This window comes from Couchioplanes azureus (genome assembly GCF_014648355.1).
Classification (GTDB): domain Bacteria; phylum Actinomycetota; class Actinomycetes; order Mycobacteriales; family Micromonosporaceae; genus Actinoplanes; species Actinoplanes azureus.
In genome coordinates, this window is sequence record NZ_BMQY01000013.1 from 1 (window position 1) to 115,343 (window position 115,343).

Consider the following 115,343-nt stretch of genomic DNA (forward strand, 5'->3'; position numbering starts at 1 on the left):
GCCAGCCGCCAGCCCATCATCAATGAGCCGACACCACCAGCCTCACAGTCAGGCGAGGAGTCATGATGCGGCCGGTCTCGACGCTCTTGACCCAGTCGCTCGACTTGCCGACCATCCCGGCGAGCACCTTACGGGGCATGCCGGCCCGCTGACGCAACACCTTGATTTTCTGACCGGTCGTCAATGTCGGCAGCTCGTCGTTTTCGTGCATGGTGGGTGCCTTCCCGCCCGAGGTGTCACCGATCACGGTACGCGCCCGTCCCGCCGACGAGCAGTGCTCCGGGGAGGGAGGAATTCTCCCCTTTACCGAATGCCCGGGCGCTTAGCGTCTGGTCGAGCACCAAGCCGAGGTGCTTGCGACGACCGGGTCGCCCCCTGTCTGGCGGCCGGTGTCGGCGATCAGCCCGAGCAGCCCCCCGAAGGCGCAGTCGGGCGACAGAGCGGCGGCGGCCGGCGGTTTCCCCCGTGATCCCCGGCCGCCGTCCACCGAGGGAGTGGCAATGAGTCCAGTCACGGTGCCCCGACTCGTCCCTGGTATGACACTGGCTGTCAAGCAGGCGGATTACTGCTACGGCACTGGGATGGCGCTGCTGATCGTGCAGAGCATCCCCGTCGACCAGCGGCTCCTGCCGTCCATGGAATGGGTTCGGCTGGACTGTCTACGGCTGCGGCACGACGGGTCCGTCCTCGCAGCATTCGCGCCCCTGATCCGCATCAGCGCGCTGACGGAGGCGATACGCCCCACGAGGTGGCTGCCATCGGAAGACGATGACAACGATCTGCCCCGGCTGAGCCCGTTGCTGACCGCGCCGATTTCGCAGCACCGAGTCCCCGACGGAGCGACCTACCGGCCGGCACCACCGGTGAGCGTGCCGGCTTGCGGGAAGGAGAGCTGATGCCGCCGTATGCCTTGACCGTCCTGGCCGCAATGGTCGCGCTCCTCGTCGGCGTTTGCGTAGGCTGGTGGCTGCGTCCCACAACCTCCTGGTGCAAGCACTGCGGTAACGTGGTGGCCTGTACCGCCTGCCGCCGAAAACCGTCCGGCGAAGTCGTCGACGATCCCGCGACCGCCGCACGCCGGAACTTCAGAGCGCGCCGTGGCTGACCCCGCTGAGTCCAGTCCTGTCACCGCCCAGCCGCCGACCGCACGTGGCCGCGCCCGCGTTGTGTACCCGCGCAGCACCGTCAGCGCCTCACCGAAAAGCCAACGAGATCGTCGTCTGGTACGTCCCTACGTATTGGCTCTGCCGGGGTTAGGGCCGAGTGACGGCGGGAGCCGTTAGCCGTCGCCCGCTGCCGAATCCGTTGACTTCTGCGATTGACGCGAGCTGCCAACTAGGCCGACAGGCGACATGACGTCGCTGCCGCGGTCGGGGTGACCGTCGCCTACAGTGCGCCGTCAGGGTCACTGGACGGAGTCCGTGCCCGCCATGTCCCCGCGACCAATGCGAGTAGCAGCAGGAGCATCACCGCCGCCCCGGCCGGGAAGCCCCAGGCAACATCCAGGTCGCGGCCGGGGGCGTGGTAGATGACCAGGTCGTCGCGGACGACGTCGCCGATGTCGGCTGATCCGCCGGACTGCCACCCGGCGCTCGTGAGGCTTGCTGCGCCGATGGTCAGCCGGCGGCAGACGATGATGACCAGGCCGGCCAGGGCCAGGACGGGAAGACCCCAACGCCAGGCTCTGATCCGCCTGCGAGCGGTCGAGAGGAAGCCGATGCCGGCTGCCAGGCCGAGCACGATGCCAGCGGACCACCAGGCCGAGGCCCCCCACGCGTTGACGAGCGTGGTCTCGTAGCTGCGCACTCCGGCCCGCGACTCTGCCCAACCGCTGCGGTACCAAGGCATAAAGGACACGGCCAGCAGCGCTAGGGCGGCAACCGCCACAGCCAGGGAAGCCCAGCGACGCATCAGGCGCCGTTCTCCGGCCAGAGTTCGATCGCGTACGCCTCAATTCCGCGCAGCGACTCCCAGGCCGCCTCCGTGTCCTCGGCTGAGGCGTTCAGCGTCTGGGTCCGGACCTGCGATGCCGCCTGCTGGAACTCGGCTCTTCCCCGATGCCCGACCCGTACCGCATAGCGGCCTGGCACACCGACCGGCACGTCTGCGGGCCAGCCTGGCTGTTCGCCGCCGCTGTCCAGGACGAGGCGTCCGGATTCGAGGACGATCACCACCTGCCGCAGCCAGGTCCATCCGGCATCGTCGGCCGGTGGAGGCGGGGCGTGGTGCACTCGAATGAGCAGTTTGGGAGTGCTGTATTGGTCCGCGCAGCGGATCATCAGCGCGCCGCCTGCCACGCCGATGACTTGTCCACCGCCGCCGCGCTGGGAGCCGCCCTGGCGGGCCGCTTCGGCGGCGAGCCGGATGTCTGCCACGGCGTCGTCACCGGCGTCACGCAGCACCACGGTGCCGTCGAGTGACGATACGTGCGCTTCCACCGTGGTCACCGGATCTCCCCTCCACGACTCGCCAGGGCCCTCATCCTATGACGACGGTGACCGGTCGATCTCGACGAAGAACGGGTCATCGCTGAGGATGCGATTGCCCTGGTAGAAGGCAACGTTCAGGTATTGCCGTCCGGAGTCCTGGTTGTCGACCTCGCCGATGAGCCGCGAGGAACCGCGCCAGGTACGCCATCCGTCCGCCGTGCCGGTGCTCACGGTGCTGCCGGTGAAGGCACCTTCCTTGGTGCTGGCGAACGGGTACTCGTCGCAGTTCAGGTCCGGTGTCCGCCCGTCTGGGCCCCAGACGTCGTCGCAGACCTTCCCGGCTGTGGTTCGGTTCTTGCTCTGCAGGTTCGAGTCGACCAGCCGATGCAGCGGGTACTGATTGGCGCCCGCCGCAGGGTCGTACCGGCCGGGGATGGTCTTGCCGACAAATGACGGGAACGTGCGGATCGGCCGGTACAGCGCGTCCTCGATGTGCAGGATCGATTCCTTCACCCCGTCCTCGTAGTGGTCCGCCTGCGCGATCTTGACCAGGTCGAACGTGGGCGTGAAGTCGGAGAAGACGGCGCCGTGGTGCTTGCCGGCCCGCGCGCCGGCGGAGTCGAAGCGCACCTCGGCCCGGGTCATGTTGGTCTCCACGTAGGGCACGTGCTCAGGGTTGACGGGGATGACCTGGAGTCCGAGCGACGGAGTGGAGAGGGCGCGGAACTCGTCGCCGACGCCGGTCTGTTCGGCCGACGTAAACGTCGCGTGGAACCGCGGCGCCGTCTCCCAGCCACCGAGAGGCTGCGTGGTCTCCGCGTTGCCAGGGTTGCAGCTGATGTAGGTACCGCAGCCGCCCAGCGACACCCGCATCGGAGTGATCTCACGCTCGACGCCGCCCTTGGCGTCCCAGTCGTGAAAGGTCAGCACGAAATCGGCCTGCCGGGTGCCGTTGGACGTCATGCCGAGCAGGACGTAGTCGAACTCCACGGACGCGATGATGATGGTGCAGCCGACGCACCGCAGCTCGATCTTGCGGTGGCCCATGTAGCAGCGGTTGAAACGGTCCTTCATCCAGCCTTCGACGTGTCGTGCGGCGTCGGCGTGAGCGTTCACGCATTCGTCGCGCAGCGCGTGCTCGCCCGGCAGTTCGGCCAGGGGCGCGAACCGGGTGGAGCCGGACGGTGCTGCGGTGTTCGGTTCCGGCAGGTTGGAGTTGGTCTGCGGTGCGGCGTTCTTCGGGCTGGGCCAGGCTCCCTCCGAGGAGGTCACGACCCATGCGAAGGTGGGTTGTGGTGCGGCTAGGGCGGGGGTGGCTGCGGCCAGCATCGCGGTTATCACCGTCACGGCGGTGGCGAGGCGTTTCCAGAAGGTACGCACATGGGCTCCTTGTCGTGCCGTCATCGGAGCGGCTCGCAGGACGGGCCGAGGCAGGTGTGCAGCAGGGTTCCCGTCGCTACGTGGTAGGCGAGGGTGAATCCCGCGTATGAGCTGTCGTCGGAGGTGGGCTCCGGGGCACGTACCCGAGTCCCGCCGGTCACCACGATGATCTGGTCGGTGGCCTTCGCTCCGGTCTTGAGCAGGTCGGCGGCGGTGTAGTCACCGGCGGTCATCGTGCGGGTCAGCGGACGGACGGTGGCCGGCAAGGCACGGCCCTTGTCGGTGAGCAGCGTCTTGCGGGCTGCGGCAATCGCCTCGGCGGCGGTCATGCGGGCCGCGCGCAGCTTGACCGCCGGTTGTCGGTTCTCATTCCAGGCGCGACACTGTTTGCGCTGCGCGACGCACTGCGCCAGGCCGGGCACGGTGGCGAGGCAGTTGTCCGGGGAGGTCTGCAGGCAGGACGCGAGTGTGCGCTGGTCAACGCCGTTCAGAACCGTCGGCGGCACATCGGCCTGCAGGCCGGCGCTTAGGTTCGGTGCGGACGCGGGCGCAGGGGCAGCGGATGGCTGGGTGACGGTGAAGTACTCCATCTCCGCGGGCTGCCGCACGACCACCGCACCGTTGGTGCAAGCCGGAGGGGTGAACGGCAGACCCCAAGACGGGCCGTAGCACGGACGGTCTTCATACAGCGACAGCGACGCCGCGGCCGGCCGCCGCCACACCCCGGTGACATCGAGGATCTGGGTGCGGTGCTCGATGCCCGTAGGGATCACCGCAGTGCCCTGGTCGCTGTGGCTCAGCCCGGTCTCCAGGTAGCTGATCCGGCCACTCTCGGAGCCGGCGGTCGTGCCGACGGTGTTGTAGTCGTACAGCAGGTCCACCTTGCCGTTTGCCGAGGCCAGTGCCAGGTAGGAGTGCATCTGCCCGTTGCCGAGTCCGCCGTCGGGCTGCTGCGCCAGGCTGAACTGCTGGTAGAAGCCGGGCGCGCTTTCGGACCAGTACGCTTCGCGGGCGATGACCGCCGGCGAGGACGGGTTGCCGGGGGTGTAGACGTTGCGCCAGCCGATCTCGAACCGGTCTGCCATGGTGTCGACAAGTTGGGGGTTCACGGTCCGGCCGGCCACGTACTGGGTGACCTGTGCCGCGCGGAAGTCGTTGAAGGTCACCTCGTTCTGTCGCCAGGCCCCGAAGAGCCCCTGCAGCGGCGGGTTGTAGGACGTGCAGACCGCGGTGACGTCGAAGCTCGAGCAGAACGTGGGCCCGCTGCGAGTGCGCCACAGCTGGGTGGGACGGTCCGGGTTGAAGCAGCCCATGACCCCGGGGGTGTCGACGCCGTTGGCGCCCTGATTGAGGCAGCGGAACCCGGTGCCCTTCTTGATCTGCATCCGGTAGCCGCCCGTGGTGGGCGTCGCGTGGGGAATCACCCACTGCTGGGTGTCGTAGTCGTTGCAGGTCTGCAGGCGCAGGCTCTCGGCGTTGTCGACACCGAGACACAGGCTCGGCGCGGCCATGTTCCGGATGCGGTACAGGTTGCGTGATCCCTGAGGCAGGTAGAGCACCAGTTCGAAGGTCCACCGCTGGCGGTTCGCCGCCGCTGGGTCCGCCGTCCAGGGCAGGGCGAACACCTGCGAGTTGACGGCGGTGGCATTGACTCCCAACACCTTCCCGCCGGGATCGAGCGAGCCGATGGCCAGCGGCTTCGAGACCGGCGCGGCAAGGGCGGGGCGCGCCGTGATGGTGGTGGTCGCGCCGACACAGATCATCGCTAGCAACAGGGCCACTGCCCGCCGGGACCAGATTGACAGCCGCAGCGATTGCGGTAACGACATGCGTTCTCCCCGTGACATCTAGGTGCACGAGACTGCCAACTTACCTACGAGACGGCCGATGTCAATCGAGATGCGCGAATGGATATAGTGATCTTTCGCGAGTCAGGCAGTGGGCGGACATGGGCACACGCCTGAGCCCCTGGGCCTGACGTCACCCATACGGAAGCATGCCGATCGGCACAGCAGTGGCGATGCCATTGTTTCATATCCTCGCGACGTTCGCCGACCCTCCACCCAGGATCGACGCCCCGCATCGCCGCCGGCATGCATCCAGGGTGACCGACGCGGGGCGAGGTCATTTCCGCAGGTAGAGATGGTCTTCGGATCGTTGGCACGGGAGGGGTGGCGCTGCAGCGGTGGTCCTCGCGACACGATCGAACACATAGATGACCTTGACATGATGAGTCGGTCGTGGAAGTTTGTTAACGCGGATCCGCGGCCCGTTCGTTCGCCATCTTCAGTCGAACTAGAGGACGTATTGTGAAGCCCGTGAAAGTAGCCGCGGCATTGGCCATCGGCATTCTCGCCTGGACCGTTCCCTCCTCTGTATACGCCAATGTTTCCGCGTCGACCTATGGCGGCCATACGGAGGAGTATGACGGCTGGAAGGGTATCGCTGTTTTCGACGACAACTGCGACAACAACGATGTGTACTCCGACTTCAAGCGCGACATCGGCACGCCGCAGGTCTGGCGGGTCTCCGGTGGATGCGGTGAGTTCGAGTCGACCGGGATCACCGGGAACCTGGTGCAACGCTTCAACCACTGCACCGACGACGCGGGTCCGAACACCTGCAGCTCCACAAAGTATCGGTAAACTACCGCAGCGTTACGACGCGTCAGAGCCAGAGTGATTGATCGACCGCGGCGTGAACGGGTCTCGTTCACGCCGCGTGTCCTCGTGAGGGAGAGCAATGGCGGACGAGGCGGCCATCGAAGCCCGCGACCTGCGCTACTCGGTCGACAACAGAGTGATCCTGGACGACCTGCAGCTCGCCGTGCCGCGCGGCCGTTCCGTCGCCATCACCGGCCCGAGCGGCTCGGGAAAGACCACCCTGTTGATGTGTATCGCCGGGATCATCGAGGTTGACGCCGGCACGATCCGCATCAACGGCAGCGAACTGACGACCATGAAGCCCCGGGCCCGAGCAGCAGTACGCCTGCGCGACATCGGCATCGTCTATCAGTTCGGGGAGCTGCTGCCCGAGCTGACCTTGCTGGAGAACATCGCGCTTCCCGTCCTGCTCGCGGGCGGGCGACGCCGCGAGGCCTATGACAGGGCACGAGCGCTTCTGGCAGACCTTGGCTTGGAAGCGTTGACCGAGGCAGCGACGGCGACGCTGTCCGGCGGCGAACGCCAGCGCGTCGCCGTGGCACGGGCGCTGGTCTCACAACCGGCCGTCGTCCTGGCCGACGAACCGACCGGATCACTCGACCAGGCCGGCGCCGACGCGGTCTCCGACCTGCTGTTCGACTTGCCGAAGAAGTACGGCTGCGCGCTGGTGGTCGTCACGCACAACAGCGAGGTCGCGGCCCGCGCCGACCACATTGTGGCCCTGCGCTCGGCCAGCGGCAGCCTGGCGGTCGCCCCGTGAGCTCGATGCTGGTCCTGCTCACCGTCGGGCGCGGTGCGGGCCGCCGCGCCGGTGCAGGCGGAACCGTGCACCGCTGGGCGCTGTTCGTCGCCGGCCTGTTCACGGTTCTCGCCTTCGCGCTGCTGGCCACCGTCCATGCCGTCTCCGAGGCCAGCGTGGAGCGGGTGGCTGCCCGCGAACCGGCCTTCGTCGAGGTGACCAAGGCACCGCCGGTCGCCAAGTGGATGATCCACTCCGACTTCGTGGAGAATCGCCAGTTCCTCATCCTGTATGTCTCACCCACCCGGCCGGATGCGCCGCCACCGCCGGGCCTGCCGCGCTGGCCCGAGCCCGGCGAGGTGTTCCTCTCCCCCGAACTGGCCACCGGTCCGCAAGCGACGACGTTGACCTCTCGGTACGGCACGTTCGCCGGCACCATCAGCCATGCGGGGCTGGCCAATCCGACGGAGAAACTCGCCTACTACCGTCCACGCACCGACCAGCCGTTCACCGCCCACGGGGGCCTCATCGACATCTCCCACTTCGGCGTCGACGCCGCACAGATGAGCGCAGAACGCTCCGCGGTCACCGTGGAGGGCTTCCAGAAGTGGACCGTGCTCGACATCTACGTGGTCATCGCGTTCGTCATCCTGTTGCCCGTGGCCCTGCTGCTGCTGTTGGCGGTGCGTAGCAACGCCGACGTGCGCGACCGGCGACTCGCGATGCTCGACGCCCTGGGAGCCCCCACCTCGGCTCGTGTCTGGGTCCTTATCGGCGAAGCTCTGCTCCCCGCGATCACAGGGGTCCTGGCCGGCGCCGCGCTCGCCTTCCTCGCCACCACCGTCGATGTGCGCGTGCCCATAACCGGCTACCTCGCCGAGACCGGCGACATGGCGGCGGCCCGGAACTGGCTCGCGCCCCTGAGCATTGCGGCGCTCGCAGCGATCCTCGCACTGGTCGTCACCATGCAACTACGCAGCCGGGCCCGCGGAGAGACCCGCCCCCGGCGGGTACGCGAGAAGTACCGCGGCTACATCCGCGCGACGTTCCCCCTGTCGCTGGCCGTCGCCACCTGGGGCGCGATGACCGCCCGCGGCGAATCAGCATCCCGGTACTCCGTCGGCCTGGTCGCCTTCCTCATCGGTACCGCCGTGGTCCTCGCCTCCCTGCCCTCTGTACTCGCCGCCGCCGCCGCGTACGGTGGCCGCGTCATCGCCCGGCTCGGAGCCACTACCAACTCCCCTGGTGCCATCGTGGGTGGCCGCTGGTTGACCATGCGACCCACCCTGGTGGCCCGGCTCTGCGCCGCGTTCGTCGTCGGCCTCGGCCTGCTCGTGCAGGTCCAGGTCCAACAGGCCTGGATCATCCAGCAAACTCGCGGACTGGCCGGACAATCCACCAGCACAGACTTGAACGTCAGCGACAAGCTGGCCGTTGTCCGGTCCACCGCTGACACAGAAGGCGCCCGCGCCTTCGCCCAGCAGGTCGGCCCGGACCGCGTCGTCCAAGCCGTCGCCGTCGGCGACCAAACCGTTCTCGTCGGCCCCTGCCCCGCCCTGGCCCACCTCGGTCGCCTGCAGAACTGCAGCACCACACCGGTCGACATGCGCAGCGCCTACGCCCAGATCAACCCGACAGGCAGGTGGGTGCAACAAGGTACCGACATCTCCGGGCGCGACAGCCAGGTAACCACCAGCCTGCCCGAAGGCAGCGCCGTCACCGGGTTCCTGGTCGCCACCGACGCCGGCATGAACACCGACGCGGTCGCCGCAGCGGCCTACGCCCACCTCACCAAGCCCTACGTCTCCTACCCCGGACAGGAATGGATCGCCGGCGGCCTGGCCGGCGCCGCCGTCTTCGACTGGCTACTCACCTTCGGCGCCCTCGGACTGATCATCCTGACCCTGGCCGGCGCCCTCGCCGCCGCCGCGATGTTCCTCAGCCACGCCAAATCCCTCGGCGTCCTCGGCACCTACGACGCGACCCCTCGCCTATATGTCGGCGTGGCGATTTGGAACCTCGGCGTACCTCTCCTCGCTGCTGGGATCATCGGGTCGATCACCGCCGCGTTCCTCGGCTTCCTCACCCTGCAGATCCGTCGGGTCGGCAGCATCTCTTACGAACTGCTCGGCATCGGCTTCGCCTCGGTAGCCACCATCGCCCTGCTACTCAGCCTCGCCTGCGGCCTCGCCGCAGCCCGCTCCGTCACCCGCTGGCGGCCCCTAGCCGACTGACACCAGCCACCGTCACGGGGCGGGGTAAACGCAAGAACTGCAGGCCTGCGAGGTCGTCGGCATCTCGACGATGGCCGACTCAGCGACCGATTCGTCGAGGCGGCTGGTGGAACCGCTGCAGGAGACCCACGTCTCGCGACCGTGGTGGCGGCGCTTCGGTGCCCGGGTGCCGGTCGCTGCCGGCACCGCGCCGCCTTGGCGAACCGGTGCACTTCACCTTGCGCTGAGCATCCTAGGAACCTAGATGAAGGGCTCGCCGCCGCCGGCGCCTGGCGCGGTGCAGGCTGCTCTCCCTCGGCCAGCATGGTCGCAGACCCGACAGCGTTCCTCAGGTTCGCGGGCATGCTCGCTCTCAGGCACTCGTTCGCGGCGAGCCGGCAGGACCGGAGCGAGTGTCGCAAGCGTTCCAGAAAGATCGATGGTTGTTAGCCTCTTGACCGGCGGTGTGCGGGATCCGCGCATCCCAGGGCGGGGCCTGCTCCGCTGTTAGATGATCGGGGGCGGCGAAGGAGGCGACAGTGCGGGCTCACGTGGCGCAGGAACCGCCGGTCGCCACCCTGATCGACCTGTCGGCGACGGCCCCGCAGGCCGCCGCGCGGCTCGACACCGCGCTGCGGAAGATCGAGACAATGGCTCCCGCCCGATACCGGGAGATCGCCGGGCCCGTGGTACGGGCCGAGCGGCTCGCCGCCGAGCTGGACCGGCCTGACCTGGTGATCCGTGCCCGGCTGGCCCGGGCCGACCTCTTCGCACTCAACGGCGACATGGCGGCGGCGGGCCGGATCGCGCACGAGGCGCTCGCGTGGAGCACCGAGCACGGCAGCGCCTACCTGGTCGCACGCAGCCACCGGCAGCTCGCGCTCTTCTTCTACCACCTCGGCGATTCCGGCGAAGCGCTGGCGCACGCTGTGCAGTGCGTGGCGCACACCGGTGAGGACGCGCCGGCGCAGGTCCGCGCGAGGCACCTCTCGATGCTGGCCGTGATGCTCGACGTCAACGGCTCGCAAGCCGAGGCCCGCCGGCGCTTCACCGAAGCACTCGACGTCGCCGGCACCCTCGGCGACTCTGAACTGTCCCTCCAGATCCTCAACAACCTCGCCTACACCGAGTACAGCTACGGCCATCTCGACCGAGCGCAGGAGCTGATCGAGCGGATGCGGGCGTACGGGATCCGGCTGGCCGCCACCGAGCTGGACACGATCGCCCGCGTCGAGCTCAGCCGGGGCCGGTACGCCGAGGCGGAGGCAACCCTGAGCCCCGTCCTGGAGGGCACCCGGGACGACCTGCTGGACGAAGGCAAAGCACTGGCGGAATGCCTGCTAACCGCCGCGGAGGCCCAGCGTCTGCGTGGTGCCGTGGCGCAGGCCCAGGTCACCCTCGATCGGGCGGCCCGCTTCTGTGACGAGCGTCAACTGGCGGCGACCCGAGCCCGGGTACGCGAGGAGCAGGCCCGCCTGTACGCAGCCACCGACCGGTACCGCGACGCCTACGAGGAGTACCAGCGCTTCCACTCCGAGACTCAGGCACTCCAGTCCGCCGAGCGGGAGGCCCGCGCCCGGGCGCTCCAGGTCGTCTTCGAGATCGAGGAGGCCCGCCGGGAAAGCGTGCGCTTCCGGGAACTCGCCCTACGCGACGCCCTCACCGGCCTGCACAACCGCCGTTTCGTGGACGATCGACTCGGGGAGGTTCTGGAGGACGCCGCGGCCGGCCGGCTACCGGTGTCGGCGGCCCTGGTCGACCTTGACCACTTCAAGCGCATCAATGACACTCTCGCGCACGCAGCCGGAGACGCAGTGCTCCAGGAGGTCGCCCGCCTTCTCGCTGCCGCGGCGCCGGAGAACGGAATCGTCGCCCGGCTCGGCGGCGAGGAGTTCCTCCTCGTCCTGCCGGAAGTCGACGCCGGCGAGGCGGTGCGGCGCTGCGAGCGGCTGCGCCGCACGATCGCCGGGCACGCATGGCGGCCGCTCACCGGCGACCTGCCGGTCACCGCCAGCATCGGCGTCACGACCGCGGCCGACGGCGGCAGCACACCGTCGGCGCTACTCGCCGCGGCGGACCGGAACCTGTACGCGGCGAAGCGCAGCGGCCGCAACCGGGTCGTAGCCGATCCGGCCTGAGGGATCGCCAGCGACGGTGGCAGGCGGATGACACTCATTGCCGCATTGCTTCCACCTGGCCGGGCCCGCCATTGTGGGTTCTGAGTGAATCTGCTCCGGCTTGATGGTCACTGAGCTACTCGGATCAGATTGGCTGAGACGGGCGAGACTCCGGATTGTCTCAGTGGATCTGATCTTTGCTCGGTGGAGGTCACCGCCGTGCCAACATATGACGGAATCCGGTCGCGGTGACTTTCGGCCGATCGGCTCGGCGGGCAGGCTGGCGTTATGAGTCGAGCGCTGTCTTACGCGGACGCGGTACGCATTTTGAGCGGGCAGAGTCAGGTGCTGGCGGTGCTGGACCGGGCTGCCGGCGGATTCCTGCTAGCGGCGACGGGTGGGGGCAGTGAGCTCGCCATCAGTCTGTTCGACGCGAAAGCCGAGCTGTTCCGGACGACTCAGGGCCTGGTCAGCGACCTGGGGGATCTGGCTGCCGGGCTGAACCGGATCGACCGGACGCAGAGGCTCGCGGCCGGGCATGCCGCGCTAGTGGTGGGCAGCTATTTCGGGGCATTGCCGAAGCGCGAGGTCACCGGGGTTGAGCTGGTGCATCTGGTCGCCGGGCATCGGCCGAAGGGGGAACGGCTGGGAGACCTGGCCCGCGCGCTGCTGCACAGCGACGTGCCGATGCCCGCGCCGCACCAGCCGTACGAGCAGCTCGTCGGTGAGCTGGAGCGGTTCTATCGGCGGTTGTCCGACTCGGTGGAGCGTTTCCTCACCGGTCTAGCCTCGTGGGAGCGGCTAAGTGAGACGGAGCGCGCGGCCGTGACCGGTGCTCTGCACGGTGCCGTCGTCGAGCGGGCGCTGGCCGACTACGAGACCGGGTTCCGGCGGATGGCCGGAGACGTCTCGGAATTTGGGTTCTGGGTGAACTTGGTGGACCACCAGGCGACTCGTGCCCGGATGGACGAGCTCACGATCGGTGTGGCCGCGCTCCGGGAGTCGATCGGCTCACTCGGCCCGCAGCGCGCCGCGGTCGAGAAGCGGACGGCACTGTCCCGGGCATATCACGCAGCACTTCAGGAGCGGGTACTCGATGCCGAGGGCGACGACGCCGTTCCGGATATCCCGGACATCGCCTCCTCCTACATCAACCCGTCGTTCCGGGTCTCTGCCGTGGCACCCCATGATCCGCTCGCCAGCGAGGATTGGTGGGAGGAGCGGCCTGTCCAGGACGATTTGATGCGCTACCTGGTGGGGCACCTGACTTCGCCGTCAGCCACCGCCGGGCCGCTGTTGCTGCTCGGCCAGCCGGGTTCGGGCAAGTCGCTGCTTACCCGGATGCTCGCGGCAACGCTACCGCCCGAAGACTTCGCGGTGGTCCGGGTGTCGCTGCGCGATGTGCCCGCCGACGCGAGCCTGCAGGTGCAGATCGAGCACGCGATTCTCGACGCGACGGGGGAGCGGGCGACGTGGCCGGAGGTGGTGGGCGCCATTCCAGGGGCGCTTCCCGTGGTGCTGTTGGACGGTTTCGACGAGCTGCTGCAGGCGACCGGGGTGAGCCAGTGGGACTACCTGCTGAACGTCGAACGGTTCCAGCGCCGGGAAGCCGCCGGGGGCCGGCCGGTCGCGGTCGTGGTCACGACGCGCACGGCGGTGGCGGATCGGGCCCGCGCGGTGGCGGGCACGGTGGCGCTGCGCCTGGAGCCGTTCAACGAAGATCAAATCTCGCGGTGGCTGACCGTTTGGAACAGCACGAACGAGTCCTACTTTCGAGCCCGGGATCTGCGGCCGCTTACGCTCGCCGCCGTGATCCGCCAGCCGGAGCTGGCGTCGCAGCCGCTGCTATTGCTGATGCTCGCGATCTACGACGCCCAGGAGAACGCGCTCACCGGCGGAGTCGACACCGACCTCGACCAAGGCGATCTATACGAGCGGTTGCTGAGGCGGTTCGCTCGGCGGGAGGTGATGAAGGTGGCCGCCGGTAATTCGGAGAACGACGTTGAGGCTATGGTCGAGGAGGAACTGCTGCGGCTGTCACTCGTGGCTTTCGCCAGTCTCAACCGCGGACGGCAGTGGGTGACCGAGGCCGACCTCAACGCCGACCTCCCGGTCCTTCTCGGGTCCGGCGCTGTCGGCCTGGCGGCGAACGTGCGCCGGATGCTGACGGTCGGGGAGACCGTGCTGGGCCGCTTCTTCTTCATCCACGAGGCTCGCGCGCGGCGCGACGGTCAGGCATTGCAGACGTACGAGTTCCTGCACGCGACGTTCGGCGAATACCTCGGAGCCCGGGCGCTCGAACGGGAACTGGCCGACCTCGTTGACGACGCCCTCCGGCAAAGCCGCCGCAGCCGCGTCGCGCCGACCGAGGACGGCTTCCTGCATGCGTTGCTGTCGTTCGCGACGATCAGCCAGAGGCAGACCACACTGGATTTCCTCAGCGGCAGGCTCGTCGGCTGGGACGAATCTCGGCGGGACATGCTCCGCGACATGCTGCTGCACCTGTTCCGGCATGCTCTTAAGCCGCGGGAACGTGACCGCTTCGCCGACTACTCGCCGGCCCCGCTGTCCGCCCCGGCCCGCTACGCGGTCTACTCGGCCAATCTCGTCCTGCTCCTCGTAGCGATCGGCTCACCGTTCACCACCGACGACCTCTTTCCGGAGGCCGACGAACGGATCGACGAGTGGCGGCAGGTAACGCTGCTCTGGAGGTCGCAATTGCGGGCCGACGCATGGAGCCGGCTGGTAGGCACCATCCGCGTGCATCGGTCGTGGGCCGGAGAGCAACGCGTGCTCGTGTTCTCACGGGACCGAGGGTGGCCCGACACGCCTGTCCCACGGTCGGATCTGTACTGGACTCGGGACGTGCTTACGGCGGACAAGAAGTTTCCGGAGTTCGTCCGCGGACAGTTCTGTTGGAACAACGAGAACGACCGGCTCAGACAGTGGCAGGCCAACTTCCACTGCGATCCGCTCGACGACCTGGCCAAGCATGCGCTCGAGCCGTTAGCGGCAGCGGTCGAGGATGCAGTCGTGATGGTGCACGGCTATTGGGAGGATCAAGCAATCTCGGCGGCGCAGTCACTGATCAGGCTCTGGCTGCTGGTCTCCACCGAATCCCGGGTCGAGGAAGTGATCGACGCATTCGGCGTGGCCATCGAGATTGCTCGGCGCGGCTTCCCGCCAACCGGCGTCGAGTCGCGACGAAACTTCCGGATCATTCTGCTTCGCACCCTACGTAATCACCGTGATCGGCTCGACCCCGGACAGTACGCGGCGCTGCGACGCCACTTCAAAGACGGAACGGAGGACAGGCGCTACACGCCGGACGAACCGGAAGACCTGGCGACCCTGGCAGTGGAGATCCTCGGACCCGCTGACGACCGGTGAACTGCCCGAGAAGCAGACAGCTCACCAATCGCCGGTGTAGACGGACGCGGCAGGGATCCGTTCAGCCACCTATTTCAGCCGGTCAGAGCTTTCCGCTCCACCGCGGATGGCAGGTTGAGGATGGGGATCTCGTCGGCCAGAAGGAGTTCGGTGCCGAGCTGGCGCGGCACTGCGCGCCACCATTAACTCGCCCAACCCGCGGCCCCCGCGCCTCCCCCAAAATCGCCCAGTGATATCGACGAGTCGAAGCCGCCGGAGGTGGGTGGGATCAGAGAGCCTGAGACGGATCAGGTGCGAATCAGATCGGATGAGGCACGCGTCGGGACGCATGCTCGCGGGCGGCATGCAGTGGTCACCACGCTGGACGAGGCGGTGCCCGCACAGGACTTGGTGAATGCCTTCGTCACGTCTCTGTTGGCCACGCTTGCACGGGTTGACCGGGCGGCGATGCTGGCCAGGCACGGTGGCCGGCCCAGAGTCGGGCGCAAGGCGGTTCGAGAACATCTTGGCCTTCGGCCAGAGATCTTCTCGCCCTGATGCCTTGCGCCCGGCTTTCCGGGCCGGCCCGGGTACGTGCGGGCCAGCACGCGCTCGCCCGCCGGCCGCCGCCCAGCGGCCCACGGGCAGCGTCCCCGTTGGCCGCCGCAGATGTGGCGGCCCGCCTGTCGAAGGACGTACATCATGGCCCAGCCGACTCTTGCCGTCGCACCGAACCGCCACATCGATCTGAACACCATGGCTCGACTGCTCAACGATCAGAAGGCCCGGGCAGTAGACATCATCGCCGGTGCCGCCGCAATTCAGTGCGTCGACGGCCGCCTCGTCGTCCAGGGCACCCTGCCGCAGCTGGGCAGTGAGGGGGTCACGTTGACCGCCGGCACATACACCCTCACCGACATCTCCCTCGGCGGTGTCGGTGACAAGCTCGGCGTCCCCGTGGCCTACCTGCGGCGCATGGCAAGCGACAACGTGGCGCTGCTGGACGCGAACGTCAACGGGTGGCTAACCCACGACGAGCGCCGGTTCCTGGTGCGATGCCTGCACCACGACACCGCCGCCGCCGCCCCCGGTGACGGTGTCGCCCGGGCGTTTCTATCCGACCGGTTCCTGCGCATCGACAACCTCGACGTGCTGATGGCGGCCCTCGACGGCATCCGCCAGGCGGGCGTGGCCGTCGAGGTGGCATCCTGCGACCTGACCGAACGGCGCATGTACGTGCGGTTCGTCTCCCCCGAGGTCCAGGTGATGGCGCCGGACCTGCTGCGCAACTACCGCTCGCCGTTCGACGGGCGCCGCGGTAGCGACCTGCCGGTCATCTCCGGCGGGTTCATGCTGACCAACTCCGAAACCGGCTTCGGCAGGTACACCGTCGCGCCGTGGTTACGTGTCGAGGTGTGCCGCAACGGCCAGACCGTCGACCGGGGCGTGCTGAGCCGTACCCACATCGGCAGCCGCATCACCGATACCGACGGCATCATCAACCCGTCGTCGCAGACCATGCGCACGCTCCTGGAGTTGATCACCGCGCAGACCACCGACGCCGTGCGGGCCTACCTGGACGTCGACTTCGTCACCCGCGCGGTCCAGGAGCTGGAGAAGGCCGCCTCCACACCGGTCGCCAAGCCGGACGACACGATCAAGATGGTGTCGCAGAAGCTGCGTTACACCGAGGAACAACAGCAAGGCATCCTGGCACACTTCATCTCCAGCGGCGACGTGAGCGCCGGCGGGGTCATGCAGGCCGTCACCTCCTACGGGCGCAGCGTCGCGGACGCCGACGCGGCGTACCGGATGGAGACCACCGCGACGCAGGCGCTGCACCTGGCCGCCGCTGCCGCCTGAACCCGGCCGCCGTTACCCACCGGGTGATCGTCACCGGCAGCCGCTGACAGTTCAGCGGAACCGGTGCGACATCCGGGCCGCCCGCTCCCCCACCGCCCTCACCGTCTTCGCGGCCGATCCCGCCCCCGCAGGCCGTGAGGGCGGCTCCGACCTGGAGACAGTCTCCTATGTCCTGGATTCATGTTGTCGCACCGTGTGTGGCCGCGGCCGTCCTCGGCGCCGCCGCGGGCCGGTCCAGCGCGGCCGCCACCATGCGCCGGCTCCGCGCGCAGAACAGTGTCCTCGCCTATGAGGCCAGCCACGACCGGCTCACCGGCCTGCTCAACCGGGCCGGCCTCGAGGACGCCTACACCACCGCGGGGCGTCGCCACCGGTACCTCATCGTGGTGGATCTCAACCGGTTCAAGGCCGTCAACGACTGGTACGGCCACCCCGCGGGCGATCGGCTCCTAGCTGCGCTGGGTACCCGACTGGCCGAGTTGGCGACTCGCCACGGTGGATGGGCGGGGCGTCTCGGCGGGGACGAGTGCGCGCTGGTCGTGCCCGACACCACCCGGACCGTGGTCGAGACCGTCGCCTTCGAGGTCGCCTCCACCATCAGCGTTGCCCACACCCCCGGCGCTCACCTACAGGTCGGCGGGAGCGCTGGGGTCGCTTCCGCGCCGCCCGGCAGGTCCTGGGCATGTGCCCTGTCCGACGCGGACATCGCCCTGTACCACGCCAAGACTGACGGTGGCGGTGCCGCGTTCTTCGTGCCCGGCATGTTTTATCCCGATCGGCGCGGATCGCGCCGGCGAGGCCGCGACGCGCGGCGGCCCAGCTAGCCGGCAGCCGCCGCCTTGCGGTGAGTCAGCCCCATTCGGCTTCGCTTTCGCGCCGCTCCAGGCCGGCACAGCGACAGCTCCGTAACGCCACCCAGCGTGGCGGCGGACTGACCGCGCCAACGCAACATCCAACCCGTCATACCGCAGCGCAAGACAGTCGTGCCGGCACGTCACCCATCCCACTCCCGAGCGCCGCCGCGCGGTGGCTCCGTTCGACGAAGCAGGAAGGATTGCCATGCCCGAACCAGGACACCCACCACCGACACCTGATACCCGCGAGGGGCACCCGGGCAGCCGGGTCACGGCCAGCTCGATGGTGCTGAGCAGCGGCAGCATCCGTCTCGTCTCCGTCGAGGCCACCCCCTGCGCGTCCAGATTCATGGTCACCGGCGCTGACGGTCAGGACCAGCCGCACACCCGCGACCGCGTGCGCGCTGCCCTCATCAACGCCGGCCTGGCATCAACGCGTGCCGGCGCGCAGGTCTGGATCTCACCGCTCGCACGGCACACCGGGCCTTCCACCACGGATCTCGCCGCGGCGGCCGCCGTGCTCGCCACCATCGGCCATGTTCCACCGACGGTGCTGCATGACGTGGTCATCCTCGGTGAACTCGGCCTCGACGGCACCGTGCGTGCCGTCAGGGACGTGGTCGCGCTCGTGACCGCGGCCGCGGACATCGGCATCGCGACGGTGGTCGTGCCGGGCGCCAACGCCGACGAAGCCGCCCGGGTCCCCGGCGTACGCATCGTCGCCGTCGGCTCATTGACGCGGTTCGTGGCCTGGGCTTCCACCGTCAAGCACACCGCGCGAATCAGCGACGGGCACCCGCCGGTGTCCCGCACGGATCAGCCCGATCTCGTTGCTGTGCCGGCGACGACGAGCGCAGCGCGCTTCGCCGTGGAGGTCGCTGCCGCCGGGGGCCACCATCTGAGTCTGACCGGCGCCGGCAGCGGTACAGGGCTGCTCGCCCGTAGCCTGACGACCCTGCTACCGGATCTCGAGGACGACGACGCCCTCCAGGTCACCGCGCTGCATTCCGCCGCTGGCCGGCCGCTGCCGCCTGGCGGCCTCATCCGGCGTCCACCGCTGCAGGCACCTGACCGCAGTATCAGCGTCAGCGTTCTCGTGGGCGCTGCCACCACGCCGGGCGTGGTGAGCTTGGCCCACCGGGGAGTGCTCCTGCTCGACGACGCACCGGCCTTGGACCCTCGTGTCCTGTACGCGCTGCGCCAGCCGCTCGACTCTGGAGAAGTGCTCCTGGCCTCGGCCCGCGGCGTCGTCCGCAACCCCGCACGATTCCAGCTGATCCTGACGTCGCAGCGTTGTTCCTGCGGCGATGCGGGGACCGCGGGCACGCCGTGCTGCAGCGAGGCGGACCGGCGCCGCTACCAGAACCGGCTGCTGGTCCTGGATTCCCGCCTCGACATCCGGGTCCCCCTCGCCGACGACAGCCCGACCAACGCCGCGGTAGCCGAATCGTCCGTCGAAGTGGCAGCCCGTGTCGCCATGGCCCGCGCCGTAGCGGCCGCCCGCTGGGCCGAGGGCCACCGCACCAACGCCGAGATCCCTGCCGATCAGCTATTCACCGGCCGCTACCGGCTCGATCGGCGAAGCATCGCCGCCGCGCGGTCGCTGCTCGACCGCGGGGCGGTCAGCAACCGAGGGTACGGACGCATCCTGCGCCTGGCGTGGACGATCAGCGACCTGCGCGGCACCGACCGACCTGGGGCCGACGCCGTCACCGCAGCGTGCGACCTCTACATCGCCAAGCGCTGACCCTGGGCTTGTCGGCGGCTGGCGCGTCGAGCACCCGGCAAGGCCGGACGGGGCGCCGTCACGCCGCGACCGCTGTGCGGTCAGTGCAGTCCTGCGGGTCGGCGATAGCCGCGAAGCAGAGCGCCGGCCTGCTCGGGCGCCAGCCTCGCCCAGGCGGCCTTCTTGTGCCGCCCTCCTCGATGACACACCGCCACCCATTCCCGCTGAACTCGCCCTCCTCGACGCAGTCCCGAATCCACCCACCACGATCGGGCGCCAACACATGGATCGCAGCCGAATGACCGTCGGCCGCGCACCCGCCTCTCTGGGTCACGCCCGTAACGGCGACTGGATCACCATCAGACACGCGTCTATCACCGTCCATCACGGCCAGCCGGTCATCGCCGAGACCGAGCTCATGGGTCAACTCACGGATCTCCGCAAGGCCGCGGTCACGCCCCAGCCCTACATCGAAGGCACCCTGACCGAGCATGCCGGCACCCGGCACAAGATCAAGTTTGCTGTGGACCTGCCCATTGATTTCGCCGCGGTCCTGGGTGTCCATCCGGGTACAGACGACGCGCAGCCCCTCCCGGAGTCCTTCGTGCCGGACGTGACCTACGAGCAGGACCTGACCATCGCGGACCGGATACACCGGTGGTCCTACTTCCTCGGCCCCGACGGCTATGTCTGGTGGTCCTGCAAAGCCACCGGCGCGACATACAACCTGGAGAGCTGGAACCGTAGCCACTACGGCATGAACTGGCGCACCGAAGACCCGCAATTCGGGCCCGATGACATCGACGCGGACCAGCCAGACGACATCGAGCCCCACCTGGCGGAGTTGGCCAGCCAGAACAGTACCGCGATCGCCGACCTGCACACCGCCACCAATCTGGCCGAGGCCATCCGGGCCGCGCGGCGCACGGCACCGTAGCCAAGCAGCAGATGCGACGCCATCCTGCCCAGTTGCTCCGCGGCCGCCGCGGCCTGTAAGCGGCTGTACCCGGCCGCGCCCCGGGCCGGCCAAGGCGCCGCTCCGCGGCGCCGACACCCTGCACACCGAGGCTGCAGGGACGCACCGGCGTGAGCTCCTGGACCTACCTCGGGCGGCACCCGTGTCTCGCCTTTCGCCGGCTCGCTTGCCGGCTGGCGTATGAGGCCTCTTCCAGTCCGACTCCCTGCCTGCCGAAGGGAATGATCATGATGGCCGACGAACAGCCGACCTCCGTCCTCCGCACGCCCGAAGATCTCCTCGCCGCCGTGCCGTTCCTCCTCGGCTATCACCCCGCGGACGCAATAATCGCCCTCTACGCCAAGGACGGAGACCGCATCCCGGCCGTCTCCTCCATCAGTGTCGACGCGCCCACGGACGTCATCGTGCATCACCTGCGCGACGCCCTCATGCGCAACGGCTTCCGCCGCATGTACCTCGTCGGCTACGCACCGGTGTCGGCGCGAGACAAGCTGAATGCCATCGCCCACACGCTGGACGCCACCACAGTGGTCGACTGCCGGCTGCTGGTGACCGACGGCCGCTACTACTGCCTTTTCGACAGTTGCCCCTGCACCCCAGCCGAGGGCACAGCATTCGACTCGACCACCAGCACCATCACCACCAACCTGATCGTGCGTGGCCACGTGGCCCTGCCATCGAAGAAGCATCTCACCGACCTGGTCAAGTCCGACACACAGACGCAAACTCGCATCAGCACCATCCTGGCCGAGCTGCCACCCGAGGCGCCGGATCCCGTGGCCGTGGTCTCGCGCTGCATGACGACGGCCGCGTCCGGCATACGTCTCACCGACGAACAGGCCGCACAGTTAGCCGTGGCGCTACGTACCCGATCCGGTCGCACCGCGGCGTGGCTCGCCACCGACGACCACATGTGGCAACGCGACCTGTGGCTGGACATGACCCGCCGCATCCCCGACCCGTACGTGACGACGCCGGCGAACCTGGCCGCCTGGGCGGCCTGGCGCCACGGTGACGCCACGCTCGCCTGGGCAGCGGTCACCCGCGCCGCGAGAGTCACGCCAAACAACGAGCTGTCACTGCTGATCGCCACCCTGCTCAGCTCGCAGATCAACCCCGCCCGGCTGCCATGGCCACTGCCCGAAGGCTTCGACCCCACCGGCCTCAACCCGCGCCGATAACACTCGATCCGAACCGGCGGACGCCGCAGCCGTCAGCAAGCCCCCAGGCTGCGCACCCGCGGACAGCGTCTATGCCGGGCGGGCTGGCCGACGATCCTGGCCGCCCGCGACTTGCCCCGCAAGACCACCCGCGCAGCTGAACGGGGCGTCGTACCCGACGTCGGTGGGTCTTGCGGGTCTGCGCCGATCGGCCGGCCCGCTCGGATCGGGCCAGCCCTCCCCGGCGGCACCGCCCCGCCCGAGCGGCCCGCGCATTCGTTCTCTCTTCTCCCTCGGAGGTACCCGTGACGACCATCGCCGTCAATCCTGACAACAGCGCATCTGCCCAGGATGACCCTGCGGCTGCCGCCGACAGCAGCCCGGCGTATCCGGCGCTCACCGGTGACGTCATCACCGGCCCGATGCAGCTCAACACCGGTGAAGAGCAATCAGGACTGCCATTTCGCGCGGGCCTGTTGAAGGCCAACCTATTGCGCGACTGGCCCCAGCACCCCCGCAAAGAACTCGGCGATCTGAGCAACCTCACCCGGTCGATCAGGCTCCAAGGCGTCAAAGACCCACTGGTCGTCGTCTCTCGGCTGCTGCGAGTCTCCGCCACCAGCAACGAACTGCCCTCGGCAGACCAAACCGGGCACCAGCAGGCTACCCCGCTCGAGGTATTCGAAGTGATCGCCGGCAAGCGGCGCCACCACGCTGCCATCGCCGCCGGGCGGCTGTTCGTACCGTGCTGGATCGCCGCCGACGAAGGTGAGGCGTCCGAAATCGTCGCCGTGCTGGAGAGCAACTCCCACCGTAAGGACTTGGAGCGCATCGAGGAGGCCGACGCGTATCAGATGCTGCTGGACCTGGACTGGAGCGAGCAGCAAATCGCCCAGGTCCGCGACGTTCCCGTCGAGCAGGTCCGCACCGCGCTCAAGGCCCGGCACCTGCCGGCCCGCGCGCAGCAGGCCCTCAACAGCGGCACCCTCACCCTCGAGCAGGCCCAAGCCCTCGAGCAGTTCCAGCACTCGCCCGACGATCTGGAAAAGCTGCTGGCCCAACTACACGACGAGTGGCGATTCAAGCAGGCCCTGGCCCGGGTACGGGACAAGCACAGCTACGCCAGGGCCAAAGAGCTGGCGCGAGCGAAGCTGGTCATCGATGGCGTCGACGTGACCAGCAAGCCACGCGGGTTCGGCTACGAAGGCAGCGCCGTCGACGCGGCACAGCTCGTCGACGGCCACGGCAACCCGGTCGACATCGACACGGTCAAGACCTTGCAGGGCTTCCACGCCTTCGTCGAGAAAGACGGGGCCCAGGCCCGCACCGTCGTGTACTGCGACAACCCAGCCCAGCACGGCTACACCCACCGCAAGCCCGCCGCGCATCACGGCATGTCGGACGAAGAGATCGCCGCCGCCGAAGAACGCCAACGCCAGCAGGACGAACACCTCGAACAGCTGCGCCTGGCCACCGGCGTGCGCCGCGAGTTCATCCAGGCCGCCTACGGCAGCGCGAAAACCGCCCGCAAGCTGTACAACGACGCGCTCCGCGCCGTCGTCACCGGCAAGAACCCGGCCCGCTCCACCGGCCTCGACGAGCTGTACCACACACTCGGCGGAGTCGACCCCGACGTGCTCGCCGCCGCCGGCGAGGACCGGCTGCGCCGCTGCCTGATCGCGAAGTACGTGTGCTACCAGGAGCACAACCTCAGCCAAGGCCTCGAGCGGCACCTGAGCTGGATCGACAAGGACGCTGCACTAGCCTGGCTCGACCGGCTGAACGGCGACGGCTACCCACTGACCGACGCCGAGACCAAGCTCTACCAGTCGCTGTCCCCCGCTCCCCCTCAGGACCTGGACGACGGGAAGGAGCCCCTCACCGCGATGGACAGCGGAGACGCCGGTGCGGACCACGGCGCGGACATCGACACTGCAACACGGCAGGCAGCCGACGAGACCGAGCCGGACCGGGCAACCACGACCGCAGCTGACCTCACCATCCGGGCGTCGCATGCTGCCGATGACAGCCCCGGGCTGACACCCGCTGCCTGACATGCAGCGCCAGGCAGGGCGCAGCCCGCGCACCCCACGCCGAGCCAGGCCCTGCCTTGATCAAGACAGACGCCAAGACCGAATCGACCGTGCTCCGCCAGGCCGTGCAATCAATCACGCGGTGCCACATGGACAGTTAGCAAGAGGTGCAGCGCGCACTAGCACCGTTCAACCCGCACCGAGCAAGATCAGATGCACTGATCCGACGGCGAAGCACTGGGTCCGCGCCATCGCGCGTCCAATCGGCACTCCCGCTCGCGCCCTCGCCAAAGGACTCATACCCTTGAAGCCCGCTTCGGCGCCTGATGACGTTGCCGTCCTCCTTCGCCGTAACCAGCGGCACCGCATGCACTTCTCAGGTCCAGGCGGACAGCCAGGCGCGCAGCGGCTCGGGAGATGCTAGTTCAAGGTCGCCGTGGGGCTCCCAGCGAACCCACCCGGGGAGCAACAGACCTAAAATCACCAACGACTCGCCCTGGTCCCCGGCGAACTCGCACCACAAGCGCGGCCATCCCATCCAGTCCATGATTGAGGTGTCCGGACGCAGCCGCAGGGCGGCCGCCAGCGAAGTGAGAGCCTCCTTGTCAGTCAGGTCTGCGAGCGATGCCGGCGCAGCGCGGTCACGACGCTTCCGCGCCTGCTGGAGCGGGGTTTCCGCTCCGACACCGTACGCGTCGGGCCTTGCTCAGCACGCCCGGCAACGCTTGCACCAACTCCTGCACCAAGCCGAGAAATCGAGGTTGGCCGGATCTCCTGGCATGGGCCGCATGCTCTCATGCCGATGTTAGTGCGTCTCTCGGCGTAGGCAAGAGTGCGCAGAACGCCAACTGACGGTAACGCGTAAGAGTCGGCGCCCTTATGGCGAAATGCAACTACAGGAACGTATCGTTCGGGCTGACGATAACGTATAATGAAAGGGCTTCCCGCGCCGGTGGCAGTAACTTGATTACGGCGAGCAACTCTAAACGCTAGAGTGGAGTCTCATGACAACAGAGGCCGAGTTGAGGGATTGGCGGCAAGGGCAGATTGCCGCCGAACGCATGTGCGCGGCAATCCTGGCCATCGATAACTACGTTGATATCGATCCGCAGGCGCCTCTCGGTGGCCCCGACGGCAGGAAAGACATACTGGCGGTGAAGTCCGGGAAGCGGGTCGTCGTGGGCGTCTACTTTCCGCCCACGCATCCCGCGTTCGGCCAGATCAAGACGAAGTACACCGATGATCGTGTGGGAGTCCAAAAGTATGCGGCTGATCACTTCGTATTCATGGTAAATCAGCCGCTTACCGTAGCTGAGCGGGCAGTATTGCTTGCTGCAGGGAGTCAAGCCGATCAGATCTATCATCTTGAACGTCTGAGGGCCCACCTCGATTCGCCAGCGGGCTACGGTGTGCGTCTTGAGTTCCTTCGCCGCGGCATGACGATAGAGGAACAGGTTGCATTCTTCAGCACCCTGCGCGTAGGTGACTTGTCGGATACTCCGATGATGCAGCGCCTCGACGAGATTGCTGAACGCACACGATACATGATGTCGGCGATTGAAATGGCGACACAACCGTCATCTATCATCTCGCCGCTGGCTAGAACTGAACGCATTTCCGTAGCTCAGCTTGACGTGTCGATGCTGAAGCTTTTGCATCGAGCGGTCACGGCGGAGTCTGACATGCCTAGAGCTACCAGAGGGGAGCTCCGAACTGTACGGGTCTGGATCGGGGATGCTAGTGACCCAACTTTCATTCCACCCCCACCTGACGAAGTGCCCATTCTTCTCAATCAGCACTTGGCCTGGTGGCGACATGCATGTTTGGAAATGCGAACGGACGCTACGAGTGATGAATCGGTCGAGGTCCTCTCGCGACTGCACTACGGCATCGTGCAGATCCACCCATTTCTTGATGGCAACGGGCGGGTCGCTCGTCACGTTACAGATGAAGCGGCAAGAGAGCTGTTGGGCGTCGGTGTGGACGTTGCACTCGTCCGAAATCAAAAGGCCTACTTCGCTGCGTTGAAGTCGGCGTCTACCGGCGACTTTTCGGAAATAATACAGCTTATGCGGGCCGCTCTTGAATGACGGCCTATTGGACTATAGATCATTTGAGTCCTCCCGTATTTCGTTTATTGGAGGTCGGAAGCGACGCCGCGACACTCATAGCACTAACATGCCGCTGATCGAGGGCTGCTCTGATGTTGGCACTGCGCCGAACTTGTGCGACCGACCGTTGAAGTCGATCAACTAGGCTTTGTCACCCGTTCGGGCACCGATCGGATTCGCCCTGCGCGGGTGAACGCTTTCGCGGACGCTGAGCCCTCGGATCCTGCCTACCTCCGGTCTCCCAGCTCCCACTGACGCCAAAATTGCGCGGCTTGCCCTCTTGCGGTGTTGTAGTTTTTGAGCTTCCAGCCGATGGCAACGTGGAGAGCGGAGGGTGCGTGCCTGTCAACCGCCGCGAGGCGCCGACTAGCCGTCGTTCGGTGGGGTCCGCGCCAGGCCGGGAGTTTTTTCTCGGCGCATCCCCGATACCTGCCGACAACATGCCCCGGCCTGGGATGCGTCGGCTCAACCTGCCGACGGGCGCGGCGCTCGCCGACGTGCAGCGAAGGCTGATGACCCATGCCGCCGGCGCAGCGAAGCGAATTCCCGCCTTGCTACACAAGATCTCAGCGACCGCCACTGCCGCGGACCCGCTCACGCTATACGCCCAGCTTCACGTGTTAGCTGCCATGCACCGAGCGAGCCTTCCCGGGCCCGTCGCGTTCGGCATCGACGCGCTCGTGGAGTTCTACGGCGGCTTGGTTACCGCGATGCCGACGGACGACGTGGTCGACCGGCTGGGCGTCGAGGTCCATCCGTCGACTCTTTTCGAACTGGAGCGGCTGCTCCGCGCGTACGGCAACGCCGAAAATCTCGCCCACCAAGCTCGGGTGGTCCGTGAAGGCGGACTGGACTCGTTAACTCGGGCTCGGCATTTGCTCGAGTTTGAACGCCGGTTCGACCGAATGATGGGTTATCCGGCGCAGCTGCGGCCAATCTTCAGCGCCATTGTCGATCCGCTCGACGAAAAGACCATCAAGGTTCTAGGCTATGCGCTCAGTGACGCATTATCTGCTGCTGATGCATACAGCGAGGTGGTAGCCGAGCGGACGGCCGAGATCGTTGAACGGTTCAACTCGGCCAGCGAACTGGCTACCATCCCGCAAGATCATCAAGCCCGGGTCCAGGCGTTGGCGATGCGGATGGGGGGCATGGCGTCCTCTTGTGCTGCTCAGATCGAGGACGACCTCCCCGCGCTGCTTGCCGAACGCGCCCGCATCCCCCAAGAGCGACTGACTGCGGTTCTGGAGGCGCTGGCAACCCCTCTGGGCAGTCAGCCCGAATTTAGTGCGCTCATGGACACGAACCGGTTGCGCCGATATCCAATCGTTCGCTTGCCGGACGGGCGGTATCTCTGGCCGAGGCCCGTCGATTTCATCCAAGAAGCGCTCGACTGGGCAGGAGAAGTCTGCCAGGCAGACCCGAACCTGCGCAAGTTTTTTGACAAACGCAGACAGGATGCATGCGAAGAGCTGACGCACCAAGCACTGTCCGACGTGTTCGGTACCAGCGATGTGCACAAGGGGTACACCTACCCGGCAGAGGGCCGACCCGACATCGATGTGCTGGTGGCGACCCCGGGCGCCACTATAGTCGCCGAGGTCAAGGGCGGGCGCTTCACCGAGCCGGCTCGCAGGGCGGCTCCCGACAGGATTCGAAAGAAGACCGGCGAATTCGTCGATAAAGCGCTCTCCCAGAACGCGCGCACTATTGCTCACCTGGAATCGGGGGCGGCCGGTCTGCAGGATCCGAAGCGGCGCCCCGTAACAATCCCCAACGCCCCTAATGCGGTATCGATCATCGTCACGCTTGACCGAGTGGATCCATTTGCCACGCATCTGCCTGATGGGGGTAAACGATCGGGTGCCCCCGCTGCCGGAACCTGGCTCGTGACACTCGCCGATCTTCTGATGGTGACGGACATCTTGCGTCATCCGGCTGAATTTTATGCCTACGCCCACACCCGCGCGGCCATCAATCAGGCTGGCGGCCCGCTCATCTTCGTCGAGACGGATGCGGTCGGGGCATGGTGCGAGGGACGCATTGAGCCGGTTCACGTTGAACGTGGTCAAATCAACTTGCTCGGGACGACGTCGGAAATCATGAATGACTACTACACCCACATGCCCGATGACGGAGATCAGCCCGTTCGTCCTTCCACCGGTGTGCCGCGCGAAGTCCTGGCGGCGCTTGACGAAGTGCTCCGGGACCGGCCAGAGCATTGGAGGAACCTCTCAGTTTCCGTACTCGCGGCTCGTCCGGAAAATTGGCAGAGTCTTCGAAAAGCGCTTCGGCAGCAAGCAGTTGGAGGCGCGGCAATCGCCACTACGCGACGCGCTCGAAAGCGCGCACGTCGAGCGTGCGGCGGAATCAAGGTTGGCCGGAATCTGACGGTGTTCCTGGCTACTGACCTACTTCCGCAGCAAGTGCTAAACGAAACCATCCTGGTAGTCCGCCCGAATATTGACACCCCAGCGGTTTGAACCGTTGATGCCGGTCAGTTGGGCGCACTGTCATGCCGCGATCCGCGGGCCACGCAGCGTTACGGCCGCCGGGCGCCGACCGGTGCCCGCTCGTGCCGATGAGCAGACCTGCCGATCGGACTCACTCTTGGGGGCCGTCTCCCGTTCGGGCCACGCCCTCGCGACTGAGATACCGAACCGGCTTGCCGAGCGACTCCGCGTAGGCAATCTCCCGTCGGGTTGACTCACCTACGTAGCCGCCGGGATCCACGATGTACACCTCGTCGGCCATGCGGATCTTTTGGAAGTGCACGCGGCCAAGCCGCCCTTTCAGGTCCGAGCTGTCGGCTGTCCAGTCGTAGTCCGGAAGGTCGGGGAGGGTGAACATTCCGAGGCTTATCACGACGCAACCTTCCATCGTGAGCCGCTGGTTGACCTCCGCGAACTCAGCCTCAAACTTGGTCGAGCCGCAGAGCGTGATGACCTTCGCCTCGCCCTGGGCCGGCTGCGGCGCCTGCTGGTCCTGCATGAGGTTCATGATCGCTGAACGGCAGGACGAGTCTCTCGCCGCCCCTGGACGTCCGCTCTTGCCGCTGTCCGTGCGCGCTGGCTGCTGCATCAGGGATCACGCTGCGTTCCCTCTCTGTGGCCGCCGGCGCAAGCTCGGCGAGTTGTGCGCGTCATCAGCGACCATCGCCAGGGTCGGGCAAAACCGGCGCGACGTGGCGGCAGGCCCTGCACTACGGTCGGTGCCCGATGCCAGAAGAAGAGCATGTCACCCATACTTACGCCACCTGCGTGCAGCGGGCGTATCTGTACTTGGTCCGAGACGTCGACGTTGGCGAGCCGCCGTACGAGCTCGACGAGCTACGGCAGATGGCGTTCGACCCCGACGACGTCACCCGCCTGGTGGGGCTGGAGCCCACCAGGGCCTGGCAGCGTGGTGACCCGCATCCCTACGCGCCACTACCGCGTCGATTCAGCCGCTGGGCCTTTGAGTTGGCCGAAGTACGGACGTACGTGACCGAGGAAGTTGTCAGCCAACTGCTGGACGCGATCGAGCCTTATGCCGCTGGCATCGCTGACGCGTGTAGCACCCTAGGAATGCGGGCCGGCGTCGCGGTGGTCATTACGATGAGCGGGGGCCGCGACACCGTTGCCGGTGGCCTCCACGTTTCCACCGCCTCCATCACGTACATAGCGAGGACTCTCCAACGGTTGGCCGGCCTTGGCTTGTCTGTAGATCACGACCAGTACGTTCTCCTGCCTGACTAGCGTGCCCGGCAACAGCGCGCGGCGCACTCAACTGCCGCCTCCCGCGCGCTCCAAAGCGTTCGGTTGACACTCGTGTGGCGGGAGCTAGGGCGGTTGCCTTCCTATTACCGGTTGCTGCGTTTGATGGGAAGCCAGCTCGTGAGTGTCGGTACCAGGGCGGACACCAGGGGCTCGCCGAAGACGCAGAGTGTCTGCTCCCAGGGGTGTCCGAAGGTGCCAGTGTTCATGTCCTCGGTGAGGAAGATGTAGTAGTCGCCGTTCGGGAAGACCGTCGTGGGCCATTGCTGATGTGGTTGGCAGGCGAACCGGTGGGGCCAAAACCGGTAGGACTGGTGCTGCCAATCAAGTACGACGAGGCCGGTGTCGGCGTCCAGTACACGTGTCAGCGCGGCCAGGGTGAGGCTGTCGACGGCGGCCGCGCCGGAAGCGAACTGTGCATGACCGCCGGCGAAGATGGGTTCGAGGTCGATGGTGACCGACGGTCCTGGTTCTTCGATTGCGGGCCAGGACCGCATGCCGGGCCGGAACGCGAAGCGCTGGTTGAAGGACGCCCAGTACGGGTCATCGGCATCCATGGGAATCGGTACCCATGCAGGCGGAGCTGGGGGCGGGATTTCGCCCAGGTGGTCGGTGGTCCCATGGACGATGCCGGCCAGGCGTTCCTGGAGGCCGCGCAGCACGGTGATGGTGTCATGGTCGGTGAAGCCGGTATCAGCCGCCCAGTCGCGTGCCCAACCCAGGGTCTCGCTCGCGAACGCCAGCTCCGTGGCAAGGAGAAGGCGGCGGCAGTCGCGACGCGACATGGAACGCGCCGTGTCGAGGATGCCCCCGAGCCGGCCAACGTCCGAGCGCAGCTCACGGCGATCGGTGTAGCCCAGGAGGTGAACGACCGTGTCCCGGTCGCCTTCCGGGCGCTCCCACTCCATGATGCCGAGCCGAAGAAGCTCTCGTTCGACCGGCGTGAGCTGGGTCAGATCAACCTGCATTTCCAAGTCCACCGGCTGATCATGCAGGAACCAGCACCCAACCGCGTGCTCATTTGCCACACCGTGCGGTGGCAGCCTCGGACGATTCCGCATGGTCACCGATGCCGTACGGTCCCGACGAGTGGATCTCCCGCCATGGCTGTGCCCGTCGATGGCTGCTCGGGCACGATGTTTTCATGCCGCCGGAAGCTACCGCCTACGTCCCCAACGAGCTGTTGAGCCGTCTCGTCGGCTACCGCCTTTACTCGGTGGAGTTCGTCATGGACTACGTCCAACTACGCTTCGACGGGCCAACGGAAGACATGCCTGTTCTCAACTGCGAGGTATTGCCCGTCGTGGAGACACCGACAGGCTCGATAGGTCCCGGGCAACTGGGCTGGGCCGACGCGCTGCGCGCACTCATCCCGGGTCAGGTAGTCGCGACAGCAGAGGAAACGGGCCGCGGCCTTCGGATTGAGTTCGACCAAGGGACGGTCTGCTTGCATCCCTCCATCGACGACGTGCCCGGCCCAGAGATCGCCATGCTGACCGGATTCAAGGACAGGCGTTGGATGTGCTGGCGCCCCGGAGAAGAGTCGTTCGAAGACCTTGTCTGACGCACTGTCATGCCGCTTGGGGCGTGCTGGCGTTCAGCAAGGGCGGCAACGCAGCGTGAAGCATGGCCGCTTCTTCGCTCTCGAAGTCGGAAACCCTGTTCTCTGATCATGTGGTTGTGCAGGCGGCGGTCGCCGCCTATCTCGGCCGATACCGAGGCCAGACCCGCCTGCACGCCGAGTCGGATCTGCGGGTCTTCCTGCACTGGTGTGCCCGTCAGGACCTTGACGTCTTGGCGGCGGTGCGGGCGGACATCGAACGGTACGTGCGGTGGCTGCAGGACGAGGGCTGCTATCAACCTTCGACGGTCTCGCGCCGGTTGTCGGTCGTGGTGGTGTTTTATCGCGTCTGCGTGATCGACCAGATCCTGCCGCACCCGCCAGCCGACTACGTACGCCGTCCTCGGGTGCCGGCGGAGTCGCCCACGCTGGGCCTCGGGCATCTGCAGTTCGAGGCGCTGATCACTACCGCCCGACTGTCGACCAACATCAACGACTTCGCGCTGGTGGCGCTACTCGGGCTTCTCGGGCTACGAATCTTCGAGGCTTGCGGGCTGAATATCAGCGACCTCGGCGAAGAACAAGGCCACCGCGTCCTACGGGTGCGCGGCAAGGGCGGCACGGTCGTGCTCGTCCCGCTGCCACCCGCGGTCGCCCGTGCCGTCGAGCGCGCGGTCGATGAGCGCGAGAGCGGGCCGCTCCTGCGCAATACCCTCGGTCGGCGCCTGGACCGGCACGCCGCGACCCGCCGCCTCAAGCGACTGGCTGCCGGTGCGGGAATCAGGATGCCGCGGATGCACCCGCACATGCTGCGGCACACCTTCGTCACCACCATGCTCGATGCCGGCGTCAGTCTGCGCGATGTCCAGATCGCCGCCCGCCACGCCGACCCACGCACCACCATGCGCTACGACCGCGCCCGCCGGAACCTCGACCGGCACCCCAACTACATCCTCGCCGCCTACATGGCCTCCGGAACATGAGCCCGACGCGCGACTTTGCCGATGTGCGGCTATCCGGTGATGCGAAGCGAGCATGGCGGTGGCGGAGCTGCGACTCGACCAACCCTGGTCCGTCGGGACTTGGTGCCTGCTCGCGCGCACGAATCCGCATGAGCCCAGCAGCGCCCGCTATCAGTCGACACAACGGCGGGCGGCGCTCAGGCCAGCCCGAAACCGTCGATCACGTCGACCCTTACACGTGAGCAACCACAAGAACGCGCCGCCAGAAACTGGTCAGGTGGACCGAGCCGCGTCCCCGGGCTGCGTTGTGGACCGGCCACCGTAGGTGACTCGTCGCACCAGCCGCTCGAAGGGACCCCTGTGCCCCGACCAGCGCATCCAGTCAGCGAGCAGCACCGTGCCTGCCCAGGTCGCCGTCGCAACCACGGCAGTACCAGCCACGGACAGAACGTCGGAGAGGTCCAGAAGTGCGGGCGTGAAGATCATTGCCCACACCAGCGACTGCATCAGGTAACACGTCATCGAGCGCTGACCGGTGGCGGCGATCGCCGCGGCTACCCGATTCACCGGACGCCGCAGCCGGACGGCGAGCAACGTCAACAGCGCGGCGTACCCCACACCGCCCAGCACCCCGGTAGCGGCGTGCAATGCACCAATCCAGGAGAAAGCTCCCAGCTCCGGCGGCGTGACGATGCCGGCCAGTACCAGCGAGACAGGCTGAGCACCCAGCACCGCTCCGACGAGCCCTGCCACCGCCGCCACCTGCAGACTTCGCCGGTGATCGCCAGGACGTTCCAGCAGCCGGCGGCGACCGGCCCAGAGTCCCACCGCGAACGGGCAGAGGAACATCAGCGGGCCGAACAACGGCGTAATAAGTACGGAACCGACCCGGTCTGTGATCATGTCAGCCAGATTCGTCGGCAGCTTCGTCGCGTCCGGACCTTCACCAGTCATGAACATCGAGGCGCCGCCGAGCAGCGCGTACAGAGCGAAGGAGCCGAACGCGACCAGCAGCAGCGACCTGTCCTTCCAGCGGATCATCCAAACGCCCACGATCAGCAATACGCCGTACGCGGCCAGGATGTCGCCCTCGAAGAAGAGCAGCGCGTCGACCGTTCCCACTCCGATGAGAACCGTGCAGCGCCGCCAAAGGAGCCGGGTTACCCACCGCGGACCGGCCGACTCATGGCGGCGGGCGAGCTGCGCGACGCCGTATCCGAAAAGCAGCCCGAACATCGGGAAGGCCCGGCCGTCAACGAAGGTCGTCAGGGTCCAGATGACAGCCCGGTCCACCGGCGAGCCGTCCTGGGGGTACCCGCCCAGCACCGTCGCCCCGCGCAGGAACAAGTGCGTATTGGCTAACGCAATGAACAGCAGCATCGCGCCCCGCGCCAGATCCAGCCCCAAAACCCGGTCTCTCGACGCAACAGGACCTTCCGTCACGCTAACTTCCGGGTCCATGCTCGCCTTCAGCATGCCAGCCGTCCCACCATCCGGCGCTCTCCCGCTCGTCATTTCCACAGCTCATCAGCGGCGTGCCGCGCCTGGCACCTGGGAGTAGGCCCGTGATCCACTTGGTCGACGGCCACGCGCCGGTCACCGTCCACCGTCACTGACCGTTCAGCATATCGAGTGATCGCAATCTAGACCGTACCGGTAGAACGACCTCCGCACGGATGCAACGCATAGATCATCTCGATGGTGCCGACCACCCCTCTGAGAGCCTGGGCATGCGGACCCGCCCGGCGAGCACCCCGCCTACCGCGCTACTCGCCCAAGTATCCGGATCCGCCGCTGATCATGCGCGCCGGCTCCGCCGTAGCGTCACGCTCCGTGTCGGCGTCTCGGCGTGCCAGCACACACCCATGCCGGTGAAGGCTGTGCTGGTGTCTCGTCCTACCCTCGCCAGGTGGCAGAGGAAGACGTTGCAGAGAGTGTCATTGATCGCCTGATCCTGGCTCTGGCGGCGCAACTCGCTCTGTCAAAGGAGCCGGTCCTGGCCGTCGGCGCGGCCGGGGCGCTCGCCGATCCGAGCAGAGCCGAGGCCGAGCGCTCTTTGGCCAGGCAGGCCATCTCGTCCACTACGACGCGGACACCGAGCCGGTGGAAATTCTCATCCAGGCGGTCACGGCCGTCCTCCGTGCCGGGGCCCCCGAAGACGCCCCGTTCAAGCCGGGCGACGAGGTCAGACTCGTCGGCGCACTGCCGGAGACCCTCGCGGGATATGACGAGACGTGGCTCCGCACAACCAACTTCACCGTCCGATACGTCAGCCCAGGACCGATGATCGCCGTGCAGTCCCATCTGGTCGAAGACTTCATCATCGCGACAGTCCCGGCGGCCGCCGTCGAACGCGTTCAGAGGTAATCAACGCCGCATCCGCTCATGCCGCTATCTGCGCTCGGGCCGACCGCCGCCGTCGCGACCGGTGGTCGGCCGTCGCGGATCGGCGTCCTGTCGCGCCACAAGCAGTTCATCGCCGGTCCGGGCCGAGAGCTCGTTGTCCTGGTTCTGTCAGGATCTGCTCATGGATGGGACCTGGAGCTTCACAATCGAGGATGCGTTCCACATCGCCGGGCGAGGCACTGCAGTCATAGGCCGAGCTGAAGGGACAATCCCGGCGGTCGGTTCAGTCGCCTTGTGTGCTCGAGGAGCGCACCGCGTCGTTGAGCGGGCAAGCGTGCAATTACTCGACCGCCTGCGCGATGGTCAACGTGAGGGTGTGCCCGCGCTCCTTCTCGATGGGGTGGGCATGGACCAGCTTACTGCAGGGACGATCGTCCACTCTGTCGATCGTCCATGCCCGCCAACGACGCACTGATCTGCCGCCGTCCGCCCGCGGCGACCGCCGCGAAGCTGTCACGCAGCGTGACGCACGCTCGTGTCGATGACAGTGCACGAGCCGCAGTCTCGGGTTATCGACTGCGGTCAGTCATCTACTTCAGGGCCAGGCATGCTGGCCGGTAACTGCGGGCGGCCGCATTTCTCGATGTCGCGGCTCCATTGACGTGCGGTCGAATCCGCCGCTGCCCTACCCTGCACCCGTAAGCACCGCGGTTGGTGGTCGTCGACGTCGTCCAGCAGGTAGGCCACTACCGGCCACCTGCCGGAGACCATGCGCGCCGGCCACACCACCACCGTCGCTAGCAAGGCGCCGACCCAGCTGAGCAGCCACCACGCCAACACGGGAACCCCTATGAGGAGGAACAGCGGTCCCTGCGCATTTTCGAGCAGCTCAAGAACCGAGGACCCGGGGCGCCACGCCAGACGCCGACGCCCGACCCGCCACCGCACCCACTGTCCGGACTCCAACCGGCACTGAACCAGCACACCCAAATGATGAATCACTCGCCCCGACGCCGACCCCAATATGACTCTTCGGGCAGCTATAGCCAGCGATTTTGACGGAAGCAGACAGGCATGCTCGGCAGATGCCGACCCGACGACACGTGCATTGTTCTGCCGCGAGTCGCGCGCTGGCCGCTCGGGCAACGGTGCGGGTTCGGTCCCAGTTCCGTGGATCTGCCGGCATTCCAGGATCTCGAACGCCCAGTGGGTGATCCGCCGATTCCTACGACATCGCGCATCGCCGTCAGCCGGTGCACGATCATGGCATAGGGCGCCGCCAGGCGCGGGGAGGTGCAAAGTTCCATGGTGACTGTGTTGCTCGACAAGCCGCGTGTCTTCCTGTCGTATGGGTCGGCGTCGCTGGCGTGCGGAGACGACATTGGCGAGCTCGACGACCTTGACGCGCCGTGGGCCGACGAGAGCAACGGGCTGTGTGGCGCCTGCGTGCCGGGCTACCTGCAGCTGCAGGTCGGCACGCACACCGGGTGGGTTCCATTCCGGCTCGAGCTACACGACACAGAGCCGCCGCTCGACCCGACGTGGGAAGAGGTCGTGGAGGTCTCCTTCACGGCACTGTCGCAGCAAGCGTCGCTGACAGGACTCATGAGCGACTCGCATGAGTTCACCATGCCCCCTGGCGACTACCGGGTCCGCTACTGCGTTCGCGGCTTCGAGGAAGCCGACCAGGTCGAGCAGACACCGGACTCGTACCTGCTGCAGTTCTGGCCCGGCGCGCCGGCACCGGGCCGCATCGTCAAGCAGACCGGTGAACGGGCGGCCTACTGGCACCGGGCGCGGCGCACCCTCACCGCGCAGGAACAGCAGGACTACCAGCAGGCCGCAGCCGACCAACTCGAACAACAGGCACGCGAGCGGTGGGGTGACCGCGTACCGAACGCTCGGCTACGACGCACCTTAGAGTTAGGCGTCGGTCTCTCTTCCGACGCTCTTTCTCGGATCGACATCGACCTCGAGTTCGCACTGGCTGACGCCGACGACCGGACTCACCGCCAGGTAGCGGCGTGGGCGGCGTTGCAGTGCCTGGAGCAGGCCGGACTGATCGGGCTGCCACAACTCGCCCCGGCCGTCGCCGCGCTGCGCCGAGGCGACCCGGCCCCGCCGCCATTCAACGACTCCGGCCATTGCTGGGGCGTGCTCAGACGGGCGCAGCCACCCCGCACCAGTCTGCCGGTACCACCCGATGGCGAATACGAGCAGTCGCCGCAGGACTGGGCCATCACCACCCTGTTCCACTCAGCCGACGACGACTCCCTGGTGGCCGTGCTAGAGATCGTGGTCTGCCTGGCCGTCGTGCACGGCCGCGACGGCTACCGCCAGGCCCTCGCCGACCTGCGAACACAGTTCCCGCAGTTGCGATGAATGTAGCCGGTAGGTCGGTCGACGGCGCACTGATCTGCCGCGATCCGCAGGTCCAGCGGGGCGGATGGGCCGCCGCTGAGGGCGCTGCGACAGTGCTCGCCAAGCTCAAGGCTGCAGGCGTTCACCAGCAGTGTTGCGCCGACCACATGATCCGCCCTGCCCTCCGGGGTGCCATTCAGCCCGTTGTGATCACGCGTCACCGCGAGGCGGCACGACAAGCACCGCGGGCATCGCACACGTGGACCGGTACGCACGCTCGCACTGACCGGAGAGCTCCAGCACACCCACCAGGCGCCTTGCCGGCTGCTGCACAACGGCCACCGCATTGGCGCGGCGGACGCACCAACCCCGTTTGATCGGGCGGCGTTTCCGGCTCGGGTAGCTCGCCGTCCGCGGCGGCATCGACCAGGCCGCGGTGTGGTCCGACTTGCCGATGCAGCAGCCAGCGTGGGCCTCGAGTTGGTCGAAGCACAGGCGTGGCCAGGTCCGTATGGACTGCCGGACTTGAGCGACACCGCCGCTGAAATTCCACCCGCTCGGGTCTCGACCATGCTGGGTGTCCTGGCGTCTTCGATGGCCGGTACACCAGCAGGTCGCCCCATGACCAAATCAGCGAGTTCGGGATCCCGTCTCAGATCCGTGGAAGGATCCGAGGCCAGCCTTGCCTCCAAGCTGACTTTTGGGCCAGCGATCGGGGTCCTCTTCGCCGCGTGGTCGTGGTCTCAGTCGTCGGCCGGCGGACGGCGAGCGGCTCCCGGAGGCGCTTGAAGGACCTCTTTAATTCTCTGCATGATGTCGTGCGGTTCCTCGGTGTGAGGCTTGCCGGACATCGCTTCCAGGGTGGCTTCTGTCGCGGCGAGCAAGGTTGTCCGCCATGGCTCGATTTCGATGTCGCCCGCCGCTAGCGTCTTCGGTACTCCACCCTTGTCGGTGTTCGCCTCGACGGCGACCAGCCCGCCGGCGATCCGGCGGTAGTACAGGTAGAACGGCCCATCGAAGAAGTACGAGAACGCATCCGGGGCACCGTGTGCGATTTCCTCGTACGCCGTGGTGGCAGAGCTGAGCACCGCGATCGAGAAATCATTCCACCGGTTCTCGGGGAACGCGACACCGTCCAGCGTCAGCCACACATCGGCCGTGACGATCCCGTCAGCACTCGAGGGTGTCGTCAGGTCGCCCACGCGCCATGTCAATGTACTCATTCAGTCCTCACAGTCGACGCCCTGCGGGGTCAATTACTGGGGGTAGATGGATCGAATGATGCCGGTGTCCCGGTTGATAATGAACTCGTACAATTTGCCGTCCACCCGCGCCTGAGCCTGGATCATGCGGTTGTTGCTGTCGTACCCGACCTTCCTGGGGCTGTTGCGGAACGCTGCGGCCGCCACGCGCTCGACTTCCGCTTCCGTCGTGCCGGCTGGCCACAGGTCACTACGAGAACGGACTCTAGCGCCGCCGACGAAGTGGCCGCTCTTGACATGTTCCATGTCCACGCCACCGTACGTCCTGGGCAGGTTGACGGAACCCAACGACCTGCCGTCACGCGCCATCGGGCAGTTGTGGACCAGCACCGCCTCATCCCCGGCGGCGACGTAGTAGGTGTGCAGGTCCGCGACCGTCAGGTTGTCCATGATCTGGTCGCCGGCGAAGGACCGCACAGCCGCAACGGTGACTTCACCGTTGTCGGGAGTGCTCAGCCGTGTGCCGACGGTGAGATCTTCCGCGTCGACCCATTCCTGTAGGCGCGCGACCCAGAACGGGTGCTCATCGGTCGTGTGCACAACATGCTGGTTTCCGTCCGCTCCGGTCACGGTCACGTCGGTCAGGGCAGTGTCGCGGTGGGCGTGAACAGCCGTCACTGCCTTCGGCGTCGCCATGCCCGAGACCGGGTGCCCAGCCAAGACTGAGTCTCCCGGCCGCACGTCGGCGATCGCCCGACGGCTCCCATCACCCATCAGTACCGGGGTGTCAGGCCGGAAGCTGTTGAGGCACGCTTCCCCGACTGCGCCCCGTTCCCGGGCGCCGATGTAGTGCAGGCCGTCGCCGGTTTCGGCGTAGATGCGGCCGTCGCTGCTGTAGACGAGGCGGCCGCCGCCATCCTTGAGAACGGCCTCGGTCCAGGTCACACCGGCGGAGTTGGGCACACCGGCCGGCGGGCTCGTCAACGTGCGCGTGACCCAGGTCGCGGGCAAGGCCTTGCCGTATCGCAGGGCCTTGACCCCATCCTGCGCCTTGCGCAGCGACTGAGTCGCCTTGTTGAGCTTGCCAGTGACCCCGGCAACGTCGCCGACCTTGCGCAGTCCCTTGAGGTAGTGCAGCAGGAAGGCCGCGCTCAGGGCCCGCTCCGGACCGCTGAGCTCCTGGCCGGTCGCGATGTCGCGACCGTGAATCGCGTCCAACACACCCTTGCCGTCACCGATGCCCGGCGTGAGATCGAGCAGCAGCGACATCATGGCATCGCGGTGCTCAGACTCCTGCAGCCGCGCGAGGTGCTGTTCGGGGGTCAGCGTCTCACCGAACGGGTTCTCGAAGCGATCCATCGCACCCTTGAGCGAGATGCCACTGCCCAGCAGAGCCTTGACGTCCGGCATGGCAGCAACCGCGCCGTTCATCTGCGCCAGGCCCTTGTTCATCTGGACGAGGGCGCGGTTCATCTCGTCCATGCCTTGAATGGCCTGGGCGATACCGCGGTTGGCTTCATCCATCCCACGGTTGGCCTCATCGATGCCCTGCTTGAGGCCGACAAGACTCCTGTTGACGTCCTTCAGCGCCGAATCCATCTTCTTCAACGCTTTGTTGGCACCCGCCACCGACTTGTTGGCCTCGTCCAAGGTCTTGTTGAACTCCCGCAGGAGGTTGGCGGAGTCCACGAACGCCTGCAAGACATCTTCCACGGCCTTCGTCGCAGCGGTGAGCTTGGCGACGGTGCTCTTGAAGCCGGCGGACAGCTCGGCGCCGGTCGGCAGGAGGTTGGCGAGGGCATCCCGCACATCGGCGAAGCTGCTCCGGACGTACCGAATGGTGTCCGCGGCGCTCAGCTGCCGCTCGCGGCGATCTGCAAGGTCCTTGCTCCAGGCGGCACCGACGACGGTCAAGTCTTCGCTGTATGCGGTGGCGTCCCGCAGTGCCTCCAGCAGGCCCGGAACCACCTTTTTCGGGTCGGTGACCTTGCGCTGCTCGGCCAGCAGCGACTGCAGCCGGGCTACCCGGTTCGGCGCCTCGCTCAAGCCGCCCCGGACATCGGAGAGAATGGCCTCGACATCCGCGGTCAACTGCGGCAGACCACTGCGAAACACGTTCACGACCCAGACGAGCAGCGTGGCCTGCAGCACCGTGCTGCCGACCCGCAGCCCGGTGTCGGCCAGGCACTGCTTGATCCGCTGGTACCGGGCGCTCAACGTCGGCGCCTCCACCTTGTCGACGCAGTTGAGGGCGGCCGCCAAACTGAACCCCGCGTCGGTGGCGCACTTGTGGAACTGGCTCAACCGGGCCAGCTTCTGCAGAAGACCATCCGTGTTCGGATCGACGCCCGGATTCAACACCGCATCGGCACACTTCTGCAGGGCACCCAACCGCGGACCGCTCGCGCCCGCAGACGCCGCCGACGCGGCCTTGGCCCTCGGTGTCACAGCAAGCGCCGGACCCGAGTAGCCCACCAACAGCGCGACGACCAACACGGACGCCAGCAGAGTTCTCTTCACGCCTTACAACCCCCGTCGACCTGCGCCCCCTCGCGGGCGCCCGACGACCCTACTGACCAGTAATGGCCGGGCGCAGTGTGACCTCGCGGGCCGTGTTCGGCAACACACAAGTCGCTGCTGGTTGGAACCGCGTCGATGCGGTGCTTTGGCCCCTGAGCCCGCCTGCACGGGATCCGAGCCGCTCGAGCCGCACCCGAAGCGCGGACACGCGGCGCGCAAAGACCGCCTGCCAAAAGTCATCCGCACGGGCAACCTTGCTTCGCCGCTGCACCGAGCTCGGCTGACCGCTGAACCGAACGCCGGTACGGCCGGCCCGTGCATGGGTCGCGGGCGAAGGAGCAGCCCTGGGTGCCATCAATTTCGTGACGCGGCGCGAGCCGCGGCGTATGCCAGAGCTCTCATCGTGCGTGCGTCCGGCGCGATCCACCGGCAACGCAGCTCACCGGTCAACGCTGCGCAGACCGTGTGATCCGTGCAGCGTGCGGAGCTGCCCACGCTGAGGGACTGAAGGTCAGCCCACCCGACCCGACGGCGCTAAGCCCCGATGCCGAACATCTTGGCGACCATGTCTCGCTGCGCTCAACGCCAAGATCTTCCGCCCTGGGACTTGCACCCCCGGGCCCAGGGCGGGCTTTGACCGGCCCCATCAGCGCGGCACCCCGAACACCCGGATCGCACGAGCCGGCACCGGGACCACACCGCACCAGCATCGCCTGAGGGGAGACCCACCGTGGAGTTCGAATTCCGCTTCGAAGGCAACCTGGCCGAGGACGCCGAACTGCGCATCACCGATACCGGCCGCAGCGTATGCCGGCTGCGGGTCGCGCACACCCGCCGCCGCCGCGACAACGACGGGCAATGGCAGAACCAGCCGGCCATGTGGGTCGACGTCACCGCCTGGGAAAAACTCGCCGAACGCTGCGCCGAGCTGCGCAAAGGCGACACCGTCCTGGTCACCGCCCGCGACGACGTGCGCATCTGGGCCTTCCAGCGCCAGGAGGACAACTCCCCCGACGGGCGGCTGCAGGTCACTGCCGCCAACGTCGCGCTGAGCCTGCGGTTCAGAAGTGCCCAATCCGTTGTGCCGGAGTCCGCCGGCTTCGCCGACGAGCCGACGAGCCACGAACTCGAGCCCTCTCTCTAGCCAGCACGGGTGGGACCGGTTCACGCGGTCCCACCCTCAGCCATCACCCACACCGAGACACCGAGGAATCCGTCATGCAGTTCGTCGCCATCATCGAAGGCACCCTCACCACCAGCCCCGTCACGGACAAAACCCGCGACGGCCGCGAATTCGTCCAACTCAGCATCGTGCACCGCGTCACCTACCGCGACACCAGCGGAAAACAGGTCAACGCCCAACCCATGAGCTTCGACATCCTCTGCTGGGGAGACCTCGCCAGCCGAGCACGCAACCTCCACCGCGGCGACACCATCATCGCCGACCTGACCCGGCTGCTGCCCTACGACAACAACGGCATCCTCGGCATGAAGGCCTACGCCCGCAACGTCTCCGTCAGCATGCGCTACGCCGAAGCGCACGCCGGCCCACAAGTCCGTCAGCGCCGCGGTGACCTGGTCACCACCGCGCACGGCGAGACAGTCACCGCCGACGCGTACCCCGAGATCGTGACGGACCGCGAACTCATCCAGCACCGCTGAAACCACTGCGGGCCGTCGCGACCATCTCGCGACGGCCCAACCGATGTCCAAGCGGCGGCGGTATGTAGACAGGCCCACCTGCACCATCGCGGCCGCGATCTCAACAAGCGTCCGGCTTCGAAGGCCGCCGGATCGCGTCGCGCAACGCCGACACCCGCACCGACACGTACCGGAAACCCAGGGATCGGTCCCAAAAGACCTCGTCCGCCTGCAAGGCCACCCACTGATCGTCGTCGTCGCCGTTCACAGCTTCGACGACGCGGACCAGGATCTCGATGTCACCCGTGCCGTACCGGTAGTCGTTGTCGGACAGGTGTAGGCGCAGGCCGACAGACAGCACGACGCCACCGACGGCCGGCACGCCGTCACCCCCGGGTCGGGCGGTCATCAACGTCCGCAGGGCCCGAAGCACTGTGGCCACGGCCCCGCGCCATCTGGGCGGGGGTCTGACGATCGATCCAACCGCGCTGGGGCAGCACCTCGGTGTGCCCGAAGGCCCACGCCGGCTGCTGCGCCGAAACCTGCGCGATGCGCCGCTCCTGGCACGGCCACCGCAACCCGCACACACACCGCCGGCGCAGCCATCGGCGCAGCGGCCGATGCACCACGACATCCATCGGCTCACGACGCCCGGCGGACACAGCCCATACGCCTTTCGGGGTCGTCGACAAGATCCGGTTCCCCACGGTGATCAACGCGCGCGGCGGGCACCGTATCGACCACCGTCGCGGGGCCGTCCCCCGGCCGATACCGAACCGTCACCGCCTGCCGTGAGGCCCGCACCACCAGGCCGGGACGCCGCCCGCCACCACGTTCGATCCATACCGTGGCGTCGATGCCGTACGGGCGGTCAAGGTGCACGCTCAGAGGCAGGGCTGTCTGTATAGGCAACGCGGCGGCTCTACTCGGCATCGCGGACCCTTCCTTCTCAACTGTCGCTCTCCCGACTCGACGGCAACCAGTGGCTCCTCGCTGGCCTGTACCGCTCCAGGTCGCCACAACGGCCGCTCAACGCCTCGACGTCGGCTACCGGACGAGATCGACTCTTCGCCCGCACGGCTGCCGCGACCATGACGCCGGCATGCCGCTTAAATGCCCTTGCGCTGTCGCCGTCCCCGCCGTGGTTGGTCCGGGCCTACGGTGACAGGACCGCCTGTCCTTGAAGGAGCTGAGATGGTCGAACCAGACCCGGCTACCGTCCTCGAGCTAGAGCTACGCCGGCGGCACTGGAGCCGCGAGCACGCTCTGGCCGAGATGGCGCGCACCGCCCGCGAGATGGGGGTCCGCGGATACACGCTGAGCCTGCGCCAGCTCGACCGGTGGCTGTCAGCCCAGGTGCACATACCTCGCGGTCCGGCGTGCCAGGTCGCGGAGCGGCTCTTCGGCCTGTCCATCGAGACCCTGCTCGGTCCCGTCGCCTCTCTCGCGCCCGCCACCGCGGTCGACGAACCGCCGACCGAGGCCACGGCGACGCTGACCCTGCGCGCAGCCGCGCAGGCTCGCCGTCATGCCCGGGCCGCTGCCGCCAGCGTGGTGGACGCAGTCAGCGTCGAGGCCCTGCACCTCGAGGTGCGCCGACTGGCACGTGGATACGCCAGCACCGCCCCACAGACCCTGCTCGCCGATCTCGTCGACACCCGCGACGGCGCCTACCAGCTCCTGAGATTGACTCGCCGGCCCAGCGACCTCGCCGAGCTGTACCTGATCGCCGGGCAGGTGTGTGGCCTGGCCGCGACGACGTCCTGGGACCTCGGCGACACGGCCGCCGCCGACGACCTCGCCGCCGCCGCATGGACGTACGCGCAACTGTGCAACCACGCCACCCTGCGCGCGTGGGTCCGCAGCGTCCAGGCCACCATCGCGTTCTGGTCGCACCGCCCCGCCGAAGGCCTGCGCGTCGCCGAGGATGGGCTGCGCTACGCCGCCGGCGCATCAGAAGTCCGGCTGCACGCGATCACCGCCCGAGCGTGGACAATGCTGCCCCGAGGCAGCGACCGCGCCCTCGCTGCTCTACGCCGTGCCTTCGACGCTCGAGAACACTCCCGGGATACCGATGAACTGGCCGACAGCACCGGCGGAGAATTCGCCTTCCCTCCAGCCCGGCTGGCACTGTGCGCCGGGGCGGTCCACCTCGGCCTCGGCAACGGCGCTCAAGCAGCCCGCCACTCAGCCGAAGCGCTGCACCTGTACCGGCAGACACCGGCACCCCAACGCCGCTGGGCCGTGCATCACGGCGCACTCATCGATCTGGCCACCGCCCGAGCCCAGCAAGGCGACCTCGACGGCGCCTGCGACGCACTCGAGCCGGCACTCCAGCTCGAGCCGGCCCGGCGCACCGCCCGCCTGACCGGCCGGCTGCAGACCTTCGGCCGAGTCGTCGCCGACTCCCCACACCGCCATGCGCGCCTGAGCCAGCAACTAACCGGCGCCGTCAAAGACTGGATCGCCAGCGCGCTGATCAACGCGCCGATAGCCGCGCTCGCCACCGCTCCAACAACTCCCGCTCCCGCGCCAGGCCCAAGCCGTGCATCGACTCTCGATCCGTGGTGACCGGCTGCCCACCCGCCGACAGCCACGCCCACGTGTCGGCCACCGTCTCCACCAGCGGCCGGCAGGTCAGCCCAGCACCCTCAGCCCGGGTCGTGTCGATAGCCCAGGTACCCGGCGCGGTACGCCACATCGGCAGCTCCACCCACTGCTGCACACCTTGATCAGCGAGCCATTCACCGTCCACCCACCGCACCGTCGCGGTCGCGCCGGTCGCCGCCAGGCACGCCTCAACCAGATGACCCCAGGTATCGCGGCCAACAGGTCCGGCCACGTTGTACGTCCCGGACGCCTGCTGCTCGACCAGACGCAGAATGAACGCAGCCAGGTCCCGCACATCGACCGGCCTCAGGACATCACCCGAGGCTCCCGGGGCAAGCAGCTCGCCGCCAGCAGCTGCACGGCGCAACCACCAAGTCAAACGACCGCCGTACTCACCAGGCCCCAGGATGACCCCCGGACGAAGCACGACCAGGCGCTGCTCGTCGACAGCCCGGGCTGCGGCCGCCTCAGCGCCTGCCTTCAACTGGCCGTACACGCCGGTCCCCCACGACCAGTCCTCCGGATCAGCATCCGGGTCCCCAGCTTTAACCGGCGATCCTTCGTGCACCGCCCGCTCGGGCCAGTCACGGTAGGCGCTGACCGTGGAGACCAGTACGTACCGGCCGACAACCCCACGCAGCACCCGAGCGGCAGCGCCGACCTGCCGCGGCACGACCCCATGCACATCGACCACCACATCCCACGGACCATGACCGGCCAACCGGCGCAGATCCGCCGCGTCGGTACGGTCACCCCGCACCACCGTCACCGGGCCGGGCGGAGGGGCTGAACGGCCCCGGTTGAACACCGTGACCTCATGGCCGGCATCGTGGCCGGCCATGACCAGGGCCCGGCCGACGAACCATCCACCACCCAGCACAAGCATCCGCACGCACTGATCCTGACAAGTCCCGAGCCAACGCCGCTAGCTGGCAGCGGCCGAGAGCATCGGCGGACACCGCGCAACATGCCAGGGTCCGTCTGTGCTGGCCGGTACTGCGTCGCGACCCGGTGGAAGAATCCCTTGGGATCCGCTGGATGTGATCGCGCTGTCGTCGACTGATCAGCGCGAGTACCGCAATGTCCTGGGCTACAGCCATCGTTGAGCAGCGTCGGTGCGGACGGTCCGGCAGGCGCCTCCGCGCGGTGGGCCGCCCTGGATGATCGCGCTTGCTGACCCGCCGGCCCTGGAGGGCCGGTAAATCGGAAGCGGCCTCCGGCCGCGCTGCCAGAGCACATCTTCGGCCACTGGCTCCGCCACCAGTGTAGGTTGCGCCCGCCGTCCACCAAATCCGCCGCGGGCTCCCAAAACATCATGCACACCCCGCATGATCTTTCGCTCGAAACCCCCGCACCGAATTTGGCTCCCGTCGGCCGCAACCAGGCGAGCAAGCTCGCCGCCTGCGGCCGAAAAATGCCGAGAGGCAAACCCCCCGCCAGCCGCCGCGCGAACACTCGCTCGACGCGGCCCGCGAATGCAGGAAGAAAACCAGAATTCCCCCAACGTTTATCGATATGGATCGATAATAGCGATACAATGGTAAATAGCCAGGGAGGGCAAACCCTGGCGACGCTGATCAACACCACAAAAGAAGAGAGGAACCGCCGTGAGCCGCTACGACCTCACACCCCACAACGCGCACACCGTCTCGTGTGTCGTCATCGGATGGGACCGCCCCCTAGGCTCCTTCTTCACACACGTCTACATGACCGACGACGACAACCCGTTCGACGAGCCCACAATCGGAATCGGCGACGACTTCCACGAAGTCACCGAACCCACCGCCGCCATCGAACTGGCCAGCATGTACGCCGAGGTCCCAGAAGACATGAGTGACATCCTCACCGCCGACGCCGCTCACGAGGGCTACTGCGCAACCCCCGCCGTCCTGGGCATCCTGCACGCCGCCGCACAACCGACACCGAACACCGACGCCTGGCCCTGCCCCTTCTAGAAGGGCACCCACAGCCCGGGGACCACCACCGTCCCCGGGCATACTTCTGCACTCAACCCGCACGCCCGCAATCGGCGGCATTCCGCGCACACTCCCAGGTCGACGCATCCAGCACCGAAACTCGATCTGCCGCGCCGATCACCCACGGCCAGACGACCAGGATGCAGACAGGCTAGAGGCCGACGGCCCCTCTCGGGGACACCTCCACGGGAGATGTACGGGCAAGTCCGTCGGCCAACGCTGACCAAACACACCGACGCATAGGCGTCAGCAGAGAGGCCGACCCCAGACTAACCCGCCCCACGAGCGGCCTCAACACCACGATCTACACCCACCGCCGTAGGTCCTGTGCTCGCTGTCCCAGCCGCCATCCAGCCCTTCACCGGACTCCCCCGGTCCCCTCATCGGCCGCCGTAGGCGGCGCGACCGAGCCACCCGCCGCGTCAAGAGATGACCGCAGTCCAACCGCGACCGCAGGGCGCGCAGACCGAGCGCTCCCACGGGGACGCCCTCGGCGCCGTGTCACCGGCACGCCATCGGTCAACTCGCCCAACCGCGCGGTGACCTCATCCACCGGCGCCCGCTGCTGCCCCAGCCGCACCCGCGTCGGTGTTTCCTGCGTCAGGGCCGCCGCGACATCCGAGGCCATCAGCGAGGCGAGCACCGCCAACGCGACATCCGCACCTCGCTCCGCTTCCGCCACCATCCCATCCCAGCGCGCCATTTCCCCTGCACGCCGTTCCTGTACCCGGCGGACCGCCGCGCCCGCGTCCGTCGCCGCTTTCAGCGCGGCGTGCTCTGCCGCATGCCGCCGCCGCAACGCCTCGATTGCACTGTTAGTCATCTTGCTGGCCATGACATCGACGGTACCGATTTGCTGCCCTTGTTCTCTACGTCTGACGTTCATTGAATGTTAGTTCTAATAGGTCCTGAGATCATTCAACGATGCGCACACCATCGCTCATCTGCACAGATTTCAAGCAATCCTCCAACCCGTTCTGAGAGTAGGCACACCCCCTGGCATTCCAATGTCGATAAGGGGCGGATCGCGTCGTACGCTCGGTGTCATGCTCTCGGTCACCCGCATCGCACCGGGCGCCGGGATCGCGTATCTCACGCGGCAGGTCGCGACCGGCCGCCACGATTTCCGGCCTACACGAAGCGACTCGGTGGTCGCCTACCACGCCGACCCGGCCGCCCACGGGGAGGCGCCGGGCTGGTGGGCCGGGAACAGCCGAGCGATGTTCGGGGTGTCCGGTGAGGTCACCACCACGCAGATGCAGCTACTCATCGGCGAAGGCAAACACCCCATCAGCGCACAGCAACTCGGCCGTCTCTGGCGGCAATACGCGCCGATGGACGACGCCGCCCGGCAGGCCGCCGTCGAGAAAGCGTGGCGAGCGCTGCCGGCCGACGCCACCTACGAACAGATCGCCCAGGTCTGGCTGAACATCTGGACCGCCCCGGAACGCCGCCCGGTCGCCGGATTCGACGTCACCGTCTCCCCGGTCAAGTCCGTCAGCCTGCTATGGGCCTTCGGCGACGACACCGTCAAACACCACGTCATGGCCGCCCACCACGAAGGCATCCGCGCCACCCTGGAACACCTGCGCGCACATGGCGCCTTCACCCGGCTCGGCACCAACGGCATCGTGCAGGTCGACACCGACGGCCTCACTGCAATGGTCTTCGACCACCGCATGAGCCGTGACAAAGACCCCCAACTGCACTCACACATCATCGTCTCGTCCAAGGTCCGCGTCACCCAAGAGGACCGCGAGCACTGGCTCGCCCTGGACAGCCGCGCCTTCTACCAAGCCACCATCGGCGCCCGAGTCGCCTACGAACGCGCCGTCGAAAGCGAGCTCGGGCGGCGCCTCGGCGTCAGCTTCGCCGAACGCGACACCTCCCCCATCCGCGAAGTGGTTGGAATCAGCCCACGGGCCCTACTGCACTACTCCAAGCGGCGCACCGCGATCGAAGCCGAGATGAACACACGCGCCACGACGCCTGGCATCGGCCGCGAACGCCTGACGGCCGGGCGGTGGCGGCGCCGCGCACAGGATGCCACCCTGCGTACCCGACTCGCCAAGGACGGCGCTGAGTCCACCAATCAGGCGGTCGCCCGCTGGCGCCGCGAGGACCGCACCGCCGGGCTCGACACCACCCAGGAGGTCCGCGGCATCGTCGCCGGCCATGTGCGCGACGACGTCGACCGCGACGCGGTGCGGATAATCCGCGGTGCGCAGCTGCGCCGGGACGGACGTGCCGTACGTACCGAGGACTTGCACCTGGCTGCGGTCGACGCCGGTATCACCGACGACGTCCGACAGCGGCTGGTCGTCGACGCCGCGATCCGCCGGCTCCCCCATCTGGCGGTCGAACGCGCCATGGCAGATGTCACCGCTGAGCGGTCCGTGTTTCACATCGATCACCTCGAGCTGGCGCTCGGCCGGGTCCTGCAGGTCTGCCCTACCGACAGTCGTCGAGCTGACTGGCGTCATGTCCAGCAGCTCGCCGCCCAGGCGGTGCGCACGCACGCCGCCGGACTCCGTGTGCTCACCCCGCCCGCGCTCCTCAACTGGGGAAACACGCTGGTACGGGGCAGCGACCGGCAGAACATCTACAGCCGCCACCGCGACCTCAAACTCTCCACCGAACCGGTCTTGGCCGCCGAGAAAGAACTGCTCGCCTACGCCACGCGTCGCGGCGCCATTCCGGCACCCGCCAAGGTGCTGGACCAGGTCGCCGATCGGCTTGAGCTGTCCGATGAGAAACGCGCTGCTCTGCGCTTCGCGGTCGGCGACGGTCGCCGGGTCACCGGCATCGTTGGCCCCGCCGGCACTGGCAAGACCTACCTGCAGCGCGCCGTCGGCGCCGCCGCGCACCAGGCTGGCATTCCCGTGCTGGGGCTGACCGTCGGGCAGAACGCCGCGTTCCTGCTCGCCGCGGCCACCCGCGACGGCGACTACCCGGGTATCCGCACCGAGAACATCGCAATGTGGCTGCACGCCCAACACTCGCCGCCGGACGGCACCGCCGCCGCCGACTGGGCCTTCCACCCTGGGCAGTGGGTGATCCTCGACGAGGCCTCCCAGGTCTCCACCGTCGACCTGGTCCGCCTCACCCAGCTCCTCGAACCTGTCGCCGGGAAACTCATCCTGGTCGGCGACCCGGAGCAAATCTCCGCCATCGGCCCCGGCGGCATGTTCCGCTACCTCGCCTCCCTCGGCACCACCACCGAACTGCGCGAGGTGCACCGCTTCACCGACGCGTGGGAAGGACCCGCCTCCCTAAGGCTGCGTGAGGGCGACACCACCGTGCTGGCCGAATACGACCGCCGCGGCCGGATCATCAGCGGCGACCGGACCGCCCTCACCCGCCGCATCCTCGACGGCTGGACCGCCGACATCTTGCAGGGCCGAACCAGCCTCATCCTGGTCCAGACCGAAGCTGACGCCGCTGACATCGCCGCTCAAGCCCGCCGCCTGCTCATCCGCGCCGGCCTCGTGGATGCCGGGCCTTCCGTTACCCTCGCCAACGGCACCCACGCCGGGGTGGGCGACCTGGTCATCACCCGGCGCAACAACCGCGACCTCATCGCCGGGAGCGCGTTCGTCGCCAACCGCGACCAATGGCGCATCCTCGAACTGAGCCCCGACGGTAGCCTGCGCGTCGAGAACGCCACCACCCGCGACCGCACCACCCTGCCCGCCGAGTACGTCGCCGAACATGTGCAGCTCGCCTACGCCGCCACCGTCGACTCCGCCCAAGGCCGCACCGTCGACATCGCCCGCGCCCTGGTCGACGACACCACCAGCCGCGCACGCCTCTACGTCATGGCCACCCGCGGCCGCCTGCTCAACCAACTCGCCGTCATCATCAGCGACGAACCCCCCGAAAGCCACCCCGCCCAGCCACCTACCGCCGGCATCACCGTCCTCGCCGACCTCCTCCGCGCCGACGCCACCGACCGCTCCGCCACCGAAACCGAACAAACCCTGTGGGCCGACGTCGACGCCCTGCACCACTGGGGACCCGTCTACGACGACCTCGCCGCGCGCGCCATGACACCGCACTACGTCGGGGCCGTCGCCAGCGTGACAGGCGCCCGCGTCGCGGCGCACCTCGCCGCGGACCCCGCCATACCGGCGCTCGCCGCACGCCTGCAAGGTCTCACCGCGGCCGGCTATGACGCCACTGAAGTCCTGCGCGCGGTCGCCTCCGAACGAGAGCTGCACAGCGCGAAAGACACCGCCGCCGTCCTCGCCTGGCGCATCGACCGAACCTACCGAGACCTGCATCCCGACCCGGCCGTGGCCACCAGCCGCACCCACGCCGCCTCCTACACCACCCGCGCCCCACACGTCGACGGCGACATCGGTGACGCGCTACGCAAGGTCGCCGCCATCTGCGACACCCGCATCGACGCGCTCGCCCACCTTGCCGCCGAGCACCAGCCCGTCTGGACCCGCACCCTCGGGACCATTCCCGACGACGAACCCGGACGCCGGCAATGGCTCACCCGCGCCGCCGTCGTCGCCGCCTACCGCGACCGCTACCGCATCACCGGCGACGAACCCATCGGCCCGGAACCCTCCCACCGCGACCCCACCCGCTGGGCAGCGTGGCACCGCGCCCAGACCGTCCTCGGCGTCGCCACCCTCGCCGGGCAGATCAGCGCCACCCCAGACCATGAGCTGCGCGAACTCATCGCACTGCAACGCGCCGCCGACAGGACCGCCCCCGACTACGTCGCCGGCAAACTCCGCGTCGCGCACACCCAGCTCATCGCCGCCGAGCAGCACCTCCGGGACGTACGCCTGGTGCTGGCTACCGCCGAAAGCCGCGCCACCACGGCCGCCCGGCACGCCGCCAAGCGGGCACCGCGTTGGTGGCAGGCCGGTCCGCTGCGCGCCCGCGCTGCCACTGGACACCGCACCGCAAGTACCGCCGCGCTTCGCGCCAGCGCCACCGTTGACCAGCTCCAAGAGCAGGCCTCCAGCGCCCATGACCGTGTCACCGCTGCCCGTCGGCATGTCCACCAACTTGAACAACAACACCACCGGTGGAGCACTTGGTACACCGCAGTTCTGCCGACTCGATACGCAGGCCTCGCCGCTGCCGCCGAAACCGTCCGCCGCGCACAACGGCTCCACACTGGCATCGGAGACCTGGCCCAGGCCCTACGGGCCACGACAGCACGCGTCCGCGCCATCGACGCCACCCGCCCCCGACCGCGCCACGACACCATCTCCATGCAGCTCAGCGAGCTCGCCGATGCCGCCCAGGAACGCATCCTCGACACCGAGCAGGAGGCAGATGCTGATGCTGGACCCGCCCTCGACTGACTCCAACGTCTCAACCTCGAGGACGTCACAGGTACCGCAATCGGCCGAGGTAGGCCGATCGGGGCACACGCGCAGGCTCTCCGACACGGCTCACCATCGATGCTTCCTCTCAAGTTTGTCAGCGGCTTGAACGAGTCGGCGCTTCCCGTCCGTAATAGTCGGAGCGAATGCACGCCCGGCCACGTCAGCGGAAGCGGCATGAACTGTGAATGCAATCCGCCGCAAGGACGCTTTCTTGGTGGGCCATTTGATGCGTAGGCCCCGGTCATCAAGGTTTTGCTTCCCACCTGTTAGTGCCGATCCTGCTTTCCCAGGACTTCACTGACGTCACAAGAAGGCACGAATCCCTCATCCGCCGAGCGCCGGACGTTTGTCAAGGCCGCTCCGGGACGGGTCCCTCTGTCCTAGGTTCTCTCGGTCTTCGCTGTGGGTCCTGGGAAGGGACGGATCTTGTCTGTGTTCGGAAAGCGTGCGGATGCCGCACCGGCGCTAGGGCGTGAATCGCTGGCGCCGTGGTCGAGGCGGTTGGCGTTGGCCTTGCCGGTAACGCTGGTCGCGTCGATGGCCAGCGCGCCGGCTCAGCAGGCCGTCGCAGTGGAGAAGGCGGCCGCGCCCGCGGTGCAGTGCCCGCCTTCACGCCCGGACGAGTCCGCCGCTCTGATCACGGCGCGGATGTGCAACGGCCGAGTGCAGATCGACGAGGCGACCTCGGAGACGGTGGAGGCGTTCGCCCTGCCGTCCGGGCAGGTGGAGCAGTTCGTCAGTGCCGCGCCGGTTCGCGTCAAGCAGCCGGACGGCAAGTGGGCACCCGTGGACCTGACTCTCGTCAAGAACGCCGACGGCACCATTTCGCCCAAGGCGCAGACCTCGGAACTGGTGCTGGCAGGCGCCGAGACCACCGACGAGGCGCATCCACTTGCGGAAGTCGGCACCGGTGCCCACCGGGTTGCGATGTCCTGGTCGGGCAAGCTGCCCGAGCCCACGCTCGACGGTGACCGGGCCACCTACCCTGAAGCGCTGCCCGGCGTGGACCTCGTCGTCCAGGCCACCCGCACCGGGGCAGAGACGTTCTTCGTGGTCAAGTCCCGGGCCGCCGCTGCCAGGGTGGCGAAGCTGACGCTGCCGGTGACGGGTGCCGCCGTGGCGTCATATCGTCAGGACGCCGCCGGAAACGTGGTCCTGCTCGACAACAACGACAAGCCGCTGGCCACCGTCCCCGCGCCGGAAATGTGGGACGCGCGCACGGAGCCCACCACCGGCAAACCAGCCAAGATTCGCAAGATCGCCACGAAGATGGCCAAGCGCGCTGCCAAGGTCGCCAAGCCGAAGAAGGCCACGGACGGCGCCGGCGCGCAGATCACCCTCACCCCGGATCAAGGCTTCCTGAACGACCCGGCCACGCAGTACCCGGTAACGATCGACCCGATCCTCGACCCCGTGTCCACCACCTTCGACACTTACGTCAAGCAAAACGACACCGTCGACCGCGGCGGCGCGAACGACCTGCAGTTCGGCAACCTCAGCGGCAACGTGACCCGTTCCTTCGTGCACTGGGACACGACCCTGCTGCGGGGCAAGCTCATCACCCAGGCGCGGGCCTACTTCTGGAACTGGTGGTCGCCGTCGTGCACCCCGGCCAGCTGGGAGATCTGGTCGACCGACCCCGCCAACTCCGACACCCGCTGGACCAACCAGCCGGCGTGGAAGACCAAGGAAGCCACCTCCACCCTCACCAAGGGCTTCAACACCACCTGCAACGACGCCTGGGTCGACATCGACGCCAAGACGTTCTTCCAGCGCGCCGCGGACTCGGGCGGATCGCGCGGGTACATGGGCATCCGCGCCACCAACGAAACCGACGGCAACGCGTTCAAGCAATTCCGCTCGCGTAACGCCGCCGACAACGCGCAGGTCCCGTACGCGGTCGTTTCCTACAACACCATCGCGACCGTCGGCATCCGCTCGACCACCCCAGCCTCGGCGTGTGCCACCGGCACCGGCCGGCCCTACATCAACTCACTGACGCCTACATTGAAGGCCGTCGTCTCGGACGCCGAGTCCAGCCCGGTAAAGGCCAACTTCGAGTGGTACGCCGCCGGCGGCGCAAAGATCGGTGGCGCTACCACCGCCACAGCTGCCTCCGGCTCCACCCTGTCAACCACGGTGCCCGCAGGCGCCTTCACGAACAACGCTTCGTACTCCTGGCGGGTGCAGGGCACCGACGGTATCGGCAACAGCGCCTGGTCGACGTCCTGCGAATTCACCATCGACACCACCGTCCCGACCGCGGCACCGACCGTCTCCTCCGCAACCTACCCGGCCGGCGGCTCCGGCGGCGGACCCGGCGTGGCAGGTAGTGTCACGTTCGCGGCCAACGGGACCACCGACGCCGCCGCATACGTGTACGGGTTGGACACCAACCCGCCGACTACGGTGGCCAACGCCAGCAGCATCGGCGGCAATGCCACCGTCTCCATCACCCCTTCCACCGCCGGTGCGCACACGCTGTATGTGCGCACCCGGGACCGGGCCGGGAATCTGTCCCCGATCAAGTCCCACGCCTTCACGGTCACCAACGTCATTGGCGCCATGGCCTCCCCGGCCACGGGTGACCTGTCCGCCGGCAAGGTGGTGGTGTCCAGCACCGGGGCCGCCACGTCCACGAGCGTGACCTACCAGTGGCGCCGGGCAGAAACCGACGCCTGGAAGAGCGTCCCGGCTGCGGATGTCAGCAAGACCACCGGCGGCGGGGTCACCTGGCCACTGGCCACCACCGGCAGCGGCAAGTTCCCCGACCTGAACTGGAACGTCGAAAACACGGTCAACGCCGCCGAAGCCGGCACCGACGCCCTCGACGGCCCGCTGCAAGTGCGTGCCTCCTACACCGGCGGCACCGCCGGCACCAGCGACACCGTCCGCTTCGAACTCGACCGCAACCGCGCAGACGCGCCGACCTCCGACATGGGTCCCGGAGCGGTCAACCTGCTCACCGGAAACCTCGCCGTCAGCGACACCGATGTTGAGGCCAACGGCGGGCTTACTGTCGGCCGGACCTTCAACACCCGTCAGGCCGCAACCATTGACCCGTTGTTCGGACCGGGCTGGGTGTCCACCACCGGCGTGCCCACGGGCAACACCTACCGCACACTGACTGCTACGGGGGGCCTGGTCCAGGTTGGCACCCCGAACGGCGACACTCTGGACTTCACCAAGACGGCCGGCACGACCACCTACGCCGCTTTCGCGCCCCCGGTCGGAGACGAGGACCTGAAGCTGGAGTATTTCAGCAGCGGCCCTGAGCGCTACGTGCTCGCCGACGCCGATGGCAATACGACCACCTTCACCCGCAACACCACCACCGACCCCTCCTTCACGCCGAGCGCTTTCGTCGATCTCGGCACCGGCGACACCACCGCACTGACATGGGCAAAAGCCACCATCAACGGGGTCGACATCATGCGGCCTACGCAGGCGGTGGCCCCCGCCCCTGCAGGGGTCGATTGCAAGACCAGTCCGCTCACCACCCGGGGCTGCACGACCCTCGCCTACTCCTACGCCACTGCCACCACCGCCACCACGATGGCGTCCGGCGATTACACCGGCCGCCTCAAGCAGCTGTCCTTCACCGCGTGGGATCCGGCCAAGTCGGCGATGAGCACGGTCGCGCTTGCCCGCTACAGCTACGACAGCAACGGCCGGCTTGCAGCGGCCTGGGACCCGCGATTGGACTACACCGACACCGCCGGCGCGCACCAGCTCGCAATCACCTACACCTACGACGCCGATGGCATCCTGTCCACAATTGCTCCGCCAGCAGAGCAGCCGTGGCAGTTGTCCTACACGACGGTGCCCGGCGACGCCGGCAAGGGACGCCTCGCCAAAGTCACGCGTTCCGCGCTGACCGCTGGCACCGCGGTGTCCACCGTGGTTTATCGGGTGCCGCTGACCGGCGCCGGCGCGCCGGCTGACCTGTCTGCCGCACAGACCTCCCGCTGGGGGCAGAACGTCGCTCCGGTGGACGCCACAGCGGTGTTCCCGCCCACCCAGGTCCCGGACGGCAACCAGGCCACCGGCTCCATGCCGACCAATTGGCGGCAAGCAACAGTGACGTACTTGGACGGCAATGCCCGCCGGGTTAATGCCATGCAGCCCGGTCAGCACCTGACCACCACGTGGTACGACACCTACGGCAATGTGGTCCGCGCGCTGACCGCTAGCAACCGGGTACAGGCTCTCAACATCTCGACCAGCGATGTCGCCGAGACCGAGGCCACCTACGCGTCGCGTCTGTCCACCATCTCCACCTACAGCAGCGACGGACAGCGGTTGATTGACGTGCTCGGGCCAGAACACGACGTGGTTCTGTACAACTGGAGCACCGTCCGTGGTCGCGCCCACACCGTCTACCGCTACGACGAGAACGCAACGGATCCTGACACGAAGTACAACCTGGTTACCACGCAGGTCCAGTCGGTGCAGTACTTCGACAACCTCGGCAAGGTCGTCGATACCGACAGCCGCACCACCACGACCCAGTACGACTGGGATGTGCTCCAGCCCACGGTCATCACCGTCGACCCGCAGGGGCTCGCGTTGAAGACCACTTTGGCTTACGACCCGGTCACGGGGCTGCAAACAGCCTCCACGAGACCGGCTGGCGATGGCACCACCGCGGCAACGCGCACAACCATCTACTACCGGTCAGGCACCGGCTCTGGTGACCCCGCCTGTGACAACCACGCCGAATGGGCCGGTCGCGCTTGCCGGATCGCACCCGCGGCGCAACCGGGAAGCGACCCCGAATTGCCCGCCACCTATACCGAGTACGGCCTGTATGGCCAGCCAACCGTGGTAAAGGAGATCAGCAGCGCCGGTACGCTGCGGACCACCACTATCGCCTACGACGCGGCCGGGCGTTCGAGCACCGTCGCGGTAGCCGCCGGTGCGAGCCTCGGCACGCCGATCAACACCCGGCGCACCGTCTACGACCCCGCAACGGGTCAAACCGTGCGTACGGAGCTGGTGAACGCCGCTGGGACCGTCGTTTCCCGGATCACCCGGGACTACGACAGCCTCGGCCGGTTGACGTCGTACATCGATGCCACGGGCAACACCTCCACGACGAGCTACGACCTTAACTCCCGGCCCCAGAGCAGCAGTGACGGCAAAGCCGGCACGACGTTCGGCTACGACGACACCGGTGAAGGGCGAGGTCTCAACAGCCAGGTCACCGACGCTCAGGGGGGTACCTTCACCGGCAGTTTCGACGCCGAAGGCCGGCTCAAGACCGAGCAGCGGCCAGACGGGTTGACGGTCAACCGGTTCTACAACGAAACCGGCGCGCCGATTGGTATCGAATATCTGCAAGGCGGCACGATCATTTACGCCGACTGGACGGGTTATCAGGCTCAAGGCCAGCGCAGGTATCACTCCGACACCTTCGCCTCTGGGGGATACGAGTACGACGCCGCTGGCCGGCTCGCGTCCGCAAGCCAGAACATCGGTGCAGGCTGCGTCATGCGCGGGTACAGCTTCGACAAGAACAGCAACCGCGAAAGCGTGACCTCCTTCGACCCCAGTAGCGACGGCGGCTGCCAGGGCAGCACGATCGCGACCCAGCGAACGTGGCAGTACGACGCCGCTGACCGCGTCGTCAATTCCGGATACAGCTACGACGACCTTGGCCGGACCCTCACCGTGCCGAGCGCAGACACCGCCAACGGTGCCGGCGACACCAGCATCGGCTACTTCACCAACGACATGGTCCGCACCATCACCCAGGGAACTCGGACCACCACCTACAGCCTCGAAGTGATCGGCGACCGCATCGGGTCCTGGACCGACACCGTCAACAACAGCAGCATTAACCACGTCAACCATTTCGCCGACGACAACGACAGCCCGGTCTGGACGGAAGAAGGCGGCACCACGTACAGCCGGTTCATCGCTGGCTTGGGCGGTATGACGGCGGTGTACAACAGCGCAACAGCATCCACTGACTACTACATCACCAACCTGCACGGCGACATCGTCGCCACCATCCAGCCGGGCAGCCCAGGCGTCACCAGCACGACGATCACTGATGAGTTCGGGAACCCACTCGACTCTTCCCTGGCAGGCAGCACACGTTACGGCTGGCTGGGCAGCGCCCAGCGAGCCACCGATTCCACCAACGGACTCATGCTCATGGGAGCCCGCCTCTACAACTCCACCACCGGCCGCTTCCTCAGCGTCGACCCGGTATACGGCGGCTCCGCGAACGACTATGACTACGGCAATGCCGACCCGGTCAACAACACCGACCTGGACGGACGCTGCGTCTGCTGGGAACCGATCGCCAGAGCGATCGAGCGAGGAATCAACGGCATCATCAATCTTGCATTCGCGATCCAGAATCATTTCATCTTCACAATCGCCCGACTGGTCGGCAAGATGCCGAAGCCGTGCTTCCCGTCCACCCGTAGGGGTAGCTGCGGTTACATAGGCCCCACCTGGGGTTACCAAATCAACTACGGTGGCCGTCCAGGGATTCTCGCGAAAACCGTGTACAAATACGGAATTACCGCCGTCTACCCACCCAGGGATCGCGCCAACGAAAGCAGACGACAATGCCAGAATGATCCCAGGACGTACGGGAAATGCCAGGTCGTCTCGATCCTTCGATTCCCGAACCGGTACGCTGCCAGATACTGGGAGTGGAACATGTGTCTGACTTACGTTCTGCGGTACGGCCAAAGGCCCGTCGGCATGAAGAAGACGTGCAGGTAGGAGTGGCGTCGTGAGTTCTTGGATCTTCCTGTCGGCATCGCACAGGATGCCGACAGGGGTCGATCCCTTGGCTTACTGGCGGGCCACGGTTGTTGTCGCAGAGAGTGTCGAGGACAGGCTCAACCGCTGCTTCGCCGGCGCGGCATGGCTCAAGCAGCGGTTCCCGGCCCGCAGTGCCGTCATGGTGCACCTGCTACCGCATGACGACACGTCGGTGAGCGTGGAGTATCTCAGGAAGAAGAACTGCGGAGGCCCGAAGGAGATCCGCTGCGGACTCCGTATCCCATCTTCCTGGTTCTCCGACCCGCACGTGGGAGACGGGCTGACCGGGCTACGCCTCTTCCAGGCTGTACAGCAGGCACTGCACGCGATCGGCGAGGAATACGGCATCGGCACACCCGCGGCCGTCGGCCCGAGCGCCGGTCGCAGTCGGCCCGAGCTGGAGGATCCGTTCCGTCCACGACCGTCCGGACCCTCTCGCTACGCCGCGGCCGCGGTCCACCTGCAACGCCTCGCACACAGCACCGATCCCGATCAACTGTTGCTCGTCGCGAAGGAGCCCCTATCCGGGATCGTGACCAGGCAGCACCAGACAGTGCTCGATGCCCTCGGCGCGGTTGGCGCACGGCACACCGTCGCTACGCCTGATGGAGAGGTGACGGCATGGACCATCCGCATCCGGTGACCTGGACACTTCAGATTCCTAGCCTTCCGGCGAGAAAGTCCAAGACGCTGCACTCCGCCGTCAATACCACTCAACATTGCCTCACCCTCTGGGACGACTTCCTCACCCGGGCGACGCCACACGCCGTCGGCATCACGATCACCGTCACGGACGACACCGACACCACGCCTGCCGTGACGGCCCGCCTCGACGCCGCTCGCGGGCATCTGGAACTCGTTGTAACGCTCAGCGCGCTCGAGGAGAACGCAAATCAGATCGCTACCCGACTACTCGACGCGGTCGTACCCGCGCTCGTCACCATCGCCGAGCACCACCCCCAACCCGAACCGATCATCGTCTGGCAACACGAGGATGTGAACGACCCGCCGCCAGGCGACGAACATGACCTGGCTACTGCGCTGGAACTCCTCGACGAGGAGAATCAGCTACTGCTCATCAGCCGCCTTGACGGCACACCAACCGAAGAGCTCGATCCACACCGCCGAGTCGACGACTACATCGACGAACGACTGGAATGTCGCGGCATCGCCGGACGCGCAGATGGCGGCGTCGCCGGCTCGACCGGATATTGGCTCTTGGAAATCTTCCCCGGATCGGCCGGCTGACAGAGTGCCCGAGAAGGTTAAATCGCTGAGAGGTCGTCCGGGCAGCAGGTCTTGGGCACGCATGGCTGGTGTGATCGTGTCCCTAGTCGCAGGGACCTGCTTTGCCGGAGGGTGCATTCCGGGCGCCTTCGACGACGGATGTGGCACCGGGGCGAAACCTGCGCTCGCCGCTTCCGATGAAGAAGGCCGGCCGAGCCGCATCGCCATCAATCACGACGACTTCGACGCGCGATACGTTGGGCGCCTCACGGACGGCCGCCAGTTCTTCTTGACCACACCCTTCTTGCCCGGCAAGGACGGCTCTGACATCAACCAAGACTTCATGGCCGTGTACCTGTTCGACCGGGACGGGCGCTTCCTGGAAGCCAAGATCGACGAACTGAATGTTCCCGACAGTCTGGACGGTGCCGAGGTGGAGCAGGTCTACCAAGCCCGGCTTAAGGAACTCGGCGAGGTCACCTTCGGCCGGATCGAGGTGGAACCGTTCGCCGTCACCCGCTTCGGCGCCGAATTCGGACTCATCGCTCAGGCACCCGAAGACCTGGACGACATCTGGTGGGTGACCGCGGAGCCCGGCAACTACATGGCCTTCGCGGCGCCGTGGGACTGCGGCATCTACGACACCTAAGCCACTGGCGTCAGGGCGCCTGACGACGATGAGCAGGACCGAACCACGCCATCGCCGCCGATAGCAGCGTGCCGATGGCGCTGCAAGCACTCGTGTCGCGGGGAAACGGGCGAACCTCCCACGCGTGAGCGATGCCTCATCCATTGAGGCCATGCACCGTCGGGCCGCCATGCCAAGTTCGCCAGCGTCGATTCGAATGATGCGGCCCCAACCGATCATCATTTGTCCGCTGCGATGCGTTCGGCGCGGCAAAGGCCACACGTGACGGCCCGGTGGCCACGATGGTCGCGGCACATCTCTTCCGCGGGGCGCGGCAGTGTTGGTCGCGCCTCCATCACGGTCTGCACGGCCGTGCCCCGGAAGCCGGGGCGGAGCTCGAGGGTGACTTGTTCTCGGCGCATCCAATTACGCCAGGCGGCCGTCCAGTCGGTCTTCAGGCCCCGAGGGCTGGGTTGGGCTTTCCAGTAGTCGATGAAGGCCTCGGTGGCGACGTGTCCGACGTTGGGAGTGTTCGCACACGCCCAGGAACGCATCTCCTCGGTGGGCCGGAAGTCGTCGGGTATCCGGGACCCTTCGCTGGCGTCCTGGGATCGAGAGCGGAGGGAACCCGTCGAAACGCGGTAGGCAGCGCGCGTGGGACGGTCTCTGGAGATGGAACTCTCCGGAGGAGAGTTCTTAATAGATGCGTGTCCGCCTGGCGGCCTGCTGCTGTCCGCCAGGCGGACTGCCCGTGTACCGCTTGGCGGACAGCTCGCAGTGTCCGCCAGGCGGACCTGTCCGCTGGGCGGACTACCGGGCGCCTTGGCACGGCGGCGTGAAGCGCGCTCGGGCTTGGCCACACTTGGGACACCGATGAGCAAGGTGTAGTGCGTGCGGCTGCTGTTACCGCCCTTGGTGGGCCGGTCGCGTTTGACCCAGCCGGCGGTTTGCAGCACGTCCAGCCACTCAGCGACCGTGGACTTCGACAAGCCCGTCATAGTGCTCAGCGTGGACAACGCCGGGGTATGAGCGGTCGGGATGGCGCCAGTTTCCCAGTCGGCTTTGACGGCCAAGGACAGCAGCAGGTGACGTGCCGGAGCGGGCAGGTCAGAGTTGAGCACCGCATGCTGCAGGGCCAGCACGAACCGCACGCTGAAGTCCCCCTTCGTTAGCAGCGGGGATTAGTCGTCGACTGACAGACCGGTGTCGCCCCTCTGCGGGATGAATCCTTGTCGCCCATGACGAGAGCACTGCCCCCTGGAAGGGGCTGGCGAGACGCCAGGTCTGGGACTTGTGGTCAAAGCCGTCCCTACGGCGTATCGGCCGAGAGGTTTCAGAACCGCGAAGATGCCCACAACGGCGTGCTACCAGCGGTAGTCCGCGCCGCCGGGGACCATGTTGATGACCATGCCGGTGTGGGTGTAGAAGTTCATGGCGCTGAACGCGGTGAAGCCGAGGCCGGCGACGGTCCAGCACCAGTAGAGAGTCAGCCAGGTCCGGCGTCTTCGGGGGTCGAGGGCGAAGGGAAAGAGTAGGCAGCCAAGGGCCGCCGGGCCGTAGAGGACGGCGATGAAGAAGGTGTTCTCAACGACCGGATAGTCATGCAGGAGCCCGGTGATGGGTTCGGTGGCCGGCGCGGCGCCGATCACGTTGAAGCGGGCGATGGCCAGGGTGCACCAGACCAGCACGGTACCGAGGATGAAGATGACCCAGCTGATCGACGCCAGCAATCCTGGTAGGCGCGGCTGATCGACGGTGAGGGTGTTGCGATGGCCGAGGTACCAGGCGGCGGCGAGCAGGATGACGCCGAGCATCAGTGACGGTTCGCCGAAGATGGTGTCGATGTAGGGCTTGGCCGGGGCGAGGGGATGGCTGATCGTCATGACGAAGCCCAGGCCGGTCAGCAGGGCGCCGAGGACGCCGAATGTTGCGGCCCAGCCGCTGGGTTCTCCTGGTTCGTGGACGAGTTGCAGTGGTAGGTGTTCGCCGCGGAGGGTGGCCCAGTAGCGCGGGACCAGTAGCAGGGCGGCGCCGGCACACACGCCGATGAGTGTGTTGAACATGATGAGCATGCGGGTTCTCCAGGCGTGGAGTTGAGCGGAAGCGGCGCTAGGTCCCGTGTGCTTCGGCCGTAGCGCGCAGCACGGCGAGCGCGCGAGCACCGAGGCCGGGGACTTGTCCTACGAGCAGCCGTTGCTGTTCCTCGGTGATGCGGGGTCGTACTTCGTGCAGGACCTGCCAGCCGACGCTGGTGGGGCGCAGCAGAACGTGGCGGTGGTCGCCGGGGTCGACGCTGCGGCGAATCAGGCCGCGGGCGCTGAGCGTGCGCACGGCGACGGTGACGGTGGATTTGGAGATGCCGTTGGTCGCTGCGACGGTGCGGGTGGCGATGGTGCGGTGCGCCACGACCAGGTGCAGCACGTCGTAGGTGGTCCAGATCAGGTCGGCGGGGCGCAGGACGGTGTGCTCGAGGTGTTGCCGGACCAGGTTCGCGGTGCGGCACAGTGCGGAGACGATGTCGCCGTCGTCGACCTTGCCCGGCCGTCTCGCCCGGGAGTTCGCGGGTTCGGCGAAGTGTGGGGCACCGTCGTCGACGGGTGTTGAGCTCATGAGCGGCCTCGCAGAAGTCGGGACAGCCATCGCGGCCAGGCGATCGGTTTGCGGTGGATGCCGCGGTGTCGTCGGGGACGAGGCGGTGTGCTCCCCTCCTCGGAGGATGTGGGCGCGGGGTCAGGTGGTTGATCGGCAGAGTGCGACACGGTGGAGCCCTCCGGTCGTGTAGGGGTTCAGCGGGCGTACGAGGCGGCGCCGCGTGTATGGGTGGTTCCGTCTTCGTCGTCAGCGGCGGCGATGTCGCGCAGGTGTCGGCGCTCGCGGCGATGCCCGTGCGCCGGAAAGCGACGGAACGCTGGCAGGAGCACCGGGGCGTAGGGCCTGCCGACCGTCGAGTGATGAGGCCGGCTGCGGTGCGACCAGGGCAACGTGGTCGGGAACATGAGGTGTCCGTTCTTCAGGGCGTCAGCGGCCGAGCGGCGCGCCGACCTGCCGCATGAACGCCACGGGGTCGTGGGCGTTGCTGCTGTCCAGGGCGCAGTGGCCGGCGTCGCAGGTGACGTCGCGATGAATCTCGAAGTGCAGGTGCGGACCGGAGGAGTTTCCGGAGGAACCGACCAGGCCGAGGGCGTCGCCGGCGTTGACGCGCTGGCCGCGGGAGACGTCAGGTCTGCGGACCATATGGCAGTACCGTGTCGCGATCCGATTGGCGTGCAGCACTTCGACGAACCAGCCACAACCGAGGATCTGTGGGCTGCCGTCGACGTCGCAGCTGCCGGTGTCGTTGTCACAGCCCGTCCACACAACTGTGCCGGCGGAGGCGGCGCGGATGACGGTGTGGCGCTTCGCGCTCAGGTCGACACCGTCATGTGTAGGCCGCTCGGCGGTGCGGAATCCGGAGCCGACGTCGGCGCGCACGGGCTGCGTCCAACCGCCGGGAGCGACGACGACGGGCGGGCCGCAGTCGGCCAGGCTGGCTCCGGCCAGGTCGGTGATGGAGGCGACGCCGGCGACGGCGACGACGACCTTCTCGGCGTCGTTCTCGAATTTCGCGTACCGGTCGGGGTAGGCCGAGCGCTGCACGGTCTGCGCCGCCACGGCTAACGGCAGGGTCTCCCAGTTGTCCACGCGTGTGAGCGCGTTGTAGAACTTGCGGGAGGCGTAGACCGGATCGGTGAGCTGGGCGACGGTGCCCCATCCTTGGCTGGGGCGTTGCTGGAACAGCCCGACGGAGTCGTGGTCGGTGGCGACGCTGGAGTTGATCAGCCGGGATTCGGTCATCGCGGTGGCGACCGCGATGACGTAGGCGCGCGCGGGTAGGTGCATCTCGACGCCGGTCGCCACGATGATCGCGGCGTTGCCGATCTGCGCGTCCGTCCACGGCCCGATCGCGCCGGGATGCTGGCGCGTGGTGGCGGGTCCGCTGCTCCCCCGTGCGGTGGAGGCGCAGGCATCGGCGGGTGTGGGCGTGGAGAGCACCGCGACGATCGGCAGGCCACACATCAGCAGGACAGCACCGAGGATGGCGGCGATGAGCCAGGTGCGCTTACTCACCGGCGGCCTCCCGCGGCTGCATTGTTGCCACCAGCCAGCGGCCACCGGTGTGGGTGCAGGTGACCCGCACCGTTGCGGTGTCGGTGGGGACGTCGGCGACGACGACGGCGGTGGTTGAGGACACCACCACGGGTGGGCCGGTGACCGTGTGGGCGGGAATGTTGGCGGGCTCGACGGTGGTGAGCAGCTGCCGGTATGCCGGCGTCACGTAGGGGGTGACACCGGCCAGCCAGTTCGTGGCGTCGAGGTCGGGTCGTGCCCATGCCCGCACATAGGCCTGCACTGTGAGCAGGGCCTGCGGTGGCGGTGCCGCAGTGGGTGCGTCTCCGGTGCCTTCGTATGCGTTGTCGTGTTCGGGGTGGGTGGGTGCTGTCGGCACGATTTCGGCGGCGGTTGAGGGGCCGGTGGTCGGCTGCGGCGATGCGGACGTGGTGCAGGCACTTGCGGCCCCCACCGCCAGCGTCATCGCGGTAAGCAAGGCCCGGCGCGTGGTCACTGCACGGCCTGCCGCTCGGACGTTTGGGGCTGGTCGACGGTTTCGGACGGTTCGGGCCAGCCGCCGAGAGCGTGGTTGGCAAGGGCGGCCATCGCGCGCAGGCGGTGGTGCAGATTGGTCAGGGCGGTGGTGCGGGCGTGCGGCCCGTCGGCGAATGGTGCCTCGAGCAGGGCGGTGCTGATGGCGGCGCCGTGCGCGTTGAGCTCGCGCAGGGTTTGCAGGTAGCGGGCGCGGTCGTCGCTCGGCTCCGGCTCGGCCGCCGCGGCGGCGTGCAGGTCTGCTGCGCTGGTGATCATTCGGTCTCCAGGTCGTGGTCGGCGGGATCGGTGGGCGGGTCGTTGTCGCCGTCGAGCTCGCCGTCGGTTTCGTAGTCCTCGCGCATCTCGTGCTCGGTCTCGTGTTCTGCTTGCAGGTCGCGGTCGGTCATCGGCGTGTGCTCCTCGGGTTCGAGGGCGGGTGTCCGGTCAGCGGCTGGTGCGGGCGTGGGGTTGGCATCGGTGTTGTTCTCGGCTTCGCTGGTCAGGGCGTCGTAGAAGCCTTCGATGAGGTAGATCTCGTTGCGCAGGGCGGCGACGAGGTCGGCCCAGTCGGCAGCGGAGGCGACCTGCGCGGGCTGGGTCATCGCCGGTCACCTCCGGTGGTGGGGTGGTGGGGGGCGGTGGGCGACGTCGGCTTCGGCGATGTCGTAGGCGCCGGCACGCCAGGTGTCGGGCCAGTCGAGGTCGAGTTGCCGGGTGGTGTGGGTGCCGTTGCGGCAGCGGGTGTAGTCGTCCCACTCGCGCAGCCGCATCCGGGCGCGCGTGAAGCGCTCGTGCCACGCCAGCGGGGCGGCGGCGTCGGCGGTTTCGTCGTAGGCGGCGTACCAGCCGGCCGCCAGCGCGGTGAGCTCCTCTACGAGGGCGGGGTGCTGCGGCCAGCAGGACGGCAGCTCTTCGACGAGCTGGTAGCGCTCGACGAGCCAGGCGACCCAGCCGATAAGCCAAACCCAGGCTTGCGACGCGCCCGTGTGGTCGAGTTCGGCCCAGCGCAGCGGCCACGGGATCCCCGGCGGGGCTCTGCGCTTCCTGGCGCCCGTGCCGGCCTGCTCGTCGACGCGCTTGTGCAGCGCCTCGTGTTGTTCGCGCAGCGCCGCGAGTTGGGTGTGCAGCTCGGTCATGGAGGCGAGCAGGCCGTGCAGGCCCTGGCCGAGGGTGGCGATGGCGGCCATCTCCGGCGGAGCCTCGTCGGGTAGCTGGTAGGTGAAGTCGTCCATGTCAGGCCGCCTTCGCCAGGCGGCGGCGAAACGCGTCGCGGCCGGCGGTGAGCTGGTCGGCGTCGGGGCGTTGCCACCAGGCCGGCACGCTGAGTTCGACCGGGGGCAGGTTGCCGACCAGGGCGATGGCGCGGCCTTCGGGCAGGGTGCGCAGCTCGGCGAGGTCGAACAGGTTCTCCCGGCGCACGTTCTCGGTGACGCTGGCTCGGCCGCCGCCCCAGGAGTGTCCGGAGGACACCTCGTTGACCTGCCCGGCGAGGGATTGGGCGTCGCGTAGGCCGGTGACGTCGCAGGAGCCGCCGATGAGCAGGCGGGCGCTGGCGGAGTCGAGGATGGCGCGGCCGCCGTTGTCGCCCCAGCGTTCGAGGATCTGGTGGGTGTTCTGGGCGAACACATTGACGGCGATCCCGCTGCCGCCTCCCTCGTTCATCAGCGACGGCAGTGAGGGTAGGGGTGCGATGTTGGCGATTTCGTCGCCGATGAAGTACAGCGCGGGTTCGATGCGGCCGCCCGGCGCGGTCAGGGCGAGGCGTTTCGCCTGGTAGAGGATGTCTTCGCTGAGGGCGGCGAGGAGCGGGGCAATCAGGGCTTGGGCGTCGCGGGTGCCGACCAGGTAGATGGTGCCGGACTCGCGTAGCCAGTCGACCGGTCGGAATTGGGTGCCGCGCGGTGGGGAGCAGGCGGTCAGCACGCGGGGGTCGTTGAAGGCGTCCAGGGCGCCGGCGACGACGGTTTGGATGGTGTCGCGGGCCCGGCCGGTGGTTTCGCGGTGCCGGGCGAGGCGGTCCGCCCAGGCATCGACGCCGTGGGCGCGCAGGATCCGTTCGGGCCGGCTGTTCGCCGGGTTCTGGGACCAGGCGAGGACGTCGAGCATGGTGGCGTGGTCGTCGAGGGCGGCGGCGTGCAGCAGGCCGCGCAGGATGGTGGCCGCCTGATCGCGGAACCATTTGCCGTTCTCCACGCTCTCGTCGCCGATGCCAGAGCCGGCGGCGAAGCCGTTGGCGCGCAGCATCGCCACGATCGGGTCGGCGGCGCCCTCGATCGGTGACCAGGCCATGCGCGGCACGCCGCGGATCTCGCCTTGGGGTTCGAAGATGTGGACCGGGCCGATCGTCGCGCGGTGCTCGTAGGTGACCTCGGCGACATCCAGGCGGGTGGAGGTGGTCAGGACGGCGCCGCGGGCGTCGGCGACGGCCGGGATGACGTAGCGGGTGGTCTTGTTGCCGAAGCGCGGTACCGCGGCGGCGAGCAGGGTGTACTCGTTGGCCAGGTACAGCGGTTGGTCGGTGAGGATGTCGGTGCCGAGGAACCGGCCGGTCTCCAGCGGATCCTGCGCGCGGGCGTGCTTCGCGGCGCGGACGGTCGCGTCGTCGTCTGGGGTGACGGTCAGGCCGGGGCGCACCACGTCGACGCGCGCGGTCACGGCGTCGGCGGTGAGCACCCGGTGCAGGTCGCGGCGGTGGGCGAATCCCCGGCGGCGCACGTGCCGGCGCGCCACGGCGAGCACGGGTGCGGTGATGCCGGTGGCGGCCGCGCTGAACGTCAGCGCCCATAGCGAATAGATCAGCCAGGCGGGGCCGAGCTGCCTGCGCGCCGCGGCGGGCCACGCCTGGGCCGGGTCGGCAGTGTGAGCGGGCAGATGCAGGGCGATGCCGGGCGCCGCGCCGATCGTCGTGTCGGGCCAAGTGGCGTGGGTGAGCAGGCTGGAGAGCTGCCCGGCCCACCACAGCGACCCGACCGCGAGGGGGGTCAGGGCGGCGATGATGCCCAGCAGAGTCAGGCGGACCAGGATGTCGGCGCGGGCTAGCCCGCGCCGCGGCACATGGTGGCCGGGAGATGACAGCGGCGCGGGCATCAGTTCGCCTCCTCGGCGCCGGTGGAGGCGGCTTCGAGGCGGTGGTCGTAGTCGGCGTCGGACAGGTCGTCGACGCCCTCGACGTACTCCATGCGGCTGTCGGTGTGCACCATCGGCGTCTCCAGTCGTGACAGCTGGTGCTTGACGACGAAGGACCGGTTGCCGATCTTCCACAGGCCGACGCCTTGGCGCAGATACCGCAGCAGGTCGGTCTCCACGTCGGAGGTGCCCAGGAACTCGCGGGCCTGCTCAAGGCTGCCGACCGCTTGGCGGTAGGAGACCCGCACGCCGGAGTCCTCGATCAGGCCGCGGGCGATGCGGACCTGTTCGGAGTCGGCCGCCCCGGATGCGGCGAGGTCGGAGAAGCGGTGGAACGCGAGCACGTTGGCGATGCCCAAGGCGCGGGCGAGTTTGAGTTGTTCGCGCATGCGCCGGATCAGCGGCAGATGCCGGGCGATCAGCGCGAACTCGTCATAGACACACACCCGCGGTGGCGCGCCGGGAACAGACAGCTCGGTTTCGAGCCAACTTTGGGCGCAGGTCAGCGCCATCGCGGTCATCTGGTCGGAGCCGCGGATGGTGCGCAGGTCCAGGATCGCGCCCGGCTCATCGAAGTTCAGGCGGGCGTTGGACTCCGTGGGCCCGTCGAAGACGCCGCCGAGGGCACCGGAGATCAGTCGTTCCAGGGCCAGGCGCACCCGGCGGGAGTCGTGGATGAACACCTGCAGCGGGTAGTGCAGCTGATCGAGGCGGTGCTGCCATCGTGCGGCGTCACCCATCACCGCCAGGACGCCGCTCAACGTCGGGGTCGCCATCCGGTCGCTGCTGGTGGCGTCGCCGGTGATGGCGTCGATGGCGTACTCGATCAGCGAGCGTTCCGCCTCGCTCAGCGGCTGTCCGAGCTGAATTTCGAGCAGGCCCTCCAGCAGCAACAGCCGACGCGAGCGTTGCAGCTGCAGCCATTGCGGTTCGGTCTGCTGCGGGTGCCGGCGGATACCGGCGAGGGGGTTCATGATCACTCCGAGACCGGGGCCGATCCGTACGGGGGTGATGCCCGCGGCGGCGGCGAGCTGGTCGTACTCGCCCTTGTAGTCGGTGCCGTAGAACCGGGTGCCGAACGGGATCCCGCGAAACGCCAAGGTCTTCAGCAGGCTGGACTTGGCGGTGCCGATCTCCCCGGTGACGACCATGTTCGGCGCCGTAACGATCTTCGCCCGGTACAGTTCGTGCAGGCTGAACGTGAACGCCGACCGGGAGTACACCTCCATACCGATCAGAGGGCCGTCGACGGGCAGGCCGGGGTCGGCGACGAACGGATACACCGAGCAGAGCTGCGCGGAGGTGGTGACCAAAGGGGGCAGCCGCAGCCGCCAGAACACCCGCCCGGCCGCACGACCCGAGCCGCCGCGCTTGCCGACCGGGGGCGGGCCGAGCAGCCGCGCGCTCTGCCGGGCGACCGCGCGTTCTTCGCGGTCGACCGCTGCCCGTGCGCGGGCGTCGTCGCGGGCCTGCGCCCGTGAGCTGATGCGGTCGGCGAGCGAGCCCTCGTGGCGCAGCCGGCGGCCGGTCATGCCGACCATCCCCGCATCGGCTTGAGCCCGCGAGCCAGGGGCAGAGCGCCGGCGGCGAACGCCTGGTCCTGCTCCCCCGCCAAGCTGACGGCCTCGCACCCAGCGCGCGACAGGATCCGCTTGACGCTGCGCACGTCACGCTCGAGGGACTTCTCCGTGGCGGAGGTAACGGTGACCAGCAGCGCGTAGCGGTACCGCACGTGGCCCTGGGCCTGCTCGCGGTCGATCTGCTCGACCGCGCGGGCCTCATCGTCCTCACGCGCCGTGCGGACCAGCCGCAGTTTGCGTTTGGTCAACTCGTCGCCCGCCCGGGACACCTTGTCGCGGCGGGCGGCGAGCTGCGCCAGCGCGGCCGGGACCGGTTGAGCGAGCAGGGTGACGGTGCGCCGGCACGTCGTGCGCGTATACAGCGGCGTCAGCCACGTCGCCCCCATCTTCTGCCGCGGCATCTCCGCCACCCACAAGGTGCGCGAGTAACCGGAGTCGTGCTGGTAGGTGTGCCAGCCGACGGTACGGGCGGCGACCGGGCCTGCCAGCCGCGGCGCCACACCCGATCCGATGCCGCGGTGGCCGCCGCGCAGGTCGACGACTTCCTGATCCTGTGGGTCGAACTGGGTCCGGATCACTGCGGCGTAGGCGCGCGGGGACAGCCAGCCGCCGGTGGTGATGCCGGCCTCGGTGACGGCCGCGTCGATCCCGGTCAGCCGGTCCAGCACGACCGCGGCGATCGCCGCGTCGGTGCCGCCCGCCTCGGTGATTTCGGCGGACATGCGGGCGAGGTCGAACACCACGGTCAGCGATGTCTCGTGGCGTTGCGCTGCCGGCGCCGCGGCCGCGGTCAGCTCGGCCAGCGACCCGTACGCGGAGCTGGTCGTGTCGACCGTGCGATGGATCAGGTACCGCTGGGCGCGGTTGCCCGTGTCCGGTACGGCCCGGCTGCTCAATCCCCAGCGGATCAGGCCGGTGTCGGCGTACTCACTGCCGAGGATCTGCAGCACCTGCGCCCAGTCGACCAGCCGCCGCTCCTGCACGCTGCGATCGGCCAGGACGAAGTTGGAGCCGTAACACGCCAGCGTGGCGGTGACTGTGCGTTCTTTGCGGTGGTGCAGCAGCCCGATCTGGGTGTGGCCGTCCGATGCGGTTGCAGCCAGCCATACGTAGCCTGCGGCTGGGCCGGGCAGGTCCATGTGCGCGGCGGCGTTCGCGGCGAACGGTCCCCCGCGGTACTGGTCCTGCCCGGTCCACCGTTGCAACATGGCGCCTGCGACGACCGGTAGCCATTCGGTGATGCGCCGGCCCTTGAGCCGCAACAGGCCCAACGTGACCAGCAGCGCCGCGAGCGTGAACAGACCGATGGCGCTCCACCGGCGGCCGAGGGTCAGCAGGTTCAGCCCGATGACCGCGGTGATGATGCCGGCGACGACCATCGCCAGCTGCGACCAGGCGAAGCCCAGGACCGCTCCCCTGCTGGAACGCGGCGGGAACTGAAACTGGATCACGAATGGTTCTCCCGTCTCTAGAGCGCCACGATCGCGGCGTCGGCCGCGCCCGAGGCGGCACCACCAGACCCGCCGCCCGCGCCGCCGCCAGCGCCCGTTGGGCCTGGCTCGCCGCCGCCGCGCGGACCGCGTGCTGAGGTGTCGTCGTCGGTGCCTCGATCCGGGTCGCTGCCGGACACCAGGGCCGTGGTGGCAGGCTCCTGCGCAACCGGAGTGCCCTCCCCCGACTCCTGGGGGCCTGCAGCGGAGCCGCTCGCGCTCGGCGAGTCCACGCCTTCCCCGGCGGTTGTGCCAGCAGCGCCGCCTGCGCCGGCTACGCCACCCGGATCGGCGCTGCCCGTACCCGGCGCGGCATCGCCTGCAGCCTCGCCGGGTGCTGCGCCACCCGTACTCTTCGCGTCCCGCGGGGAGTCGCTCGCCGGCGACGCGCCCGGTGACAGAGCGTCGGCTCCGGTGGCGTCGCCGGGCACGGTGAGCTCGCCGGTGGCGGCGTCATGGCGGGCATTGTTGGTGCCGACCTGCACGGCCTCCGCCTCATCCGCGTTCGGCCGATCGTTGTCGCCCTTCTCCGCGACGCCTCCCGAGGTGTGCTCGGAAGTAACCCCTAGCTCACTGACATCGCCCACCTGGCCGCCGTCGTCGCTGGTCTCGATCGCTTCGGCCGCCTCCGAGACGGGACCGTCCTCCAGGCCGGCCATCTGGCCAGGGGTGGTGGCGATATCGGCGCTGATGGCGTTCATCTGCCCGGCCGCCTCATCACCCGGACCGCCGCCACCTGCGGACAGGCCCCGGGTGAGCCCGTCGCCGAATCCCGCACCGATGTCACCAGCCGTGCCGGTCGCCGACAGCACCGCGCGGGCGTTGACGTCGGACAGGTAGCCGTCCCACATGGTCGTCAGCCGCAGCAGGATGCCCGGCGTCAGCACCATCACCCAGATCAGCAGCAACGCCTTCAAGCTGGTGAACAGGTCGGACTCGTACGCCGAGCGGCTACCGTAGATCCACAACGCAGCGATGAAGAACTTGGAGCTGGCCAGGGCGTTGACGGTCCAGAACCAGCGGCGTCCCCAGTGCCGGGTCTCCGGCATGACCTGACCGGTCATCGCCATCGCTCCGAACAGCGCCGCGCCGGTGGTCAGCAACCCGCGGAACAGCATCATGATGAACAGCAGGATCAGCCCGATGATCGACATGAAGGCGATGCACAGCGCGACGAAACCCGTCCCCGCGCCGCCGGACAGGGCGGTGATGCCCTTCACCCAGCGCGAGGGATCGTACGGGGTGCGCGCATTGTGCTCGATCAGCGCGTTGGTGGCCGTGTCCCAGGCCTGCACGATGATGAAGGCGATCCCGCCCGCGAAGCTGATACCGAGGATCGCCCGTATCAGGCCGCCGATGCTGGACAGCGGCCCCGGACCGTTGACGCGCAACCCGTTGATGATCGTCGAGATCAGGAAAAAGATGAACACCAGCAGGATCAGCACACCGGCGAGGCTGTTGTAGACGGTGTAGAAGGCGTCGTCGGCCGCGGCGATGGACGTGGTGGTGAACACCAGCTTCGCCAGCCAGGACAGCATCACGACCATGCCCTGCACGACCAGGTCGACGAAGCCTTGGATCCCGGCACCGACCCCCGCGGCCAGGGCCTCCCTCACTCCGGCCGCGACCTTGCAGGCGACGTCGAGGGCATCGCAGGCATCGTCGTCCGGGGTAGATGCGGGCGCCGGCACGAACAGGGCCGCGACGTATTGCGGCGTGAGCTGGACGCACTGGTCGTGCTTGGCGGTCCACGCAGCGGCCTGCGCCGGCTCAGCCTTGACCTTGTCGATGAACAGGCCGCACGCGACCAGGGCCGCGTTGCCGCTCGCGTCAGGTGGCCCGTCGAGCAGCACCGAGGCGGTGTTGTCCGGCGCCGGGCTGGTCAAGGTCAGGGACGCGGCCTCGCACGCGGCGCGCAACGGCACACCGACCGTGCTGCAGCGGGTCAGCCAGTGCGACGCGGCGCCAGCGGGCGGGGTGTCGGTGTGTACGGCCCAATCCATGCACCACGCCGTCAGGCCACCGTTCTTCGCGGCGCACGCGCCACCGGACGGTGGTGGAGTGGGAAGCGTCGGCGGTGCAGGGGTCGGCGTCGGCGCGGCCATAGCCTGACCTGCACACGCGAGGACGCCGATCAGCATCGTGCAGAGCAGCAGGACCGCGCGGACGGTGGCTCGGCTACGAGCGGTACGTGCAGCATCTGGTGCTCTGTGGCACCCGGCAATCAGCGCGGACAGGAATCGGCTACGGAGCATTGGCCGGCCACTCACTGCTGGGAGAGCAGGAAGGCGATGATCGTGGTAGCCGACCCGACCACGATGGCGACCAAGCCCGCCTTCCACATCATGCTCTTGCCCCGGTCAGAGATTAGATGGGCGCCGAAAATAGGGCCGACGCCGAAGGCGATAGCACCAGCCACGAGGCCGGCCACCGCCGCGACGATGCCCAGGAACATGCACGCGTTGGTGATCGTGTAGAAGATTTCGCCGTTGCCGGGCACCGCGGCAGGATCGGGTCGGACGCGGCTGAAGTCGAAGCCCGAGTCGGCCGGTGGGGGCACAGGGCTTGGCGCGCGCAGCATGTGCTGACCTGCCGAATGCAGCAGCATCGACGCCTGAGTTAGTAAAGGCGAGGACATCAGCGACGCTCCTTGCCGGACGGGACGCTCTGGAGAGCCAGGGAGGCGGCCGTCCCAGCTGCCGTGCTGGCGGCAACCTGGACGGCGGGTATGGGCTCGGAGCTCGTTGGGCAGTGGCGCAGGACCTCGGCGGCGAGGTCGAGCACGGCCCGGCGGGTGGCCCGGCGTAGCCGACGGACGTCGATTGGCGACGCTGCGGCAAGCGCAGGGTCGTATGGAACGGTGAGCAACGCTCCCGCCACGGTGCCCGCCTGCCGTGCGACGGCACGGACGTCTCGCGGCATAGCGGGGGTCGCCGTCATGACGACGATGACCGCCTGGTCCGCGACGGTGTGGAGGCCGGCGGCGCGCAGCTGTGCCAGCAACCGCATGGTGTGCTGCAAGCTGTCGGTCGTCGCCCGGGCGGCCAGCATCGGCACGGTCGCCTCGGCCAGAGCCAGCCACGCCCCGCGGGTATCGGCCGCCGGAAGATCCAGCACGACCAGCCGATACAACGGGCGCAACGCGGCGACGACGGCCATCGCCTCGTACAATGTTGGGGGACGCCGCTCGCGGCTGATCTCGACCTCGCCGACCAGGGCGTGCAGGCCCGTCGGACCACGCTGCACCCACCGCTCGACCTCGGTCGGCCTGGTCAGCGTGTGGACGTCTCGGACGGCGTCCCATACGGTGCCCGCGTTTGTGCGGCCTACGCGCTTACCCAGGCCGCCCCACCAGCGGGTGTTCATGTCGACCGCGATCACCGGGTCCGGGCAGGCGAGCGCAAGCAGACCGCCGAGGGTGGCAGTGAGAGTGGAGCGGCCGACACCCCCATCGGCCGAAGACACCGCAATCGCATTACCCACCGTTCGCAGCGACGCCGCGGGAAGCCATACCCGCTCGACGGCTGTACCTGGGCCGAAACCTGCCGGTACCGCTCGCGGCTGGGCGGAAGAACTGTTGTCGACGAGACCACGTGCTGGCGGGGCAGTGGTTCGCTGCCCCGCCAGCAAGGGTCCAGCCAAGCTCGCCGTGTTTGCTGTAGCCGCTGCTGCCTCCGCTGCACGGGGGACAACGGAGCCGTCGTCTACGAACACGGACACTTGGCAGGCCTCCTCAAGACGGGTGGAACGCGGTGGGCTTGCCATGGAGGCCAGTAGCCGGGCCCTCCATGGCCCCTGAGTTACGCCGGCTCCGTACGAATCGAGGCCGGGAGATGGGGCATGGCAGGCCGCACCAGACGCCGTGCAAATGGGATTCGGCACGGCTTCTCATCGTCCTCGCATATGCGCAATCTGACTGTCTGATCTGCGCCGGCGATTCAACTGACCATCGCGTCTGACGTGCCGTGGATGGTGAGTCAAATGGGTGGTCAATTCGAGCACGCATTTGACAATGCCGGTTCAGCGCTTCGACGGGAAGTCGACAGGTGTTGACGGGGGTTGCCACAGGTCGACGCGTTCCACCGAAGGTGCATGCCTAGGCGGACACTGCCAGCAGAAATGCCGGGCTACGGCGGCCATTCTATCGGGAATATGATCAGTCAGCGGTCTGCGACAGCTTTTCCACTGTTGCGAATGGAATGGACGCCCGCAGCCGGAGCTTGCACGACATAGCGCATCGGACCGCCGGAGTGACGGCCGGCGACGATGGTTCGGTTGGCGAGGCGCTGTCACTGAGTCTGGCTACCAAGGGAAGTCGGGATCCTCCGTCAAACCGAGATCAGCGACCTTCACGTCCAAGGCCTCGGCGAGCAGGCGCCGGTTGTACTCGCTGGGCGCAATCCTGTCATGCTCCCACCGGCTGATCATCTGTCGCAGAGAATCCTCGGAGGGTGCTACGTCATGACGCTTCGCCGCGACTCGCCGCATCTGCTGCGCCAACCGCCGCAGCGACCACCGCTTTGCCTTGCGCCTACGACGGATACACCTACCCGTCGTCATCGTGACTTCCGCCGGCTCGCTGGGTAGCGAACTGGACGAACTCATCAGGCTTACCTCCATTCGCCCATCGCAAAGAGAATTGACGCCGGAGTGATAACCAACACGGTGGCGACCTCCAGGTTCGGTTGAGGAGCGAACTTATCGCAGCCTGCCTGAGCGCCAATTCCATGCAGGGCGCGCTAATCGCTCGCCCCCACCAACGGCGTAGCCGTTCAACGCCAGCCGACTCCATGTGGAGCGAGCCCGGTGCATGGCAGTGAGCGACCCACACCGTTGCGGCGCGGGTCGCTCACCGGACATACCAGCGTCATGGTCAGCCAGCTCGTCGAGTCGCCAAGGGCCCGGCACGCCAGCGCACTCAAGCTGCGGCGAGCGGCGAGCGGCCGGTCGTCTGTGACCGAACCGACGGCGAACCCTCTTTTGGATGTTCTATGGCGACCACACCTTGCCCGTGGGCGCTACGTATCCTGTCAATGCCGACTCTGCTTTTCCACCGCCTGGCCGGCTATGTCTTCCGGCTAAAGATAGCGGCATTTACAGCACAGACGCACCCGGATCAAGCAGCGTCTCGCGTGCGGATCGATCAGTGCCCCATCCCTGCTCCGCCGTCCACCGGAATTACTGCGCCGTTGATGTATGCCGCCTCGTCTCCAGCGAGGAAGAGCACCGCGGCGGCGACCTCTGTCGGCGACGCTGGCCGGCCCGCTGGGATTTGCGCCAGCATGCGCTGGCGTTGGTCGTCGGTGAGAACGGCGGTCATCGGCGTTTCGGTGAAGCCGGGCGCGATGACGTTCGACGTGATGTTGCGTGAACCCAGCTCGCGGGCCAGCGACCGCGCGAACCCGATGAGACCCGCCTTGGATGCGGCATAGTTGGCCTGCCCCGCCTCACCGCGGAGCGCCACCGCAGACGACACGAAGATGAGTCTTCCCCACCTCGCCCGCAGCATCGGCTTACTCGCCCGCTTAGCCACGCGGTAGGCACCCGTCAGATTGGTATCTACGACATCCGTGAAGTCGGCTTCACCCATGCGCATCAGTAACGTGTCGTGGGTGATGCCAGCATTCACAACGACCGCCTCGACAGGCCCTAGAGCAGCTTCGACGGTCGAAAATGCATTGTCCACGCTCGCGGTGTCGACAACGTCACACTGGACGGTCAGCGCGTCGAGCGCTGGTTCGGTGCGACGGTAGGTGACCGCGACTCGGTGCCCCGCCTTGATGAACTGCTCAGCCGTTGCCCGGCCGATGCCTTGGCTTGCGCCGATAATCAACGTTGTACGCGCCACCAACATGCCTCCATGACTGCACTCTCTTGCCCCGTTCGCGCTGGCAGAGCGGCGCGCTGGGACATCGACTCACTCGCCGAGCCGTATCGAGATCCACATATTGCTCCTGGTGGTGGATGATGACCAGAGAGCGCGACTACCCACAGTGCCACTGAAGGTTTAATCCTGTTAGATCGATAGCTACGCGCGTACCGCACATCAACCGCAAGCACTGCCGGGTACGTGACACAGCAACTGGCATGACGACCTGGATGACCATTGGTACCTTCGACGCTTCGTGACCATGAGACCACTTCACCTTCACCCTGCTAGGAGCCGTCTTCGGGGGACGCGATGACACCGGATCCGCATCACTCTGCCGCTCGCACGCCCGAAGCCAGCGACGAACTTGCACGGCTCGTACGATCCTGGCGCGAGCGCCTCAACCCCGACGAGATCCCGGGACTTCAAGTCGCTCGGTCACGCAGGCGTAAACGGGTCAGCCAGGAGATGGCCGCCGCCCTCATCGGCTACAGCGTCGGCTGGCTCAGCAGTCTCGAACGAGGAGAGCGCCAGAACTACAGCACCGACTTCCTCGACCGAGTCGCTTACACCCTTCGGCTCAGCCCCGAAGAGAAGGCCCTGCTGTTCCTGCTGGCAACCGGCCACGAACCTCCGGCACGCCAACGCTCGTCCTCGATTGAGTCGACCGCCGTCGTCCAGCGGCTGCTCGACGCCCAGCCGTGGCCGGCCTACATCAACGACGAGGCATGGGACCTCGTCGCTTACAACCACCACATGCTCACGTGGTTCCCCTGGGTCGCAGGCCACGAGAACAACGTCATGCGGTGGGTCTTCACGTATCCCGAGGCCCGCCAGCAGCTGTACCGATGGGAGACAGACTGGGCGCCTCAAATGCTCGCCCAGATGCGGTACGCCCACGCCCGGGCGCCTGGAAACACGCGGCTGACAGAAGTCCTCACCGAGATCCTCAAAGACAAGGACGCCGAGCGCATCTGGAGCAACCCGACGGCCTACGTACACCCCGATGGCGACCACCGCTCGCTCTACCTGCCATACCACCGCAAGGTCCAGCCGATCGAACTCATCGCCTTGGAGCCGCTCCGAGCTCCGGGCAGCCGCATCATGATGCTCATGCCGCTGGAAGGAGGCTCGGACTGACGGCGAGGGAAGCTGATCAGCCGCGAAGCTTCGAGCCTCGAACCCGCGAGGCAAGGCTTTGTTCCAGCTCGGCCGCATGCGCCAGGACATCCATGAGATCCCCGGAAGCGTCGCCCAGATTCTGGTAGGCAGCCGCCATCGTGATCACGAGTCGCTCCGGATGCCCCCAGTCAACGTATGGCGTTGGCAACGCCAATTGCGACGCCGCCTGCCAGTAAGGGACCCCCGCGGCGTGGGCATGGGCGGCATGGTCGGCGACCATTTGGAGGTACGCGCGGAACTCCCGCACGCCGTCGAGGTGCGTCACCGGACCATGGCCCGGCACGATGTAGCGTGCGCCGGTGGCGATGATGGTGTCGCAGGCCATAATCCAATTCTCGACGGGTCCGGTCCACATGATCGGGTGATCGCCGACGAAGAGGATGTCCCCCGTGTAGACCACGCCGGCGCCCGGAACGTGCACGATGACATCTCCGTCGGTATGCGCCGGCCCGACCTCGATCAGCTCGACAGCCGTGTCTTCGACCGACAGCTGCAGACGGTTGGAGAACGTACGGCCGGGCGGCATGACGGTGATACCAGTGAAGTCGAAGTGCCCAAAGTGTCGGCGCATGTAGTGACCCAGAGCCGAGTCTCCGGAAGCTGGTCCGCTGAGGGCCTCAAGCTGCGCGGGCTGCACCTCGTGCGCCATGCCGTGCGCCGATGCCGACGACGCGATAATCTCGGCTTGCGGAAAGAGTTGGTTCCCCCAGCAGTGATCCCCGTTCGCGTGCGTGGTGACCACGGTTGTCACGCGTACGCCGGGCATTCTCGCTGCTATCGCGTCTTGCATCTGCCGCGTCATCGGCAGATCGAACTGGGTGTCGACGAGCAGTGCGGTATCTCCGGACACGACGAGCCCACAGTTGCTAAAGCCCCACGTACCAGGCGGGCTCAGGTAGGCCCAGGTGTCGGTAGTGAGCTGATGCCATCCCTTGGTGTACGCGATCTCCGCCACACGAAGCATTCTCACCAGAGATGACCGCAGGGCCAAGCCACTGACTGTCCGCCTCGACGAACGGCCCCTGTGCTACCACACAACGCCGAGCGCCCGGGGCCGGAACCGCGAACTCTTTCCTGTTGACCGAACGTAGGAGGGAAGTGGGTTTTGCGAGAGGTGAGCCCGCCTGCGTGCTGCTGGCGTCGCCCTAGTACATGGCGACTCCCAACAGCAGCCAAGGTTCACTTCTGCAACAGGTGAACTCGAAAGAGCAGGCGATGCCCGTAGCCATCATCAAGCGATGCGGCGGAGTATCTGCACGCGGAGACGACGAAGCCGGTGTCGACCTAGCGGCCGGCATACCGGAGCAGTCCCACGTGCGTGGAGAGGACCCAATGGGCGATGGTCTTGACGACCGTCGTGTCCGGAACACCTCCACCTATGAGGAGAGGACAGCGGCGCGGCGCTCGAGCCCGCGGTACATGCCGAAGCACCCACGTGCTTGCAGCAGACTACCGCACCCTCTGCGCTTCTCGACCCGCGTGCGGAGCACTTCCATTTGATTGGAAAGGATCCGAGTGTGGCCACCAGATCGGCGTAGTCCGGCGGAGCACGGCCACATGTGTGGAGACGACTGCACCATCGGCGACGAATACTAGGATCGAGACGAACCACCTCCACGTGGGTGGAGAGGACGTCGACTCCTGCGCGCCGGTGACCACGTTGTACGGAGCACCGCCACGTGCGTGGAGAGGACGCGGGAGGGTGCTACCGGCCTTAACGCTGGTCGGTTCCGGAGTCACCACCGGCGCCTTGAAGCCGCCGAAGGGGTACGTAAAGACCACCCTGATCGGGACCGTGGACCTGCTCGCCTGGCCCGCCGAGTCCCGTGCGGTGACGGTGATGACGTGCTCGCCCAGGCCGAGATGCTCGGCGCGCAACGGCAGCCGGGCGCCGGTGCCGAGCAGGCAGTCGCGGTCGATGCGCGACGCCGAAGCCCGCGCAACGAGCAGGCGCCAAGCGGCATCAGAAGGCCGCAGTCCGCAACGCACCCGCGTGCTGACCCCGTTGCTGCCGAAGTAGCTGGCCGCGTCCGGGCCGTTCACCTCAGGAAGCCCGATGCCCGCCCGTTCGCTGGGCGACGGATTTCGCGCGAGAAGAAGGGTTGATGGAATAGCCTATTAAGAAGCTCATCCGGAAACTCAAAAAGATTGAACAAAAGGCCTGCAAGACAAAGAAGGCCGACAGCTTCGCCCCCGACACGCCCGTCCTCCTCGCCGATGGCAGCCACAGAGCAATCCGTGACGTCCGGACCGGCGACCATGTCCTTGCTACCGATCCCGAAACGGGCAACACTCAGCCGAAGCCCGTCACGGCCCTGCACCGCAATCTCGATACCGAACTCGCCGACATCAGCATCCGCTCAACGAACGGCCGACGCGCCACACTGGAGACCACCCAGAATCATCCCTTCTGGAACAACACCAGCAAACAATGGACCGACGCCGCGGCACTTAAACCTGGCACCAACCTCCGAACTCCTCGCGGTGGCCGCGCCACGGTCAGCACCACTCGGGTCCACCGAGGCAGCCGCTACATGCATAACCTCACCGTCGCCGATATTCACACCTATTATGTGCTCGTCGGCAACGCTGAAGTCCTTGTGCACAACGCGTCCTGCCAGTTTTGGTCGCCAATCGACTACAATGGCCAGCGCATATATCAGCGAGACGATCTTATGAATCCGCACTTCGTTTCACCTGTGGACAAGTACGGTCGGACCAACCTCAAGAGAATGCAGCAGGGATTGGCTCCGATGGGCCCGGACGGTAAGCCACTGAACCTCCACCACATGCTTCAAACCCAGGACGGGCCGATCGCCGAGGTGACGCACTCCATGCACTTCGACAACTACTATGAGCTACATTGGAAGGTGGGTACCAAGATCCCTAGCGGAATCGATCGCAAAGCCTTCGAAGCCTGGAAGTCTCAGTACTGGAAAGATAGAGCGAAAGGGTTGGGTGAATGATGAGCGCAATCGAGGCTAGTGAGCGGCTGATCGAGCTGGTTCGCGCGAACGACGACATCGCAAACTTTGCAGACGGGTGCGATGCAGGGACGATCGCCGCCGCTGAGCGTGATCTAGGCGCACCGCTCCCTCCCTCGTACCGCCGCCTAGTCGAAGAATTCGGGACGTGGGATATCGCTGGCCAGGAGTTCCTCGGCGTTTACCAGACGCCCGCCATGGGACAAAAGCTGCTCGGCTCGGTAACTGAGACTCTGGAGGCTCGAAGCCGGTACGGCATGCCTGCAGACTTGATTGCCGTGATGTTCGACGGGATGGGCAACTTGATCGTGCTCGATTGCTCCCAAGTGGACGGGGAGAGTGAGTGCCCGGTCTTGGTCTGGAATCCTGGCGTCGCGGACCGTCAGGGCATGGAGAAGGTTGGCGACAATTTCGGCACTTTCGCCCTATCGCTGTGCCAACGGGCTGTGACTCAGTGGCGAGAACCTAGCTAAACTGAACTGGCACCAGAAGAGCCTCGCCAGGTTTCCTGGCGAGGCTCTTCCTTTCTTGCTCCGCCGCAGGCGAGTAGCGGAAGGCCAGCTCTCGTGGCAGTTACCTGCCGGCAAGGTGGAATCCGGCGAATCCGGCGACAGGGCTGCCGTCCGGGAGACGCTCGAGGAAACTGGCTAGCTGTTGAAGCCGTTCGCGCCTAGTACTGCAACGGCAGTAAGCAGTCGGAACGTATCGATGAGCGGCTCGTTGTGCCGGTCATGGCGGATGTCGATGTGGCCTGCTGGCCGGCGGAGTTGGACCGGTTGCATGCCCGGTTCGCGCATCGTTTCGCGCGGTCTGCGCCATTTCGACGGGCTCGGCAGTACCTGTCTGGGCTGGTCAGTGGCTTGGATCGGGCGAACGGGTGGGCCCTGGCAGAGCCGGCGGGAGATGTGTCGTCGGACGGGATGCAACGCCTGTTGCGGTGGGCGAACTGGGACGTCGACGCTGCGGTATTCACTGCTTCCCCAGGGTGACTACGGTGCGTGTAGGCCAGCGCACCGGGTGCGGGCAGCGACGGACCCAGCGCGCGTCGTCTGCGGCAGTTGAGGACATTCGTAGGAGCGGATGCGATCAAGCCTGTACGGGAGATGGAACCACCGACTCGGGGGTGAGCCCGCGGCGGATTTTCCTTTGTCGAAGTCCTTCAGTCAAGCGGGCTCATGCCGATCAGCAGGCTCGTGATCTATGCCGCCGTTGCGGTCAGCTTAGCTTCATGACAGTCACGGAAGGCAAAGTACGTGAAACGTAGGAGGACTCCGCGCATAATCAAGATGACGTTCGCGGTAGTCGGATGCGCGCTGTTGAATATTTCTCCAGGCCCGGGCGAAATGCAGGCGAGCTTTAACGGAGAAATCATGAGCTACCTTGCCGCTCGGCGCCAGGCTGAAGGATGCGTCGGTTTCAGCCCTCAGGATATCCGCTGCTACGCCAGCCTCAGTGAAGCTCGCGAAGCTTACAGAGGCGAGGACGCGGATTGGATAGTGTTCACGCATGGTGATCTTTATATAGATAAGGTCTGTGGAATTGCACTATCGCAATGTGAAGGTGATCCCTCCATTTTCCTTTACACCCACCCTCGATGAGATGGGTGAGCGGATGGTTTTACGGTCAGCGCTTCTCTAGCACGGTCGCGCACGCGGGATGCGTGCTCGTATGTGGCTGCGGCTCGCCGCTTCGGCAAGACCACACCGCGGACCATCCCCAGGCCCCACTTCTCGAGAACAGGCAGGCTCTCTGAAGGTCGGTCCCGGATCTCGCTTCCGAGAGGTCGTGCTCGTTTGCTAGGCGCCAGGATCGCCCGTCGCCCTGTGACGGTCTTGCTGTTCATGGCGCCACATCAACGACCATGTGATGGCCGGCAGCGGGTTCTCCAACCCGGCGGTAGAGGACGGATACCTCCTGACGGGCGTCCTTGGTACAGCCGTTGAAGACGGTTGCGCGATTCGACCGGCACGCACTGCACCTGCACAGCGAGGCCTGCGTCGGCACCACCGCCCGGGTCAGTTCGCGGACCGACGACACCTCAACTCGTCGAGCCGCCGACCGAATGGGCTCTGTAAACCAGCACTCCCAGTCCGGACGGAGATCGATGACTGCCGAGCCGCAACACAGCGAACTGTGGGGACAACATTCCCCCCATCTGCCCGGCATGCCACCACAGTCCCAACTGCCGCACGGCGTGCCGCCGCAGGCATATCCGCCACCCGGCATGCCGTACCCGCCGCCCGTTTCACACGCTGGTTACGCTGCGCCCGGCTATCCGCAGGCCGGCCAGCCTGCCCTTGTGCCAGGTGGTGGCTATGGCTACTTCCCACCCGCGTACGCCCACAGCCTTCCCCACCAGCAGGTGCGACCCGTCCCGCGCCTCCCCGGAGTCGGCGGCGTGATCGTCGGCACCATCTTCCTGGGCGCGTTCGGCGCGTTCTTTGCGGCCTCGAAAGCGCGGTACGCCGCTTCGTTTGGCCTCTCGGGCAGAAAGTACTGGATCGCGTTCGCAGCCACGCTCGGCACCATGATGACGCTCGTGACCATCGGGATGTTGATCGACAAAAGCTCCCGGGTCGTCATGACGCCGGCGTCGCTGGAGAACGCCATAGTGACGGAGAGCGACTTCCGGGACAGCGATGGGACCGCCGCGGTCGTGGAGGCCGCGTCCTGCGCTGCCGCGAACGTCGACGACGACGGCACCGGCACCTACCGCTGCCTGATCGACTTCAAGGACGGCGACCGTGTGTCATACCAGGTGACGGTCGACTCCCGCGGCAACTGGGTGACCGACAACGGCGACTGACCGCCGGTGCCAGCTCTTCGCCCCCTGCCGGCACCCCGCGCCTGTGGCGACGTCGGGCCGGCAGCGGTCCGCAATGCTCGCGCGAGCATCTCTCGCGTTGGACCCTGGAGGGCGGCTAGGAAATCACACGGGCGAGCTGGCCGGGCGATACCGGCGGCGCCGTGCAGGTGGACCAGGTTCGGGTGATCACCGGCCCGGCAATCGCCCGAACCTGTGTCAGGACGTCAGAGACGTGGCGAGGAAGAACTCGGCGAAGCCGGCCACGGTACACACCGCCGCCCACAGCCCGAACCGGCGCGCGGAACGTGATCGCCATGCTATGTGTGCCTGCCACCGCGCCGGCGGCGAAGCGGCCGGCGTATGCGTCGTCTTCATCAACCATGTAAGTGCCGACGGTTGCCAACGGGGTGAACGCCACAGTCAGGACGCCGGTTCTCGACGAGCAGGCAACCGCAGTCAAGCCGCAGCTGCGGTTGGTGGCATTGCTCAGGACGGCCCATCGGCGCGCGCTGGAGTCGTAGTAGACAGCGCCGTAGCGGTCTTCGGCGGCAACCGCGGTTGCCGCCTGCTGGCTGGGCTGGCTCCGCACGGCCCCGAGCACGCCCGGAACGGCAACAGTGGCCATGCCGGCGGCGAGTAGCACAGCCTGACTGGGTCTCATTAAATCTCCCGAGGGGTGCCGCGGTCAGCTCGCCGCAGGATGAGCGTGGGCAGTTGTGCCATGCCTCGTATTTGCCCAGCACAACCGCCACCACAGTCCCCGGGCAACTAGTGCAGCCGCCGGGATTGACTGTTTGGCCCCGCATCGCGGACCGGTCGCGGCGGCTTGAGGATGATCGGCTATTACGCTCCCCCGCCTCGCCACGCTCCCCAAGCTGGCGAAACTCCGAACAGCGGCCCGAGCTGACGCATGGTCAAGTTCGCCGCCAGTACACAGCCACCATCACCATTCGATCCGCCAGGTCCGAAGCCCAGGGCCGACCCGGACGGCCGTCGGCGACGTCATCACCGCGGCGGCGCGCGACCAACCAGACCAGCCGGCGGAGCTGCGCCGAGCTCAGACCGGTGAAACGGATCCATTCCTGACGGCGACGGATACACCTGAATCCATCTAATCGATGGCCTTGACCCAAATCACTGGGTCGAAGTTGTCACCCGAACCGGTATACCCGCGTCGAGGCGGCTTTTCACGAGCTGCACGTCGACCACGGGGCAGCCGACTCTTCCCGGCCGTCAGGGCCGGCCTCCGTAGCGGCATCAACGCGGTCAACGTGTGGGACGGCTCCGGGGACTCTTCGCGGCCGTCAGGACCGGGCTCCCGTAGCGGCGCCTCCTGGCCGATACCGAGATAGGGCCGATCCTTCGCTCTTCCCGGCCGTTAAGGCCGAGCTCCGTAGCGGCGCGCTGCTCAAGCCACCCTTTCGGACCTGGCCCGGCCTCTTCCCGGCCGTCAAGGGCCGGACTCCTTAGCCGCCTGGCGCCCTGGTAGCACAGCAGAGGCCGGCCAGCCCACTTCCTGCTCATGGCCCGCAGCTGCAGCAGTTCCACCTCGGCGCCGCTGGCGTCCCATTTCCCGGCCGTCGGGGTAGGGCTCGGTAGAGGCCCATCGCCGCGGTGCTGGACGCCTCCCACCAGCGTGCTCTTCCCGGCCGTAAAGCCGGGCTCCGTAGCGGCAGGTAGTGCCTCAGAGTCTTAGTGATGGCCCATCCGGCTGGGGCCGACTGGCGGAAGAGAAGTACACTTTTGCACATGAGAATGGATGCCCTTGTGGTATCCGTACCACTCGTGGGGGTTCAAGTCCCCCCTCGGACACAGTATTTCCACACGAGTCGTGAGAGATGCTCACGTCAATGCTGATCCCCGTCCAGTTGGGCGGGGATTTTCGCGTGTAGGGCCGCAGGAAGCAGTGCGGGGGTGAGCGGCATCCTGGTGTCCTCGGTTTCGACGATCCAGCCGTCGTGGTCACCAACCAGGACGATGTGATGGTGGCGCAGTTCGTCAGCGATGGCTGCCGGGCTGGCGTGTGGTAGTCGTGGGTGTGTGCAGGCGAGCGTGGGGTTGCGCTGGAGCAGGTCGACGAGATGGTCCTCGCGGCAGTAGAGGATGCGCGGCCGGACCGGGTTGGGTGAACTGACGCTGGTACGGCCGTGCCGACAGCGGTAGCCGGCGCGGCCGTGGGTCCAGTGGGCGTCGAGAGCGCGTCCGCAGATGCCACAGACCACAAGCCCAGTCAGGGCGTAGCGACGCACGATGCCGTCGGCCGGAACCGGTGCAGTGTGAATCTGCTGGACGGTGACGAAGTCGGCCTCGCTGACGAGAGCGGGATGAGCCAGCTCCGCAGAGATCGCCCACTGAGTCGCAGAGTTCCACCGCAACGTGTCCCGCTGCCGGGTGAGCCTCCGGACGGGCTCAGCGTCATCATGCTCAATGTGCTGCGGTTCCAGACCTGGCGGCCGGTGTAACGCGGGTTGCCCAGGATCGCCGCTACGGTGGTGAGCATCCATGCCGTACCGCTGCGATGCCGATTTCTGTCCCGGTCCGCCCTCGACGGGCACGGCACACGACGCTCGTTGAGCTCCCGGGCGATCCGCGCGACGCTGCGCCCGGCGAGCCGCTGGGCAAAGATCCACCGTACGGTCGCGGCGGTGCACGGGTCCGGTTCCAGATGGCGCAGACGCCGGCCCCAGGCGGCATGCGCACGGTTCGGGTGCGGTCCGGCGTCGACCAGCCGATAGCCGTAGGGTGGTCGGCCCCCGAGGTGACGACCCTGCAGCTCGGTCTGGGCACGCATCGCCGCAATGACCCGGTAACGGGCCTTGGCGACCTCCCGCTGGGAACGCACCCCGAGCAGATCGAGCAACGCGAGCTGGCGGGGATTGTCGAAGTCGACTGGGCCGTAGGTTTCAGGCAGCCACAAAGTGATGCTGTGCCGGCGCAGCAGTGGGATCAATTGATCGAGCTGCTGGCCCTGGAACGCCCGCTCGTACTCCCCGACCACTAAGGCGTCGAACGCTCGATTGCTGCCGCACAGGTCGCCCAGGAGGCGTGCCGCCTCCGGCCGGTCCGGCCACGCGGTCCGCCGCGACACGCCGACGTCGAAGTACTCGGCGACGAAGTGACCGTGTTCGGCGGTCAGCTCGGTTGCCGCGGTGAGTTGCCAGTGCCGCGACGAGCCGTGGTCTTGATGGTCGGCCGTGGAGATCCGGCCGTAGAACGCAAACCGAAGCCCTTCGCTCTCGGCCGGCCGATAGCGTCGCGGGCCAACCTTGCGCTGTACCGCGGCCCATTGCAATAACGGGCCGCTCGGTGCTCGGGCTGGGAGGTGAACTGTCATAACGCCCTCGACCTTGACTGATCCGGCGCGATGCTCTTGGTTCAGTGCGGAATCGGCCAGCTCAAGCGCTCGGCCGGATGAAGATGGCGGCGAGGCGACGATTCCTCGGAGTGCACTGTAGGCAATCAATCGGACCGTTCTACGGCACTAGTGCGCCCAGCATCTGCTGGTAGGCGGCTGGGTGCACAACCGGGATGCCGTACCGGCGGGCGGCTTTGGCTTTCCCTGACATGGAGTCGGGATCCGCAGCGATGAGCAGCTTGGTCTTCTTGGTGACGTTGTCACCGACTTGGAGCCCCGCAGCGACCGCCTGCGTCTGCCACTGGTCGCGTGGTGGAGTCATGGTGCCGGTGAAGACGACAAGGTCGCCTGGCTGGAGCTGCCACAGTTGGCGGGCGAGGACGTTGCCGACCTGAGTCGTTGGTGTGCCGGCCGCGGTCAGTGCTTGATCTACTGAGTTGGCGGGCAGGCCGAGTAGGAGGGCCACGGTGTCGAGGTCGTGTCGCTCGGCCGCGGTAAGAAGGTCGTCGGCGAGGGCGACGCAGGTGAGTTGGTTGAGGTACTGCTCGTGCAGGTAGACAACGTCGGCACGGGCCAGTCCTAGCGTCTCCGCCGTGTCGACGAGGGCGTCGGCTTCGGTGGCGGATATGTGCCGGTCGAGGAGGGCTTGGTCGAGGAGGTCGAGGTAGGCGTCCGCGCGTGGTTCTCGCTGTCGGGGAAGCCGGTCGATGAGACGGGCGAGGAAGTGCTCTTGTCGCTGCTCGGCAGAGGTCCGCTGTACGGGCACCACCGTTGAGAGCGGCAGGTCAGGCCACTGGATCGTCGCAGCCTGTGCGACGGTGGTAGCCCATGGGGGCGGGGATCCTGCGGCGGTGAGGTAGTAGGCGAGCAAGTCCGCTGCGGCTTGGGCGTCATGCAGTGCGGAGTGGGCCTTGTGCGCCGGCAGGCCCGCGGCGCGTCGGCAGTCGTGCAGGCTGCGGGACGCGGTGGGGATGAAATGCGCTGCCAATTGCATCGTGCAGAGGCCGGCGTTGGCGTCCACGGGTGCCGTGATGCCGATTCGCTCATATTCGGCGGTGAGGAACATGGCGTCGAAGCGGAGGTTGTGAGCCACCAGCACGCGGCCGGTCAACCGGCGGCCCAGGTCTCCTGCCAAGTCTGCGAAAGCGGGCGCCCGACGTGCTTCTGTCGCCGAGATGCCGTGAATGTGCTGCGGCCCCAAGTCGCGGTTCGGGTTGACGAGGCTGCACCACTGGTCCTGCACGCAACCGTGCTCGTCGAGACGGATCACCGCGACTTCGATGAGCCGATCATGCCAGCTGGTCCGGAGACCGGTCGTCTCCACGTCGATAACGGCGTACACCACGACTCCCTCAGTCCTGACGACTTCTTGCCGACTCGGTGGCGCGCAGGTGCGCCAGCCATCGAGGCGGAAGACGCTGCGGCTCGCCCAGTGATCGCAGGTATGAACGGCGGTAGCGGACCTGCTCCGTGTCTTGCCATAGCTCTACCGCGCGGCGCAAGGAACCGACGACCCCAAGGGCGGCCGCTGCTACCGGCGAGTTCGCGAATGAAGGCTGGAGGAAGACGGCGCTCTTGGCTGCGTCCGGGTCGGCTGGTAGACCGCATGCCCATGCCAAGGGAACCAGCTTCGACTTTGTGGCGATCCGGTGCGCTTCCACGGCGGCGGTGTACCGAGTCCGGTGCTCGCTGACCTCGTTCAGCAGATCAGGGATGACGGCGATGCTGGCCGTGAACGCGTCGACGAGTCTTGCCGAAAGTAGGTGTGCGACCGTGCTCAGCGCCCGCGCCGGAGCGTCCTCAGTCCAGCCGACGAGGCTGCGGCCCAATAGCGTGCCCATGACCGCACTGAGGTGTGTTCGGTCCTGTTCGGCGGCTTCCAGTGACAGAATCCAGGCTCCGCTTAGGCTTCCGGTTGGACCCAGTCGCCAGACGGCTAGTGCTTCGTTCCCATTTACATCGAGTCCAGTGGCAAGGACGGCGTGGCCCCGAACGCCGGGCAGGTAGTCGGCGACGAACCCAAATTCGTCGATGATGGAGTCGACAGCGCTGGTCATGCACATCCCCGGACGTTTTGACAGGAGATCGTGACCGTATCAACGGTGAGGAAGCTGGCAACTCCACTGTGTGGTGGAAGATGTGAAGCGACAGCACGGCAGCAAAGAAACGAAACACCGACCCCCGGCGAGTGACACTCCTTCCAAGATTTGAAGACACTGAGATCCCAAGTGGATCGGGCGAGGCATGGTCGCGGACGCGGCTATTCGGCCCTCTATGAGCGGATGGCCAGACAAGCCATGAGCGCCAACGCTTGTCACATGGCGCACGCCAGCTCTCGGTAAGCGATCACCGTGTGCTTAGCTCGAGTGTTGATCCTCGGACACAATCGATCAAGGCGTGAGCTGCGTCTTTGCGGTGTGCGTGAGTCGCCCGCAACTCATACTCGCAGGTCGCTGCTATGGGTATGCAAGTCGCCCTCCGACGCAGTAGTCAGGCACACGACCCCGCTACAAGCGAGCCACTCTGGCCGTCGGCGGAACTCTGCCTGCCCCGGCCACCATCCCCTAGCGGAGCTCAGTCAGCAGGCCGCCTAAGGATGCGGGTCAGCGGCCGGTGTGCGGACGATCGATGCCTCAGGACAGCCACGTCAGCCGGGAGTCGACTCGATCGCCATGCCAAAGTGCCATCGTCCCGGCTCCCGTTGACCGCTACCGGGTCAAGGCCGCCCCCGTCCTGGACTCCCCCGCACTGACTTCGCCCGGACGGATTCGCCTGACCGCTGCTGGACGGCAGCTGATCAGCAGTGATCGCGACGTCTGACTGGCACGGCTGCGAGTTGCGCCGGAGGCTATCCATCAGCGATGTCAATTCGCGGAACTTGAGGACTTGCGGCGAGACATTGAATACGCACAGGCCGCCACCAGCTTCGGCGGGTCTGCTCCCGGGGTTGCTGTGACACCAGTGCGTGGTGGTGCGGCTCAGTGGCTTCGCGGTCAGCCGTTCGGGCATCGGATTCTGCCCTGCATGTCCGCTGCACGCCGGGCCGGAGGAGCCGTATCCGGTCGATTGCATCTGCTAGGCGTATGCCGCAAATCCGTACCGTTCGGTCATCTATTGGTTATCGAAGGGTTGCAGATGCTGCGGCAGGAACCTCGCACGTTCGCGGTGCCGGCGAGTGGACGCACGGGCGGGCGGTCACGCCAGCTCACGACACTCACCCTGGCCTGCGTGCTCGCGCTGCTGGCGCCCTTCATCGCCGTCCCGCCCGCATCCGCGGCGGGCACGGTGACGGTGACCAACCCGGGCGGACAAGTCGGCCCCACCGGGGTCGCCTACGCCAAGCAGATGACCGCCACCGGCGGCACCGCCCCCTACGCCTGGTCGGCGCTGTCCCTGCCGCCAGGCCTGGCCATCGACGCGGCTTCGGGTCTCATCTCCGGCACCCCCACCACCGCCGGCAGCTACGCGACGAAGGTGACCGCTACTGACACCACCGGTGTCGCCGGCATGGTGTCGTTCTCCTTTGCCACCGGCGTGATCGTCACCTACCCCAGCAGCCGGGGCAGCAACACCGGCACCCCCATCGCCCCGCTCGCGCTCAAGGTCGCCGGCGGCACCGGCGAGTACACCTGGACCGCCACCGGCCTGCCCACCGGGCTCGCCATCGACGCCAAGACCGGCGTCATCACCGGCACCCCCACCGTCGACGGCAGCTACTCGGTCAAGGCCACCGCCACCGACACCGCCGGCAAGGCCGGCTCCACCGGCTTCCCCTGGACCGTCGCCCCCGGCGCCACCGTCACCGACCCCGGCCCCGTGCACGCCACCACCGGCATCGCCGTGTCCAAGCAGATGACCGCCACCGGCGGCACCACCCCCTACACCTGGACCGCCACCGGCCTCCCTGCCGGCCTGACCATCAAGTCCACCACCGGCCTGATCTCCGGCACCGCCACCACCGCAGCCGCTACCGCATCGGTGCTGATCACCGTCACCGACGCCGCGAAGATCGCCACCACCATCACCGTCCCGGTCACCGTCGCCACCCCGGTCACCGTCACCGACCCCGGCACCCGCACCGACGCCACCGGCAACCCCGCCACTGTGTCGCTCGCCGCTACCGGCGGCGTCGCCCCGTACACGTGGTCGGCTACCGGTCTGCCTGCCGGCCTGTCTCTCGACCCGGCCACGGGTGTCGTCTCCGGCACCCCGACCACCGTCGCGTCCAGCACGGTGAGCGTCACCGCCACCGACAGCGGCCAGCGCACCCACACCGCGTCGTTCACCTGGAACATCGTCGCGCCGATCACGATCACCAACCCCGGTGGCCAGGTCGGCCCCACCGGCGTCGCCTACTCCAAGACCCTGACCGCCACCGGCGGCACCACCCCCTACCGATGGACCGCCACCGGCCTGCCCACCGGCCTGTCCATCGACGCCGCCACCGGCGTCATCTCCGGCACCCCCACCACCGCCGGCAGCCAGACCACGAAGGTCACCGTCACCGACAAGGACGGCATCACCGGCACCGTCTCGTTCAACTTCGCCACCGGCGTGATCGTCACCTACCCCAGCAGCCGCGGCTCCGGCCTCGGCATACCGATCACACCGCTCGCGATCAAGGCCGCCGGCGGCACCGGCGACTACACCTGGACCGCCACCGGCCTCCCCCCGGCCTGACCATCGACCCGGCCACCGGAATCATCACCGGCACCCCGACCACCAACGGCGCCTACACCGCCAAGGTCACCGCCACCGACACCAACCGCACCCCCGGCGCCACCAGCTTCCCCTGGACCATCGCCGCCGCACCCGAGCTGACCAACCCCGGCACGGTGCACGCCACCACCGGCGTCGCCATGTCGCAGCAGATGACCGCCACCGGCGGCAAGGCCCCCTACACCTGGACCGCCACCGGGCTGCCCACCGGACTGACCATCAAGCCCGGCACCGGCCTCATCAGCGGCACCGCCACCAGCGCGGCCACCGCGAACGTGACCGTCACTGTCACCGACGCCCTGAAGATCACCAACACGGTGACCTTCGCGCTCACCGTCGGTACTCCCATCGCCGTCATCAACCCCGGCACGCGCAACAGCACCGCCGGAGCCGCCATCATGAACGTGGCCCTGAGCGCTGACGGCGGGACCGCCCCGTACACGTGGATCGTCAACGGCCTGCCCGCCGGCTTGGCGGCCACTTCGACTGGTGTCATCTCCGGCGCCCCGACCACCGCCACCACGACGATCGTCACCGCGACCGTCGTCGATGCCGCTGGTCGTACCGCCACGTCATCGTTCACCTGGAACGTCGCCGGACCCGTGGTGCTCGCCGGTCCCGGAGCGCAGGCCGTCACCATCGGCGTCACCGCCACGCTTAAGCTTGCCGCCACCGGCGGCACCGGTGACTACCAGTGGACCGCGACCGGGCTGCCCACCGGGCTGAGCCTCAACCCCGCTAGCGGCGAGATCACCGGTGCACCGACCGCCGAGGGAAGCTGGACCACTGCTGTCACGGTCACCGACGCCGCCGGCGGCACCTCCAGCACAACATTTGCCTGGTCCGTGGCGCCAGCCCTGACCGTGATCAACCCTGGTGCACAGAGCACCCTGGTTGGTCAGCAGGCGCATCTCGCCTTGACCGCCGGTGGCGGCACCGCGCCGCACACGTGGACCGTGCAAGGTCTGCCCTCCGGCCTGGCCTTTGACCCCGTATCCGCGCTGATCACCGGATCACCGGTCAGCGCCAGTGCCGCCTCGACCGTCATCGCGAGCGTCACCGACGCCGCAGGCCGCACCGACCAGACTTCGTTCACCTGGACCATCGTCCTGGACACCCCCGCAGACCTCACCGCACGCGCCACGGAGATGCAGACGGTCGAGCTCTCCTGGAAGCCGGTGCCGGGGGCGACCGGATACCGCATCTACCGCGACGGCGAGCGCGTAACCACCACCGGTACCAGCACCCGCCTGTGGGACCGCCAGCTCGACGACACCACCACTTACCTCTACCGCATCACCGCCATCGGCGCCGACGGACTCGAATCTCCACTGAGCGCCGAGGCTACGGCGACCACCCTCGCGACGCGTGAGGCGCCCGTCAACTACACCGCGTGCAGGCAGAACAACACCGACAGCGGATGCACGTACACGACCAGCACGCCAGCGGATCCCGCCTACCCGAGTGACGGCGGTTTCCCGCTGACCGATGGCGTCCACGGTAGGTCAGCCGCCGGGCTGGCCTGGCAGGGCCGCCACAACCAGAGCGACTACTCATTCACCGTCGACCTGGGCGTCAGCCGCCCCGTCACCGAACTCAACAGCACCTGGCTGCAGGCACAAGCCGACGACATTCAGCTGCCCCTGACGGTCAGCTATTCCCTGTCCACCGACGGGGAGCAGTTCACGGATGTCGCCCTGGTGTCTCGGCCCTACGTCTCCATGGCCGACCAGGTGCGCTCGTATCGCGCGGTGGGCTTGAACGAGGCCGCCCGCTTCGTGCGCGTCACCGTCAACGGCAGCGGCGGCTGGACCCTCATCGACGAGATCGAGGCCCGCGGCACCGTCGCCGACATCCCGCCGGCCTAACCCTGCCCACACCGGCGCCGGCCCCCCTCGAACAAGACAAAGAGGCGCCCGCACTGACTCTTGCCGTCGCCGAATTCGTCGGTCCGCTGTCCTGGAGGGCCGACGGCCTGCCGGACGGTCTGGCGATCAACCCGGCCACGGGCGTCATCACTGGGACCGCCCGCGCCGCCGGCGAGTTCACGGTCACAGTGACCGCGACCAGCGCCGAGGGTCGAATCGGTCACACCTCCTTCCGGTGGCAGGTGTACGCGGCTCCCGCGGCCAGCCCCGTGTTGTCGTCCGGTTCGGTGAAGAGGTTCGGGCCGACACAGTCCAGCACGGGTGTCACCGTCCTGAATGGCTACGCCTACACCGCCAATGGCCGAAACGTGGTCAAGGTGAATATCGCCACCGGCGAATCGGAGACGTTGCCGAACAACGACACCTGCACGCAGAACACCCGCGTCGTGGGAAATGACGGCACAGTCATCTACATTGCCAACTACGACTGCGGCACATTCGCAGTCAATCCCGTCACCGGATCCCGGCGATACATTCCTGCCGGAAACGGCAGCATCTCCATCGCCGGCCGCTACCTCTACAACAACAGCTCGACCGGCCAGGTCTCACGTTACGACCTGCAGTCCGGCCAAAGGACAAACCTGTTCGGAACCCAGCGGATCCAGGGAACCATCGTCGCCGACGACACCCACATCTGGATCCTCGACTCCTACGCGAAACTGCACCGCCGCAATCTCACCACCAGCAGCGAAGACGCCGCTTTCGAATTGCCTACCAACCTGCACTACGGCGCACTGTCGGTGGGCGACTACATCTACGCACTCTCGTCTCACGACTTCGTCTATCGGATCAGCAAAGCCGACGGCAGCACGCTGCTTGTTGCCGGCGACGGCGCCCACGCCGACGACCTGCCCGCCGACGTTACCGGTATCGGCACCGACGGCACCCGCCTCTACACCAGCGACAAGCAAGGTCTCACCGTTATCAGCGCTGCCACCCGCAGCTATGCCCCGCCAGCGGCCGGCCCTGTCTTGTCGTCCGGAACGGTTCAGCGGTTCGGCCCGAGCCAGACGAGCTATGGCGTGACCGTACTGAAGACTGATGGTCACGCCTACGCCTACACCAGCAACGGCACCGACCTTGTGCAAGTCGATCTTGCCGGCGGCGCGCCTGCAAGCATGCCGAAGGGACCATGCTCGTCGGGCCATCGGGTCGTGGGCAACGACGGCTCACTGGTCTATGTTGTCGCCGGTTCCTGCGGCATGTACGCCGTCAGCCCCAAGACTGGATCTTGGCGTTACATTCCCTCCGGTTACACAGGGAGCGTTGCCATCGCTGGCCGCTACCTATACCGCAACGACGCAGCAGGCCAACTCTGGCGTTACGACCTGGAAAGTGGCCGCTCCACGGCACTGTTTGGAAGCCAGCGGATCACAGGTTCTATCGCCGCGGACAACGCGCACGTCTGGGTCCTCGACTACTCCGCACGACTTCACCGCCTCGACGCCACTGGCAATAACCCCGAGCGACAGACCTTCGAAGTCCCGAGCGGTTTGTGGAACGCCCCGCTCTCTGTCGGCGGCTACATCTACGCACGCTCCCACAACGAGACCATCCTGCGCATCAGCAAGGCCGATGGCAGCACTCAGCTGATCGCTGGTGACGGCGCCCACCGCGACGACCTGCTCGCCCTCGTCAACGGGATCGCCAGTGATGGCACCCGCCTCTACACCAGCGACCAGCAAGGTCTCGCCACCATCAGCGCCGCCGCCCGCATGTTCTATCCGACCAAGGACTCGCTTCTCCTGATGCCCTCTGCCGGCGTCACGGAGGTCGCCACCCTACCCGGAACCCGCTACGGGCTCACCGTAGTCAAAGACTTCATCTATACCGCAAGCAATTCACAGATCTCCACGACGAACCTGTACACAGGCAACACATTGACTGTGGCAGGCAGCAATAGCACCGGGTGTCGCGACGGAGAGCGTGGCGCCGACGTCATCCTGAATTACCCGCGCATCATCGGCAACGACGGCTCGCTGATCTACATCAGTGAGGACTCGTGCGGTGTCCGCGCGGTCAACCCTGTCACCGGCTCCACCCGCCGCATCAGCGGATACACCGGCCAATCCACCATCGCGGGCAAATATCTCTACACCCTCAGCAGCTCGGGCACCCTGTATCAGTACGGCCTCCACAGCGGAGTCACTAACGTTGTGGCTCAAGGCATCGCGCCCGGGACCAGCATGGCGGCCGAAGAGATGGGCGACAAAGCCCTTGTCTGGCTGCTTAACGGGCAAACCATCGCGCTGCTGACCCCGGCCGACACCGGCGGCAAGATATCAGCGCTGCCTATCGGGGGCACTCCTGAGACGACTAGCACCACGCTGCCGAACGGCGTCGAGACCAGCTACGTGGCCTCAGCAAGTGCTGCCCTTTACGTCAAGGTAAACGTTCCGGGACAACCATCCACCCTCGCACTTCTTGCGAAGAATGGGACGCTCGAAACCTCCACCATCACTCCATGGACGAAGATCAACACCGGCATCGCGACCACAAAATACGACGTTTACACACTTGACAGCGACGGCACCTCCACCACAATTCGACGAATCCACGCCGGATTGGTCAACGAGGGGTACACCGGGGCCGACGACAGTTTCTACATCTCAAATGACACTGCTTACGTTCCCGTCGGCAAGGAAGGCGACGCCTACTGGCTGTCGGAGACCGGCCTAGGGCTGGTCTGGGACCCACAGAGCGGACTGTGCGTAGACGGCTGCCAGGGCATTGATCTGCTGGCCGAACAAGCACTGAAGAACAAATCCGAAGACTCCCTTTGGCGCGACATCGAATGCTGGGACGCCGAACCGGAGGAAATGTGCACGGCCGACGACTTTGAGCGCTTGATTATCAAGAAGGCAGTTGAGGGGCAGGGAAACTACAACAGCGACGGCACGCTGCGCCAAGATGCGAAGACGGAAATATTCGATACCTGGTGCGGCAAGCTGTCATCGACTTTCTCAGAAGACTGCTTGTCGGAGGGATTAAAAGACCTCGTCGAGGATGTGACGACAGCTGCCGACCTTGCTTCGACGCTGGCCGACTTTTTCGAGTTCCGAAAAGGGCTGCGCGCCGAAAACTGCTTCGACAGCTTCCGCGCTGACACCCGGGTCCTCTTGGCCAATGGCGACACCATCGCGATCAAGGACATTCGGCCTGGACAGCAGGTGCTGGCTGGCGACCCGGCCAGTCAAGCAGCCGCAGCACAGGCGGTGACCGCCGTACATGTCCACACCGACACGGAACTAACGGACCTGACCCTGACCGACGGGTCCGTGGTGCACACGACTCCGCACCACCCGTTCTGGACACCTGAACAGCAGGTTTGGACGGATGCGCAGGATCTTGTCACCGACACAAGGTTGAGCAGTCCTGGCGGCGCAGCGACCCATGTGCGGTCGGTGCATAACTTCACCGGCAGCATGACCATGTACAACCTCACAGTTGACCGGCTACACACGTATTATGTGATGGCAGGCAACACTCCAGTGCTGGTCCACAACAGTAGCTGTGATCCGATCTGGACGGCGAGGAGCAACAGGACATCAGCGGAGAACGCCTTTGGGCACTACAAAGACCATGGCAAGGACTTCCCTGATGTCCAGAATGCTCTTCAGTATGCAAGGAAGGCGAGAGACTGGTTCGACAATCCGACGCCGACAACCCTTACTAAGGTCCGAGATTGGAACGGCGACGTAGTCCGGTTTGATCCTGAGACAGACTACTTCGGCGTCATGACGAAGGACGGAACGCCTCGAACCTTCTACAAGCCCGATCCAGAACAACACGGTTTTCCGACCAACTTGGACTACTTCAATGCCCAGTGAGATGCTCGTATGCCGAGTTTGCGGACTTTATCAAGCGGACCCACCTTGGGGGGATGACGGGAAAACTCCCTCGTTCGATATCTGCGATTGCTGCGGTGTCGAATTCGGTTATCAGGATATGATACTTCCGGCCGTTGTCCGCTTCAGGGAAGCTTGGATAAAGGCGGGCGCCAAATGGCGCGATCCGCGCATGCGCCCCGCCAATTGGGATCTCTGCCAGCAGATGGACAACATACCCGCAAGGTGGTTTCATCCAGAACAATGAGACAGACTTCTCGTTCCTGACCAAGGCTGCGGTGCGCGGGCGGTGGCCGATCCGCTGGACGCACCTCGGTGCCTTCCGGGTGGCTTCCGCCCGCGCTGCCATGGTCGTACTTTCAGCTTTGCCGCGCAGGGGTTTCGCAACGGAGCTAGGGACTACAAGCCAGCTCCTCGAACGCGATCACAGTGTGCTTATCCCAGGTGTTGATCTCGGACACAGTATTTCCACACGAGTGGTGAGAGCTGCTCACCTCATCGCTGATCCCCGTCCCGTTGGGCGGGGATTTTCGCGTATAGGGCCGCAGGTAGCGCGGCGGTGAGCGTGATGCGGGTGTCGTCGGTTTCGACGATCCAGCCGTCGTGGTCGCCGACCAGGATCATGTGGTGGTGGCGCAGTTCGTCAGCGATGGCTGCCGGGTTGGCGTGTCGGAGTCGCGGGTGCGTCCGGGCAAGGGATGGGTTGCGCTGGAGCAGCTCGATGAGATGGTCTTCGCGGCAGTAGAGGATGCGCGGCCGGGCGGGGTTTGGTGAATAGGCGCTGGTGCGGCCGTGCCGGCAGCGGTAACCGGCGCGGCCGTGGGTCCAGTGGGCGTCGAAGGCGCGGCCGCAGATGTCGCAGAACACGAGCCCGGTCAGGGCGTAGCTGCGCACGGTGCCGTCGGCGGGAACCGGCGCTGTATGAATCTGCTGGATCGTGATGAAGTCGGTCTCGCTGACCAGAGCGGGGTGAGCTGGTCTCGCGGAGATCGCCCATTGGGTTGCGAGGGTCCACCGCTGCGTGTCGCGCTGGCGGGTGAGCCCGTGGATGGGCTCGCCGTCGTGGTGCTCGGTGTGCTGCCGGTTCCATACCTGGCGGCCGGTGTAGCGCGGGTTGGCCAGGATCGCCGCTACGGTGGTGAGCATCCATTCCGTGCCGCTGCGATGCGGATTCCTGCGCCGGTCCGCCCTCGACGGGCACGGCACCCGACGCTCGTTGAGCTGCCGGGCGATCCGGGCGACGCTGCGCCCGGCGAGCCGCTGGGCAAAGATCCACCGTACGGTCGCAGCAGTGCACGGGTCCGGTTCCAGGCGGTGCAGGCGCCGGCCCCAGGCGGCGTGGGCGCGGTTGGGGTGTGGGCCGGCGTCGACCAGCCGGTACCCGTAGGGTGGTCGGCCAACGAGGTGGCGACCTTGCAGCTCGGTCTGGGCACGCATCGCCGCAACGACTCGGTATCGGGCCTTGGCGACCTCACGCTGGGAACGCACACCGAGCAGATCGAGCAAGGCGAGCTGTCGGGGAATGTCACAGTCGATCGGGCCGTAGGTTTCCGGCATCCACAGAGCGATGCCGTGCCGGCACAGCAGCGGAATCAATTGGTCAAGCTGCTGACCCTGGAACGCCCGCTCGTACTCGCCGACCACCAGGGCGTCGAACGCACGGTTGGTGCCGCACAGGTCGTTCAGCAGGCGTGCCGCCTCCGGCCGGTCCGGCCACGCGGTCCGCCGCGACACGCCGACATCGAAGTACTCGACCGCGATGTGCCCGTGTCCGGCGATCAATTCGGTTGCCGCGGTGAGTTGCCAATGCCGCGACGAGCCACGGTCTTGATAGTCGACTGTCGAGATGCGGCCATAGAACGCAAACCACATCCCTTCCTTCTCGACCGGCCGAAAGCGTCGCGGACCGACCTTGCCCTGCGCAATGGCCCATTGCGAAAGCGAGCCGGTCGTTACTCCGGCTACGAAGCGAACTGTCATGACGACCCGACCTTGACTGGTCCGACGCGAAGCGTCTGCTGACAACGCTAGACCCGGGCACCAGCTCAAACTGCAGACGTCACCCGACCGAGGGGCGCAACGCAGTACTCGCCTATGAGCTCGTGTTCGGGCTATCCGCAGACCGCGGGTGAGCTTCCGCCCCGGAAAGCCCTCGCCAGGCGGTGGGCGTCCTGGTCTGCTTCGCCGGTAGGCAGGCTCTGATCCAGCGCCAGCGCAGGTAGCTGCGGTTCGCGCGAGAGGTGTAGGCCCGATCCGCCAGCACCAGATCCGGCCGACTCTCGGGTGTCCCGGGGGACACCCGGAGGCGGAGGATTCCCGCCAGCACCGACGCAATTATCGCCCTTTACCGGGACGTCATGGGCTCCTGGCGCCGGCCTTACCATGATCACCTAACCTGGCCGGTTCAGCGGGGAGAACCACATGACCGAGTTCTATTGCGATGCCCACGGCATGAACGGGCTGTACAACCAACTGGTACGCGCCTCGCAGGACGCGACGCAAGCCGTCGACTACACCAAGCGGCACTGCGACCTGTCCATCACAGCCGAGGGCTACCTGATGGTGCTGCTGGGTCCGCACGCCAAGGCATACGCGAACATGGTCAAAGCCATCCGCAAGCTCTCAGAACTGGCGCAGGAGACCGGCACCCAGATCAACGCCGCCCAAAAGGACTACGCCCACACCGACGCCGGTGCTGCCGCCCGGCTGGACGCCGGCTATCCCGGCGCCAAAGACGCTGCCGCGGTGCGGGGCACCTTGTCTCAAGGCCGTCCAGACCTGTGGCCGCAGGCTCCCCGCTCGGCGTTCACCGACGTCGCCGAGCCGACATCGCACCTGAACAACCCGGAATATGCGACCGAGATCGAGATGTGGTCGATCAACCCGCTCGCCGACCTGATCAGCCCGTCAGCCTGGCTGCGGCAGGTCAGCATCTGGCTGTTCAGCTACGACCCGTTCGAAGGATGGGCCAAGCAATTCAGCGGCGACTGGAACGCCTATGTGCACTGCGCCGTCGCCTGGGGACACATCGGCGGCGCCTGCCACGACATCGGCCGCAACCTGGTTACCGGGGCCCAGGACGTGGCGACAGTCTGGCGGGGCAACGCCGCCGAGGCCGAGCAGGAATACCAGCTGAAGCTCGGCGGCGCGGCGATGGGCCTCAAGAGCGCGTGCGCCGAGTACCACGCCCTCTACACCAAGGCTGCCGAGTCCACCAAGAACTTGTTCGAGGTCGTCAGCGGGCTGATGAGTCAACTGCTGGATATTCTGATCATCATCAACGCGGCCGGCGCCGTCGGCACCGCCACCATCGAGACGATCATCGGGCCGGTGGTCGGTTACAGCGTTGCCGGATACTACATCTACCAGGCCTACAAGCTGTACGAGGAGATCTCGCGGTTCTTCGGCACGGCTGACAACCTCATCAAGGCGATCGCCGGCACGGTCGAGTCCGTCGAAGCCAAGCTCGCCGTCGACGACCTGCCACAGACCCAGCCTTACCGGCACCCCGCCGGATACTGATCAGACGAAGGAGCATCCCGCGACGATGAACGGTGACATCGCCGAACAGCCACTCGCCCGGGCACTGTTGCGCCACCTCGCCACCACCCGAGGCGAGAACGATCCGCTCGGCTCCTTCGCCCGTACGGTGATCAACGGCGAGGCCACCCTGCGCGCCGCGGCTGACTTCCCCTGGCACAGCGACGCCCTCGCCACAGCAGCCGCCAAGGCTCAGGAAGAACAACAGCAGATGACGCCCGAAGAGCGTGCCAGCTACGAACGCGCGGCCGAAGACCTGCGTGCCGCACCGGAACTTCAACCCGGGCAGGATCAGGAGTGAAGACCTCACACCGCCTGAGACTCGCCGCTCCCCTGACCGGACTCACCGGTCTGAGCTTCGGCGCCGCCCTCCTCGGAGCGATCGGCCTGTGGTCGCAGTACACCAACCCCGAACGCGCCATCACCGCCTTCCTGTGCCTCATCACCGGGCTCAGCCTCGGCATCAGCATCTCCATCGCCGTCGACCGTCGAATCACGGACACACCGTGGCTCAGAATCGCGACGATCGCAGTTTTTCTCCTACTCTCATGCGGCGTCGCCATCGTCCGCCGCAACCTCGTCCTCGAAGGAGTCTGACCCGCAAGCCGGTATGGACTTCACCTCAGGAACGGACCGTACCGGGATCTCGACTGGCGCCAAGGCCCCACCCTCAACGGCGAGCGAGCTGGCGCACCGCCAATCAGACCGCACATGACAGCTCGCGGGAGGCGATCACTGTGTGCGTATCCATAGTATTGATCCTCGGACACACATTAAGCACACGGCCGAGATCGGAAGACACGATCTCGGCCTTCAGTGTCTTTGCGCCCGGCTTGAAGGTCATCCTGAGCCCGACGCGGCTGTACAGCTCCGCCTTGTCGCGGCGATCAGCCTCGCGGAGGAGCGCGAGCAAACCACCGAGGCCCTCTACGATCGCGCCTATTTGATCTTCGTTGAGGCGTTGCGGCGGTGTCGCACTGGCGCGCAGTGCCACGGTGGCGGCAGCCCGGACGGCGGTCGTCTCGCTGATCCATCTGGCTATCAGGGCGGGGTCGTTGCCCGCCTCCAGGGCGGCCCGGTAGCGCTCGATCTTGGCGTCGCAGTCGGCGATCGTCCGGCGAAGCTGGTCGCTCTCGTCCTGAGCCTGGTGCGCGGTGAGCTGGGCGCGGTAGTGAGCGTCGGCGAGGCTCCGGAGGTTCGCAGTCAGGGTGCCCCCATTCAGCTCCCGGTGTAGGAAGCGGTCGACCGGTTCGACGATGGCGTCCTCGCGCAGATACAGCACCGGCGGATGGGCGACCTCGTGCTGTCGGACGAAGTCGCGGGATGCCTTGCAGCGGTAGTACAGCCGGCCATGGTTGGGGTTGCCGACCATGCTGCGTCCGCAGAGCCCGCAGGTGATGAGGCCGCGGAACAGATACGGTCGCACGCTGCGGCGAGGCGCCCGACCGACGTCGCTGTGAGTGGCGCGGATCTTGGTCCTGCCCTGTGCGCGCTCGTAGAGGTCGGGCGTGATGATCGGCGTGTGCGCTTCCTGCTGGGACCACACCCATTCGCTCCGGTCATTCCACCGCTGCTTGTTCTCGTGGCCGAGCGCGATGTCCTCCACGTCGATGAGGACTTCGTCGGTGCGCTGCTTGTTCCAGACCTGGCGACCGGTGTAGCGGGGGTTGAGCAGGATGGCACGGACCGCGGTCGTCTCCCAGACCTCGGAGTGACGGTGGGGATTGCGCTCACGGTCGTAGGCCGACGGGCATGCGATGCCGTCCTGCGTCAGACCGCGGGCGATCGTCGTCATACCGCGCCCGGAGACGTACTCCTGGAAGATGCGACGCACGACCGGTGCGGTCACCGGGTCGGGCTCGAGCTTGTGGAGTCGCTTGCCGTCGGCAGCCTTGCCGGGGTTGGGGTGTGGTCCGGCGTCGGTGAGCCGGTAACCGTAGGGTGGCCGCCCGCCGAGATACCGGCCTTCCAATTCGGTCTGCGATTTCATCGCCGACCGGACGCGAATCTTGATGCGATTGCGCTCGCCTTTGCTCATGCCGCCGTAGAGCACCATGACGAGATCGTGAGCATCCGAACCGGGGTCGATGGCGCCGCCGACTTCCGGCACCCACAGGCCGACGCCGTAGTGGACGAAGATCGGGAAAGTCATGCCGAACTGACTTCCGTAGAAGGCACGCTGCGGCTCGCCGATGACCACGGCGTCGAAGCCGCGGCTCGGGCTCTTGATCGTGTCGAGCAGCCGGAGCGCCTCCGGACGCCGTTTCCACGGCAGCGAGCGGGACAAGCCGATGTCGAAGAACTCCGCGACGATCTCTCCGCCGGCCGGCTCGATCAGGCTGCGGGCACGGGATAGCTGTCACGACTTGGATGCCTGCGGATCCTGCTGGTCCTCGGTGGATACGCGTCCGTAGAAGGCGAATCTCATGCCCGAGCCGCAACGGTTCGTCGAGACGGAAACCCCATCGGCCGACTCGGAGTGTGTCGGCACGACCTGGCAGTACGCGAACAGGTCGGGCGGTCCGGACCGCCGGTACAAGAACAACCGCCAGCTGCCGATCATGCTGTACGGACGCGTCACGCTGACGACACCTCAAGGGCTGCTGATGGTGTGGGACTTCTCCCGGCCTGATGTCGCCGCATCTCTCGCCGAATCGGTGAACCGCATGCGGCAACCGACACCACTGTGGTGGACTTGGGACAGAGGTTCCATCGTGTTGCGCAGGCACACGTCAAGACCCGGCCGCGACTTCAGCGGCCTGTCCGCCGGTATGACCATCGTGATGCTACGGAAGCTTGCGAATTGGCTGTCGTTTTACCGGTACGTGCGGAGCGGTCCAGCCGTCGGCCACCTCTGCTGGGCCTGGCCTTCGTGATCGATGCCCTCTCCCAGAAGCTACGGACAGCGGGGACGACCTCCGAGACCGCCGGAATTCCCGGGCCTGTCTCTCGCGCACCGACGGTGAGCGCCGGTGCCGATCGTTCCAGGGACCCTGCCATCCGGTCGATGTCGGTGATGATCGAGCCGGTGAGCACCAGTACCCCGGTGTCGGAGACCTGAGTGCGCACCCTGTGCAGGGTCCGCCGTCGCGCCTCGCGCATACCGTCGAGCAGGTCTTCGAGATTGTCGGCGTCCTGCGTGGGGTCAGCGTCCGGATCCGTCTCCAGCTTGGCGTGTGCGGCGAACGCCTCCGAAGCGGCCGTGAGCAGCGGCCCGATGTCGTCCGGCACGCCGGGACAGTGCGGTGTCACGGCGGCATCGAACATCGAACGGGCCACGGAGTTCACCTGGTGCACCCCGTGCTCGAGGATGCGAAACGTGTGGTGCACCGGGGCCACCTCGGCATGCGGTGTCGTCAGCGACCAGCGGGCCTGCCGGTCCAGCTCCTCCACCGCGTCGACCGCCTCGCCGAGGGTCTCGCCGAGCTCGCGGGACCGCGCCAACCACTGCGCGGCCTGGTCCCGGCCGTACCCACGAGCCGCTCCGGCCCCGAGGTCGCCGAGCAGGCGCGCGATCTCGGTGGACAGGTGCGCCAGCTCGCAATGAGCCCGTTCCCACGGCGTCATCCCACCCACCAGCGGCGACAAAATCACGCCGACCACGATGCCCAGGCCCGTCGCCCCGACCCGGTCCCAGACGAAGGTCTCGGTGACGGCGCTACCGGCGACCAGGACGCCCAGCGAGGTCGCCGGCACGGTGACCGCGCCGTCGCCCAGGCGCAACAGCCGGCCGACGACGAGCCCGCACCCGGCGATCACCGCTATCGACACAGGGCTCGGGCCGACCATGCCCCACACGCCCACCGCGACCCCGATGCCGGCAAGGGTGCCGACCAAGCGCTGCGCCCCGTCCCGCACCGAGGCGTGCGAACTCAGGTGCACCGACAGGATCGCGGAGATCGATGCGGTGACCGCGCCGACGAGCTGCAGGGTCTCGGCCGCCGACCACGCGATGCCGGCGGCGATCGCCGCCACCAGGATGGAGCGGGCAGTAGCCGGGTCGATCCGCTCGTACCACCGGCGGGCCACGCGGCGCAGGCCGACAGGCAGATGTGGTCGCACCCACTCGAGCACCACCCGGCCAGCGGCCTCGACGGCCGGCTTGGCCTTGCGGCGCAGCAACGCCGCGACCAGCGCACAGAGCATGAGGCCCGCGGCGACAATCGTGACCGGGTTCGCGAACTCGACGAGCGACTGGGGCAACGCTGCGGCTTCCTCTTCACGAGATGCTGATCTGGTCGCAAAAGGTATCGTCAGCCGTGCAGGCTAATGTGCGAAATACGAGAATTGTGTCAGAGGCCGCGCCCACCCGGCTCGGATCCCGGAACGGCAACGGGGCCCCGTTGCTGTTGCAGGTCTCTTCCAGTCCCGGTCGTCTCTCGAATGCGCGGACGCTGTCCCGCCATCTCTGCGACTATGCCCGAGCTGAACGTATTGCAGTCGAGGCGCGAGGCGACGTCCACCGCCGGGACGGATGATCCATAAGTGATTGGTGGTGCCGGCGGGCACGACACTGCCAGCACCCACCGACAGCGTGGGTCATAGGTGGAGCTCAAGCAGGTGCCTGACCAGGGTCGATGACGTAACAGCCGCGACCGATGACTGCGAGTTCGAAGGCGACACGAGCCAGCCAGCAGGGCCTGGCGAACGCGGTGACGTACTACCGGCAGACCGATCTGGCGGCCGCCGCCCGTGTCGACGCCACCCTGCCGGACCGGTGCGTCACGACGCCGACCGCACTGGAGAACGCGTGGGCGGCGAACCCGTGCGCGCCGGGATCTGCCGACTCGCGGGAGCCGTCCGGGCGTCTCAAGCCCGTTGACGACGTCGAGTACTCCCACCCGCTCGGGTTCCTCGACAACATCAGCGTGTCGCACTGGGCGCTGAAAGGCTTCGACTTCGTCTTCGGGTTCAACCCGCTGGAGAAAGTGACCGAATACTTCCTCGGTGACTGGCGGTCCTTCGCCAAAGCGGGCAAGGCCATCGGGTACGCCGCCGACGCCCTCGACGATCTCGGCTACAACGTCCAGGGCGGCGCCATCGCCGTACACTCATCCTGGCAGGGCCGCGCCGCGGACACCGCCTACACGCATTTCACCGGCCTGGCCTCAGGCATCGAGGACCTCGTGGACCCGATGCGGCAGATCGCCGGACAGTTCGAGACCATCTCGCACGGGGTGTGGAACGCCTGCGAGGCGACGACCGGCTTCGTCAAAGGCATGCTGGACGCCGCGATCATTGCCGGGATCTCCGCTGCGGCCGGCACCGTCACCGCCGAGACGGGTATCGGCGCCGTGGTCGGCTACGGCGTCGCCGCGATCGAGGTGTGCCGAATGCTGGACATGTGGGCCGAAGCCACCAAGGTCATGACCGCCATCTACAGCGCGGTCCAGGCCGGCGCCGGGCTCATCGAATCGCAGGCCGCCCGGCTACAGGGCGCCGACCTGCCCGAGCTGTCCGGCTACGCCGGACACGTCGATCTGCGCGAGACCGCCATGACGAACGTCTACGGCGAGGAGCTCAGCGCCGCGTTCGGCCAGTTCTGGAGCACCTGGGAGCAGCTCGACGAGACCGAACGCGCCCAGCTCGTGGTCCGCACCGAGCATCAGCTCGACGAACTCCTCGACGGCCCCTCCCCCAGCCCAGCCGGATAAGGACACTTGCCGGCCTTGTCACCGCTGACCGGACCCGACGCCTCCCCATCACCGCTTGACCGAACGGCAGGGCGTAACCCAGAGGGCCCGGGAGTGTTAGCTGGCCGACGATCGGGGCGCGAGCAGCAGAAGATCGACGACGAAACATGCGACGCGACCGGCGGTGGTCCTGCCGACCCACGTCGGGTACGAGCCGTCACCCAGGCCGGACTCGAACGCCACCGCATCGGCGCCAGGGATGATGTCGTGCACGCGGACCGGCCGGTCGGCGCCCGGGACGTCGAACCGTGTGGCGTTTCGGTCCTCGGCACGGCCTACCGCATTCACCGCATCGACGTCGAACAGCGCGATGACCCCGCTGTCGACCCCGGTGCCGAAGTACCCGCCGGGCGGCAGCGCGGACCGGCTCTGTCCGGTGCGCAGGGCCTGCTCCCATCGGTGGACCGGATCCTCGGTGACCCGGAGCCGGGCGGCAACACCGTGAAGGTTCGTGGTCACGGCACTAGATGTGAGATTCTTCGGGGCTCCGGGTTGGAGACCACTGCACACGAGCAGTGGTCAAGGGCGGTTCGAAGGGGACCGAATGGTGGCCGTGTGTCCGCAGTGGCGGCATGAGCTGACGGCTCTGACGTCGTTGCATCCATTCGCCGTGGGTCCTCCGGGAGGCACGCCACCTCGGAGGCCGGAGCTTTGGTGGGAATGCGCGCGGTGCGGCTGGCTCGGTTACCAGAACCGTGCAGGCGAGCCGCTGAGAGCGATGCGGCGCCTGGAGGGCAAGTGGGCCGACTGCGACTTCTGTGGAGAGGAGGAGAGCAACGTCGCCAGCAGGGTCTGGCAGGAAGCCGATGGGGAACTCAGAGACTGGGTGGTGTGCCTTTTCTGTGGAACAAGCAATGCCCGGCGGGTCGGGCACATCGACCGAGGCATTGACCCAGAGGCATGACACCGAGCACCTGCTGTCCTGCGCCGGGCCAGCCGACGTCCGCTACTGGTGACCCGCCACCACCGCCTCGAGCATCCCGACCGCCGCCACGCCGAGCACCACGATGACGAACGTCGCGATGCGCGCGCCGACTCCCGCGCCACGCTGGCCCGTGCAGCTCTGACCGGCCTAGTCTCCGGTGCGGCCCCGCGCCGTCATCGACTGCCTGAGCGCCCGCCCGTAGGCCCGACCGGATGTCCGGACCATGGCGGTGCGGTACCCCTCAGCGGCTGCCGGGTACGCCGGCGAAGTGCACGAGGGCCAGCAGCATGCCGATCGCGCCGGCGAAGGCGGCGCCGCCGGTGAGGATGGCGGTGAAGATGTTCGCGCCGCCAGGCGTAGGCGAGCAGCCCGGTGGTCTCGGCGATCAGGGCGGCGGCGAGCACGACCAGCGCCGTCCACAGCGGCCGGGTGGACCTAGTCGGCGGGTTCGGGGTCATGCGGGGTCGCCTTCGGTAGAGGCGCCGCGGTGCGCCAGGTCGGACAGGGTGGCCACGAGCTGGTCGTGGCGGGTCTCGGCGCATTCGGCGCGTTCCGTGGCGGCGCGGGCTTCGGCGAGGACGTCGCCGAGCTGGCGGCTGAGCTCGGCGTTGCTGATGCGGGCCTGGTCGGCGGCGTGGGCACGCTGCAGGGCGGCGTCACGCTCGCTGATGAGCTGGGTGCGCTGGCTTTCGAGGTCGGCGATCCGAGTCTCAGCGAGCTCAGCGCGGCTGGTGAGTTCGGCGTTCTCCGCGGCGAGGCGTTGCGTCGCCTGGCCGACCTGGTCGAGGCACGCCTGCAGGGGGTGGGTGACGCAGGTGTGATCGTCCAGGGTGAGCAGAGTGTCGGTTCGGTTCTTCACGTGTTGGCGGTATGCCGTGAGGGAGCCGTGCCCAACTGCTGGGCGGTGTACCCGGCGGGTCACGCCGCCGCGGCCACGGCTGGTCCGCCGCGGGCTGCCCACCCTCGGCCGCAACCGCTAACCGATCCGGGCGCACCCGGCGCCAAGCCTGTGTCTTTCGTGCGCGCCGGCGACAATGCAGCGATGAGCGAGGCAGATCTGTTGCAGGCCCGAGACTGCTGCGCAGCTGTTGACGGTGTGCACTCCGCAGCCGATCAGCAGCGTCGGCAGCGGCTGCCGGTCAGGGCCCGATCCGCCGTGGCTGTGCTGGGGTGGTTAGCTCCGAGCGAGCTCGAGGTACACAAGGTCGAAGCGCGGGGTCAAAGCGCAGACGCCAACTGCCTGGATGCGATCACCGTGTGCGCAGCCAACGTGTCGGTCCTCGGGCACCACACAGGTACACGGTCGATCTCGGTCGACCGCACCTCCGCGAGCACCGTCTCGGTGCCGGGACGGTAGATCATCTGCAAACCAAGCCGCGTGTAGATCTCTGCGCGGTCCTGCTGGTCCGCCTGTCTGAGCAGGCCGAGAAGGCCGCCGAAGGCGTCCACGATCGCGGCGATCTGCTCTTCGCCCATCCGGGTCGGCGGTGCTTCGGTCAGGCCTAGCCGAGCCTGCGCTGCTCTCTTGACCGTGGTCGTCTCGCCGATCCATTCAGCGACCAGCACCGGATCGCCTCCGGCATCGAGTGCGGCCCGATACCGCGCGATCTTGGCGTCGCACTCGGCGATCGCCGCCCGAAGATTCGGCGCCTCGTCGTCCTTCTGGCGCTCCGCAAGCGCGGCACGATGGCTGGCGTCGGCGATACGGCGCAGCGTGTCAGGCAGGCGTGCCTGGCCGAGTTCCTCGTAAAGGAAGCGGTCCACCGGGTCGGCGAGGGCCTCCTGCCGCACGTACAGCACCGGTGGATGCGCGATTTCGAGCTGGCGGACGTAGTCGCGGGATGCCTTGCAGCGGTAGTAGATGCGGCCGTGGTTGACGCTACCGGCCATCATTCGGCCGCAGAGAGCGCATCGGAGCAGGCCACGGAACAGGAAGGGGTGCCGGCTGCGGCGCGGGGCCTTGCCGGCGTCGCCGCGTGTGCCACGCGCCTTCACCGTCTGCTGCGCGCGTTCGTAGAGGTCGGTGCTGATGAGCGGCGTGTGTGCCTCGGTGTTTGACCAGACCCATTCACCGGGGTGGTTCCAGCGGTGGCGTGCTTCATGGCCAAGAGCGACGTCATCCACGTCGATCAGGATCTTGTCGGTGCGGGCGCGGTTCCAGACCTGGCCGGTGTACCGAGGGTTCTGCAGGATCGCGCGGATGGCCGTGGTCTCCCACACCTCCGTCCGGCGATGCGGATTACGCGCGCGGTCATAGGCCGACGGGCAAGGGATGCCGTCCTGGGTCAGGCCACGCGCGATCGACGTCATGCCCCGCCCGGCGACGTACTCGGCGAAGATTCGCTTTACCACCGGGGCGGTGATGGGGTCGGGTTCGAGTTTGTGGAGTCGCTAGCGCTGCGTAGCGTCCTGAGCACGGCTCGGGCTCAGCGCAAGTGACGCAAAGGCCGCCTGGTGTCACGGGAAGGTGCAGGTACAGGTCCGCCTCTGCGGTCGCGATCTGCGCCCGGGCGGCATGAGAGAGGTACACCGTCGGGGTCATGATGCGTTGCTCGATGTGGGCCAGCCCGGCAGGTGGTGGATGCCGGTGACGCGTATCTGCGCGTAGCGTTCCTCGCCCTCGTACCCGTTCGGCCACAACGGGATACCTTCGACGACCACCCATGGGCCGTCATGGAGGTACACGAGGTGATGCACCGTGGTGATTCGCAGGGTCATGGAGCCGATGCCGTAGCAGTAGTCCGGTTCGGCTATCTGGATCAAGTCTCCCGCTCGGACTGGGGCGACGCGGCTCACGATGAATCGCCTCCGTGCTGAAGCCGCGGAGAAGCCGGCATGGTCGGCTCTGCCTCTCGGTCGATGGAGGTGAGCAGCCGCTCGGAGGCGAACCGCCAGTCTTCGCACCTCGGCAACCGGCAGACGAGGCAGGCACCCACAGCCGGATCATCGGCGTGCATGGCGACAACGTCGCGGTAGTAGGGCAGAAGCCGATCGGTCAGCGACCCGGACTCGTGTCGGTCCTGCTCTGCAGCCATGGGGTCCTCCGTGCGGTGACATCCCGGCCGCCCGGAGGCAACTGTCACGGACGGCCGAGGCCTTTCAGGCGGGCACCACATCGAATGGCGCTCCACGAGCCAGACTCATCGCGCATGGAGGCGGTCGGCACCGCGTACCCCTGGACGTCTCGCGACATCTACACGTGCCACCCGAGCGCCGTCCCACTGTCACCGGCGGATACCTGATCTTGCGGCAGCTCTATCCACGGGAACTTGAGAACTTCTAGCGAGAGATTCAATACGCACAGCCCGCTCCCAGGCTCGACCCCATTTCTCGCGTGGTTGCTGTGACGGCGGGTGCGTCGTGGTGCGGCTCCGCCGTCGCGCGGTCAGCCGTTCGGGCAGCGGATTCCGCCCCGGCACGTCGGCTGCGCGCCTGCCGGAGGATCTGCATCCGGTCGATTGCATCTACTGGGCGTATGCCGCAAATCAGTACCGTTCGGTCATCTATTGGTTGTCGAAGGGTTGCAGATGCTGCGGCAGGAACCTCGCACGTTCCCGGTGATGGCGAGTGCACGCGCGGGCGGGCGGTCACGCCGGCTCACCACGCTCACCCTGGCGTGCGTCCTTGCGCTGCTGGCGCCCTTTCTCGCGGTGACACCCGCGTCGGCTTCGGGTGTGGTCACGGTGACCAACCCGGGCGGGCAGGTCGGCCCCACCGGGGTCGCCTACACCAAGCAGATGACCGCGACCGGCGGCACCGCCCCCTACGCGTGGTCGGCGCTGTCGCTGCCGCCCGGCCTGGCGATTGACGCGACCACCGGTTTGATCTCTGGCACCCCGACCACCGCCGGTAGCTATGCGACGAAGGTGACCGCGACCGACACCACCGGTGTCGCGGGCACGGTGTCGTTCTCCTTCGCCACCGGCGTGATCGTCACCTACCCGAGCAGCCGGGGCAGCAACACCGGCACCCCGATCGCCCCGCTGGCGCTCAAGGTCGCCGGCGGCACCGGCGAGTACACGTGGACCGCGACCGGTCTGCCCACCGGTTTGGCCATCGACGCCAAGACCGGGATCATCACCGGGACCCCGACGGTCGACGGCAGCTACTCGGTCAAGGCCACCGCCACCGACACCGCCGGCAAGGCCGGCTCCACCGGCTTCCCGTGGACCGTCGCGCCCGGCGCCACCGTCACCGACCCCGGTCCCGTGCACGCCACCACCGGCGTCGCCGTGTCGAAGCAGATTACCGCCACCGGCGGCACCACCCCCTACGTCTGGACCGCCACCGGCCTCCCGACCGGCCTCACCATCAAGTCCAGCACGGGCCTGATCTCCGGCACCCCCACCGCCGTCACCGAGGGTGCCGCGTCGGTGCTGATCACCGTCACCGACGCCGCGAAGATCGCCACCACCATCACCGTCCCGGTCACCGTCGCCACCCCGGTCACCGTCACCGACCCCGGCACCCGCACCGACGCCACCGGCGTTGCCGCGTCGGTGTCCCTCGCCGCCACCGGCGGCGTCGCCCCGTACACGTGGTCGGCCACCGGTCTGCCTACCGGCCTGACCCTCCACGCGGCCACGGGCGTCATCTCCGGCACCCCCACCACCGTCGCGTCGAGCACGGTGAGCGTCACCGCCACCGACAGCGGCCAGCGCACCCACACCGCGTCATTCACCTGGAACATCGTCCCACCTGTCACCGTGACCAACCCCGGTGGCCAGGTCGGCCCCACCGGCGTCGCGTACTCGAAGACCCTGAGCGCCACCGGCGGCACCACCCCCTACCGATGGACCGCCACCGGCCTGCCCACCGGCCTGTCCATCGACGCCGCCACCGGTGTCATCTCGGGCACGCCCACCACTGCGGGTAGCCAGACGACGAAGGTCACCGTCACCGACAAGGACGGCATCACCGGCAGCGCCTCGTTCAACTTCGCCACCGGCGTGATCGTCACCTACCCCAGCAGCCGCGGCTCGGGCATCGGCATGCCGATCACACCGCTCGCGATCAAGGCCGCCGGCGGCACCGGCGACTACACCTGGACCGCCACCGGCCTCCCGCCCGGCCTGACCATAGACCCGGCCACGGGTGTCGTCACCGGCACCCCCACGACGAACGGCGTCTACACCGCCAAGGTCACCGCCACCGACACCGCTCGCGTCTCCGGCGCCACCAGCTTCCCCTGGACCATCGCCGCCGCACCCCAGCTGACCAACCCCGGCCCGATCGCCGCGACCACCGGCGTCGCGGTCTCTCTGCAGATGACCGCCACCGGCGGCAAGGCCCCCTACACCTGGACCGCCATCGGCCTGCCCGCCGGGCTGACCATCAAGTCCGGCACCGGCCTCATCACCGGCACCTCCACCAGTGAGACCACCGCAACGGTCACCGTGACCGTGACCGACGCTATGAAGATCAGCAACACGGTGACGTTCCCGCTGTCTGTCACCACTCCCCTGCGCCTCACCAACCCCGGACCGCAGCACGGCACCGTTGGTGTCGACACCTCTGTCAACCTCGACGCCAGCGGCGGCGGCGCGCCCTACATCTGGACGGCAACCGGCCTTCCCGGCGGCCTGACAATCAACCCCTCCACCGGCGTCGTCGCAGGTACGCCTACTGCCACGGGCACCTGGACGACGACGGCCACCGCCACCGACGCCGCCAAGCGCACCATCAGCGTGTCGTTCACCTGGAACGTCGCCACCGCCCTCGCCATCATCAACCCCGACGCGCAGACCAGCGTCACCGGCACGGCCGTCTCCGTCACCGTCACCGCCGGCGGCGGCAGCGCCCCCTACACATGGACGGCGACCGGCCTGCCCGACGGCCTCAGCATCAACGCGTCGACCGGCGTCATCTCCGGCACAGCGGCAACCCCGGGGACGTCGACAGTCACCCTCACCGCCACCGACGCCGGCAACCGCATTGACAGCGTCAATGTCGCCTGGAACGTCGCAGGGCCGTTGGACGTCCAAACACCCGCGACTCAGAACGGTGTCGCCGGATACCCCGTTTCCCTCACCGTCACCGCCGTGGGCGGCACGGCTCCTTACGTTTGGACCGCGGCCGGCCTTCCTGCCGGCCTGAACATTAACCAAGAGACCGGTGCCATCACCGGCATCCCCGCCACGGTCGGCACCTCTAACGCGACGGTGAAGGCCACCGACGCCGCCGGGCGCACCGCGAGCGCTGACTTCCTGTGGACGGTCGACACGCCGGTCGCGATCGCGGCGATTGCGAACCAGAACGCCACTGTGGGTGTCGCCGTGTCCCTCACCGCCACAGCCGATGGCGGCACTGGCCCGTACACCTGGTCCGCCCTCGGCCTTCCCGACGGGGTCGCCGTCAATGGCACCACCGGAGTCATCTCCGGTACGCCTACGACCATCGCAACCTGGTCGATCACCCTCCGTGCCACCGACACGCAAGGTTACAGCGCGACCGCCACCTTCGACTGGGATGTACGCGCACGGCCGATCATCGCCGCGCAGAACGCGCAAAGCGGCGACGTCGGCCGAGCTGGTCAGCTCACCATGACCGCGACTGGCGGTACCGCCCCGTATGCCTGGACTGTGGCCGGACTGCCGCCGGGCCTGAACATCACCGCGGACACCGGATCCGTCAACGGCACCGCTACCACGGCCGGAACCTACCGTGTCACCGTCACCGTCACCGACGCGGCAGGTCGGACGAACAATTCCACCTTCGACTGGAAGATCTACACGGCGCCGGCGTCGAGTCCGGTGATGACCTCGGGCAAGGGTGTGCGGCTCGGGTCGAGCATGCCGCCCGGTGCCCACCGGGGTGCCGCGGTGGTGGGTGACTACGCGTTCACCTCGGCTGGCCACCAGCTCGTCAAGACCAACATTCAGACCGGCGTCACCAGCGTGCTGGCCGGCACCACCACCAGCGGCTGCATCGACGCCGATAGCGGCAGCGCGGTCCGGCTTACCGACCCGAAGGTCATCGGCGCTGACGGCTCGGTGATCTACATCCGCAGTTGCACCAGCATCTACGCCGTCAGCCCGAACAGCGGCGCCACCACCCGCCTGGCCAACGCCAACAACGGAGTCCACTTCGCCATCGGTGGACACCGCCTCTACA

86 protein-coding genes and 2 pseudogenes (1 of these 88 running past the window's edge) are annotated in these 115,343 nt (G+C 67.3%); 42 read left to right on the forward strand and 46 right to left on the reverse strand.

All coding sequences use genetic code 11. The annotated features are described in order from the left end of the window. Positions 1–19 precede the first annotated feature (19 nt). The gene (locus tag IEY99_RS30775) at positions 20–247 is read right to left on the reverse strand and encodes a helix-turn-helix domain-containing protein (protein WP_229799397.1); all 228 of its coding nucleotides are present in this window, start codon (positions 245–247) and stop codon (positions 20–22) included. A 334-nt stretch (positions 248–581) separates the two neighbouring features. On the opposite strand from IEY99_RS30775, the gene IEY99_RS30780 reads away from it, so the two are divergent. Then, positions 582–896 (forward strand): hypothetical protein, encoded by a 315-nt coding sequence (locus IEY99_RS30780; protein WP_189207623.1) that lies wholly within the window; start codon positions 582–584, stop codon positions 894–896. 490 nt (positions 897–1,386) lie between these two features. Here the strand turns inward: IEY99_RS30780 and IEY99_RS30785 are convergent, their stop codons facing one another. The 4 genes from IEY99_RS30785 to IEY99_RS30800 all read right to left on the reverse strand — a co-directional run bounded on the left by IEY99_RS30785 (position 1,387) and on the right by IEY99_RS30800 (position 5,638). Next, complete coding sequence (locus tag IEY99_RS30785; protein WP_189207624.1) at positions 1,387–1,806, reverse strand: hypothetical protein; 420 nt, start codon at positions 1,804–1,806, stop codon at positions 1,387–1,389. A gap of 104 nt (positions 1,807–1,910) precedes the next feature. After that, on the reverse strand, positions 1,911–2,447 hold the full coding sequence (locus tag IEY99_RS30790; RefSeq protein ID WP_229799398.1) for a hypothetical protein: 537 nt from the start codon (positions 2,445–2,447) through the stop codon (positions 1,911–1,913). A gap of 36 nt (positions 2,448–2,483) precedes the next feature. After that, on the reverse strand, positions 2,484–3,809 hold the full coding sequence (locus IEY99_RS30795) for a NucA/NucB deoxyribonuclease domain-containing protein (RefSeq protein ID WP_189207626.1): 1,326 nt from the start codon (positions 3,807–3,809) through the stop codon (positions 2,484–2,486). A 20-nt stretch (positions 3,810–3,829) separates the two neighbouring features. Continuing rightward, positions 3,830–5,638 (reverse strand): RICIN domain-containing protein, encoded by a 1,809-nt coding sequence (locus IEY99_RS30800; RefSeq protein ID WP_189207627.1) that lies wholly within the window; start codon positions 5,636–5,638, stop codon positions 3,830–3,832. A 489-nt stretch (positions 5,639–6,127) separates the two neighbouring features. Between IEY99_RS30800 and IEY99_RS30805 the strand changes: the two genes are divergently transcribed. From IEY99_RS30805 to IEY99_RS30865, 13 genes are all read left to right on the forward strand, one after another. Next, positions 6,128–6,454 carry a hypothetical protein gene (locus IEY99_RS30805; RefSeq protein ID WP_189207628.1) on the forward strand — a complete coding sequence of 109 codons (327 nt, stop codon included), beginning with the start codon at positions 6,128–6,130 and terminating at the stop codon, positions 6,452–6,454. Between the two features lie 97 nt (positions 6,455–6,551). Next, positions 6,552–7,232 (forward strand): ABC transporter ATP-binding protein, encoded by a 681-nt coding sequence (locus IEY99_RS30810; protein WP_189207629.1) that lies wholly within the window; start codon positions 6,552–6,554, stop codon positions 7,230–7,232. Between the two features lie 5 nt (positions 7,233–7,237). Continuing rightward, positions 7,238–9,445, forward strand: a complete 2,208-nt coding sequence (locus IEY99_RS30815) for an FtsX-like permease family protein (protein WP_268245157.1) — start codon at positions 7,238–7,240, stop codon at positions 9,443–9,445. Positions 9,446–9,963: 518 nt separating this feature from the next. After that, positions 9,964–11,562, forward strand: coding sequence for a GGDEF domain-containing protein (locus tag IEY99_RS30820; protein ID WP_229799399.1), 1,599 nt, complete (start codon positions 9,964–9,966; stop codon positions 11,560–11,562). A 267-nt stretch (positions 11,563–11,829) separates the two neighbouring features. Continuing rightward, positions 11,830–14,931, forward strand: coding sequence for an NACHT domain-containing protein (locus IEY99_RS30825; RefSeq protein ID WP_189207631.1), 3,102 nt, complete (start codon positions 11,830–11,832; stop codon positions 14,929–14,931). Between the two features lie 681 nt (positions 14,932–15,612). Next, positions 15,613–16,773 (forward strand): DUF932 domain-containing protein, encoded by a 1,161-nt coding sequence (locus tag IEY99_RS30830; RefSeq protein ID WP_189207632.1) that lies wholly within the window; start codon positions 15,613–15,615, stop codon positions 16,771–16,773. Between the two features lie 167 nt (positions 16,774–16,940). Beyond that, a complete protein-coding gene (locus IEY99_RS30835) occupies positions 16,941–17,597 on the forward strand; it encodes a GGDEF domain-containing protein (protein WP_189207633.1) in 657 nt (218 codons plus the stop codon). Positions 17,598–17,910: 313 nt separating this feature from the next. Then, positions 17,911–19,374 carry an ATP-binding protein gene (locus IEY99_RS30840; RefSeq protein ID WP_189207634.1) on the forward strand — a complete coding sequence of 488 codons (1,464 nt, stop codon included), beginning with the start codon at positions 17,911–17,913 and terminating at the stop codon, positions 19,372–19,374. A gap of 277 nt (positions 19,375–19,651) precedes the next feature. After that, positions 19,652–20,290 (forward strand): hypothetical protein, encoded by a 639-nt coding sequence (locus tag IEY99_RS30845; protein WP_189207635.1) that lies wholly within the window; start codon positions 19,652–19,654, stop codon positions 20,288–20,290. A 266-nt stretch (positions 20,291–20,556) separates the two neighbouring features. Then, complete coding sequence (locus IEY99_RS30850) at positions 20,557–21,510, forward strand: DUF4192 domain-containing protein (RefSeq protein ID WP_189207636.1); 954 nt, start codon at positions 20,557–20,559, stop codon at positions 21,508–21,510. 284 nt (positions 21,511–21,794) lie between these two features. Next, entirely contained in the window at positions 21,795–23,543 is a 1,749-nt protein-coding gene (locus IEY99_RS30855) for a ParB/RepB/Spo0J family partition protein (protein ID WP_189207637.1), read from the forward strand. Between the two features lie 983 nt (positions 23,544–24,526). Then, positions 24,527–25,612, forward strand: coding sequence for a Fic family protein (locus IEY99_RS30860; protein ID WP_189207638.1), 1,086 nt, complete (start codon positions 24,527–24,529; stop codon positions 25,610–25,612). Positions 25,613–26,088: 476 nt separating this feature from the next. Then, positions 26,089–28,116, forward strand: coding sequence for a hypothetical protein (locus IEY99_RS30865; RefSeq protein ID WP_189207639.1), 2,028 nt, complete (start codon positions 26,089–26,091; stop codon positions 28,114–28,116). 121 nt (positions 28,117–28,237) lie between these two features. On the opposite strand, the gene IEY99_RS30870 is transcribed toward IEY99_RS30865, so the two are convergent. Continuing rightward, positions 28,238–28,624 (reverse strand): hypothetical protein, encoded by a 387-nt coding sequence (locus IEY99_RS30870; protein ID WP_189207640.1) that lies wholly within the window; start codon positions 28,622–28,624, stop codon positions 28,238–28,240. Positions 28,625–28,893: 269 nt separating this feature from the next. Here IEY99_RS30870 and IEY99_RS30875 point away from each other — a divergent pair, with 269 nt between their 5' ends. After that, entirely contained in the window at positions 28,894–29,370 is a 477-nt protein-coding gene (locus IEY99_RS30875; protein ID WP_189207641.1) for a DUF4279 domain-containing protein, read from the forward strand. A 104-nt stretch (positions 29,371–29,474) separates the two neighbouring features. Here IEY99_RS30875 and IEY99_RS34640 read toward each other — a convergent pair whose 3' ends face one another. After that, the gene (locus tag IEY99_RS34640) at positions 29,475–30,368 is read right to left on the reverse strand and encodes a DUF2716 domain-containing protein (protein WP_229799400.1); all 894 of its coding nucleotides are present in this window, start codon (positions 30,366–30,368) and stop codon (positions 29,475–29,477) included. A gap of 56 nt (positions 30,369–30,424) precedes the next feature. Between IEY99_RS34640 and IEY99_RS30885 the strand changes: the two genes are divergently transcribed. Beyond that, on the forward strand, positions 30,425–30,952 hold the full coding sequence (locus tag IEY99_RS30885; protein ID WP_229799401.1) for a hypothetical protein: 528 nt from the start codon (positions 30,425–30,427) through the stop codon (positions 30,950–30,952). Positions 30,953–31,014: 62 nt separating this feature from the next. Next, complete coding sequence (locus IEY99_RS30890) at positions 31,015–31,932, forward strand: tyrosine-type recombinase/integrase (protein WP_189207642.1); 918 nt, start codon at positions 31,015–31,017, stop codon at positions 31,930–31,932. Positions 31,933–32,184: 252 nt separating this feature from the next. On the opposite strand, the gene IEY99_RS30895 is transcribed toward IEY99_RS30890, so the two are convergent. Further along, positions 32,185–33,387 (reverse strand): DUF418 domain-containing protein, encoded by a 1,203-nt coding sequence (locus IEY99_RS30895; protein ID WP_189207643.1) that lies wholly within the window; start codon positions 33,385–33,387, stop codon positions 32,185–32,187. 627 nt (positions 33,388–34,014) lie between these two features. Between IEY99_RS30895 and IEY99_RS30900 the strand changes: the two genes are divergently transcribed. Beyond that, positions 34,015–34,278 (forward strand): hypothetical protein, encoded by a 264-nt coding sequence (locus IEY99_RS30900; RefSeq protein ID WP_189207644.1) that lies wholly within the window; start codon positions 34,015–34,017, stop codon positions 34,276–34,278. A 1,284-nt stretch (positions 34,279–35,562) separates the two neighbouring features. Beyond that, positions 35,563–36,639: a hypothetical protein gene (locus IEY99_RS30905; protein ID WP_189207645.1), complete on the forward strand. Its 1,077-nt coding sequence runs from the start codon at positions 35,563–35,565 to the stop codon at positions 36,637–36,639. 722 nt (positions 36,640–37,361) lie between these two features. On the opposite strand, the gene IEY99_RS30910 is transcribed toward IEY99_RS30905, so the two are convergent. Then, on the reverse strand, positions 37,362–37,820 hold the full coding sequence (locus IEY99_RS30910) for a hypothetical protein (RefSeq protein ID WP_189207646.1): 459 nt from the start codon (positions 37,818–37,820) through the stop codon (positions 37,362–37,364). Positions 37,821–37,874: 54 nt separating this feature from the next. Then, the gene (locus tag IEY99_RS30915; RefSeq protein ID WP_189207647.1) at positions 37,875–40,340 is read right to left on the reverse strand and encodes a polymorphic toxin-type HINT domain-containing protein; all 2,466 of its coding nucleotides are present in this window, start codon (positions 40,338–40,340) and stop codon (positions 37,875–37,877) included. A gap of 730 nt (positions 40,341–41,070) precedes the next feature. Here IEY99_RS30915 and IEY99_RS30920 point away from each other — a divergent pair. After that, positions 41,071–41,484 (forward strand): single-stranded DNA-binding protein, encoded by a 414-nt coding sequence (locus IEY99_RS30920; RefSeq protein ID WP_189207648.1) that lies wholly within the window; start codon positions 41,071–41,073, stop codon positions 41,482–41,484. 74 nt (positions 41,485–41,558) lie between these two features. Beyond that, on the forward strand, positions 41,559–42,002 hold the full coding sequence (locus IEY99_RS30925; protein WP_189207649.1) for a single-stranded DNA-binding protein: 444 nt from the start codon (positions 41,559–41,561) through the stop codon (positions 42,000–42,002). Between the two features lie 100 nt (positions 42,003–42,102). Here IEY99_RS30925 and IEY99_RS30930 read toward each other — a convergent pair whose 3' ends face one another. Further along, on the reverse strand, positions 42,103–42,363 hold the full coding sequence (locus IEY99_RS30930; RefSeq protein ID WP_189207650.1) for a hypothetical protein: 261 nt from the start codon (positions 42,361–42,363) through the stop codon (positions 42,103–42,105). An 812-nt stretch (positions 42,364–43,175) separates the two neighbouring features. On the opposite strand from IEY99_RS30930, the gene IEY99_RS30935 reads away from it, so the two are divergent. Next, on the forward strand, positions 43,176–44,552 hold the full coding sequence (locus IEY99_RS30935) for an NsdA family TPR-like regulatory protein (RefSeq protein ID WP_189207651.1): 1,377 nt from the start codon (positions 43,176–43,178) through the stop codon (positions 44,550–44,552). Here the strand turns inward: IEY99_RS30935 and IEY99_RS30940 are convergent. Beyond that, positions 44,461–45,477: an NAD-dependent epimerase/dehydratase family protein gene (locus IEY99_RS30940; protein ID WP_189207729.1), complete on the reverse strand. Its 1,017-nt coding sequence runs from the start codon at positions 45,475–45,477 to the stop codon at positions 44,461–44,463. The genes IEY99_RS30935 and IEY99_RS30940 overlap by 92 nt on opposite strands. A 721-nt stretch (positions 45,478–46,198) precedes the next feature. Here IEY99_RS30940 and IEY99_RS30945 point away from each other — a divergent pair. Then, the gene (locus IEY99_RS30945; RefSeq protein ID WP_189207652.1) at positions 46,199–46,546 is read left to right on the forward strand and encodes a hypothetical protein; all 348 of its coding nucleotides are present in this window, start codon (positions 46,199–46,201) and stop codon (positions 46,544–46,546) included. Positions 46,547–46,925: 379 nt separating this feature from the next. On the opposite strand, the gene IEY99_RS30950 is transcribed toward IEY99_RS30945, so the two are convergent. Next, on the reverse strand, positions 46,926–47,402 hold the full coding sequence (locus IEY99_RS30950; RefSeq protein WP_189207653.1) for a hypothetical protein: 477 nt from the start codon (positions 47,400–47,402) through the stop codon (positions 46,926–46,928). 211 nt (positions 47,403–47,613) lie between these two features. On the opposite strand from IEY99_RS30950, the gene mobF reads away from it, so the two are divergent. The 5 genes from mobF (at position 47,614) to IEY99_RS30975 (ending at position 60,583) form a co-directional block, all read left to right on the forward strand. After that, positions 47,614–51,897 (forward strand): MobF family relaxase, encoded by a 4,284-nt coding sequence (mobF, locus tag IEY99_RS30955; RefSeq protein ID WP_189207654.1) that lies wholly within the window; start codon positions 47,614–47,616, stop codon positions 51,895–51,897. Positions 51,898–52,353: 456 nt separating this feature from the next. Continuing rightward, positions 52,354–58,665, forward strand: coding sequence for an RHS repeat-associated core domain-containing protein (locus tag IEY99_RS30960; RefSeq protein ID WP_229799427.1), 6,312 nt, complete (start codon positions 52,354–52,356; stop codon positions 58,663–58,665). A gap of 10 nt (positions 58,666–58,675) precedes the next feature. Continuing rightward, on the forward strand, positions 58,676–59,350 hold the full coding sequence (locus IEY99_RS30965) for a hypothetical protein (RefSeq protein WP_189207656.1): 675 nt from the start codon (positions 58,676–58,678) through the stop codon (positions 59,348–59,350). Next, complete coding sequence (locus IEY99_RS30970) at positions 59,329–59,955, forward strand: hypothetical protein (RefSeq protein WP_189207657.1); 627 nt, start codon at positions 59,329–59,331, stop codon at positions 59,953–59,955. The genes IEY99_RS30965 and IEY99_RS30970 overlap by 22 nt, the downstream gene beginning before the upstream one ends. Positions 59,956–60,016: 61 nt before the next feature. Further along, on the forward strand, positions 60,017–60,583 hold the full coding sequence (locus IEY99_RS30975; protein WP_229799402.1) for a hypothetical protein: 567 nt from the start codon (positions 60,017–60,019) through the stop codon (positions 60,581–60,583). A gap of 218 nt (positions 60,584–60,801) precedes the next feature. On the opposite strand, the gene IEY99_RS30980 is transcribed toward IEY99_RS30975, so the two are convergent. The 15 genes from IEY99_RS30980 to fabG all read right to left on the reverse strand — a co-directional run bounded on the left by IEY99_RS30980 (position 60,802) and on the right by fabG (position 77,229). Next, positions 60,802–61,713, reverse strand: a complete 912-nt coding sequence (locus IEY99_RS30980) for a helix-turn-helix domain-containing protein (RefSeq protein WP_189207658.1) — start codon at positions 61,711–61,713, stop codon at positions 60,802–60,804. A 213-nt stretch (positions 61,714–61,926) separates the two neighbouring features. Next, positions 61,927–62,634, reverse strand: coding sequence for a DUF981 family protein (locus tag IEY99_RS30985; RefSeq protein ID WP_229799403.1), 708 nt, complete (start codon positions 62,632–62,634; stop codon positions 61,927–61,929). A 37-nt stretch (positions 62,635–62,671) separates the two neighbouring features. Further along, positions 62,672–63,172 carry a MarR family winged helix-turn-helix transcriptional regulator gene (locus IEY99_RS30990; RefSeq protein ID WP_189207660.1) on the reverse strand — a complete coding sequence of 167 codons (501 nt, stop codon included), beginning with the start codon at positions 63,170–63,172 and terminating at the stop codon, positions 62,672–62,674. Positions 63,173–63,580: 408 nt separating this feature from the next. Beyond that, entirely contained in the window at positions 63,581–64,618 is a 1,038-nt protein-coding gene (locus tag IEY99_RS30995) for a M23 family metallopeptidase (protein WP_444542447.1), read from the reverse strand. 43 nt (positions 64,619–64,661) lie between these two features. Continuing rightward, on the reverse strand, positions 64,662–65,135 hold the full coding sequence (locus tag IEY99_RS31000) for a hypothetical protein (protein ID WP_189207662.1): 474 nt from the start codon (positions 65,133–65,135) through the stop codon (positions 64,662–64,664). 26 nt (positions 65,136–65,161) lie between these two features. Next, positions 65,162–65,461: a hypothetical protein gene (locus IEY99_RS31005; RefSeq protein WP_189207663.1), complete on the reverse strand. Its 300-nt coding sequence runs from the start codon at positions 65,459–65,461 to the stop codon at positions 65,162–65,164. Beyond that, positions 65,458–65,787 (reverse strand): hypothetical protein, encoded by a 330-nt coding sequence (locus IEY99_RS31010; protein ID WP_189207664.1) that lies wholly within the window; start codon positions 65,785–65,787, stop codon positions 65,458–65,460. The genes IEY99_RS31005 and IEY99_RS31010 overlap by 4 nt, the downstream gene beginning before the upstream one ends. A gap of 6 nt (positions 65,788–65,793) precedes the next feature. After that, a complete protein-coding gene (locus IEY99_RS31015) occupies positions 65,794–66,417 on the reverse strand; it encodes a hypothetical protein (RefSeq protein ID WP_189207665.1) in 624 nt (207 codons plus the stop codon). A 1-nt stretch (position 66,418) separates the two neighbouring features. Beyond that, entirely contained in the window at positions 66,419–68,272 is a 1,854-nt protein-coding gene (locus IEY99_RS31020; protein WP_189207666.1) for a type IV secretory system conjugative DNA transfer family protein, read from the reverse strand. Continuing rightward, complete coding sequence (locus IEY99_RS31025) at positions 68,272–69,843, reverse strand: putative type IV secretion/conjugal transfer ATPase (protein ID WP_229799404.1); 1,572 nt, start codon at positions 69,841–69,843, stop codon at positions 68,272–68,274. The genes IEY99_RS31020 and IEY99_RS31025 overlap by 1 nt, the downstream gene beginning before the upstream one ends. Continuing rightward, on the reverse strand, positions 69,840–71,342 hold the full coding sequence (locus IEY99_RS31030) for an SCO6880 family protein (RefSeq protein WP_189207667.1): 1,503 nt from the start codon (positions 71,340–71,342) through the stop codon (positions 69,840–69,842). Before IEY99_RS31030 ends, IEY99_RS31025 begins: the two co-directional genes overlap by 4 nt. Positions 71,343–71,359: 17 nt before the next feature. Next, positions 71,360–73,522 carry a hypothetical protein gene (locus IEY99_RS31035; protein ID WP_189207668.1) on the reverse strand — a complete coding sequence of 721 codons (2,163 nt, stop codon included), beginning with the start codon at positions 73,520–73,522 and terminating at the stop codon, positions 71,360–71,362. Between the two features lie 125 nt (positions 73,523–73,647). After that, on the reverse strand, positions 73,648–74,019 hold the full coding sequence (locus IEY99_RS31040) for a hypothetical protein (RefSeq protein ID WP_229799405.1): 372 nt from the start codon (positions 74,017–74,019) through the stop codon (positions 73,648–73,650). After that, the gene (locus tag IEY99_RS31045) at positions 74,019–74,762 is read right to left on the reverse strand and encodes a MinD/ParA family ATP-binding protein (protein ID WP_189207669.1); all 744 of its coding nucleotides are present in this window, start codon (positions 74,760–74,762) and stop codon (positions 74,019–74,021) included. Before IEY99_RS31045 ends, IEY99_RS31040 begins: the two co-directional genes overlap by 1 nt. 1,762 nt (positions 74,763–76,524) lie before the next feature. Next, positions 76,525–77,229 (reverse strand): 3-oxoacyl-ACP reductase FabG, encoded by a 705-nt coding sequence (gene fabG / locus IEY99_RS31050; RefSeq protein WP_195826253.1) that lies wholly within the window; start codon positions 77,227–77,229, stop codon positions 76,525–76,527. Positions 77,230–77,562: 333 nt separating this feature from the next. On the opposite strand from fabG, the gene IEY99_RS31055 reads away from it, so the two are divergent. Next, positions 77,563–78,390: a helix-turn-helix transcriptional regulator gene (locus tag IEY99_RS31055; RefSeq protein WP_189207671.1), complete on the forward strand. Its 828-nt coding sequence runs from the start codon at positions 77,563–77,565 to the stop codon at positions 78,388–78,390. A gap of 16 nt (positions 78,391–78,406) precedes the next feature. Here IEY99_RS31055 and IEY99_RS31060 read toward each other — a convergent pair whose 3' ends face one another. Continuing rightward, complete coding sequence (locus IEY99_RS31060) at positions 78,407–79,387, reverse strand: MBL fold metallo-hydrolase (RefSeq protein ID WP_229799406.1); 981 nt, start codon at positions 79,385–79,387, stop codon at positions 78,407–78,409. A gap of 1,192 nt (positions 79,388–80,579) precedes the next feature. Between IEY99_RS31060 and IEY99_RS34645 the strand changes: the two genes are divergently transcribed. The 4 genes and pseudogenes from IEY99_RS34645 to IEY99_RS34650 all read left to right on the forward strand — a co-directional run. Beyond that, complete coding sequence (locus IEY99_RS34645) at positions 80,580–81,398, forward strand: HNH/ENDO VII family nuclease (RefSeq protein WP_229799428.1); 819 nt, start codon at positions 80,580–80,582, stop codon at positions 81,396–81,398. Next, the gene (locus IEY99_RS31070) at positions 81,395–81,889 is read left to right on the forward strand and encodes an SMI1/KNR4 family protein (RefSeq protein WP_189207672.1); all 495 of its coding nucleotides are present in this window, start codon (positions 81,395–81,397) and stop codon (positions 81,887–81,889) included. The genes IEY99_RS34645 and IEY99_RS31070 overlap by 4 nt, the downstream gene beginning before the upstream one ends. 55 nt (positions 81,890–81,944) lie before the next feature. Further along, positions 81,945–82,067 (forward strand): NUDIX hydrolase, encoded by a 123-nt coding sequence (locus IEY99_RS31075; protein ID WP_229799407.1) that lies wholly within the window; start codon positions 81,945–81,947, stop codon positions 82,065–82,067. 80 nt (positions 82,068–82,147) lie between these two features. Next, positions 82,148–82,375: pseudogene (locus tag IEY99_RS34650) on the forward strand (IS701 family transposase); the annotation flags it as partial. Between the two features lie 276 nt (positions 82,376–82,651). Here IEY99_RS34650 and IEY99_RS34655 read toward each other — a convergent pair. Then, a complete protein-coding gene (locus IEY99_RS34655) occupies positions 82,652–82,924 on the reverse strand; it encodes a hypothetical protein (protein ID WP_229799408.1) in 273 nt (90 codons plus the stop codon). A gap of 596 nt (positions 82,925–83,520) precedes the next feature. On the opposite strand from IEY99_RS34655, the gene IEY99_RS31085 reads away from it, so the two are divergent. Next, positions 83,521–84,222 carry a hypothetical protein gene (locus tag IEY99_RS31085; RefSeq protein ID WP_189207674.1) on the forward strand — a complete coding sequence of 234 codons (702 nt, stop codon included), beginning with the start codon at positions 83,521–83,523 and terminating at the stop codon, positions 84,220–84,222. A gap of 115 nt (positions 84,223–84,337) precedes the next feature. Here IEY99_RS31085 and IEY99_RS31090 read toward each other — a convergent pair whose 3' ends face one another. The 6 genes and pseudogenes from IEY99_RS31090 to IEY99_RS31105 form a co-directional block, all read right to left on the reverse strand. Then, a complete protein-coding gene (locus tag IEY99_RS31090) occupies positions 84,338–84,847 on the reverse strand; it encodes a hypothetical protein (RefSeq protein WP_189207675.1) in 510 nt (169 codons plus the stop codon). Positions 84,848–85,101: 254 nt separating this feature from the next. Next, positions 85,102–85,319: pseudogene (locus IEY99_RS34660) on the reverse strand (transposase family protein); the annotation flags it as partial. Between the two features lie 750 nt (positions 85,320–86,069). Continuing rightward, a complete protein-coding gene (locus IEY99_RS34665; RefSeq protein WP_229799409.1) occupies positions 86,070–86,471 on the reverse strand; it encodes a recombinase zinc ribbon domain-containing protein in 402 nt (133 codons plus the stop codon). After that, the gene (locus IEY99_RS31095) at positions 86,453–87,556 is read right to left on the reverse strand and encodes a recombinase family protein (protein ID WP_229799410.1); all 1,104 of its coding nucleotides are present in this window, start codon (positions 87,554–87,556) and stop codon (positions 86,453–86,455) included. Before IEY99_RS31095 ends, IEY99_RS34665 begins: the two co-directional genes overlap by 19 nt. A gap of 139 nt (positions 87,557–87,695) precedes the next feature. Continuing rightward, positions 87,696–88,919 carry an exonuclease domain-containing protein gene (locus tag IEY99_RS31100; protein ID WP_229799411.1) on the reverse strand — a complete coding sequence of 408 codons (1,224 nt, stop codon included), beginning with the start codon at positions 88,917–88,919 and terminating at the stop codon, positions 87,696–87,698. A gap of 10 nt (positions 88,920–88,929) precedes the next feature. After that, on the reverse strand, positions 88,930–89,634 hold the full coding sequence (locus IEY99_RS31105; RefSeq protein WP_189207677.1) for a DUF6218 family protein: 705 nt from the start codon (positions 89,632–89,634) through the stop codon (positions 88,930–88,932). A 1,078-nt stretch (positions 89,635–90,712) separates the two neighbouring features. Between IEY99_RS31105 and IEY99_RS34670 the strand changes: the two genes are divergently transcribed. After that, positions 90,713–92,257 (forward strand): putative Ig domain-containing protein, encoded by a 1,545-nt coding sequence (locus IEY99_RS34670; protein ID WP_229799412.1) that lies wholly within the window; start codon positions 90,713–90,715, stop codon positions 92,255–92,257. Between the two features lie 52 nt (positions 92,258–92,309). Here the strand turns inward: IEY99_RS34670 and IEY99_RS35025 are convergent, their stop codons facing one another. Next, on the reverse strand, positions 92,310–92,438 hold the full coding sequence (locus IEY99_RS35025) for a hypothetical protein (RefSeq protein ID WP_268245159.1): 129 nt from the start codon (positions 92,436–92,438) through the stop codon (positions 92,310–92,312). 10 nt (positions 92,439–92,448) lie between these two features. Between IEY99_RS35025 and IEY99_RS31125 the strand changes: the two genes are divergently transcribed. After that, positions 92,449–94,164 (forward strand): putative Ig domain-containing protein, encoded by a 1,716-nt coding sequence (locus IEY99_RS31125; protein ID WP_229799429.1) that lies wholly within the window; start codon positions 92,449–92,451, stop codon positions 94,162–94,164. 377 nt (positions 94,165–94,541) lie between these two features. Next, positions 94,542–98,054, forward strand: a complete 3,513-nt coding sequence (locus tag IEY99_RS31130; protein ID WP_189207679.1) for an outer membrane protein assembly factor BamB family protein — start codon at positions 94,542–94,544, stop codon at positions 98,052–98,054. Between the two features lie 513 nt (positions 98,055–98,567). Here the strand turns inward: IEY99_RS31130 and IEY99_RS31135 are convergent. Beyond that, complete coding sequence (locus tag IEY99_RS31135) at positions 98,568–100,052, reverse strand: recombinase family protein (RefSeq protein ID WP_229799413.1); 1,485 nt, start codon at positions 100,050–100,052, stop codon at positions 98,568–98,570. 441 nt (positions 100,053–100,493) lie between these two features. Between IEY99_RS31135 and IEY99_RS31140 the strand changes: the two genes are divergently transcribed. The 3 genes from IEY99_RS31140 to IEY99_RS31150 are packed head-to-tail and all read left to right on the forward strand — an operon-like array spanning position 100,494 to position 102,209. After that, complete coding sequence (locus IEY99_RS31140) at positions 100,494–101,594, forward strand: hypothetical protein (protein WP_189207680.1); 1,101 nt, start codon at positions 100,494–100,496, stop codon at positions 101,592–101,594. 25 nt (positions 101,595–101,619) lie between these two features. Beyond that, positions 101,620–101,913 carry a hypothetical protein gene (locus IEY99_RS31145; RefSeq protein ID WP_189207681.1) on the forward strand — a complete coding sequence of 98 codons (294 nt, stop codon included), beginning with the start codon at positions 101,620–101,622 and terminating at the stop codon, positions 101,911–101,913. After that, positions 101,910–102,209, forward strand: coding sequence for a hypothetical protein (locus tag IEY99_RS31150; RefSeq protein ID WP_189207682.1), 300 nt, complete (start codon positions 101,910–101,912; stop codon positions 102,207–102,209). The genes IEY99_RS31145 and IEY99_RS31150 overlap by 4 nt, the downstream gene beginning before the upstream one ends. Before the next feature lie 103 nt (positions 102,210–102,312). Here the strand turns inward: IEY99_RS31150 and IEY99_RS31155 are convergent, their stop codons facing one another. From IEY99_RS31155 to IEY99_RS31160, 3 genes are all read right to left on the reverse strand, one after another. Continuing rightward, positions 102,313–103,899, reverse strand: coding sequence for a recombinase family protein (locus IEY99_RS31155; RefSeq protein ID WP_229799414.1), 1,587 nt, complete (start codon positions 103,897–103,899; stop codon positions 102,313–102,315). A gap of 72 nt (positions 103,900–103,971) precedes the next feature. Beyond that, a complete protein-coding gene (locus tag IEY99_RS34685) occupies positions 103,972–104,193 on the reverse strand; it encodes a hypothetical protein (RefSeq protein WP_229799415.1) in 222 nt (73 codons plus the stop codon). Between the two features lie 170 nt (positions 104,194–104,363). Then, a complete protein-coding gene (locus IEY99_RS31160; protein ID WP_229799416.1) occupies positions 104,364–105,815 on the reverse strand; it encodes an FUSC family protein in 1,452 nt (483 codons plus the stop codon). Between the two features lie 395 nt (positions 105,816–106,210). On the opposite strand from IEY99_RS31160, the gene IEY99_RS31165 reads away from it, so the two are divergent. Continuing rightward, positions 106,211–107,266: a hypothetical protein gene (locus IEY99_RS31165; RefSeq protein ID WP_189207683.1), complete on the forward strand. Its 1,056-nt coding sequence runs from the start codon at positions 106,211–106,213 to the stop codon at positions 107,264–107,266. A 96-nt stretch (positions 107,267–107,362) separates the two neighbouring features. Here the strand turns inward: IEY99_RS31165 and IEY99_RS31170 are convergent, their stop codons facing one another. From IEY99_RS31170 to IEY99_RS31190, 5 genes are all read right to left on the reverse strand, one after another. Then, positions 107,363–107,764, reverse strand: coding sequence for a DUF4241 domain-containing protein (locus IEY99_RS31170; RefSeq protein WP_189207684.1), 402 nt, complete (start codon positions 107,762–107,764; stop codon positions 107,363–107,365). Between the two features lie 920 nt (positions 107,765–108,684). After that, positions 108,685–109,089, reverse strand: coding sequence for a hypothetical protein (locus IEY99_RS31175; protein ID WP_189207685.1), 405 nt, complete (start codon positions 109,087–109,089; stop codon positions 108,685–108,687). Positions 109,090–109,448: 359 nt separating this feature from the next. Next, positions 109,449–110,594, reverse strand: coding sequence for a recombinase family protein (locus IEY99_RS31180; RefSeq protein WP_373293473.1), 1,146 nt, complete (start codon positions 110,592–110,594; stop codon positions 109,449–109,451). A 174-nt stretch (positions 110,595–110,768) separates the two neighbouring features. Beyond that, on the reverse strand, positions 110,769–111,026 hold the full coding sequence (locus IEY99_RS31185; protein ID WP_189207686.1) for a hypothetical protein: 258 nt from the start codon (positions 111,024–111,026) through the stop codon (positions 110,769–110,771). Beyond that, a complete protein-coding gene (locus IEY99_RS31190) occupies positions 111,023–111,265 on the reverse strand; it encodes a hypothetical protein (RefSeq protein ID WP_189207687.1) in 243 nt (80 codons plus the stop codon). The genes IEY99_RS31185 and IEY99_RS31190 overlap by 4 nt, the downstream gene beginning before the upstream one ends. Before the next feature lie 492 nt (positions 111,266–111,757). Between IEY99_RS31190 and IEY99_RS31195 the strand changes: the two genes are divergently transcribed. Continuing rightward, on the forward strand, positions 111,758–115,343 hold the 5' portion of the coding sequence (locus tag IEY99_RS31195; RefSeq protein WP_189207688.1) for a putative Ig domain-containing protein. Its footprint extends 3,257 nt past the window's final position; 3,586 of the gene's 6,843 nt are visible here — the first part of the coding sequence; it begins with the start codon at positions 111,758–111,760; its stop codon lies off the right edge, out of view.

Coding starts and splice junctions, on each gene's coding strand:
- IEY99_RS31010 (WP_189207664.1), bottom strand. CDS start 65,787: ATGACCCAGCCCGCGCAGGTCGCCTCCGCTGCCGACTGGGCCGACCTC.
- IEY99_RS31125 (WP_229799429.1), top strand. CDS start 92,449: ATGACCGCCACCGGCGGCAAGGCCCCCTACACCTGGACCGCCACCGGG.
- IEY99_RS31105 (WP_189207677.1), bottom strand. CDS start 89,634: ATGACCAGCGCTGTCGACTCCATCATCGACGAATTTGGGTTCGTCGCC.
- IEY99_RS30950 (WP_189207653.1), bottom strand. CDS start 47,402: ATGGCCAGCAAGATGACTAACAGTGCAATCGAGGCGTTGCGGCGGCGG.
- IEY99_RS31085 (WP_189207674.1), top strand. CDS start 83,521: ATGACTGCCGAGCCGCAACACAGCGAACTGTGGGGACAACATTCCCCC.
- IEY99_RS30845 (WP_189207635.1), top strand. CDS start 19,652: ATGACCGTCGGCCGCGCACCCGCCTCTCTGGGTCACGCCCGTAACGGC.
- IEY99_RS34670 (WP_229799412.1), top strand. CDS start 90,713: ATGCTGCGGCAGGAACCTCGCACGTTCGCGGTGCCGGCGAGTGGACGC.
- IEY99_RS30850 (WP_189207636.1), top strand. CDS start 20,557: ATGATGGCCGACGAACAGCCGACCTCCGTCCTCCGCACGCCCGAAGAT.
- IEY99_RS30810 (WP_189207629.1), top strand. CDS start 6,552: ATGGCGGACGAGGCGGCCATCGAAGCCCGCGACCTGCGCTACTCGGTC.
- IEY99_RS30970 (WP_189207657.1), top strand. CDS start 59,329: ATGGACCATCCGCATCCGGTGACCTGGACACTTCAGATTCCTAGCCTT.
- IEY99_RS30935 (WP_189207651.1), top strand. CDS start 43,176: ATGGTCGAACCAGACCCGGCTACCGTCCTCGAGCTAGAGCTACGCCGG.
- IEY99_RS31005 (WP_189207663.1), bottom strand. CDS start 65,461: ATGATCACCAGCGCAGCAGACCTGCACGCCGCCGCGGCGGCCGAGCCG.
- IEY99_RS35025 (WP_268245159.1), bottom strand. CDS start 92,438: ATGGCGACGCCGGTGGTGGCGTGCACCGTGCCGGGGTTGGTCAGCTCG.
- IEY99_RS31020 (WP_189207666.1), bottom strand. CDS start 68,272: ATGCCCGCGCCGCTGTCATCTCCCGGCCACCATGTGCCGCGGCGCGGG.
- IEY99_RS30825 (WP_189207631.1), top strand. CDS start 11,830: ATGAGTCGAGCGCTGTCTTACGCGGACGCGGTACGCATTTTGAGCGGG.
- IEY99_RS30890 (WP_189207642.1), top strand. CDS start 31,015: ATGGCCGCTTCTTCGCTCTCGAAGTCGGAAACCCTGTTCTCTGATCAT.
- IEY99_RS30815 (WP_268245157.1), top strand. CDS start 7,238: ATGCTGGTCCTGCTCACCGTCGGGCGCGGTGCGGGCCGCCGCGCCGGT.
- IEY99_RS30860 (WP_189207638.1), top strand. CDS start 24,527: ATGACAACAGAGGCCGAGTTGAGGGATTGGCGGCAAGGGCAGATTGCC.
- IEY99_RS31035 (WP_189207668.1), bottom strand. CDS start 73,522: ATGCTGATCGGCGTCCTCGCGTGTGCAGGTCAGGCTATGGCCGCGCCG.
- IEY99_RS31000 (WP_189207662.1), bottom strand. CDS start 65,135: ATGACGCTGGCGGTGGGGGCCGCAAGTGCCTGCACCACGTCCGCATCG.
- IEY99_RS31025 (WP_229799404.1), bottom strand. CDS start 69,843: ATGACCGGCCGCCGGCTGCGCCACGAGGGCTCGCTCGCCGACCGCATC.
- IEY99_RS30780 (WP_189207623.1), top strand. CDS start 582: ATGGCGCTGCTGATCGTGCAGAGCATCCCCGTCGACCAGCGGCTCCTG.
- IEY99_RS30870 (WP_189207640.1), bottom strand. CDS start 28,624: ATGCAGGACCAGCAGGCGCCGCAGCCGGCCCAGGGCGAGGCGAAGGTC.
- IEY99_RS30925 (WP_189207649.1), top strand. CDS start 41,559: ATGCAGTTCGTCGCCATCATCGAAGGCACCCTCACCACCAGCCCCGTC.
- IEY99_RS31140 (WP_189207680.1), top strand. CDS start 100,494: ATGACCGAGTTCTATTGCGATGCCCACGGCATGAACGGGCTGTACAAC.
- IEY99_RS30835 (WP_189207633.1), top strand. CDS start 16,941: ATGTCCTGGATTCATGTTGTCGCACCGTGTGTGGCCGCGGCCGTCCTC.
- IEY99_RS31055 (WP_189207671.1), top strand. CDS start 77,563: ATGACACCGGATCCGCATCACTCTGCCGCTCGCACGCCCGAAGCCAGC.
- IEY99_RS31090 (WP_189207675.1), bottom strand. CDS start 84,847: ATGGCCACTGTTGCCGTTCCGGGCGTGCTCGGGGCCGTGCGGAGCCAG.
- IEY99_RS34655 (WP_229799408.1), bottom strand. CDS start 82,924: ATGCGTGAACACTATCCAATCCGCGTCCTCGCCTCTGTAAGCTTCGCG.
- IEY99_RS30995 (WP_444542447.1), bottom strand. CDS start 64,618: ATGTGTGGCCTGCCGATCGTCGCGGTGCTCTCCACGCCCACACCCGCC.
- IEY99_RS30905 (WP_189207645.1), top strand. CDS start 35,563: ATGGTGACTGTGTTGCTCGACAAGCCGCGTGTCTTCCTGTCGTATGGG.
- IEY99_RS31070 (WP_189207672.1), top strand. CDS start 81,395: ATGATGAGCGCAATCGAGGCTAGTGAGCGGCTGATCGAGCTGGTTCGC.
- IEY99_RS31145 (WP_189207681.1), top strand. CDS start 101,620: ATGAACGGTGACATCGCCGAACAGCCACTCGCCCGGGCACTGTTGCGC.
- IEY99_RS31135 (WP_229799413.1), bottom strand. CDS start 100,052: ATGACAGTTCGCTTCGTAGCCGGAGTAACGACCGGCTCGCTTTCGCAA.
- IEY99_RS31015 (WP_189207665.1), bottom strand. CDS start 66,417: ATGGACGACTTCACCTACCAGCTACCCGACGAGGCTCCGCCGGAGATG.
- IEY99_RS31040 (WP_229799405.1), bottom strand. CDS start 74,019: ATGTCCTCGCCTTTACTAACTCAGGCGTCGATGCTGCTGCATTCGGCA.
- IEY99_RS30800 (WP_189207627.1), bottom strand. CDS start 5,638: ATGTCGTTACCGCAATCGCTGCGGCTGTCAATCTGGTCCCGGCGGGCA.
- IEY99_RS30990 (WP_189207660.1), bottom strand. CDS start 63,172: ATGAGCTCAACACCCGTCGACGACGGTGCCCCACACTTCGCCGAACCC.
- IEY99_RS30865 (WP_189207639.1), top strand. CDS start 26,089: ATGCGTCGGCTCAACCTGCCGACGGGCGCGGCGCTCGCCGACGTGCAG.
- IEY99_RS31095 (WP_229799410.1), bottom strand. CDS start 87,556: ATGACAGTTCACCTCCCAGCCCGAGCACCGAGCGGCCCGTTATTGCAA.
- IEY99_RS30940 (WP_189207729.1), bottom strand. CDS start 45,477: ATGCTTGTGCTGGGTGGTGGATGGTTCGTCGGCCGGGCCCTGGTCATG.
- mobF (WP_189207654.1), top strand. CDS start 47,614: ATGCTCTCGGTCACCCGCATCGCACCGGGCGCCGGGATCGCGTATCTC.
- IEY99_RS31165 (WP_189207683.1), top strand. CDS start 106,211: ATGACTGCGAGTTCGAAGGCGACACGAGCCAGCCAGCAGGGCCTGGCG.
- IEY99_RS30975 (WP_229799402.1), top strand. CDS start 60,017: ATGGCTGGTGTGATCGTGTCCCTAGTCGCAGGGACCTGCTTTGCCGGA.
- IEY99_RS30985 (WP_229799403.1), bottom strand. CDS start 62,634: ATGCTCATCATGTTCAACACACTCATCGGCGTGTGTGCCGGCGCCGCC.
- IEY99_RS31190 (WP_189207687.1), bottom strand. CDS start 111,265: ATGGCTGCAGAGCAGGACCGACACGAGTCCGGGTCGCTGACCGATCGG.
- IEY99_RS30830 (WP_189207632.1), top strand. CDS start 15,613: ATGGCCCAGCCGACTCTTGCCGTCGCACCGAACCGCCACATCGATCTG.
- IEY99_RS30840 (WP_189207634.1), top strand. CDS start 17,911: ATGGTGCTGAGCAGCGGCAGCATCCGTCTCGTCTCCGTCGAGGCCACC.
- IEY99_RS30895 (WP_189207643.1), bottom strand. CDS start 33,387: ATGCTGAAGGCGAGCATGGACCCGGAAGTTAGCGTGACGGAAGGTCCT.